The organism is Geobacillus sp. YHL, assembly GCF_022341265.1.
Lineage (GTDB): Bacteria > Bacillota > Bacilli > Bacillales > Anoxybacillaceae > Geobacillus > Geobacillus thermoleovorans.
In genome coordinates this window covers 55,990-171,332 of the sequence record NZ_JAEIGB010000003.1, presented here as the reverse complement: position 1 = coordinate 171,332, position 115,343 = coordinate 55,990, and the positions used below count along the sequence as shown (strand labels likewise).

At 51.9% G+C, this 115,343-nt stretch carries 113 protein-coding genes, 1 pseudogene and 1 riboswitch (2 of these 115 only partly in view); of the genes and pseudogenes, 36 read left to right on the top strand and 78 right to left on the bottom strand.

Going from position 1 to position 115,343, the window contains the following annotated elements:
- Nucleotides 1-123 carry the 3' portion of a DUF3941 domain-containing protein gene (locus JCR24_RS05245; protein ID WP_008879040.1) on the top strand. It extends 9 nt beyond the left edge of the window, so only the last 123 of its 132 coding nucleotides appear in the window; its start codon lies off the left edge, out of view; the stop codon is at nt 121-123.
- A gap of 52 nt (nt 124-175) precedes the next feature.
- Here JCR24_RS05245 and JCR24_RS05240 read toward each other — a convergent pair whose 3' ends face one another.
- From JCR24_RS05240 to JCR24_RS05215, 6 genes are read right to left on the bottom strand one after another with little or no spacing between them, the layout of a single operon-like run.
- Complete coding sequence (locus JCR24_RS05240; RefSeq protein WP_015374099.1) at nt 176-1,453, bottom strand: TRAP transporter large permease; 1,278 nt, start codon at nt 1,451-1,453, stop codon at nt 176-178.
- Complete coding sequence (locus JCR24_RS05235; protein ID WP_015374098.1) at nt 1,450-1,947, bottom strand: TRAP transporter small permease; 498 nt, start codon at nt 1,945-1,947, stop codon at nt 1,450-1,452. Before JCR24_RS05235 ends, JCR24_RS05240 begins: the two co-directional genes overlap by 4 nt.
- Nucleotides 1,948-2,001: 54 nt before the next feature.
- Entirely contained in the window at nt 2,002-3,042 is a 1,041-nt protein-coding gene (locus tag JCR24_RS05230) for a TRAP transporter substrate-binding protein (RefSeq protein ID WP_033005420.1), read from the bottom strand.
- Nucleotides 3,039-3,938 (bottom strand): hydroxymethylglutaryl-CoA lyase, encoded by a 900-nt coding sequence (locus JCR24_RS05225; RefSeq protein WP_015374095.1) that lies wholly within the window; start codon nt 3,936-3,938, stop codon nt 3,039-3,041. The genes JCR24_RS05230 and JCR24_RS05225 overlap by 4 nt, the downstream gene beginning before the upstream one ends.
- Nucleotides 3,939-3,940: 2 nt before the next feature.
- On the bottom strand, nt 3,941-5,143 hold the full coding sequence (locus JCR24_RS05220; protein ID WP_015374094.1) for a CaiB/BaiF CoA transferase family protein: 1,203 nt from the start codon (nt 5,141-5,143) through the stop codon (nt 3,941-3,943).
- A 7-nt stretch (nt 5,144-5,150) separates the two neighbouring features.
- Nucleotides 5,151-5,810, bottom strand: coding sequence for a GntR family transcriptional regulator (locus JCR24_RS05215; RefSeq protein WP_015374093.1), 660 nt, complete (start codon nt 5,808-5,810; stop codon nt 5,151-5,153).
- A gap of 288 nt (nt 5,811-6,098) precedes the next feature.
- On the opposite strand from JCR24_RS05215, the gene JCR24_RS05210 reads away from it, so the two are divergent.
- Nucleotides 6,099-6,590 carry a YajQ family cyclic di-GMP-binding protein gene (locus tag JCR24_RS05210; RefSeq protein WP_015374092.1) on the top strand — a complete coding sequence of 164 codons (492 nt, stop codon included), beginning with the start codon at nt 6,099-6,101 and terminating at the stop codon, nt 6,588-6,590.
- 67 nt (nt 6,591-6,657) lie between these two features.
- Nucleotides 6,658-7,311, top strand: coding sequence for a hypothetical protein (locus tag JCR24_RS05205; RefSeq protein ID WP_238980216.1), 654 nt, complete (start codon nt 6,658-6,660; stop codon nt 7,309-7,311).
- A 653-nt stretch (nt 7,312-7,964) separates the two neighbouring features.
- On the opposite strand, the gene JCR24_RS05200 is transcribed toward JCR24_RS05205, so the two are convergent.
- From JCR24_RS05200 to JCR24_RS05190, 3 genes and pseudogenes are all read right to left on the bottom strand, one after another.
- Nucleotides 7,965-8,675: a B3/B4 domain-containing protein gene (locus JCR24_RS05200; protein WP_060787862.1), complete on the bottom strand. Its 711-nt coding sequence runs from the start codon at nt 8,673-8,675 to the stop codon at nt 7,965-7,967.
- A gap of 19 nt (nt 8,676-8,694) precedes the next feature.
- Nucleotides 8,695-9,019 (bottom strand): annotated as a pseudogene (locus JCR24_RS05195) (hypothetical protein).
- A 26-nt stretch (nt 9,020-9,045) separates the two neighbouring features.
- On the bottom strand, nt 9,046-9,654 hold the full coding sequence (locus JCR24_RS05190) for an FMN-binding negative transcriptional regulator (RefSeq protein ID WP_238980215.1): 609 nt from the start codon (nt 9,652-9,654) through the stop codon (nt 9,046-9,048).
- 120 nt (nt 9,655-9,774) lie between these two features.
- Here JCR24_RS05190 and pdxR point away from each other — a divergent pair, with 120 nt between their 5' ends.
- The 4 genes from pdxR (at nt 9,775) to JCR24_RS05170 (ending at nt 13,688) form a co-directional block, all read left to right on the top strand.
- Nucleotides 9,775-11,154 carry a MocR-like pyridoxine biosynthesis transcription factor PdxR gene (pdxR, locus tag JCR24_RS05185; RefSeq protein ID WP_238980214.1) on the top strand — a complete coding sequence of 460 codons (1,380 nt, stop codon included), beginning with the start codon at nt 9,775-9,777 and terminating at the stop codon, nt 11,152-11,154.
- A gap of 165 nt (nt 11,155-11,319) precedes the next feature.
- A complete protein-coding gene (locus tag JCR24_RS05180; RefSeq protein ID WP_238980213.1) occupies nt 11,320-12,045 on the top strand; it encodes an ABC transporter ATP-binding protein in 726 nt (241 codons plus the stop codon).
- A 4-nt stretch (nt 12,046-12,049) separates the two neighbouring features.
- On the top strand, nt 12,050-12,829 hold the full coding sequence (locus tag JCR24_RS05175) for an ABC transporter permease (protein ID WP_238980212.1): 780 nt from the start codon (nt 12,050-12,052) through the stop codon (nt 12,827-12,829).
- Between the two features lie 355 nt (nt 12,830-13,184).
- Nucleotides 13,185-13,688 (top strand): DUF1572 domain-containing protein, encoded by a 504-nt coding sequence (locus JCR24_RS05170; protein ID WP_081132280.1) that lies wholly within the window; start codon nt 13,185-13,187, stop codon nt 13,686-13,688.
- A gap of 127 nt (nt 13,689-13,815) precedes the next feature.
- Here the strand turns inward: JCR24_RS05170 and JCR24_RS05165 are convergent, their stop codons facing one another.
- The 10 genes from JCR24_RS05165 to JCR24_RS05120 form a co-directional block, all read right to left on the bottom strand.
- Nucleotides 13,816-14,133, bottom strand: coding sequence for a hypothetical protein (locus JCR24_RS05165; protein WP_015374082.1), 318 nt, complete (start codon nt 14,131-14,133; stop codon nt 13,816-13,818).
- Between the two features lie 425 nt (nt 14,134-14,558).
- A complete protein-coding gene (locus JCR24_RS05160) occupies nt 14,559-15,632 on the bottom strand; it encodes an ABC transporter substrate-binding protein (RefSeq protein ID WP_238980211.1) in 1,074 nt (357 codons plus the stop codon).
- Nucleotides 15,633-16,436 carry an ABC transporter permease gene (locus JCR24_RS05155; protein ID WP_238980210.1) on the bottom strand — a complete coding sequence of 268 codons (804 nt, stop codon included), beginning with the start codon at nt 16,434-16,436 and terminating at the stop codon, nt 15,633-15,635.
- Nucleotides 16,433-17,242 (bottom strand): ABC transporter permease, encoded by an 810-nt coding sequence (locus JCR24_RS05150; protein WP_023633936.1) that lies wholly within the window; start codon nt 17,240-17,242, stop codon nt 16,433-16,435. The genes JCR24_RS05155 and JCR24_RS05150 overlap by 4 nt, the downstream gene beginning before the upstream one ends.
- On the bottom strand, nt 17,239-18,300 hold the full coding sequence (locus JCR24_RS05145) for an ABC transporter ATP-binding protein (protein WP_238980209.1): 1,062 nt from the start codon (nt 18,298-18,300) through the stop codon (nt 17,239-17,241). The genes JCR24_RS05150 and JCR24_RS05145 overlap by 4 nt, the downstream gene beginning before the upstream one ends.
- A 122-nt stretch (nt 18,301-18,422) precedes the next feature.
- On the bottom strand, nt 18,423-19,073 hold the full coding sequence (locus tag JCR24_RS05140) for an ABC transporter ATP-binding protein (protein ID WP_011230225.1): 651 nt from the start codon (nt 19,071-19,073) through the stop codon (nt 18,423-18,425).
- Between the two features lie 188 nt (nt 19,074-19,261).
- Complete coding sequence (locus JCR24_RS05135; protein ID WP_011230224.1) at nt 19,262-19,771, bottom strand: stage II sporulation protein M; 510 nt, start codon at nt 19,769-19,771, stop codon at nt 19,262-19,264.
- 13 nt (nt 19,772-19,784) lie between these two features.
- The gene (locus tag JCR24_RS05130) at nt 19,785-21,404 is read right to left on the bottom strand and encodes a hypothetical protein (RefSeq protein ID WP_238980208.1); all 1,620 of its coding nucleotides are present in this window, start codon (nt 21,402-21,404) and stop codon (nt 19,785-19,787) included.
- Between the two features lie 67 nt (nt 21,405-21,471).
- Nucleotides 21,472-21,702, bottom strand: a complete 231-nt coding sequence (locus JCR24_RS05125) for an uberolysin/carnocyclin family circular bacteriocin (protein WP_011230222.1) — start codon at nt 21,700-21,702, stop codon at nt 21,472-21,474.
- Between the two features lie 63 nt (nt 21,703-21,765).
- On the bottom strand, nt 21,766-21,936 hold the full coding sequence (locus tag JCR24_RS05120; protein ID WP_015374078.1) for a hypothetical protein: 171 nt from the start codon (nt 21,934-21,936) through the stop codon (nt 21,766-21,768).
- Nucleotides 21,937-22,238: 302 nt separating this feature from the next.
- Nucleotides 22,239-22,341: riboswitch (SAM riboswitch) on the top strand.
- Between the two features lie 71 nt (nt 22,342-22,412).
- Between JCR24_RS05120 and JCR24_RS05115 the strand changes: the two genes are divergently transcribed.
- Nucleotides 22,413-24,260, top strand: coding sequence for a bifunctional homocysteine S-methyltransferase/methylenetetrahydrofolate reductase (locus JCR24_RS05115; protein ID WP_238980207.1), 1,848 nt, complete (start codon nt 22,413-22,415; stop codon nt 24,258-24,260).
- A complete protein-coding gene (metH, locus tag JCR24_RS05110) occupies nt 24,253-27,663 on the top strand; it encodes a methionine synthase (RefSeq protein WP_238980206.1) in 3,411 nt (1,136 codons plus the stop codon). Before JCR24_RS05115 ends, metH begins: the two co-directional genes overlap by 8 nt.
- A gap of 162 nt (nt 27,664-27,825) precedes the next feature.
- Here metH and JCR24_RS05105 read toward each other — a convergent pair whose 3' ends face one another.
- Both JCR24_RS05105 and JCR24_RS05100 read right to left on the bottom strand, forming a co-directional pair.
- Nucleotides 27,826-28,245 (bottom strand): type II toxin-antitoxin system VapC family toxin, encoded by a 420-nt coding sequence (locus JCR24_RS05105; RefSeq protein WP_020754586.1) that lies wholly within the window; start codon nt 28,243-28,245, stop codon nt 27,826-27,828.
- A gap of 24 nt (nt 28,246-28,269) precedes the next feature.
- Nucleotides 28,270-28,563 (bottom strand): AbrB/MazE/SpoVT family DNA-binding domain-containing protein, encoded by a 294-nt coding sequence (locus JCR24_RS05100; RefSeq protein ID WP_013523104.1) that lies wholly within the window; start codon nt 28,561-28,563, stop codon nt 28,270-28,272.
- 230 nt (nt 28,564-28,793) lie between these two features.
- On the opposite strand from JCR24_RS05100, the gene JCR24_RS05095 reads away from it, so the two are divergent.
- Nucleotides 28,794-29,657: an SDR family oxidoreductase gene (locus tag JCR24_RS05095; protein WP_238980205.1), complete on the top strand. Its 864-nt coding sequence runs from the start codon at nt 28,794-28,796 to the stop codon at nt 29,655-29,657.
- Nucleotides 29,658-29,829: 172 nt separating this feature from the next.
- On the opposite strand, the gene JCR24_RS05090 is transcribed toward JCR24_RS05095, so the two are convergent.
- From JCR24_RS05090 to JCR24_RS05050, 9 genes are all read right to left on the bottom strand, one after another.
- Complete coding sequence (locus JCR24_RS05090) at nt 29,830-31,140, bottom strand: dihydrolipoamide acetyltransferase family protein (protein WP_013146165.1); 1,311 nt, start codon at nt 31,138-31,140, stop codon at nt 29,830-29,832.
- A 29-nt stretch (nt 31,141-31,169) separates the two neighbouring features.
- Nucleotides 31,170-32,189 (bottom strand): alpha-ketoacid dehydrogenase subunit beta, encoded by a 1,020-nt coding sequence (locus JCR24_RS05085; protein ID WP_011230214.1) that lies wholly within the window; start codon nt 32,187-32,189, stop codon nt 31,170-31,172.
- 27 nt (nt 32,190-32,216) lie between these two features.
- Nucleotides 32,217-33,203: a thiamine pyrophosphate-dependent dehydrogenase E1 component subunit alpha gene (locus JCR24_RS05080; RefSeq protein WP_013523101.1), complete on the bottom strand. Its 987-nt coding sequence runs from the start codon at nt 33,201-33,203 to the stop codon at nt 32,217-32,219.
- A gap of 200 nt (nt 33,204-33,403) precedes the next feature.
- Complete coding sequence (locus JCR24_RS05075) at nt 33,404-35,335, bottom strand: sigma-54-dependent Fis family transcriptional regulator (RefSeq protein ID WP_238980204.1); 1,932 nt, start codon at nt 35,333-35,335, stop codon at nt 33,404-33,406.
- Between the two features lie 123 nt (nt 35,336-35,458).
- On the bottom strand, nt 35,459-36,478 hold the full coding sequence (locus JCR24_RS05070; RefSeq protein ID WP_238980203.1) for a LacI family DNA-binding transcriptional regulator: 1,020 nt from the start codon (nt 36,476-36,478) through the stop codon (nt 35,459-35,461).
- Between the two features lie 18 nt (nt 36,479-36,496).
- Entirely contained in the window at nt 36,497-38,032 is a 1,536-nt protein-coding gene (locus tag JCR24_RS05065; protein WP_238980202.1) for an alpha-amylase family glycosyl hydrolase, read from the bottom strand.
- A gap of 72 nt (nt 38,033-38,104) precedes the next feature.
- Nucleotides 38,105-38,947, bottom strand: a complete 843-nt coding sequence (locus tag JCR24_RS05060) for a sugar ABC transporter permease (protein WP_238980201.1) — start codon at nt 38,945-38,947, stop codon at nt 38,105-38,107.
- Entirely contained in the window at nt 38,947-40,227 is a 1,281-nt protein-coding gene (locus JCR24_RS05055) for a carbohydrate ABC transporter permease (RefSeq protein ID WP_238980200.1), read from the bottom strand. The genes JCR24_RS05060 and JCR24_RS05055 overlap by 1 nt, the downstream gene beginning before the upstream one ends.
- 70 nt (nt 40,228-40,297) lie before the next feature.
- Nucleotides 40,298-41,572 (bottom strand): sugar ABC transporter substrate-binding protein, encoded by a 1,275-nt coding sequence (locus JCR24_RS05050; RefSeq protein WP_238980199.1) that lies wholly within the window; start codon nt 41,570-41,572, stop codon nt 40,298-40,300.
- A 244-nt stretch (nt 41,573-41,816) separates the two neighbouring features.
- Between JCR24_RS05050 and JCR24_RS05045 the strand changes: the two genes are divergently transcribed.
- Nucleotides 41,817-43,583 (top strand): alpha-glycosidase, encoded by a 1,767-nt coding sequence (locus JCR24_RS05045; RefSeq protein WP_015374067.1) that lies wholly within the window; start codon nt 41,817-41,819, stop codon nt 43,581-43,583.
- 115 nt (nt 43,584-43,698) lie between these two features.
- On the opposite strand, the gene JCR24_RS05040 is transcribed toward JCR24_RS05045, so the two are convergent.
- A complete protein-coding gene (locus JCR24_RS05040; protein WP_015374066.1) occupies nt 43,699-44,559 on the bottom strand; it encodes a helix-turn-helix transcriptional regulator in 861 nt (286 codons plus the stop codon).
- 126 nt (nt 44,560-44,685) lie between these two features.
- Here JCR24_RS05040 and JCR24_RS05035 point away from each other — a divergent pair, with 126 nt between their 5' ends.
- Nucleotides 44,686-46,038: an MATE family efflux transporter gene (locus JCR24_RS05035; protein ID WP_238980198.1), complete on the top strand. Its 1,353-nt coding sequence runs from the start codon at nt 44,686-44,688 to the stop codon at nt 46,036-46,038.
- Nucleotides 46,039-46,078: 40 nt separating this feature from the next.
- On the opposite strand, the gene asnB is transcribed toward JCR24_RS05035, so the two are convergent.
- A complete protein-coding gene (gene asnB / locus JCR24_RS05030) occupies nt 46,079-47,926 on the bottom strand; it encodes an asparagine synthase (glutamine-hydrolyzing) (RefSeq protein WP_238980197.1) in 1,848 nt (615 codons plus the stop codon).
- Between the two features lie 242 nt (nt 47,927-48,168).
- On the opposite strand from asnB, the gene JCR24_RS05025 reads away from it, so the two are divergent.
- Nucleotides 48,169-48,717 (top strand): DUF2777 domain-containing protein, encoded by a 549-nt coding sequence (locus JCR24_RS05025; protein ID WP_238980196.1) that lies wholly within the window; start codon nt 48,169-48,171, stop codon nt 48,715-48,717.
- Nucleotides 48,718-48,840: 123 nt separating this feature from the next.
- On the opposite strand, the gene JCR24_RS05020 is transcribed toward JCR24_RS05025, so the two are convergent.
- The 3 genes from JCR24_RS05020 to JCR24_RS05010 all read right to left on the bottom strand — a co-directional run bounded on the left by JCR24_RS05020 (nt 48,841) and on the right by JCR24_RS05010 (nt 53,209).
- Nucleotides 48,841-51,684, bottom strand: a complete 2,844-nt coding sequence (locus JCR24_RS05020) for an EAL domain-containing protein (protein WP_238980195.1) — start codon at nt 51,682-51,684, stop codon at nt 48,841-48,843.
- 124 nt (nt 51,685-51,808) lie between these two features.
- Nucleotides 51,809-52,162, bottom strand: a complete 354-nt coding sequence (locus tag JCR24_RS05015; RefSeq protein ID WP_041470644.1) for a YisL family protein — start codon at nt 52,160-52,162, stop codon at nt 51,809-51,811.
- Nucleotides 52,163-52,306: 144 nt separating this feature from the next.
- A complete protein-coding gene (locus JCR24_RS05010; protein WP_238980194.1) occupies nt 52,307-53,209 on the bottom strand; it encodes a fumarylacetoacetate hydrolase family protein in 903 nt (300 codons plus the stop codon).
- Nucleotides 53,210-53,524: 315 nt separating this feature from the next.
- Between JCR24_RS05010 and JCR24_RS05005 the strand changes: the two genes are divergently transcribed.
- Nucleotides 53,525-53,695, top strand: a complete 171-nt coding sequence (locus JCR24_RS05005; protein ID WP_025038859.1) for an aspartyl-phosphate phosphatase Spo0E family protein — start codon at nt 53,525-53,527, stop codon at nt 53,693-53,695.
- A 10-nt stretch (nt 53,696-53,705) separates the two neighbouring features.
- On the opposite strand, the gene JCR24_RS05000 is transcribed toward JCR24_RS05005, so the two are convergent.
- From JCR24_RS05000 to JCR24_RS04990, 3 genes are all read right to left on the bottom strand, one after another.
- Nucleotides 53,706-54,872 carry a DUF418 domain-containing protein gene (locus JCR24_RS05000; RefSeq protein WP_238980193.1) on the bottom strand — a complete coding sequence of 389 codons (1,167 nt, stop codon included), beginning with the start codon at nt 54,870-54,872 and terminating at the stop codon, nt 53,706-53,708.
- Nucleotides 54,873-55,009: 137 nt separating this feature from the next.
- Nucleotides 55,010-56,605, bottom strand: coding sequence for a fatty acid--CoA ligase (locus JCR24_RS04995; RefSeq protein WP_238980192.1), 1,596 nt, complete (start codon nt 56,603-56,605; stop codon nt 55,010-55,012).
- Between the two features lie 211 nt (nt 56,606-56,816).
- Nucleotides 56,817-57,041: a spore germination protein gene (locus JCR24_RS04990; protein ID WP_013523085.1), complete on the bottom strand. Its 225-nt coding sequence runs from the start codon at nt 57,039-57,041 to the stop codon at nt 56,817-56,819.
- Nucleotides 57,042-57,191: 150 nt separating this feature from the next.
- On the opposite strand from JCR24_RS04990, the gene JCR24_RS04985 reads away from it, so the two are divergent.
- From JCR24_RS04985 to JCR24_RS04955, 7 genes are all read left to right on the top strand, one after another.
- A complete protein-coding gene (locus JCR24_RS04985; RefSeq protein WP_011230194.1) occupies nt 57,192-57,416 on the top strand; it encodes a spore germination protein in 225 nt (74 codons plus the stop codon).
- Between the two features lie 70 nt (nt 57,417-57,486).
- Nucleotides 57,487-57,708 carry a spore germination protein gene (locus JCR24_RS04980; RefSeq protein WP_011230193.1) on the top strand — a complete coding sequence of 74 codons (222 nt, stop codon included), beginning with the start codon at nt 57,487-57,489 and terminating at the stop codon, nt 57,706-57,708.
- A gap of 15 nt (nt 57,709-57,723) precedes the next feature.
- A complete protein-coding gene (locus JCR24_RS04975) occupies nt 57,724-57,936 on the top strand; it encodes a spore germination protein GerPB (protein WP_013146201.1) in 213 nt (70 codons plus the stop codon).
- Nucleotides 57,937-58,018: 82 nt separating this feature from the next.
- Nucleotides 58,019-58,615, top strand: a complete 597-nt coding sequence (gene gerPC / locus JCR24_RS04970) for a spore germination protein GerPC (protein ID WP_015374057.1) — start codon at nt 58,019-58,021, stop codon at nt 58,613-58,615.
- Between the two features lie 2 nt (nt 58,616-58,617).
- Nucleotides 58,618-58,809 carry a hypothetical protein gene (locus JCR24_RS04965; RefSeq protein ID WP_020755034.1) on the top strand — a complete coding sequence of 64 codons (192 nt, stop codon included), beginning with the start codon at nt 58,618-58,620 and terminating at the stop codon, nt 58,807-58,809.
- Complete coding sequence (locus JCR24_RS04960) at nt 58,806-59,204, top strand: spore germination protein GerPE (protein ID WP_014195025.1); 399 nt, start codon at nt 58,806-58,808, stop codon at nt 59,202-59,204. The genes JCR24_RS04965 and JCR24_RS04960 overlap by 4 nt, the downstream gene beginning before the upstream one ends.
- Nucleotides 59,204-59,425, top strand: coding sequence for a spore germination protein (locus JCR24_RS04955; protein WP_011230188.1), 222 nt, complete (start codon nt 59,204-59,206; stop codon nt 59,423-59,425). The genes JCR24_RS04960 and JCR24_RS04955 overlap by 1 nt, the downstream gene beginning before the upstream one ends.
- A 232-nt stretch (nt 59,426-59,657) precedes the next feature.
- On the opposite strand, the gene JCR24_RS04950 is transcribed toward JCR24_RS04955, so the two are convergent.
- The 9 genes from JCR24_RS04950 to aceA form a co-directional block, all read right to left on the bottom strand.
- Nucleotides 59,658-63,002, bottom strand: a complete 3,345-nt coding sequence (locus JCR24_RS04950; protein ID WP_238980191.1) for an SbcC/MukB-like Walker B domain-containing protein — start codon at nt 63,000-63,002, stop codon at nt 59,658-59,660.
- A complete protein-coding gene (locus tag JCR24_RS04945) occupies nt 62,999-64,177 on the bottom strand; it encodes an exonuclease SbcCD subunit D (RefSeq protein WP_238980190.1) in 1,179 nt (392 codons plus the stop codon). The genes JCR24_RS04950 and JCR24_RS04945 overlap by 4 nt, the downstream gene beginning before the upstream one ends.
- Nucleotides 64,178-64,197: 20 nt before the next feature.
- A complete protein-coding gene (gene addA / locus JCR24_RS04940) occupies nt 64,198-67,926 on the bottom strand; it encodes a helicase-exonuclease AddAB subunit AddA (protein ID WP_238980189.1) in 3,729 nt (1,242 codons plus the stop codon).
- Nucleotides 67,927-71,430 (bottom strand): helicase-exonuclease AddAB subunit AddB, encoded by a 3,504-nt coding sequence (gene addB / locus JCR24_RS04935; RefSeq protein ID WP_286365221.1) that lies wholly within the window; start codon nt 71,428-71,430, stop codon nt 67,927-67,929.
- 258 nt (nt 71,431-71,688) lie between these two features.
- Nucleotides 71,689-72,237, bottom strand: coding sequence for a signal peptidase I (lepB, locus tag JCR24_RS04930; RefSeq protein WP_238980188.1), 549 nt, complete (start codon nt 72,235-72,237; stop codon nt 71,689-71,691).
- Nucleotides 72,234-72,857 (bottom strand): TVP38/TMEM64 family protein, encoded by a 624-nt coding sequence (locus JCR24_RS04925; protein WP_013146210.1) that lies wholly within the window; start codon nt 72,855-72,857, stop codon nt 72,234-72,236. Before JCR24_RS04925 ends, lepB begins: the two co-directional genes overlap by 4 nt.
- Nucleotides 72,858-72,959: 102 nt before the next feature.
- A complete protein-coding gene (locus JCR24_RS04920) occupies nt 72,960-73,493 on the bottom strand; it encodes a competence protein ComK (protein ID WP_238980187.1) in 534 nt (177 codons plus the stop codon).
- 120 nt (nt 73,494-73,613) lie between these two features.
- The gene (locus tag JCR24_RS04915) at nt 73,614-73,808 is read right to left on the bottom strand and encodes a hypothetical protein (RefSeq protein WP_011230180.1); all 195 of its coding nucleotides are present in this window, start codon (nt 73,806-73,808) and stop codon (nt 73,614-73,616) included.
- 160 nt (nt 73,809-73,968) lie between these two features.
- Nucleotides 73,969-75,255, bottom strand: a complete 1,287-nt coding sequence (aceA, locus tag JCR24_RS04910; RefSeq protein ID WP_011230179.1) for an isocitrate lyase — start codon at nt 75,253-75,255, stop codon at nt 73,969-73,971.
- Nucleotides 75,256-75,447: 192 nt separating this feature from the next.
- Here aceA and JCR24_RS04905 point away from each other — a divergent pair, with 192 nt between their 5' ends.
- A complete protein-coding gene (locus tag JCR24_RS04905; protein ID WP_011230178.1) occupies nt 75,448-76,038 on the top strand; it encodes an SCO family protein in 591 nt (196 codons plus the stop codon).
- 63 nt (nt 76,039-76,101) lie between these two features.
- Here the strand turns inward: JCR24_RS04905 and JCR24_RS04900 are convergent, their stop codons facing one another.
- Both JCR24_RS04900 and JCR24_RS04895 read right to left on the bottom strand, forming a co-directional pair.
- Nucleotides 76,102-76,407, bottom strand: coding sequence for an AzlD domain-containing protein (locus JCR24_RS04900; RefSeq protein ID WP_238980186.1), 306 nt, complete (start codon nt 76,405-76,407; stop codon nt 76,102-76,104).
- Entirely contained in the window at nt 76,400-77,116 is a 717-nt protein-coding gene (locus tag JCR24_RS04895) for an AzlC family ABC transporter permease (RefSeq protein ID WP_014195014.1), read from the bottom strand. Before JCR24_RS04895 ends, JCR24_RS04900 begins: the two co-directional genes overlap by 8 nt.
- 187 nt (nt 77,117-77,303) lie before the next feature.
- Between JCR24_RS04895 and dat the strand changes: the two genes are divergently transcribed.
- Nucleotides 77,304-78,167, top strand: a complete 864-nt coding sequence (gene dat / locus JCR24_RS04890) for a D-amino-acid transaminase (protein WP_011230175.1) — start codon at nt 77,304-77,306, stop codon at nt 78,165-78,167.
- A 56-nt stretch (nt 78,168-78,223) separates the two neighbouring features.
- On the opposite strand, the gene JCR24_RS04885 is transcribed toward dat, so the two are convergent.
- From JCR24_RS04885 to JCR24_RS04865, 5 genes are all read right to left on the bottom strand, one after another.
- Nucleotides 78,224-79,021, bottom strand: a complete 798-nt coding sequence (locus tag JCR24_RS04885; protein ID WP_013146218.1) for an ABC transporter ATP-binding protein — start codon at nt 79,019-79,021, stop codon at nt 78,224-78,226.
- Nucleotides 78,987-79,979, bottom strand: coding sequence for an ABC transporter permease (locus JCR24_RS04880; protein WP_238980270.1), 993 nt, complete (start codon nt 79,977-79,979; stop codon nt 78,987-78,989). The genes JCR24_RS04885 and JCR24_RS04880 overlap by 35 nt, the downstream gene beginning before the upstream one ends.
- A 129-nt stretch (nt 79,980-80,108) precedes the next feature.
- On the bottom strand, nt 80,109-81,116 hold the full coding sequence (locus tag JCR24_RS04875; RefSeq protein WP_060788461.1) for an ABC transporter substrate-binding protein: 1,008 nt from the start codon (nt 81,114-81,116) through the stop codon (nt 80,109-80,111).
- A 127-nt stretch (nt 81,117-81,243) separates the two neighbouring features.
- Nucleotides 81,244-82,788 carry a fatty acid--CoA ligase family protein gene (locus tag JCR24_RS04870; RefSeq protein ID WP_238980185.1) on the bottom strand — a complete coding sequence of 515 codons (1,545 nt, stop codon included), beginning with the start codon at nt 82,786-82,788 and terminating at the stop codon, nt 81,244-81,246.
- A gap of 138 nt (nt 82,789-82,926) precedes the next feature.
- Nucleotides 82,927-83,661, bottom strand: coding sequence for an MBL fold metallo-hydrolase (locus JCR24_RS04865; RefSeq protein ID WP_238980184.1), 735 nt, complete (start codon nt 83,659-83,661; stop codon nt 82,927-82,929).
- 151 nt (nt 83,662-83,812) lie between these two features.
- Here JCR24_RS04865 and yhfH point away from each other — a divergent pair, with 151 nt between their 5' ends.
- Nucleotides 83,813-83,950, top strand: coding sequence for a protein YhfH (gene yhfH / locus JCR24_RS04860; protein WP_011230169.1), 138 nt, complete (start codon nt 83,813-83,815; stop codon nt 83,948-83,950).
- A 293-nt stretch (nt 83,951-84,243) separates the two neighbouring features.
- Here yhfH and JCR24_RS04855 read toward each other — a convergent pair whose 3' ends face one another.
- From JCR24_RS04855 to JCR24_RS04820, 8 genes are all read right to left on the bottom strand, one after another.
- Nucleotides 84,244-84,579, bottom strand: a complete 336-nt coding sequence (locus JCR24_RS04855; RefSeq protein ID WP_238980183.1) for a YhgE/Pip family protein — start codon at nt 84,577-84,579, stop codon at nt 84,244-84,246.
- Nucleotides 84,580-84,734: 155 nt separating this feature from the next.
- Nucleotides 84,735-85,307, bottom strand: a complete 573-nt coding sequence (locus JCR24_RS04850) for a TetR/AcrR family transcriptional regulator (protein WP_011230167.1) — start codon at nt 85,305-85,307, stop codon at nt 84,735-84,737.
- A gap of 318 nt (nt 85,308-85,625) precedes the next feature.
- A complete protein-coding gene (gene hemY / locus JCR24_RS04845; protein ID WP_011230166.1) occupies nt 85,626-87,065 on the bottom strand; it encodes a protoporphyrinogen oxidase in 1,440 nt (479 codons plus the stop codon).
- The gene (hemH, locus tag JCR24_RS04840; protein WP_011230165.1) at nt 87,058-88,008 is read right to left on the bottom strand and encodes a ferrochelatase; all 951 of its coding nucleotides are present in this window, start codon (nt 88,006-88,008) and stop codon (nt 87,058-87,060) included. The genes hemY and hemH overlap by 8 nt, the downstream gene beginning before the upstream one ends.
- 16 nt (nt 88,009-88,024) lie before the next feature.
- Nucleotides 88,025-89,062, bottom strand: coding sequence for a uroporphyrinogen decarboxylase (gene hemE, locus JCR24_RS04835; protein ID WP_025038854.1), 1,038 nt, complete (start codon nt 89,060-89,062; stop codon nt 88,025-88,027).
- Between the two features lie 205 nt (nt 89,063-89,267).
- Complete coding sequence (locus JCR24_RS04830) at nt 89,268-90,668, bottom strand: hypothetical protein (RefSeq protein WP_020278960.1); 1,401 nt, start codon at nt 90,666-90,668, stop codon at nt 89,268-89,270.
- A 149-nt stretch (nt 90,669-90,817) separates the two neighbouring features.
- Nucleotides 90,818-92,032 carry an ABC transporter permease gene (locus JCR24_RS04825; protein WP_238980182.1) on the bottom strand — a complete coding sequence of 405 codons (1,215 nt, stop codon included), beginning with the start codon at nt 92,030-92,032 and terminating at the stop codon, nt 90,818-90,820.
- Nucleotides 92,029-92,766: an ABC transporter ATP-binding protein gene (locus JCR24_RS04820; RefSeq protein WP_011230161.1), complete on the bottom strand. Its 738-nt coding sequence runs from the start codon at nt 92,764-92,766 to the stop codon at nt 92,029-92,031. The genes JCR24_RS04825 and JCR24_RS04820 overlap by 4 nt, the downstream gene beginning before the upstream one ends.
- Nucleotides 92,767-93,231: 465 nt before the next feature.
- Between JCR24_RS04820 and JCR24_RS04815 the strand changes: the two genes are divergently transcribed.
- A complete protein-coding gene (locus tag JCR24_RS04815; protein WP_238980269.1) occupies nt 93,232-93,654 on the top strand; it encodes an HIT family protein in 423 nt (140 codons plus the stop codon).
- A 76-nt stretch (nt 93,655-93,730) separates the two neighbouring features.
- Here JCR24_RS04815 and JCR24_RS04810 read toward each other — a convergent pair whose 3' ends face one another.
- The gene (locus tag JCR24_RS04810; RefSeq protein ID WP_013146230.1) at nt 93,731-94,576 is read right to left on the bottom strand and encodes a peptidylprolyl isomerase; all 846 of its coding nucleotides are present in this window, start codon (nt 94,574-94,576) and stop codon (nt 93,731-93,733) included.
- Between the two features lie 255 nt (nt 94,577-94,831).
- Here JCR24_RS04810 and JCR24_RS04805 point away from each other — a divergent pair, with 255 nt between their 5' ends.
- The gene (locus tag JCR24_RS04805) at nt 94,832-94,921 is read left to right on the top strand and encodes a YjcZ family sporulation protein (RefSeq protein ID WP_021322511.1); all 90 of its coding nucleotides are present in this window, start codon (nt 94,832-94,834) and stop codon (nt 94,919-94,921) included.
- Nucleotides 94,922-95,062: 141 nt separating this feature from the next.
- Here JCR24_RS04805 and JCR24_RS04800 read toward each other — a convergent pair whose 3' ends face one another.
- Nucleotides 95,063-95,242, bottom strand: a complete 180-nt coding sequence (locus tag JCR24_RS04800) for a hypothetical protein (protein ID WP_238980181.1) — start codon at nt 95,240-95,242, stop codon at nt 95,063-95,065.
- Nucleotides 95,243-95,433: 191 nt separating this feature from the next.
- Here JCR24_RS04800 and JCR24_RS04795 point away from each other — a divergent pair, with 191 nt between their 5' ends.
- Nucleotides 95,434-95,775 (top strand): YhaI family protein, encoded by a 342-nt coding sequence (locus JCR24_RS04795; RefSeq protein ID WP_011230157.1) that lies wholly within the window; start codon nt 95,434-95,436, stop codon nt 95,773-95,775.
- Here the strand turns inward: JCR24_RS04795 and JCR24_RS04790 are convergent.
- On the bottom strand, nt 95,768-96,373 hold the full coding sequence (locus tag JCR24_RS04790; RefSeq protein WP_011230156.1) for an HTH-type transcriptional regulator Hpr: 606 nt from the start codon (nt 96,371-96,373) through the stop codon (nt 95,768-95,770). The genes JCR24_RS04795 and JCR24_RS04790 overlap by 8 nt on opposite strands.
- 154 nt (nt 96,374-96,527) lie before the next feature.
- Here JCR24_RS04790 and yhzF point away from each other — a divergent pair, with 154 nt between their 5' ends.
- Nucleotides 96,528-96,716: a membrane protein YhzF gene (gene yhzF, locus JCR24_RS04785; RefSeq protein ID WP_013146234.1), complete on the top strand. Its 189-nt coding sequence runs from the start codon at nt 96,528-96,530 to the stop codon at nt 96,714-96,716.
- 351 nt (nt 96,717-97,067) lie between these two features.
- Here yhzF and JCR24_RS04780 read toward each other — a convergent pair whose 3' ends face one another.
- From JCR24_RS04780 to JCR24_RS04750, 7 genes are all read right to left on the bottom strand, one after another.
- Complete coding sequence (locus JCR24_RS04780; RefSeq protein WP_011230154.1) at nt 97,068-97,592, bottom strand: tryptophan transporter; 525 nt, start codon at nt 97,590-97,592, stop codon at nt 97,068-97,070.
- Nucleotides 97,593-97,687: 95 nt separating this feature from the next.
- Complete coding sequence (serC, locus tag JCR24_RS04775) at nt 97,688-98,770, bottom strand: 3-phosphoserine/phosphohydroxythreonine transaminase (protein ID WP_238980268.1); 1,083 nt, start codon at nt 98,768-98,770, stop codon at nt 97,688-97,690.
- Between the two features lie 129 nt (nt 98,771-98,899).
- A complete protein-coding gene (locus JCR24_RS04770; protein WP_015374033.1) occupies nt 98,900-99,088 on the bottom strand; it encodes a sporulation YhaL family protein in 189 nt (62 codons plus the stop codon).
- Between the two features lie 106 nt (nt 99,089-99,194).
- The gene (locus JCR24_RS04765; protein ID WP_015374032.1) at nt 99,195-99,323 is read right to left on the bottom strand and encodes a hypothetical protein; all 129 of its coding nucleotides are present in this window, start codon (nt 99,321-99,323) and stop codon (nt 99,195-99,197) included.
- Nucleotides 99,324-99,349: 26 nt separating this feature from the next.
- Nucleotides 99,350-100,327, bottom strand: coding sequence for a 3'-5' exoribonuclease YhaM (gene yhaM / locus JCR24_RS04760; RefSeq protein WP_013146238.1), 978 nt, complete (start codon nt 100,325-100,327; stop codon nt 99,350-99,352).
- 118 nt (nt 100,328-100,445) lie between these two features.
- Nucleotides 100,446-101,675 (bottom strand): ABC transporter permease, encoded by a 1,230-nt coding sequence (locus tag JCR24_RS04755; protein ID WP_238980180.1) that lies wholly within the window; start codon nt 101,673-101,675, stop codon nt 100,446-100,448.
- Nucleotides 101,668-102,567 (bottom strand): ABC transporter ATP-binding protein, encoded by a 900-nt coding sequence (locus tag JCR24_RS04750; protein WP_238980179.1) that lies wholly within the window; start codon nt 102,565-102,567, stop codon nt 101,668-101,670. Before JCR24_RS04750 ends, JCR24_RS04755 begins: the two co-directional genes overlap by 8 nt.
- Before the next feature lie 149 nt (nt 102,568-102,716).
- Here JCR24_RS04750 and JCR24_RS04745 point away from each other — a divergent pair, with 149 nt between their 5' ends.
- Entirely contained in the window at nt 102,717-102,902 is a 186-nt protein-coding gene (locus tag JCR24_RS04745; RefSeq protein ID WP_011230147.1) for a YhzD family protein, read from the top strand.
- Nucleotides 102,903-102,939: 37 nt separating this feature from the next.
- On the opposite strand, the gene JCR24_RS04740 is transcribed toward JCR24_RS04745, so the two are convergent.
- The 4 genes from JCR24_RS04740 to JCR24_RS04725 all read right to left on the bottom strand — a co-directional run bounded on the left by JCR24_RS04740 (nt 102,940) and on the right by JCR24_RS04725 (nt 107,221).
- Nucleotides 102,940-104,445 (bottom strand): coproporphyrinogen III oxidase, encoded by a 1,506-nt coding sequence (locus tag JCR24_RS04740; protein ID WP_238980267.1) that lies wholly within the window; start codon nt 104,443-104,445, stop codon nt 102,940-102,942.
- Between the two features lie 214 nt (nt 104,446-104,659).
- The gene (locus JCR24_RS04735; protein ID WP_011230145.1) at nt 104,660-105,523 is read right to left on the bottom strand and encodes a Cof-type HAD-IIB family hydrolase; all 864 of its coding nucleotides are present in this window, start codon (nt 105,521-105,523) and stop codon (nt 104,660-104,662) included.
- Nucleotides 105,524-105,656: 133 nt separating this feature from the next.
- Entirely contained in the window at nt 105,657-106,016 is a 360-nt protein-coding gene (locus JCR24_RS04730; RefSeq protein WP_033024793.1) for a YlbF/YmcA family competence regulator, read from the bottom strand.
- A 71-nt stretch (nt 106,017-106,087) separates the two neighbouring features.
- A complete protein-coding gene (locus tag JCR24_RS04725) occupies nt 106,088-107,221 on the bottom strand; it encodes a DUF445 domain-containing protein (RefSeq protein WP_042381801.1) in 1,134 nt (377 codons plus the stop codon).
- Nucleotides 107,222-107,347: 126 nt separating this feature from the next.
- Here JCR24_RS04725 and JCR24_RS04720 point away from each other — a divergent pair, with 126 nt between their 5' ends.
- Genes JCR24_RS04720 through JCR24_RS04705 form a run of 4 tightly spaced genes read left to right on the top strand, consistent with a single transcriptional unit; the run spans nt 107,348 to nt 112,004 of the window.
- A complete protein-coding gene (locus JCR24_RS04720) occupies nt 107,348-108,424 on the top strand; it encodes a YheC/YheD family endospore coat-associated protein (protein WP_011230142.1) in 1,077 nt (358 codons plus the stop codon).
- Between the two features lie 6 nt (nt 108,425-108,430).
- Entirely contained in the window at nt 108,431-109,498 is a 1,068-nt protein-coding gene (locus JCR24_RS04715) for a YheC/YheD family endospore coat-associated protein (RefSeq protein WP_033024791.1), read from the top strand.
- The gene (locus tag JCR24_RS04710) at nt 109,495-110,844 is read left to right on the top strand and encodes a YheC/YheD family endospore coat-associated protein (RefSeq protein ID WP_238980178.1); all 1,350 of its coding nucleotides are present in this window, start codon (nt 109,495-109,497) and stop codon (nt 110,842-110,844) included. Before JCR24_RS04715 ends, JCR24_RS04710 begins: the two co-directional genes overlap by 4 nt.
- Nucleotides 110,838-112,004, top strand: coding sequence for a YheC/YheD family endospore coat-associated protein (locus tag JCR24_RS04705; protein WP_033024789.1), 1,167 nt, complete (start codon nt 110,838-110,840; stop codon nt 112,002-112,004). Before JCR24_RS04710 ends, JCR24_RS04705 begins: the two co-directional genes overlap by 7 nt.
- On the opposite strand, the gene JCR24_RS04700 is transcribed toward JCR24_RS04705, so the two are convergent.
- A complete protein-coding gene (locus tag JCR24_RS04700) occupies nt 111,964-112,365 on the bottom strand; it encodes a hypothetical protein (RefSeq protein WP_238980177.1) in 402 nt (133 codons plus the stop codon). The genes JCR24_RS04705 and JCR24_RS04700 overlap by 41 nt on opposite strands.
- Nucleotides 112,366-112,480: 115 nt before the next feature.
- Here JCR24_RS04700 and JCR24_RS04695 point away from each other — a divergent pair, with 115 nt between their 5' ends.
- The 3 genes from JCR24_RS04695 (at nt 112,481) to JCR24_RS04685 (ending at nt 115,040) form a co-directional block, all read left to right on the top strand.
- Nucleotides 112,481-112,669 carry a hypothetical protein gene (locus tag JCR24_RS04695; RefSeq protein ID WP_238980266.1) on the top strand — a complete coding sequence of 63 codons (189 nt, stop codon included), beginning with the start codon at nt 112,481-112,483 and terminating at the stop codon, nt 112,667-112,669.
- Nucleotides 112,670-112,908: 239 nt separating this feature from the next.
- Nucleotides 112,909-113,799 carry a PucR family transcriptional regulator gene (locus tag JCR24_RS04690; RefSeq protein WP_011230136.1) on the top strand — a complete coding sequence of 297 codons (891 nt, stop codon included), beginning with the start codon at nt 112,909-112,911 and terminating at the stop codon, nt 113,797-113,799.
- A gap of 128 nt (nt 113,800-113,927) precedes the next feature.
- Nucleotides 113,928-115,040 (top strand): ABC transporter ATP-binding protein, encoded by a 1,113-nt coding sequence (locus JCR24_RS04685; protein WP_011230135.1) that lies wholly within the window; start codon nt 113,928-113,930, stop codon nt 115,038-115,040.
- 82 nt (nt 115,041-115,122) lie between these two features.
- Here the strand turns inward: JCR24_RS04685 and JCR24_RS04680 are convergent, their stop codons facing one another.
- Nucleotides 115,123-115,343, bottom strand: partial view of a hypothetical protein gene (locus JCR24_RS04680; RefSeq protein ID WP_011230134.1) — the 3' portion only. It continues 22 nt past the right edge of the window; 221 of the gene's 243 nt are visible here — the last part of the coding sequence; the start codon falls outside the window, past its right edge; the stop codon is at nt 115,123-115,125.

The window sequence follows — 115,343 nt, the reverse complement described above, 5'->3', positions numbered from 1 at the left end:
ACGAGCGACAATGACAAAAAAGCGCGCGACAACCAAGCGAAGCGCCATGAGAAAAACATGATGCGCGAAAAAAACCGCGAAGCCGGGAAGTTCGCGTATTCGAAGAAGACGGATCATTTATAAATCACAACAAAAGCTGCCTATCTTTAAATGTAGGCAGCTTCAGCTATTTTGCCTATTTCACACGGTCTATCAGGATCGTTGTCAATTCCGGAAAAATGGCCAGCACAACGATAAACAGCATCATAATGAGAGCGTAAGGCACTACGCCTTTTACGATCTCGGCAATCGTATTCGTTTTGTCCAGTCCTTTCAAAACAAACAAGTTCAGCCCTACCGGCGGTGTAATAAGGGCTAATTCCATATTGACGACCATAACGACCGCAAACCAAATGGGGTCAAACCCTAAAGCTGTGATGATAGGATACAAAATAGGCAGTGTAATCACAAGGATTGATATAGTTTCAAGAAAACAGCCTAAAATAAGCAGCACAATATTCACTAAAACGAAAATGGCCCAAGGAGATACTTGTTGTGAAGTGGCAAATTGCGTAATGGTCTGCGGAATTTGCAATATAGTCATGATGTACCCAAGAAGCATAGCTCCGACAATAATCATTAAAATCATTGCATTCGTTTTGACAGTTGATAAGACAATTGTTTTAATATTAGAAGTCGTGAAGTTTTTATATACGAAAATGGAAATCAAAATACTGGCCATAGCCCCAATGGCAGCAGCTTCCGTAGGGGTAAAGATTCCTGTATAGATTCCTCCTATGACAATGATGGGCAGTATAAGTCCCCATATGGCCTTTTTCGACGCTTCGAATCTCTCTACCCATGTCGCTGGCTTTTCCTTTATGTGGCACGTCTTCCATGAAGCATAGATCATGAATATTATCGTTAATAATATTCCTGGGATAATTCCGGCAACAAACAGTTTCCCAATCGATTCTCCTGTCACGGAACCGTATATAATCATCGGCACGCTTGGAGGAATGAGAATGCCTAATGTTCCCCCGGCAGCCAACAGGCCAAGAACTGTTCTTTTATCATATCCCCGCTTCGTCATTTCCGGAAGCGCGACCGCCCCAACAGTCACAGCAGTGGCAACACTCGAACCGGAAATCGCCGCAAAAATAGCACAGCAGAACAATGTGGCAATTGCTAGTCCTCCAGGAAGATGCCGAAACCATTTACTTGCCATTTCATATAAATCGCGCCCAACGCCGCTCACTACTAAAACTTGGCTCATCAAAACGTACATCGGCAAGGCGGTCAATGTAAAATCATCCAATGATTTGTAAGAAATGATCGGAATTTGTGAAAAAGAAAACGTCCCGCCATTGAACAGATACATGCCGCCAACTGCCAATAAGCCGAGCGCAAACGCGACAGGCAGTCCGATCAATAGCAGTACAGCCATTCCACCAAGGAAAAACGCCGCATTCATAAATGCCCATCCCCCTTTTGCGCTTCTCCGTCTACGATTTGCAATATAAAAGCAATACAAAGAAGTAAACCGCCAATCGGGAGAAACATTTCTGGAAGATACATAGGAATCCTCAATAATGATGATGAAGTTGTCCCTAGTTGATATGTGTTGACAACATGTTCGACACTGTAAATCGTAAAAATAAGACTGAAAATGAATCCACATACATTCGAGGCATACGCCAATATTTTTTGCACCTTGCTCGGCACAAGATTGATTAGTAAATCAACTGTAATATGGGAATATGTTCTCAACGTATAGGCAGAACCGAGAAAACAGCTCCCAATAATGGCGTATATGCATAATTCCGTAGCCCAAGTAGTCGGACGGTTAAACACCGACCTAGCGATAACGTCAAACGTTGTCATGCCTGTGGTTAATATGATCAATATTCCCGCTATCGCCCCGCCTGCTTGGATCAAACGATCTAAGAAATGATATAACCTCCTCATCCTTGACCTCCTTAACCAATAAGGGAGGGAGCCTTCCCTCCCCGTCTTCCCTACTCACTGGATGTTTTCCACTATATCGAGCAACTCTTTGCCTAAATCCCCAGCTCGCTCGATATACACTTCCCTTGCTGGTTGGGCGGCCTTTTTCCATTTTGGAAGATCCGATTCGGGAACAACGTACACTTCCATCCCTTTTTCTGCTAATTCTTTGGCCGTTCGTTCATCTTCCTCTTTCGCTTTCGCCCTAATCCATTGCTCCGTTTGCTGTGCAGTCTCCGTTAAGAGATGTTTCGTTTTTTCAGGAAGCCGATCCCAAAAGTTTTTATTGACCGCAAGGATGAACTCCAAGTAGGAATAATTGTTTATCGTTAAATACTTAGCGACCTCATCGTAATGCCGTTGAAGCATCGCTGTCGTCCCTGATGTCGCTCCATCAATTGTTTTTCTTTGCAGCGCTGTATAGACTTCCCCTGCTCCCAAAAATACCGGCGATGCCCCATAAGCTTTGATCATTTCCGATGGAATGTCGCCAATGCTGCGTATTTTCAATCCTTTAAAGTCTTCAGGTGACTTAAGCGGTCTGACGTTGTTGGCAAATTGTGCATAGCCATAATCGGCATACATGAGAACTTTTACCCCTTTTTCCTCCATCGCCTTGTTCAACTTTTCTCTCAACTCTCCAGACAGCGCTTTGCCAGCTGTTTCATGGTTAGGAAAAGCGTACGGGACATCAAAAATCCCCATTGCTGGAACTGTAGAAGCCCACAGTGTTGAGGAGTTGACCCCCATCTCCACCCCGCCGGTTAGTATGGCTTGGTTCATCTCTTTATCACTCAACAATTGCCCAGCAGGATATACTTGAATCTTCACCTTGCCTCCTGATTTTTCTGTCACCGTTTTGGCGAAATTTTCGACGCCAATGGAAATATGATGATCTTGCGGAAGATTGTAAGCCAGCCTGATGGTGACAGGTTCATATCCATTTTCCTCACCTTTATTCGGTTGTGGTTCCGCTGTGGAAGAACTTTTGCCGCATGCGCTTAACAGAATGGAAGCAGTCAATAAAGCTCCCACAAACAACGCTCGTTTTCTCACTTGCACTTCCCCCTTTTTTCTACTTGTCTTATTCTCCCTAATGGTTGATTGGATGTAAGACTAGCAGCGAAGTCAGCCGCCGCCAGCAATTTTTCAAAATCAATGTCTGTTCTAACCCCCATTCGTTCAAGCATATAAACCAAATCTTCGGTTGCTAAATTGCCCGCCGCTCCTGGGGCGAAAGGACATCCCCCTATGCCGCTGACAGACGTTTCAAATATGTTCACACCCGCTTCCAATGCCGCATAAGCATTGGCCAATCCCAGCCCCCTTGTATCATGGAGATGAATCGCAATAGGAATGGATGGCACCACCTGCATCACTTCAGCGAGCAGTTGTTTAACTTGTTTAGGAGTTGCGATTCCAATCGTATCGGCGATCCCAATCCGATCAACCCCGACTTCCGCCGCGCGTTCCACCAAGGATATAACTTTTGCTGGAGCTACTTCTCCCTCATAAGGACAACCAAAACTTACCGCTATGGAAAAACAGATTTTTATATTCAATGCCTTGCTTTCTTGAACAATCGTTTTGAACTGCCCGAAATTTTCGTCGATGCTCATCCCAATGTTTTTGCAATTGAATGTTTCGGTGGCGGCTGTTACCCAGTTCACCTCAGACACGTTTGTTTGTTTCGCCCGCTCGAATCCTTTTTGATTTGGAATCAATGCCACAAACTCAATTTCACCAAACGTTTCACATTGCTTTATGACTTGCTCAGCATCGGCCATTTGCGGAACTTTTCGGGGATGAACAAAAGAGGTGGCTTCAATTTTCTTCACATTGGAGTCAACAAGCATTTCAATCAGCCTTTTCTTTTTCTCAGTGGGAACGATAGCCGGTTCGTTTTGCAATCCGTCCCTAGGACTTACATCAATAATCTGGACGTCCGCCAAATTTAAATCACCCCTTCCTTTTTCAATTGTGTGAGTTGGTCATGAGAATAACCGAGCATCCTTACATACACTTCTTCATTGTGCTCTCCCAGCTTCGGTCCGACCCACTTCATTTGCCCTGGAGTGTCAGACAATTTTGGAACAATGCCGGGGAACAGGCACTCCGTCCCGTCCTCTAGTTTTACCGGCAATAACATGCCTCTCTCTTTATACTGAATATCATTCACAATATCTCGAATACTATAAATAGGTCCTGCCGGAACGGATGCTTCATCGAGGGCGTTTAGCACTTCTTCCAACGTGTGCTGTTTCGTCCATGCTTCTATTGCTTGATCAATCAACTCAGCATGTTCTGCTCTTCCTTGGTTGTTAGCGTATTGAGGATGATCAGCAAGGTCACGACGCCCAATTGTTTTCATGAGACGCTGGAATATATTATCGCTGTTTCCCCCGATAACAACATGCTTTCCGTCTTTGCATTCATACGTATTCGATGGCGCCACACCCGGGAGAGTGCTGCCCGTCCTCTCCCTTACAACACCGCTTAACACATACTCTGGCAATGCGCCTTCCAATAGACTGAACACTGATTCGTAAAGGGCGACATCAATCAGCTGACCTTTTCTTTCTTTATCTTCTTGTCTGACACGCAACGCCATTAACGTTCCGATCACGGCATACAACCCTGCAACGAGGTCTCCAATCGCGATTCCCACCCTTACCGGGGGACGGTCTGGATAACCCGTCAAATATCGCAATCCTCCTATCGCCTCAGCCACACTTCCAAATCCGGCCTTATCCCGGTAAGGTCCAGTTTGGCCATACCCGGATATCCTTGTCATAATGATAGACGGGTTTATTTTCTTTAACTCTTCATAACCCAACCCCCATTTTTCGAGCGTTCCCGGTTTAAAGTTTTCCAGCACGACATCAACTTTCGGGATGAGCTCTCTAATGATCTGTTGGCCTTCCGTTTTCCTTAAATTCACTGTAATCGATTTTTTATTTCTGGCTTGTACATACCACCAAATCGAAGAGTGGCCGTACATAATCCGCCAGCTTCTCAGCGGATCTCCCGATACCGGTTCTTCAACTTTAATCACTTCTGCGCCAAATTCAGCCATGATTTTCCCCGCAAACGGCGCCGCTACAAAATTCCCCATTTCCAATACTGTTATGCCTTCTAGAGGCAATGTCTTGGACACCCTTTTTTCACTTCCTCCCTTGGTAAATGCTTATATAATACTTGTAATCGCTTTCAATATGTTTTTCCATGCATTCCCTTGCTTTGTCTGCATCTCCTCTTTCAATGGCTTCGAATATTTGAATATGTTCTTGAATAGCTGATTTCATCCGCAACATATTTTGTTTTAAGATAGCAACTCTGTACAAACTGTTTATGCCGCGGATTTGTTCGATCATCCTAATTAAAAACGGATTTCGACTAGCTTCTACGATCCCCTCATGGAATTTTGTATTCATCTCGAGAATTTCTTTTAGCCCCAACGGTTGTGCATCTATGCCAATGAGCTGTCTCCTAAGATCTTCAATTTGGTTTTTCGTTATTCTCTGTGCAGCATAGTAGGCGGCAAGTGGTTCAAGCACCACCCTGCATTCATAAAGATACTGGAAGTTTTCAATATCAGGGCTGAATACCGCCACCCCTCCCCCCTTATTCACGGTGACAAGCCCCTCTTTTTCGAGCATGCGGATCGCTTCGCGAATAGGACTTCGGCTTACTTGAATTTGTTTCGCTATTTTTTCCTCTACGAGTCTTTCCCCTGGGGCAAATCCTCCTGTAATAATTTCCTCACGTAAATATTCATACACTTGCTTTTTCAACGTTTCTTTTTTCACTATTTGCTGTTTCAACGTTAACCACCTTCATTTTCGTCGACTGTATACAGGACATGCTCAATGTTGAGCCGATTGGCTCTGTTGTCATCATATTTATGAAACAAGGGAAAAAATTATGACATTGATTTTTATAACGAAAAAGACCATAACTCAGATATACTGCTTCATCCGACACATAAGTAAAACCGCCCATTGCTTCGAACTTCTGCTTAAAGGGGAGTCTGCCTTCTCCCTTGCTTATAGTTGCCTTCCCACCCATCATTTTCTATAATGAAAGTACATCACACGCCCGGGAGGTCGCCTATGTCGAAAGAAAGTTCGTTCGATATCGTATCGAAAGTCGATTTGGCGGAAGTGGCCAACGCCATCAACATCGCCATGAAAGAAATCAAGACGCGCTATGACTTCAAAGGAAGCAAAAGCGACATTTCGCTCGAGAAAGACGAGCTCGTTCTCATCTCTGACGACGAGTTTAAGCTTGAGCAGCTAAAAGACGTGCTCATCGGCAAGCTGATTAAGCGCGGGGTGGCGACGAAAAACATCCAATACGGCAAAATCGAACCGGCCGCAGGCGGCACGGTGCGCCAGCGCGCCAAGCTCGTCCAAGGGATCGACAAAGAAAATGCGAAAAAAATCAACACGATCATCAAAAACACCGGCTTGAAAGTGAAAAGCCAAGTGCAGGACGACCAAATCCGCGTCAGCGGCAAAAGCAAAGACGACTTGCAAAAAGTGATCGCCGCCATTCGCGAAGCCGATTTGCCGATTGACGTGCAGTTTGTGAACTACCGCTGAAACAGGCAGAAGCGCGCTGCCTGTTTTTTTCATCAATAGAAGGGTCATGTATAGGGAGGAAGCAAGTGTGTCTGATTGGGGGATGGTTGTTTCGTTTCTTCTCGGCTTTTCCCTTCAATGGGCGTCCAAAAAATTAGAAAGATGGAACGCAGCCTTATACGCCCGCCTATTCGCTGCATTGATTGGAGCGATTTGGGCATGGTATGGTTTTGTTCAAGGCGGATTGCTGCAGTCTGTTGCGATGTTCGGCGCGTTTTGGCTCAGTTACGGAGTCATCCCGCTGCCAAAACGAAACCGCATGCCAACATATGACATCATGGCCGAACTGCAATCGAAAAGGGCAAAAGAAATTCTTGTTCCGCGCGAAAAAAAGCGAGCGTTGCTTGACATCGGCTTCTCCGCCTTATTCATCGGCATCGCCATTCCTTATTTTTGGATTGGCTCTCCATCTCCCGTTGTGGAGCTGTTTCTCTTATACGGCTTTTTATCGATGGCGGCGGGACTTTTCAAACGGATGGCGCTTTTTCGTTCGCTCCGCCTGTTTTATGACCAACACGACCATGCGCTCTATCTCATCTCTTCCGTTGAGGTGAAGCGATATCCATTGGATCAGTGCGTTGACATCCAAATGCATACAGCCCCGGATATTTTGCAGCTATTCCATCTGTTTCACTTGTTCTCCCCTCATGCCGACTATACCGTCAACATAGGAAAAACGTAGAAACTGTCGTTTCCAGGGGAGCGAGTGTATCTCAATCCTGGATCGCTGGCATCAATGAACATTCTTCCAAAACCGTTGTCTTCACAGAAAGTGATTCGCATCCAGCCGTTTTATCATCCAAGCAATTGGAAGCGGCTGCTTGGAAAAGTGTATTTCTCCGCGGGCCGATGTATTGGCGCATTCATTCGCTCCGCACAACCGAAATCGGATGGAGCACTAAAAAACTTCGATTATGGTGGCGCGACTGTTGGCGCGAATCACTTCCTGATTTTGTGAAAGAGTGGCTGCATATATATATAGATGCAACAAAGAAGTTTAACATATCCTTGACAGAAAAGTGGTTTGCCCATTTTCGACTGTCGAAGGCAAGCGTGTGGCTTGCCTCCGTCACGCCTTAGCGTGACGGAAGACCGAACAACAACCTGGAAACAGCGTTGTTCGGTCACCCGACAGCCGGGTGCAATGACCGGCAAAAGCGATAAATGTTAAACAGACAACCATCATCAGACGCCAACCATTCTTCCGACCAGAACATCGGCAACAGTGATCACCAGCGCCGCTCCGACAATCGGCCTCACAAGGCGCATCGCCTCCCCTTCCCCGCCGGGGCGGCCGATGCAGAAGCAACCAGAGCAAAGCGGCTGAAGCGATCCTTAATCTATTATCGGTATTTCCGAATGACGGGCATCCAATAGGTGCTTCTTCACTGTACCGCCAAGATGGCGTTGTATTAAACAGGCCAGTTCCTCTAACGCTTGATGAAGCGCTTCATGCCTTGTGTCATCTATTGATTCCATGCAAAGAAAGGCGCGCTTCGTCTGTTCGGTGAGCATCGTCCGTTGGGCTTCCCGCCAATTCCAGCAGCGGCATATGACTCCCATGTCATCTTTATACACGATTTCCCCTTCATACGGTGGGTCGTTTTCCTCTCCTCCCAACGGGATGAATGGTTCATTGCCATCCGCCAGCGCCAGCCGGATGTCGCCGACAAATGTGTCGATATCCTCTCCACCACATGGAAGCCCGTAGCGCAATGAAATACAGTTATAGATATCCACAAGCGGGTTGATCGTTGGAATGTGATGGCCGTTTTTCACTCTTTTCAACAGCGCTTCAACCGAACAACGCGCCCCTTTTTTTGTTCTGAATCGTCGAAATGCCTCTCGCCAAACACTGATGACGGGGTTGCGGCTCAACTCTTCAAACTCTAGGAATTTCCGTGCCTCTTTCTCCGCCTCCCGCAGCATTTGTTCGTAAACACTGGCATTCTTGATGCTGTTGTCAATCCCTTGGGCAACGACCACACCGATTTTGGCATGGGGAAATATGGCCCAAACATCGTCTTCAACAACAAAACGTGTCATCATTCACTCCTCCATTTCCTTACGGTTTCGAAGGGTTCGCCAATGCGGAGAATAGTCCTAACAAGATATAACAACAGCCCGCCACCCGGTTCATCACCTTCACACTTCCTTTCTTGGCAGCCAGCCGTTTGCGGATGCCCGCGGCCAACATGGCATACAAGCTGTCATTCAGCAAGGCGAGAACAACAAATATCGCCCCCAAAAGCTACGCCGAGCACCGATACAACCCCTGCTTTCGTTCCTTGGCTCATGCTCCTAGCCATGATGTACAATACTGCCGGTCCGGGGACGATGAGCAGCGCCGTGGCTGCCACTATAAACACACCGATCGCCGCAAGATCCATCACATCTCACTCCTTCATTTTCTATTTCACTGCTGTTGCTTTTTCATCAGGAAAGCGATTTGCTTTTCGTTTTCAAATGGCATTTGCTCGAGCTGCTTGATGATCCGTTCTTGTCGGTGTGCAGGATGGTTTTGGCTCAACTTGGCTTTTCCTTCGATTCGTTTGATGATGATTTTGAAAGCTTGAATTCCTTTGTTCATGCCGGACAGCATCCTAGAATCGACCTCTGACAGCTGGTAACGGCTGCCCGGTGCTTCGTATTTTTCTACCATATCGTGCAGCGACTGCATGATTTCTTCTTCATCGTCGATCAACTCCACGTTCCCATACACATGGACGGCCACATAATTCCATGTTGGCACCGCCTGGTTCGTTTCATACCAAGAAGGAGAAATATAACAATGCGGACCGTGGAAAATCGCCAAGACCGTCTGATGTTGAATGTCGTTCCATTGCGGATTCGAACGGGCAAAATGGCCGTACAAACACGTTTTCTCCCGATTGAGCAACAGCGGCAAATGGGTGGCAAACAGCTCCCCTTGATGCATCGACACCAAGGTGGCAAAACTGTTCTCCTCGATCACCTCATAGACGACAGACATATCGTTGATGACAAAATGCTTCGGAATATACATCAGTCCTCTCCCCCCATCTTTTCAATTACAGCATTCCATTGTTCACAATGTATAATATAATCAAAACTGACATAAAAAAAGTGACAATAACAAAAAAATAAACATGTCAGGAGGATGAACATGAAGACGATCATTTTTGACTTGAAGGACGGCTCGCCTAAATACAAACAAATCTACGAAAAGTTAAAATCGATGATTGAACAAGGCGACATTCGAGCTAATGAGCCGCTTCCTTCCATTCGCCAACTCGCCGAATCATTAAATGTCAGCCGGAACACAACTTTAATGGCTTACGAACAGCTAGTAGCGGAAGGATATATTCGCGCGGAAAAACGAAAAGGGGATTTTGCCAATGAAGTGGAACCTCTTTTCATTCCAAAAGCCCGCATTTCTGCACGCCAATCGGCAAGGGAAGCAGCAACGTCCGTTGTTGTCGATTTTCGCGCCGATACCGTCGATGCCGATCATTTCCCCGTTAAAGCATGGAGAAGAATTTCCAATCAAGTATTGGCGGCCAAAGGATGTTTTCGCTATGGGGATCCGTTTGGGGAATTATGCTTGCGCAAACAAATCTCCATCTATCTTCTCGAATCCCGCGGGGTGATCACAGAGCCAAACGCCATCATCATTGGAAGCAGCACACAGCAAATGCTTCTCTCCCTTGGCCATATTCTAAAAGATGAGTTCAACAGCGTGATCGTCGAAGACCCTGGCTATGACGGCGCCAGAGAAGCGTTTTTGTTTCACCGCTTTCAGCTGGAAACGGTGCCTGTTTCCGAAACCGGCATCGATCTTTCGCCGCTCGAGAACAGGCGATCGCGGCTCATCTATGTCACCCCTTCGCATCAAAGCCCCATGGGAGTCAGCATGCCGATCCAGCAGCGGCACAGGCTCATTCAATGGGTGAACAACGTCGATGGCTATATTATCGAGGACGATTACGACAGCGAATTCCGTTACACGCAAAAGCCGTTTCCTGCTCTTTCCTCCATTGATTCGTCAAGAGTCATTTATCTGGGCAATTTCTCAAAATCGTTTCTGCCTGGGATTCGCTTAAGTTACATGGTGTTGCCGCCGTCGCTTTTGGACCGTTATCAGCAGCGGTTTCGCCTTTTCGAAAGCACTGCGTCCATCCTCAGCCAATTGGCGATGGCCAAATTTATGGAGGAGGGGGAATGGGGCCGCCATATTAAACGCATGCGCCTCGTGTATAGACGAAAAATGGAGCACTTAACATCACTGCTGCGAAAAGCATTTGGAGATATGATCTCCATTATTGGCGAACAGTCCGGTTTATACGTGTTAATCAAAGTTCAGTCGGATTGTACAGAAGAACAGTTGCTTCAGCGCGCCCTATCGTGTGGGGTAAAAGTGTATCCCACTTCGCGCTATTTTGTGAACCAACAGCCGGACCAACCCATGATCAAGATCGGTTTTAGCGGCTTGTCGCTCGAGGATATTGAGCTTGGAGTCCAACTGCTCAAAAAAGCGTGGTGTTGACGACGACTTCAAGGAAAACGACCCTCTTTTTACACAAGCTCCCGGAGTCCCTGTCTTGGCGTGTATTTTTGATCGGTTTCTAATGTCACGTTAATTTTAAATATTTACTTTTTTTCTTTTTTTGTATAATGCAATTAAATACAGGAAAAGAAAGGGTAGAAAAAAATGATCACCGTGCAAGACGTAAACAAAATCTATCCGCCAAACCGCCAAGTATTACATGATGTCTCTCTCGAACTGGTTGAAGGGGATCGGCTTATTCTGTTAGGGCCGAATGGAGCCGGAAAAACTACTTTAATAAGGTGCATCATCGGGCTTACCGCACCAGACAGCGGCAGCATCTATGTCAATGGAGTGGATGTTGTCCGCCATCCAGATGAAGCACGCGAGTCGATTGCGGTCGTATTTGAAGAAGCTGACAACTCCTATTCCTATTTAACTGTTTTGGAAAATCTCTTATACTTCGGCTTGCTGAACAAATGGAGTCGTGCTGAAGCAAAACGAAGAGCCGAACGAATGATGGCCGTGTTGAATCTAACCCCATACGCTGAGCGTCTTACCCAAACCCTTTCACGTGGGATGAAACAAAAACTGGCATTTGCGATCGCCTTAATGAAAGGAGCGCCGTTTTTGTTCCTTGATGAGCCGACTCTTGGCCTTGATGTGGAGTCGCAGCATCATATCCGCACCATGTTAACGGAAGAAAAACAATGGTGGAAAGCCGTTCTCATCACCACCCATGACATTCCTTTTGCCCACGCCGTTGGAAATAAGTTTGTCTTTATCCAAGACGGAAAAATCGTTTGGAGTGGCACAAAAGAACATTTTTCAACTCCAGCCGACCTTGAAACTCATTTTTTGGCCGCTGTTCGTTCCAACCTATCCGCCTAAGGAGGTGAGTCGGTTGTCCCCGCAAATTTTGAATGTCGTATGGGCTTCCTTTTTGAAAAAAAGGGCAGAGTATCGTCGGTATTGGTTCGATTTTACCGTTGGACTTATCATTAAATTTGTCTTTTTTCTCGGTACGCTGTACGCAAGCCCGATACAGACCGGAAAAGAAGCGACGGTCAAACTGTTCGGTTTCAGCCTTTGGTACTTAAGTGCTCATTTGATCTCGAAGCTCGGCAACACGGTGATCGAAGAAACGTATCTCGGCACCGCCGAGCAAGTGCTTTCCACCAAGACTGCTCCATGGAAAATTTTGATCGGCGTAGTGATCGCTGAAATCGCGTTATCGTCCATGTGGGTGACGCTCTTTTTCATTTGTGCGGCTTTGATGATCGGATTTTCCGAAATTCTCTCGGGAATCGCATCCATGATAACGGAGATCGTCATCTTTGGCGGCGTCAGCCTCATCGGGATGACGGGAATCGGCGTGTTCATTTTAGGGCTGTCCCTTCGCTTAAAGCAAGTGGGAGCCGTTACCGAGGTGCTGCTTTATTATTTATTGATCTTCTCAGGATTTTTTCTATCTTCGAATGTATTGCCGACAGCGTTTCATATTCTCAACTGCTTTTCTCCTCTTTCTTGGGCCGTGCAAGGAGTGAATGAAGGATGGCCCGTATTCTTTCCTGCTCTCGGTATCTCGCTATTATGGCTGGCCATGGGCTCATTGGTCTTGAAGCAACAATGGCATTGGGCGAGAAAAAATGGAAAAATCGGAAGCTACGTCTAAAAGAGTGGACGTTATCCCTCACCTTTTGCACCCTTTCGGCGAAAATCGAGAGGATGTTTTCGCGACCATGCCGAATGAATCCTCGGCACTCAGGGAAAGCAAAGGAGTTTTCATAACACGGACATCTTGCGCGAAGAGAGCTCTCTTTATTCCGACGCCGGCTGCGAACATCAGTTGATCAACACGGGCAAAGAAGCGTGCCGCTATGATCAGATTATTCACTCGCCTGCTTCGAAAACATGACCCATAGTCATGTCCGCCCAAGGCGTTGCTTTTTTTTTGCCGTCACATAGAAAGAAATCACCGCATCGACGGCGAATAAAAGAGATGGCATTTCTTTGACGGAGGTGTGTGAATGAACATCGGCCAAGAATATTTGCGAGTGGTGCGCGCGCGCTTTCTCGACATGAAAAAGACCGCCGAACGGGCTATGGACCAATGTTCGGAGGAACAGCTGTTCCATTGCTTTCATGAGGAGACAAACAGCATCGCCATCATTGTCAAACATATGAGCGGAAATATGGTGTCGCGCTGGACAGACTTTTTGTCATCGGATGGGGAAAAACCGGACCGAAACCGCGATGATGAGTTTATTAACGACTTCCATACGCGCAAAGAAGTCATGGATTGCTGGGAAAAGGGGTGGTCTGCTTTCTTTCAGACGCTGAACGAACTGCAAGAAACGGATTTGTTGCGGACGGTCACGATCCGCGGCGAACCCCATTCCGTCATCGAAGCCATTGAGCGGCAAATGTACCATTATTCGTATCATATCGGGCAAATCGTCTATATCGCGAAACAGCTGAACGCAAACAACTGGAAAACACTGACCATACCAAGAAATCGAAAAACAACATAGGCAACTCCTTACTCGAATCATCTTGCAAACGCCATCCACCCCTCGGAACCGTCAGCCGATAAAGGTGGATGGCTTCTTTTTGTTGCTTGTTGTTCCTTCCCAATCCTATCGCTTATCGGGATCACGGTCAGCGCCTTGAAAGTTTCACAATACCGACCAACAAACAAACCATCCCCGCTCCCCACGCCATCCCCGCCTTGCCAAGAAGGAGGGAGATTTCTTCGGATGCCTGCGCATGGGTAAGATCAAAGGAAATCGCCTTCAGCGCAAATGAAACAGCCAGAGACAGCAACAAGAAATGGGCCAATATCCACAGAAACACTCGCCCTTCTCGATTCCTTCGCCAAAGAAAAACGATTGTCACAACCGCGATCAACATCACAACCGAAAAGCCGCCGATGAGCATATCCATCACATTTTCTTCCATAGGCAAATGATTGGGCAACGTTCCCACCTCCTCTTTTTCATCATATCATGTCTTTCTATTCTTCTTCCCTGCGTCCGATCCCTTCTTGTATGTGAAGCCGCCCATGGGCTTCTTCGTTCCCGCGTGCTAGGGAAGCGGCGCAACCCTTTACGCAAACGACAAGCAGGCGCCCATCTCCCTATTACAGAGGGCGGCGCCTGCTCTGATTGTATAGATGCAATGTAAAGCTTTAACTTTACCGGTCATTGCATCCGATTGTCGAGTGACCGAACAACGCCGCTTAAAGACCCAGGAATGGGTCTGTGAAGCGAGTCGTTGTTCGGTCTTCCGTCACGCTAAAGCGTGACGGAGGCAAGCCTGTGGCTTGTGCCTTCGACAGTCAAAAATGCATAAGCCACTTTTTCGTCAAGGATATGTGAAACGATTTCGTTGCATCTATATGGTTACTTTTGCTGCATCTTAAACTCCAAAAACAGCTCGTTGTAGTAGGCGAGCATGTGTTTTCCTAAGTTTTCGTACACTTCGAGATGCCCTGCTGAATCCAAATCGGGGTAAAAGCGCCGATCGCCCGCGATGTCTTTTGGCAAATAGCGAAGCGCCTTTTTATTCGGCGTCGAATAGCCGACATACTCGGCGTTTTGCGCCGCGTGTTTCGGGTCGAGCATAAAGTTGATGAACGCGTGCGCTCCTTCGATGTTTTTCGCTGTTTTCGGAATGACCATGTTGTCAAACCATAAGTTGGAGCCTTCTTTCGGCACGACATAGTCGAGCTTGTCGTTTTCGGCAATGATTTCGGCCGCGTCGCCTGACCAGACGACGCCGATGGCCGCTTCCTCGTCGGCGAGAAGCAGCTTGATTTCATCGCCGACAATCGCCTTCACGTTCGGCATAAGCCGGTCGAGCTTCCGCTTCGCTTCTTGCAAATGGGCTTTGTTCGTGTCATTCAGCGAATAGCCGAGGCTGTTCAACGCCATCCCCATCACTTCCCGCGCCCCGTCGACAAGCAAAATTTGATTGCGCAAGCTTGGATCCCATAAGTCGTTCCAGCTCGTCATTCTTTTGCCGCCAAGCATCTCGCGGTTGTAGACGATGCCGACCGTTCCCCAAAAATACGGCACGGAATACCGGTTGTGCGGGTCAAACGGCAAGTTGAGAAACCGCGGTTCGATATATTGCAAATTGGGAAGCTTTCGGTGATCAAGCGGCAGAAGCAGCTTTTCCTCGATCATTTTGCTGATGGCGTAATCGGACGGAACGGCGACGTCAAACGTCGCCCCGCCTTGGGCGATTTTCGCCATCATCGCCTCGTTGGAATCGAACGTTTGGTAAATCACTTTCCACCCTGTCTCTTTTTCAAATTCGCGAATGAGCGCCGGGTCAATGTAATCGCCCCAGTTGTAGACCGTCACCGTTTTGCCTCCGCCGTACCCTTCCGCTTCGTTCAGCCGATGAGTGACAAACATCAGGACGAACGCGGCGATGAACACGGCCGCAAATCCTTGGACAAGCCGTCTCACCTACTTTCGCCCCCCTATCCCGTACATTCGGCCGCCTTTTTGGCTGAGCACGTAATAACCGATGACGAGCAGCATCGTAAACAAAAACAGAAGCGTCGACAGCGCATTGATCGATAAGGAAATGCCCTGGCGCGCCCGCGAATAAATTTCCACGGACAACGTCGAAAACCCATTTCCCGTGACAAAAAACGTCACGGCAAAGTCATCAAGCGAATACGTGAGCGCCATGAAAAAGCCCGCCCATATGCTCGGGGCCAAAAACGGCAGCACCACACCGGACAGCACTTGCCAATGACTGGCTCCTAAATCTCTAGCCGCATCAATCAGCGTCGGGCTCATTTCCTCGAGTTTCGGCAGCACCATCAACACGACAATCGGCACGCTAAAAGCGATATGGGACAACAGCACAGATGTAAACCCTAGTTGAATGCCAGCGATCGTAAACAACAGCAAAAACGAAGCGCCGATGATGACGTCTGGGCTGACGATCAGCACGTTGTTGAGAGCGAGAAGAGCGTTTTTCGTTCGCTGCCGCTTGACATAGTAAATGGCGAGCGCCCCGATGACCCCAAGTATCGTCGCAACCGCCGCCGACAGCAGCGCGACGACGATTGTATTCAAAACGATGATGAGCAAGCGGTCGTCGGACAGCACGTCGCGGTACCACTTGAGCGTGAACGATTGAAAATCGTGCATCGTCCCGCCGCTGTTGAACGAATAATACATCAAATACACAATCGGCGTATACATCACGGCAAACACGGCTAACAGGTACACACGTCCCCACCAATGCGTCCGTTTCATCGGCTTCCCTCTTTTCTTCCGCTTCCTGTCAGGATGACGATGACCGCCATCGCGATCATTAACACAACGGCGATCGTCGCCCCCATCCCCCAGTTTTGGGTGACAAGAAAATGCTGCTCAATGGCGGTGCCGAGCGTAATGACGCGGTTGCCAGCGACAAGGCGTGTAATCATAAACAGCGACAGCGCCGGGATGAATACCGCTTGGCAGCCGGCCTTCACTCCGCCAAGCGTGAGCGGAAAGACGACGCGGCGGAACGTCGTCCAAGCCGAAGCGCCCAAATCGCGGGCGGCATCGACAAGCGATGGCGGCAGCTCCTCCAGCGCGTTGAAAATCGGCAGCACCATAAACGGAATAAAAATGTACACCGACACAAAGACAAAACTGAAATCGGTGAACAACAGCTGCCGCGGCCCGACGCCCAGCGCTTTCAACAAAGCGTTGGCCAGCCCGTACGTGCCGAACAGCCCTAAAAACGCATACACCTTCAGCAGCAAATTCACCCACATCGGCAAAATAAGCAACAACAGCCATAGCTGCTTGTGCCGCGTCTTCGTCAGCCAATAGGCGGTCGGATAGCCGATGAGCAGCGACACAAGCGTGATTAAAAACGCATACCAAAACGAATACGCCATCATTTTCAAATAAATGGGCGTCCACACGGATTTGTAGTTGGACAACGTCCAATGGCCGTCAAGATCCAAAAACGATTCATACACCAAAAAGACAATCGGGGCCACGACAAACAGCACAAGCCAAATGCCATAAGGGATTAAATACCAGTTCCGCCACGCCCGTTCCGTCATGCGTCCTCATCCTCCTTTTCGAGTCGCATGACGTGAATCGCTTCCGGTTCAAAACGAAGGCCGACCGTTTCCCCGACTTCGGCCTTTTTCGTCGAATGGACAAGCCATTCGTTGCCGTTTTCGTCATAGCCGCAAATTTCATAATGGACACCGCGGAATAAGAGCGAATCGACGCGGATGACGATCTGCCCGTCTTCCGGCGCCGCGAGCTCCAAATCTTCCGGGCGGATGACGACATCGACCGGTTCGTTTGGCGCGAAGCCGCGGTCAACACACGCAAACTGTTTGCCGGCAAATTCGACGAGGAAATCGTCGATCATGCGCCCTGACAAAATGTTCGATTCGCCAATGAAATCGGCGACGAATCGATTGACAGGCTCGTCGTAAATGTCTTTCGGCGTCCCAAACTGCTGAATTTTTCCTTTATTCAGAACAAAAATGTAATCGGACATCGCCAATGCTTCTTCTTGATCATGCGTGACAAAAATAAACGTAATGCCCAATCGACGTTGGAGCTCACGCAATTCATACTGCATTTCCGTGCGCAGTTTCAAATCCAAGGCTGACAGCGGTTCATCCAAGAGCAGCACCTCAGGTTCATTGACAATCGCCCGGGCAATGGCGACGCGCTGACGCTGGCCGCCGGACATTTCTTGAATGCGGCGGCGCTCATAGCCGTCTAAGTTGACAAACCGAAGCGCTTCCCTCACTTTCTCGCGAATGTCGGTTTCTTTCATTTTTTTCACGCGCAAGCCAAATGCCACGTTTTCAAACACATCGAGGTGAGGGAACAACGCATAGTCTTGAAAAACAGTGTTGACTTGCCGTTTGTTCGGCGGGACGTTTTGAATCGGCTTTCCGTGGAAATAAATCGTTCCTTCCGTCGGCTCGATAAACCCGGCAATCAGCCGCAAAATCGTTGTCTTCCCACAACCTGACGGTCCAAGCAGCGTATAAAACTTCCCGCGCTCCATCGCAAAACTGACATCATCCAGTACGGCTGCGCCGTCGTATTCCTTCGTCACTCGCTCGAAGCGGATGATCTCTTCCCCGTTCACTTCCAGCCCCCCGTCTTCTTGATGTTCACTATTCCTAATTAGAACATAGGAGAGTGGAAAGTGCAACGGAAAAATCCTTGATCACACGTATGAAAACTGAATTTTTCCTGAAGATCCCGCCGTCATTTTTCTATTTTATCTTCATTGTTTGGACGTGTAAGCGAGATTATGCGGGAGCCAGGGAAGCGCTCTTGATGAACGTGAGAAGCAATGAGATAAGCATGTTGACGGTCGCCTTGAATCCACTCCGCCAACCGATCGCGACTTAGCCTATCAAGGGAATTGAACGGTTCATCCATCAAATACAATTCGACCGGGCGGGCTAAAGCAATCGCAATATGCAGTTTTTGTTTTGTTCCTAATGAATACTGATCCACCGGGAGCGGGAGCATCTCCTCCATTCCAAGCAGACTGCATAATTCGTTCGCTTTGCGGACGTACTGTTGATCCAGCTTCCATAAAAGCCGGAAACATTCGATATTTTCATAACCCGTCAATTTTGAAAACATGACAGTCTCGGATGTCACATAAGACAAATGAGCGCGCATGTCGGGAAGCTGAATCGGATTGCCTTTATAAAAGGCTTGATAATGCAGCTCTCCTTTATCGAGCAATCCCGAAATAATATGCAAAAGAGTCGTTTTCCCCACTCCATTGGGGCCGGTGAGAAGCACGGTCTCCCCTGAAAAAATGGAAAATGAGAATTGCTGAAAAATCGTGGCTCCCCCATCATAGCGATACGTCAAGTTTTGCAATGAAAATAACGGTTCCATCTATTTCTTCCCCTTTTCCTGCTTGGCTCTTCACCAAAAGTTGTACTTGATTTTTTCTGAACTCTATTTACGCTTGTAAGGGAAAATCAACAAATCAGTGATTTTTTCAAATCTTTGTGCAGGAAGCTGTATTGCTTGTCAAGTACATGTTGTGGTGAAGAGCCTCCTGCTTTTTAGACCGTCTATTTTTATACATGAGACACCGTTGATTCCAACCATGCTGAGATGATGAGCAGCGCGACCGCCAGCACTAGTAAAAAGAGGATATCCCGTATATAGAGCGTTTCTTCTTCTCCTCTTGCTCTTTTTTTGACGATTTGAAGAAACCGCCATGTCTCGTACCCTAATGTACAAAACAAGATATGGCCGATGATTTCAGGAATCGCGTGAGGAAAGACACCGGTCATCAACGGCTGCATGCCATATCCTGTGGCGACTCCTCTCACGATCACGCCTAGCATTGCTGCGTTGTAACCGAGATAAAGGGTATTGGCCATTCCTAGCGTCAGCCATCCGCCAACCATCAAAATGGCTCCAACCATCAAGTTGTGGCCTAAAGTGGTCCAAAACGCCATGGAAGTCGGATGAATCGTAAGCTTTTGTGAAAAAATCACTGCTCCAAAAGCAAAACATACAATGTACACACCTAACGACAATAACATATACGGCAAATGAGTGTGAATCGCTCGTCTGATCACCGCAAATGCCTCCTCACGTGCGCCGAGCATATTGAGAACTATTCCATAATACAAGGTACAGCATCAAGACAAACAAAACGCTGTAACATGCCCAACTCCAACCTTTCAAGAGCATAAAAAAGGCAGAAAGAAGCGATGAAAAAACGGTTATGTAAATCAATAAGCGATGAAACGAATGATTTCCAGCCGCAATCACCATATACCCCGCATAATCACGTGGAGATGTCAATGCCGCCTGCTCGCCGCTAGCTAAAACGAGACAGAACACTTCATAATCGGTGCGCAAAATCCGTTTGACAACAAGCGAATAGGCGGGCATCATCACCACAGCTCCCATTGCTGCCCAAAGCCCTCCACTCATCCCCAATAATCCTATGTATTCGAGAAGCAGCAATCCTACTGCCGTCATGCATGGGTAGACGCCTAATCGCTCAAGCAGCGTCCATTTCGCTTCGATTAACGGTACAAGAGGAGGTGGAGAAAGAAGACGAAACACAGTGAGACGCTCCATCTCGCTTTCAAACTGAAAAATGTCGCGAAAGACGTCGGTAATGGCTCGCAACGTGCCTGTCATGACCATATACATTTCAAACATAAACAAAAACAAAATGATCGACCCGTTATGAACAATCGGCAACAGCGCCAAATTCGCTCCTGCAACTAAAAACCATTCCCCTGGCAAAAATAGCGACCAAGGCGGTTTCGTCAACTCACGGGCTTGGCGTGTTAACAGACAAAGATCTTTATATAAAATTGCATTATTCGTGCTGCGAATTTTTAACGACTCTATGACACGTTGATGCCATGAATATAGCATGTACGCTGTCTTGTCAGAATGAGACGCACGAGTGAAAGAAAAGCAAATCAAAGCCAACAGAGCGAATCCAGCACCGATGAATGATAAAGTTGTACTTGAAAATAACCACCCTTCCCTCCAACTTGTCATGCGTTCATAAAACAGCTGTTGCCAATGAGCAACATAACCATCCATATACACAAGGTAAGAGAGCGACAACCCATACATTCGAACCGCTTGGCGGGACAATTGCAGCAACGGCACAATCGCCGCAAGCACGACATAACCAATCGCGAATGATGCCATTCGAAAGAAAAAGGCAGAAAATGCGCCCATCGCTCTAAAAGTTGAGCCACGCACTATATGCGATGTCACATAAAGAAGCAACAACATCGTATGTCCAAACCATACGAATGATGCGCCTGTGATCCCGAACATCACCATCAACCCAATTGAAGGAGGCAACCAAATCGGCAATAGCCGCAAAAGCGACACAGCATAGTGGATTTTGAGCAATCGCCGCCACACCTCGTCATCCCGCACTCCAGACAGACGCACATAATGATAATGGTATTGACGTTGCAATGCCTCTTTGGACTCAAGCAAAACTCCTATGAAAGGACTGACAGACATGAAAAAAAGAGCTCCCATAACCATAGAAGGGCGAAACAGCGTCGAGGATCGAGCGCAAAAGGCTACAACCACAGCCGATGAAACAAGCCATTTCGCCGCTTCCACCAAGAACATGGTCATCTTCGGAGAAAAAGGCGATTTTTTCTGCAATGGGGCCAAACTACTTCGTTGTCGTTGTTGATATAACAGCCATACGAGTTTCACTTCTCTTCCCCCACATTGATTTACTCATTAGGAACGGCAGGGAGTTTTTCCCCTGCCGTTTTGCCTTTTACCATGCAATCGCTGCCGCTTTTCCTCGTTCCGCCACTATTTTTTTCACCGTCGCGACAAAAGCTGACCACCCAATTTCCAAAATGGCGTCGACTCCACCTGACAAAATAGCGGTGATCCCAAGAATAATAGAAATGAGAGTGGAGCCGGTCAACACAATCGAAACAACCGTCGTCGCGATTGACTGTGACACGCCGAGCGTCCCGGCAACAAGCGCCAGCAAACTCATAACCTATCACCTCCTTCCAGTAAATGATAATCGATCAAAACTTTTTTCAAAAACATTCTGTGTCTATCTCATCCTTCGCACTAAACGAGAATAAACCCCGCCGTAAAGCAGCACCAATACAATAAATCCTATTTTGATGGGCATGCTGGCCGCTTTTAGGCGAAAAGCAACTCCAATCAACACAACAAGCGGCAGGCTAATCAGAATAAAATACGGCCACGACCATTGTTTCACCCACTTCACTCCTGTCTGCGATGCGGTTTCTAGTAAATTCCTTGTTAATATCATCCATTTTAATCATACACCTTGACTCTAAAAAAAAAAGAGAAATCGTTCGACAATTTTTTTACATATTTCGACATATTTCATGCTATTGAAATGAAACAGAGATGCTTTTAAGAGCTTGGTACAAGGTAAGCGTTGATCCAAGAAATTCTTTTTGAAATTTCCTTGCTTCACCGTATTGAATAATTTCGAAAAATACATTAAATTATATAGTAATCATCAAAACGTCACCGCACAATTGCATACCGGCATTCTTATCAAGAGAGGGGGAGGGACTGGCCCGGTGAACCCTCAGCAACCTGGCCCGCGGCCAAGGTGCTAAATCCAGACAGGCGGAAGCCTGGAAGATAAGAAGAAGCGAATGAAAAGTCTTCTTCTTATAGAAGGCTTTTTTCTTTTACTACGGAGAAACGGGGGAATCGAACGTGGGATTGCTGGATGAGTTGAAAGAGCGCATTCTCATCGCCGACGGGGCGATGGGAACGCTTTTATATTCGCACGGCATTGACCGTTGTTTTGAAGAATTGAATCTATCCAATCCAGATGAAATCGTCCATATTCATGAAGCGTATATCGCGGCGGGCGCCGATGTCATTCAGACGAATACATACGGCGCCAACTATGTGAAACTCGCGCGCTACGGCTTGCAAGACGAGGTGCCGGCGATCAATCGCGCCGCTGTAAGACTGGCGAAGCAAGCAGCCAATGGGGGGGCGTACGTGCTCGGAACGATCGGAGGGCTGCGCACGTTAAACAAAAGCGTCGTCACGCTCGAAGAAGTGAAACGGACGTTTCGCGAGCAGCTGTTTGTGCTGCTTGCCGAAGGGGTTGATGGTGTGCTGCTCGAGACGTATTACGATTTGGAAGAGTTGGAGACGGTGCTTGCCATCGCCCGCAAAGAGACGGACTTGCCGATTATCGCCCATGTGTCGCTCCATGAAGTCGGCGTTTTGCAAGACGGCACGCCGCTCGCGGACGCCCTTAGCCGCCTGGAGGCGCTCGGGGCCGATGTTGTCGGGCTCAACTGCCGGCTTGGTCCGCACTATATGATTCAGTCGCTTGAGGAAGTGCCCCTGCCCAATTGCGCATTTTTGTCGGCGTATCCGAACGCGAGCCTCCCGGATTACCGCGACGGCCGGCTTGTCTATGAAACGAACGCGGAATATTTTGAAGAGGCGGCCAAAGCGTTCCGCGATCAAGGGGTGCGCTTGATCGGCGGGTGCTGCGGCACGACGCCGAAACATATTGAGGCAATGGCAAAGGCGCTCGCCGACCGGACGCCGGTGACGGAAAAAACGGTGAAGCGGCGCACGGCATCTGTATCGGTGCAAGCCGATCGGCCCGCGCCGACTCCGCTTCCCGAGCTCGCCCGCACGCGCCGCTCGGTCATTGTGGAGCTGGATCCGCCGAAAAAATTGGGGATTGACAAGTTTCTTGCTGGGGCGAAAGCGCTCCATGACGCCGGCATCGATGCGCTGACGTTGGCCGACAACTCGCTCGCCACGCCGCGCATCAGCAACGCCGCTGTCGCCACGATCATCAAGGAGCAGCTCGGCATCCGCCCGCTTGTGCATATTACATGCCGCGATCGCAATTTGATCGGCTTGCAGTCGCATTTGATGGGCTTGCATACGCTCGGCATCACCGACGTGCTCGCCATTACCGGCGACCCGTCGAAAATCGGCGACTTCCCAGGAGCAACGTCGGTGTATGATTTATCATCGTTCGATTTGATCCGCTTGATCCGCCAGTTTAACGAAGGGCTGTCGTACTCGGGCAAACCGCTTGGGCAAAAAACGAACTTCTCGATCGGCGCTGCGTTCAACCCGAACGTCCGCCATTTGGATAAAGCAGTTGAGCGAATGGAGAAAAAAATTCAATGCGGCGCCCACTATTTCTTGACCCAGCCGATTTACTCGGAAGAGAAAATCGTTGAAGTGCACGAAGCGACCAAGCATCTTGACACGCCGATTTACATCGGCATTATGCCGCTTGTGAGCGCGCGCAACGCCGACTTTTTGCATCATGAAGTGCCGGGCATTACGCTCTCTGACGAGATTCGCGCCCGCATGGCGGCGTGCGGCGGCGACCCGGTGCAAGCAGCCAAGGAAGGCATCGCTATCGCCAAATCGCTCATTGACGCTGCGTTTGATTTGTTTAACGGCATTTATTTGATCACGCCGTTCTTGCGCTACGACATGACGGTCGAGCTTGTCCGCTACATTCACGAAAAAGAAGCGGCCGCCAAAGAAAGGAAGGTTGTTCATGGCTAACGTCACCTTAGAACAGCAACTGCAAAGAAAAATTCTTGTCATCGATGGCGCCATGGGCACGATGATCCAAAGCGCCAACCTATCGGCCGCCGACTTTGGCGGCGAGGCGTATGAAGGGTGCAACGAATATTTGACCCTCACCGCCCCGCATGTTATCCGCCGCATTCACGAAGCGTACCTAGAAGCCGGTGCTGATATCATTGAAACGAACACGTTCGGGGCGACGCGCATTGTGCTTGACGAATATGGCCTCGGTCATTTGGCGCTTGAGCTGAACATCGAAGCGGCCAAACTCGCCAAACAAACGGCTGAGTCGTTCTCCACCACGGACTGGCCGCGCTTTGTCGCCGGTTCGATGGGGCCGACGACGAAAACGTTGTCGGTGACCGGCGGCGCAACGTTTGAAGAACTCGTCGCCGCCTACGAAGAACAAGCGCGCGGACTGCTCTTAGGAGGCGTCGACCTTCTCCTACTCGAGACGTGCCAAGATACGCTGAATGTCAAAGCCGGTTTTCTCGGCATTTCGAAGGCGTTTGAAGCGGTCGGTCGCCGCGTGCCGCTCATGATTTCTGGCACGATCGAACCGATGGGCACGACACTCGCCGGGCAGGCGATCGATGCGTTTTTCATCTCGGTGCGCCATATGAAGCCGATCGCCGTCGGCTTAAACTGCGCGACAGGCCCCGAGTTTATGACCGACCATTTGCGCACGCTCGCCTCGCTCGCTGACACGGCGGTCAGCTGCTACCCGAACGCCGGTCTGCCGGATGAGGAAGGCCGCTACCATGAAACGCCGGAGATGTTGGCAGAGAAAATCCGCCGCTTTGCCGAAAAGGGATGGATCAACATCGTCGGCGGGTGTTGCGGCACGACGCCGGATCATATCCGCGCCATTGCCGAAGCGGTGCGTGATCTCCCGCCGCGGGCGATCCCGTCTTCGTTTGATGTCCACGCCGTTTCCGGCATCGAGGCGCTCATTTATGAGGAAACGATGCGCCCGCTCTTTGTCGGCGAGCGGACAAACGTGATCGGCTCGCGCAAATTCAAACGCCTCATCGCCGAAGGGAAATACGAAGAAGCGGCGGAAATCGCCCGCGCCCAAGTGAAAAACGGCGCCCATGTCATCGACATCTGCCTCGCCGACCCAGACCGCGACGAACTCCATGACATGGAACAGTTCGTCCGCGAAGTCGTGAAAAAAGTGAAAGTGCCGCTTGTCATCGATTCGACCGACGAGCGCGTCATTGAACGCGCCCTCACCTATTCGCAAGGAAAAGCGATCATTAACTCGATCAACTTGGAAGACGGCGAGGAGCGGTTTGCCAATGTCGTGCCGCTGCTACACCGCTACGGCGCCGCCGTTGTGGTCGGGACGATCGATGAACAAGGGATGGCGGTCACCGCCGAACGGAAGCTCGAAATCGCCTTGCGTTCGTATGACTTGCTGGTGAACCGCTACGGCGTCCCCGAGCGCGACATCATTTTCGACCCGCTCGTCTTCCCGGTCGGCACCGGCGATGAGCAATACATCGACGCGGCGAAAGAAACCATTGAGGGCATCCGCCTCATTAAAGAGCGGCTGCCTCATTGCTTAACGATGCTTGGCATCAGCAACGTCTCGTTCGGCTTGCCGCCGGCCGGGCGCGAGGTGCTCAACTCCGTCTTTTTGTACCATTGCACGCAAGCTGGGCTCGATTATGCGATCGTCAACACTGAGAAGCTTGAGCGGTTCGCCTCGATTCCGGAAGAGGAAGTGCGGATGGCCGAAGCGCTTTTGTTTGACACGAGCGATGAAACATTAAACACCTTTATCGAATTTTACCGAAGCAAAATCACCGCCGCCAAGCCGGCTGAGGAGAACTTGAGCCTTGAAGAGCGGCTCGCCCGCTACGTCATTGAAGGGTCGAAAGACGGGCTCATTCCCGATTTGGAAAAGGCGCTTGAGACCTACTCCGATCCGCTGTCCATCATCAACGGTCCGCTTATGGCCGGCATGGATGAAGTCGGGCGGCTGTTCAACAACAACCAGCTCATCGTCGCCGAAGTATTGCAAAGCGCGGAAGTGATGAAAGCGGCCGTCGCCTTTTTAGAGCCGTATATGGAAAAGAAAGAAGGAAGCACAAAAGGAAAAGTCATTCTCGCCACCGTCAAAGGCGATGTCCATGACATCGGCAAAAACTTGGTCGACATCATTTTAAGCAACAACGGCTACGAGGTGATCGACCTCGGCATTAAAGTCGCTCCGCAGCAACTCATTGAAGCGGTGCGCGAACATCAGCCCGACATCATCGGGTTGTCGGGCTTGCTTGTCAAATCGGCCCAACAGATGGTCGTCACCGCCCAAGATTTGCGGCAAGCCGGCATCTCAACGCCCATTTTAGTCGGCGGCGCCGCCTTGACGCGCAAATTTACCGAAAACAAAATCGCACCCGAATACGACGGCGTCGTCCTGTACGCAAAAGACGCCATGGACGGGCTCGCGCTCGCCAACCAAATCCAGCAAGGAGAAATCGAATACACGAAAAAAGAAGCAGCCGAAAGCGAGCCGACGCGGCCAACAGCCGTTGCCGCAACGGTCAAATCGAACGTCTCGACCGACGTTCCCGTCTACATCCCGGCCGACCTCGAGCGCCACGTGCTGCGAAACGTGCCGCTTGACCATGTGTTGCCGTACGTCAACTGGCAAATGGTGCTCGGCCACCACCTCGGCTTGAAAGGAAAAGTGAAGCGGCTGCTTGAAGAACGGGACGAAAAAGCGTTGGCGTTAAAAGCGGTCGTCGACGAACTCGTTGCCGAAGCGAAAGAACGCGGCTGGATTCAACCCGCCGGCGTCTACCGCTTCTTCCCGGCGCAAAGCGACGGCAACCGCGTCTACGTTTACGATCCGGTTGATCGCAAAACCGTGCTCGAGACGTTCGACTTCCCGCGCCAACCGCGGGCGCCGCATCTTTGCCTCGCCGATTATTTGAAATCGAAAGAAAGCGGCGAAATGGATTACGTTGGTTTGTTCGCCGTCACCGCCGGGCATGGTGTCCGCGAACTCGCCCAGCACTGGAAGGAAGAAGGCGAATTTTTGAAAAGCCATGCCATCCAAGCGTTGGCGCTCGAGATTGCCGAAGGATTCGCCGAACGAATCCATCAAATTATGCGCGACCGCTGGGGCTTCCCGGACGACCCCGATTTCACGATGGAAGAGCGCTTCGCCGCCAAATACCAGGGCCAGCGCTACTCGTTCGGCTACCCGGCCTGTCCGAACTTGGAAGACCAGGAGAAACTGTTCCGTCTGCTTCATCCAGAAGACATCGGCATCCGTCTCACCGACGGCTATATGATGGAACCCGAAGCATCGGTTTCGGCGATCGTCTTCGCCCATCCGGAAGCGCGGTATTTCAATGTGTTATAAGCGGGGAACGAGAAACGAGCTGGACTATGTGAGCCAGCTCGTTTGCTTTTTACGCACCAACCCTTGGCCGCGGAGATGTTTCCCGTTTTTTAGCAAAAAAAGACGAGGAATTGGCGATCTAGGAAAATCGCGATGTTTGTTCAAGTGTCAACCATCATTGATTCAAATGATGGATTCAGGCATATAGCATTCCACGCCAAGCCGACGAAAATCTTTTTCGTTCCAGGTGATGATCCCTTGGATGGATGCAGTGTGCTGCGCCAGCGCCGAAAGATACGCGTCAGCAAAATCGACACTGCAACGGGCGTAATCGTCCAATGCCTTTCCAACAACTTCTTTGTCTATCGTCTTAATACAAGAAGCCTCCATGATTTGCTTCAGCTTACTTGCGATTTCTCCTTTCGTATACCCGTACCGTTTCGACTCGAGCACCCAGCAGCATTCCGCCACGACAAGAGGATGCAATAGAAACGCAAATTCACCGTTGACCGCCTTTTCAAATACCCGATAGGCAACCAAAGATTGTTCTTCATCGTCATTGGTTAAAAAACGAATGATGATGTTCGTATCTAAAATATACACCTTTCATCCTCTTCTCCCTATCATCTACTCCTCGTTCTTTTCCCTCTTGGACATCCGTTCCTCTTTCGCCTGTTTGCGAATATCCTCCCATGTCATCGGACGACTGTCCCCCCTAGGCGGCATGGTGCCGAACAAAGATAGCAACGCATCTTTCTTTTTCACCTTTAACGTCACCTCTTGATTTTCCCCATAAACAAACGCGACTTGGTCTCCCGGTTCTGCCCCAAGCACTTCTCTGATCTTCATTGGAATCGTCACTTGATGTTTCGAAGAAAGTGTGGAGTAATACGTGTACGTTTCATGTGAGGATGGCTTCATCACGAATCCTCCTTCCCTCTTTGCTAATCATTTTATCTTTGCTTAATCAAAAAGTAAAGATTGTCTAATCCCCCAAGACTTCTATGGCAAGAAACGAAAGAACAGAAGAGAAAAACATGTTCCCCAAATTTCCAGATCTATTGAACAGCACGGTCCATCCCCTCTTCACACATAATTCCCCTCCTCCGTCCCATACTAACGATGACAATACATGCTAAGGAGGAACAAACATGGTCACAAAGCAACAAACGACGCTGCCCCCGCAGCACCAGACGCGCCAGCCCGGCCTGCAAACGGAGATGAACCCGCAGCCGGTCACCATCAAAGACACCTATAAAGGAAGCGGCAAGCTCGAAAACAGAGTCGCCATCATCAGCGGCGGCGACAGCGGCATCGGCCGGGCGGTCGCGGTCCATTTTGCCAAGGAAGGAGCCGATGTGGCGATCATCTATCTCAACGAACATGAAGACGCCAAAGAAACGAAACGGCTTGTCGAACAGGAAGGAAGACGGTGCCTGGCGATGGCGGGAGACATCGGGGATGAAGCGTTTTGCAAAGAAGCGGTGAAACAGACGATCGAAGCGTTCGGCAAGCTCGATATCGTCGTCAATAACGCCGCTGAACAGCACCCGCAGCCGAACTTTCTCAACATCACCGCCGCGCAGCTGGAAAAAACGTTTCGCACGAACGTATTCGGCTGCTTTTTCCTAACGAAAGCGGCGCTCCCGCACTTAAAAAGCGGAAGCGCGATTATTAACACCGCTTCGGTCACCGCCTACGAAGGAAACGAACAGCTCATCGACTACTCGGCGACAAAAGGGGCGATCGTCGCCTTCACCCGCTCGCTCGCCAAAGCGCTCGTCGGCCAAGGCATTCGCGTCAATGGCGTCGCCCCAGGCCCGATTTGGACGCCGCTCATCCCGTCGACGTTCAAAAGCGAGCAAGTCGCCACATTCGGCGCCAACACCCCGATGAAACGGCCCGGCCAACCGTGCGAAGTCGCCCCGTGCTACGTCTTTTTGGCGAGCGACGAATCGTCGTACATGACCGGGCAAATGCTTCATGTAAATGGCGGCAAGTTCATCAGCGATTGACCGCAGCCACCGCTGTTGCCAATCATTTTTAACAAAATCGCGTTACCTTTTCTCACAAAAATATGGCGTGATTGTAAAAAAACGAGTACGATAAAGCTACGATGTTCCTCTACTTCTTTACAAGGTGCCCCTCTTCTCTCACCCCACCCCGGAATGGGGGCGGGGTTTTTTGTCACATAACAAGCAGCCAATCCGGTTCAGACAAGTACGTTTGACATTCATTTAAGGCGTGTTGAGCCATCATCCCATCAATAAGACGGTGATCGTAAGTAAGGGACAGCGGCATCACAGAAGCAATCTCAATCGAATCATCGACGACCACCGGTTTTTTCTCAACTTTCCCGATTCCTAAAAGACAAGACTGTGGATAATGAATAATCGGCGTGAACCACGAACCATTGGCCGAGCCGATGTTCGAAACCGTGCATGTCCCTCCGCTCATCTCCACCGCTTGAATCGTTCCCGCTCTCGCCTTCGCCGTCAATTCTTCAATTTCTTTCGCAATTTGGAACAACGATTTTTGATCCGCATCACGAATCACCGGGACGAGCAATCCACGGTCAGTGTCAACCGCAAACCCAATGTGAATGAATTCGTGAATAACGATTTCTTCTCGTTCCTCATCAAGCGAAGCGTTGAGCATTGGATACTTTTTCAACACCGCTGCCAGCGCTTTTACCACATAGGCTAAATAGGTCAGTTTTACCCCTTGTTGCTCGGCTAGCGGTTGGATCCGTCGGCGATGTTGAACAAGACGGGTCGCATCGGCCTCGCCAAAATGGGTGACTTGCGGAATGGTCCGCGTTGACCGCACCATCGCTTTGGCGATAGCCTTGCGGATGCCTGTCAGCGGCACTCGGCGCACTTTTTCCCGGCTTTCCTGCTTCTCTAAAATCTCAACACTGGCAGCAGCCTCATCTGTTGCTTTTTGCTGCCGAACCGACAATGCTGCTTCAATATCGCTTTTCAATATTCTTCCGTTCTTTCCGCTTGGAGTGATTTCCTCTAAAGACACGTTCTGCTCGCGGGCAAACTTTCGCACTGACGGGGCAGCCACGAATGTTTTTTGAGGAGTCCTTTGTTTTCCCGCGCTCGCCGCACGACGAATATCGTCTTCCGTGATTTTGCCATTCGCCCCCGTCGGTGTGACCGTACTCCAATCGACGCCAAGCTCCTTGGCCAGTTTTTTTACGCGTGGGGTGATCTTGATCTCTGTCTGCGGATCTCCGCCGTCCGGAGCAAACGTTTCGACGGCAATGACGGCCAGTACTTCGCCGACCTTGGCCGTATCCCCTCGTTTCTTTTTGATCTCTTTTACTGTTCCTGACTCGGGAGCGTGAATTTCTGAAACGGCCTTTTCTGTTTGCACTTCCACTAGCGTGGCTCCTTTTTCCACCGCATCTCCTTCGGAAACGTGCCAAAACGTAATGAAACTTTCATCATGGGAATCGGATAATTTGGGCAATGTCACTTCGACAACCATAAGCTGCCTCCCTTGGAACGAACTTTTCCTTATTCATTGACGAGTTGGATCGCCTCACGGAAAATTTTATCGGCATTTGGCAATACAAATTGTTCAAGCGGACGGCTATAAGGAATTGGCACATCCGGAACAGCAATCCGCTTCACCGGCGCCTCCAAATCATACAAACAATGTTCAGCGGCAATCGCGGCAATTTCCGCCGTCATCCCGTACGACAGATAGTCTTCATCAACAACAAGCAAGCGGTGTGTCTTTTTAACCGATTGAATGATCGTCTCTTTGTCCAATGGGACAAGAGAACGCAAATCGATCACTTCCGCTTGAATGCCTTGTTGTTCAAGTCTTTTGGCCGCTTCGAGCGCCTGATGCACTGTCATTTGAATACCGACAATGGTGATATCCGTTCCCTCGCGCACAATATTTGCTTTCCCAAGCGGCACAGTATACGCCTCTTCCGGTACATGCCCGATCGAAGCATCAAGCTGATCCATCCAGCCGAGCCCTTGCAAGGTTTTATGGAACATAAAGACAACAGGGTTATCATCGCGAATAGCGGAAATCATCATCCCTTTTAAATCATATGGCGTCGACGGAGCGACGACTTTCATCCCAGGAAGATGGGCAAAGGTGGCGTACAACGTTTGCGAGTGCTGGGCGGCATCGCTGTAACCGCCTCCCACCGCCGTCATCAATACCATTGGCAGTTTCACCCTGCCGCCGGACATGTACGGAATTTTCGCCATATGGTTGTAAATTTGGTCCATACAAACCCCAAAAAAGTCGACAAACATCAGCTCCACGATCGGCCGCATTCCTTCCGCAGCGGCGCCGATGGCAGCACCGATGAACGCGGTCTCAGAAATCGGCGTATCGATGACCCGTTCCGGTCCAAACTTTTGGAACAATCCCTCTGTCGCTCCAAAAATCCCACCGTATACTCCGACATCTTCTCCCATCACAAAGACGTTCGGATCTCTCTCCATCTCAAGGCGAATCGCTTCAGCCAGCGCCTTATTTCCCGTTAACAGCCGCTGTTTTGTTTGTTGCATATGGCAAAACTCCTTTCTCCTATGAAATTAGACAAACACATCTTCCAATGCCTCTTCCGGCTTGGGATAATCGCTTTCTCTCGCAAACGCGTACGCCTGATCGACCTCAGATGTCGCTTTGTTTTCCAGCTGTGCAATCGTCTCCTCTGTTACCCCACATTCATTCAATAAATAGTTGCGAAGGCGAATAATGGGGTCTTTTTGGCGAAGCAACGTCACTTCATTTTTATCCCGGTATACTTCCGGATCGCCTTGGAAATGTCCTAAATAACGGTATGTTTCAATCTCAATAATCGACGGCCCTTGTCCAGTTCGTGCACGTTCAACCGCTTCTTTCGATACGTTGTACATATCAATCGGGTCGTTGTCTTTGACATAGTATCCTTTAATGCCATAGGCGGCTGCCCGTACATCATTCGAGGGAACCGCTGTAGACGCCGTTTTCGGCACAGAAATTCCATATTGATTGTTTTCAATGACAACAATGAATGGCAGTTTCCATAATGCCGCCATATTTAACGATTCATGAAATGCCCCTTGATTGGCGGCTCCTTCGCCGATAAACGCAACCGCCACCCAATCCGTCCCCCTTTTCTTGGCCGCCAGCGCCGCGCCAAGGGCATGAGGAATCCCAGCCCCAACGATCCCTCCGCAGGAAAATTTGACGTCAGGATCAAACAAATGCATATGGCCGCCCTTTCCTTTTCCTAGTCCAGTGGCTTTTCCGAAAATCTCTGCTGTCATCCGGTTCAAATCCACCCCTTTGGCAATCGCATGGTGATGCGGACGGTGAGGGGCAGTCACCGTATCTTCCTTTTTCAAGTGAACACACATCCCAGCTGCAGCCGGTTCTTGTCCAGTGGCCAAATGCATTTCCCCTGGCACCGGCCCCGCGCCGATATTAAACACAGGAGATTTCCCTTCGGCATACGCCTCCGCCATTTTGTCTTCATAGCAGCGAATTTTGTACATCGTTTCGTACATCCAAAGAAGATGATCCTTGGAAATGGCCAACTTCCTCTCCTCCTTCACTTGATTGGTACCGCTTTCATCATTTCTATAAAGCAAAAATCGTTCCAACGCTTGTTTCCTTTTCTTCGTCCGCCAAATTGTTTATCCAAAGCCGCCTTTTTGATCCAACCTAAACAAAAACAGCGACAAAGTGTTTCATTTTGTTTCACTTTGTCGCTACACTTTGATACAAAATGGGACAGTCAATACCGAATATTCCATTTATCCATTTGCCGGTAAAATGTGCTTCTCGATATGCCTAAATAACGGGCAGCTTTGGAAATGTTGCCGTTGCACTGCTTTAACGCCTCGATGATGGATTGCTTTTTTATCTCATTTCGGGAGATGTCTACGTTCTCCCTAACTTGAGGCAAGCGAAGAGGCCGAAAGATTTCTTCCGGCAAATCAGCCGCTGTCAATACCGGTTTTGTGCACTGATTTAGCACCCGCTCGATCATATTTTGCAACTCGCGAATATTTCCTGGCCAATCGTATTGCATAAGCGCCTCTAAGAAATCGGACCGTATCTCAGGAAACGGTTTATTTCGTTTGTGAGCCAGTCTTTCAATAAAATGACGGACGAGAAGCGGAATATCTTCTTTTCTTTCTCGAAGCGGCGGAAGAACAATCGGCATGACGTTCAACCGGAAAAACAAGTCTTCACGAAAACTGCCTTTTTGCACTTCCCGGCGAAGGTCTTTGTTGGTCGCCGCGATGATTCTGACATCAACAGGGATCACTTTATGCCCGCCAATTCTCATCACTTCCTTTTCTTGAATAACGCGCAAAAGCAACACTTGCATTTCCAAGGACATTTCGCCAATCTCATCCAAAAAAAGCGTTCCCCCATTGGCAAGCTCAAACTTTCCGGCGCTTCCCCCTTTTTTCGCTCCTGTGAATGCCCCGTCCACATATCCGAACAACTCACTGCCAAGGAGATCACGCGGTATGCCTCCACAGTTAATGGCAATAAACGGTTTGTTTCTCCGCTTGCTCTCATTATGAATCGCCTGAGCCACCATCTCTTTTCCTGTTCCGCTTTCCCCTAATATTAACACGTTGGAATCTGTCGCTGCGGCGAGCCTCGCTTCGTTCATTTTCTCAATGAAACACGGGTGTTGCCCGATCATATCCGCAAACGTGATTTTCGCTTGGTTTCCCGATAGGTGGTTGACAAACTGGCGTACCTTTTCAATTTCTTTTACAATGATCATCGATCCGATTCGTTCTTTTTTCTCGTAAATTGGAATCTTGTCAACTAACACATGGTGCACCGCGTTTGAAGGCTTGACGCTTAGATGCAGCTCTTGATTTTGCAAATGAAGCGGGTGGTTCGAACAGATAGAGGGATCATTGAAAAGATCGTCGAGCTTTTTCTCTTCCAGTTGCAGTTGTGGTATATGGAACAGCTTTTTTAACTGGTTGTTCGCCTTTACGATCTTCCCATCGCGATCGATGATTAAAATGCCTTCTTTCATATTGTTCGTTGTCGCTTCCAAAAACCGTTGCATCATCACGTTTTTTTCAGCATTCTCATGTAATTTTAGTTGGTACTCAATCGCCTTTACGGCTGATACAACCATTCCTAGCGTATGAGAGTGCACTTTTTCATAGGGTCCTGACATATTCAATACACCAATGATTCGGCCGTCGGGATCATGGATGGGGGCAGCGGAACACGTCCATGACTGGCATATTTTCGTGTAATGTTCCTCAGCAAACACTTGAATCGGACGATCAATGGCGATCGATGTGCCAATGGCGTTGGTCCCCATCACTTGCTCGCTCCAGTCCGCCCCCGCGATAAATCCGATTTCTTCCGCCCTCGCTAAAGGCTCGCGATCGCCAATCGACAAAAGCAACTGTCCGTTTTCATTGCACAGGATCACCAAAAATCCAGATCCTTTGACAATCGAATACAACCCTTCCATTAACGGCAATGACCAATCGATCAAGGAGCGGTACTTTTCATTGTCGATTTCTTTAATCCACCCGTACGGCCGAAACGGATCAACCATCGCTTTTTTCGACCGAAGCCAAGAGTCTCGAATCATGGGCGGCAAATCGGGATCGAGCTCGTTATGAAATACGAACTTTTCCCACATGGATTTCACCTGTTCGCGGGTCACGATCATCTTGTGTTCACCTCCGTGTTTGCCATTGTTTTTCTTTTTCTCTTCAATTTATTGATTTCCTTTTTCAACTTTATAAAAAATAACAACCGAAAAAAGCAGCCATGATGGCTGCCTTGGAAACATCTACCGCCTAGCACACGACCCCCGCTCCACGAGCCGGTGCGGGATGATGATGCGTTTGATCGGTTCATTTGGGTTGGTGATTTTCTCAATTAAACTTTTCGCCGCTTCGTAGCCGAGCTGAAAAATGCCGATGTCAACCGACGTGAGCGGCGGACGCGACATTTCGGCGAGCAACGTGTTGTTGAAGCTGACGATCGATACATCTTCCGGGACGCCGAGGCCCATTTCATCGAGCGTTTTGAGCATTCCGAGCGCCATGAGATCATCGGCGACAACGAGCCCAGTCGGCGGCTCAGGCAAAGAAAGAAGCTCCTTCATCGCCTCTTGGCCGCCTTCCTGCAAAAATTCTTCATGGACGACATATTCCGGGCGGTACGGCAGCCCGGCTTCACTCAAGGCGGCGGCGTAGCCATTTTGGCGGTCGACGGTCACCAAATATTGCGGATTGCCGCCGACAAACGCGATGCGCTCATGGCCGTAGGCAATCAAGTAGTTCGTCGCATCTTTGCCCGCCTGGACGTTGTCGTTGTCGACATGGGTCACTTGTTCCGCTTTTTGGTGCGGCTTGCCGATGACGACGAATGGGAAGTCGTGCTTTTGCAAGTATTTCATCAGTTTATCGTTTTGACGAGAATAAAGCAAAATGACGCCGTCCACGCGCCGCCCTTGCAGCATCTCCACCACCCGTTCGTAAATATCGCTTTCTTTTTCCCCTGTCGACATTTGCAAGGCGTACCGTTTTTCATGGGCGGCTTTGCTGATGCCGCGGATGACTTCCGGGAAAAACGGGTTTTGCAACGCCTGGTCGGCGGAGCTCGGCATGACGATGCCGATCACTTGCGTCATTTGGCTCGCGAGGCTGCGGGCGATAAAGTTCGGATGATAGCCGAGCTCTTTCATCGCCTCGCGCACCCGCTGCTTCGTCTTCTCGCTGATGCGCGGGCTGTCGGCGATCACCCGCGAGACGGTCGACGGCGCGACATTGGCCCTTTTCGCCACATCTTTAATCGTAACGGTCATAAGCCCCCTCCTTTCCATTTATTCATTGATCCGTTTTGCCCGTTTTTTCACCAAATATAAAAACAAAAGAAACAGCACGTAAACCGATACGATGGCGGCGATAAACGGGATGTTGATCCCTGTTTTCTCCCGCAGCTTGTATACTTCCGCCGTTTCGCGGTCGAGCACAAGGTCGTAGCCGTCCTCATCGCCGCGGACGAGATCGTCCAATAAAAAGCCGCGCAGTTCTTTGTTTTTTGGCAACTGGTCATTGGTGAGATGGACATGCTGCGTTTCGCTCGTATTGTTGATGGCGATGACCGTCGTTTCATCTTGATATTGCCGTTTCAACACCGCCATGCCGTCTTTTTCATAGAACAGCGTAAAATCGCCGCGCCGCAATGATGGCAGCTCTTGGCGAAGCGGGCCGATTTTTTTCAAGTAATCGATGATTTCTGGATCGGCGCGGAAATCCATCAGACGGCGGTTGTCCGGATCTTGGCCGCCGTTCATGGCGATTTCGGTCCCGTAATACATGATCGGAATGCCAGGGGCGGTGAACAAATACGTCATGGCCAGTTTAATGCGTGAAATCGGGTTGTTGCGGTTGTCAATCGCGAGCTTCGTAAACCGCACGGTATCATGGTTGTCCAAAAACGACCCGAGCAAATACGGTCGGTCGTAAAACGTTTTGTTGTATTCCCAGACATCATACAGCGGGCGCAGTGACGCATCGCGCCTAGCAAGCGACTGCTTCACCGCGCCATACAGCGGGTAATCGACAAATCCGTCGATGCCGTATTTGCCGTATTCCGCAATATAGCGCGGATCGTCGCTCCACACTTCGCCAAGAAGGAAAAAGTCTTTTTTCACCGATTTGACTTCTTTCGCAAACTCCTGCCAAAACGATTTCGGCACGTGGCGCACTGTATCGAGCCGGTAGCCGTCAATGTCGGTCTCTTTAATCCACCATTTGGCAGCGTCAATTAAATACGTTTTGACCTCTGGATTTTCCTGCGCCAAATCAGGCAACCCATACACCCAGCCGTTTTCAAGCTGTGTTTGGTCGTTCCAGTCGAAAATCTCTTTTTTCGGGTGAAACCAATCTTTTTTCGTTGGGTCATGTAACCATGGGTGATTGTAACCGACATGGTTGGCGACAAAATCCAAAATGACTTTCATGTCGCGCTTATGCGCTTCTTTGACGAGTGTTTTCAAATCGCCCAGCGTGCCAAAGTGCGGATCGACTTGATAAAAATCTTCAATCCAATAGCCATGATAACCGCCCGGCATGTTTTTAAAAATCGGCGTCAGCCAAATGGCGGTAAATCCCATCTCCTTGATGTAATCGAGTTTCGCCGTCACCCCTTTCAAGTCGCCGCCGAAATACCCTTTCGGATCGTTCACATTCACGTTCTGGTCGTTTGTCGGATCCATATTGTTAAACCGGTCGACCATAATGAAATAAATGGCTTCATCTTGCCACGTCCGTTCTTCTTTCTCCGCCGCCGCAGCCGGCATGGCATAAAAAAGAAGGAACGGAAGGACGAGCAGCATAAAGAGCCGGTTCCCCATTTCCATTCCTCCCTTCCCGATTCATTTGCTCGTTCGGAAACGGGTAAGCCCCCTATTCTATGATAGCGGTTCTTACCCTTTTGTGCCACCAGCCGTTAAGCCAGAAATCAAATACCGCTGCAGGAACAAAAAGACGATGGCAATCGGGGCGGCGATCAAAATCGAGCCGGCGGCAAAGCGGGTGAAGTTGTTCGCGAACCGGTCGCTGATAAAGTTGAACAGCCCGACCGCCAGCGTAAATTTGTCCGGATCGCGCAAGACGATCGACGGCAGCAAAAAGTCGGTGAACGGCGCCATGAAGTTAAACAAGGCGACAACGGCTAAAATTGGCTTGGCTAAGGGCAGCATAATGCGGAAAAAGACGCCGAAGTGGCCGGCACCGTCGATGCGCGCCGCCTCATCCAGCTCGCGCGGAATCGTATCAAAGTAGCCTTTGACCAGCCACGCGTTAAACGGGATTTGCCCCCCGACGTAAATAAGAATGAGCCCCCAAAGCGAATCGAGCAAATGGAGCATATTGAGCAAAATATAGATCGCGACCATCGCCATGAGCGACGGAAACATTTGCAACACTAAAAACAAATACAGCCCCGTTTTCCGCCCGACGAATTTGTAGCGCGAAAACGCATAGGCGATGAGCGCCGTGAAAAAGACGGATAACACCGCATTGGCCGCAGCGACAAACAAGCTGTTTTTATACCAAAGCAAATAATCGCTCTGCGGGCTGGTAAATAACCATTTATAATGCTCGAACGTCCACTTCTCTGGGATGAGAGATGCCGAATACAGGCTTGTTCCTGGATTGAGCGACATGCTGATTGTCCAAAGGAGCGGATAGGCGATGACGACAAACATGAAGGCGATAAACAAATAAATAAGCGCTACTTCCACGTGCGATTTCCATTTGCGATTCATCAAATGTTTCCCTCCTCTTTAAAGGAACGGGTGCGCCGGAACTGGTAAATGGCAAACCCGCTGACGATCAAGCCGATGATGAGCGAGATCGCCGCCGCCATATTGTAGTTGTTTGTCGTAAACGTCAAATCGTACACCCATGAAATGAGAATGTCCGTCCCCCCGGCGTTTTGTCCGCGCACGGCCGGGCCGCCGTCGTTGAACAAATAGATGATGTTAAAGTTGTTGAAATTGCCGGCATATTGCATAATCAACAGCGGCGCCGTCGCATACAAGACGTGCGGCAACGTGATCGAACGAAACTTTTGCCAGCGCGTCGCTCCGTCGATGTCGGCCGCTTCGTACCAGTCGCGGGAAATGCTTTGCAAAACGCCGGTAAACAACGCAAATACGAACGGGAAGCCAAGCCACGTTTGAATCAAAATAAGCGCCACTTTTGTCCAAAACGGATCGGTCATCCACGGGACCGACAACCCAAACAAACTCAACACTTCGCGGTTGATGGCTCCGAATTTGTCGTTGAACATCGCCGCAAACACCAAAATCGTGACAAACGCTGGAACGGCCCACGGCAAAATCAACACCGTGCGGATGAACCGCTTGAACTTGATGCGCGGGTCGTTGACAAGCAACGCCAAAAACAGTCCAAGGGCGATTTGCGCCGTTGTCGCCACCACGGTCCAAACGATCGTCCAGGCGAGAACGCTAAAAAACGTGCTTTTCCAAATTGGAATCGACACTAAGTTTTTGAAGTTTTCCAACCCAACCCAATTCAACAAATGGCGCGGCGGCGAGTGGTACAAGTTGTAGTCGGTAAATGCGAGCGACACCATAAACAACAGCGGCAGCACAACGATAAACAACAGCATCACAAGCCCGGGCGTCACAAAGATGTACGGAAACCCCCGATCCCACGCATGACGGCACGATTCGATCAGCGATGGGAACGGCTCGCCGCGCTGCCGACGGCGGGCGTCGTTGCGCGCATCAATGATGTTCGCAATGTGCAACGCGACCGCAAAAGCGATGATGATGACCGAAACCAATCCTTGAATCAAGAGAAAAATCGAATGATCAAGCATCGGGATTTCGCCAAGCGTGACGAGTCCCCACAGCCCGATGTTCAAAAAGTTATAAAACGTCATCAAAAAGGCCGCTTCAATGATGACAAACAAAATTCCTTTGACATACCGGCGGTTGTACAATTGCCCAAGGCCGGCAAACAACAGCGACAGCGCCATCGCCACCGCCGGCCGATGGCGGACGTTTGCTTCCGGCATCCGAACTCCCCCCTATTGTATGGATAAGAATGGTGGATAGGGCTGATCCTATCCACCACGATATCACGCGTTATTTTCCAGCGCCGCTGGCGGCGATTTTATCTTGAATCGTTTTGACCGCCTCACTCAGCACCGCTTTCGGGTTGTCGCCTTTCGCGATAAATTGCAAGGCATTGCCCATCGGCTCCCACACTTGCGACATTTCCGGCACGTTCGGCATCGGCTCGCCGTATTGGATTTGCTCCGCAAAGCCGGCGATCAACGGATCATTCGTAATTTTCTCATTTGTCAACGCTTTTTCATTCGCCGGCATTTCACCTGCCACTTCATAGTAATGGAGCGAATTTTCTTCGTTCGTCACAAATTTCATGAAATCGACCGCCCATTCTTTGTTTTGTGAATAGGCTGATAACATCCATGTTTTCACGCCGACGAACGATTTCGGATGCTCGCCGTTGTCTAAGACCGGCAGCGGCGCGGTCGCTAATTTGTCGCCCAACGCTTCTTTATACGACGCGATGTTCCATGGTCCGGTGATGGCAACCGCCACATTCCCTTTCGTAAACAGCCCGTTCATAATATCGCCGGTGATTTCTTTCGGAATGTAGCCGTTTTTAAACCACGATTGGACGAGCTCGGCTCCTTTGACGGCTCCATCATTAGCCAGCCCGATGTCGCTTGTGTCGTATTTGCCGTTTTCATTTTTAAACACATAGCCGCCGTAGCCAGCAAAGAACGGATAAACGAAATAGAAGTTCGTCGCTTCCATTAAAAAGCCGTATTGATCTTTCGCCGCATTCGTTTTTTCCTTGGCGATCTTCATCAAGTCATCCATCGTTTTCGGCGCTTCCGGCACTAAATTTTTATTGTAGAACACGCCGTACGTTTCGACGACCATCGGCACGCCATACGTTTTCCCATCATATGTTACCGCGTTGATGGCTGTCGGGCTGTACTCGCCTTTTGCATCGCCAAGGTCGACCGGATCGGCCAGCCCCTGCAACACAATGTCGCCGATGCGGTCATGCGGCTGATAGAACACGTCCGGCCCTTTGCCAGCCGGTCCGTCGAGCGCTAGTTTTTTCGTTTGATCGAGCATGTTGACCCCAACCATCTCGATTTTGATTCCGGTTTTTTCTGTGTACTTTTGAAAAATATCCTTTAACGCTTGTTTTTGTTTTTCATCATCGTTCACCCACACGACGAGTTTCTGTGGCTTTTTGTCCTGTTCTGCCGTCTTTTGGTCGTTTCCTTTCGGCTGCTGGACATCGCGCTTGGGACCGCAGGCACCCAGCACGCCAATCAACAACACGGCCATGAGAAAGAAAGATAACGCTTTTCTCATAATCCCCCTCCTGTCATCATGACGGAATCTTAGCGGTACAATCATAAGGAAAACGTTTGCGCAAATAAGTTTTAATCCTTTCTATGAAAACGATTGCACCACTCATCTCCATTATAACGCTTATTTTTCATTTTACAAGCCTTTTTCTATAAAATTTGACTTTTCTTTTCTCTTAACGTACTTTTTATTATAGCTGAGCATTAATGCAAACGGTTGCTTCAGATAACAAAGGAGGAAAAAGAAAATGAGGAAAGAAGCCATCCACCACCGCTCAACCGACCATTTCGCTTATGCTTATGACAGCGAGACGCTCCATCTCCGGCTTCAAACAAAGAAACATGATGTCGACCACGTCGAGCTGCTTTTTGGCGACCCGTACGAATGGCACGATGGCGCCTGGCAGTTTCAAACGATGCCGATGCGGAAAACGGGAAGCGACGGGTTGTTTGACTATTGGCTCGCCGAAGTCAAACCGCCATATCGACGGCTGCGCTATGGGTTTGTGCTTCGAGCTGGGGGCGAACAACTGGTCTATACGGAAAAAGGATTTTACCATGAAGCTCCGAGCGACGACACCGCTTACTACTTTTGCTTCCCCTTTCTTCATCGGGTCGACCTATTCCAAGCGCCGGACTGGGTAAAAGACACCGTATGGTATCAAATTTTCCCCGAGCGGTTCGCCAACGGCAACCCGGCCATCAGTCCGAAAGGGGCGCGGCCGTGGGGAAGCGAGGACCCGACGCCGACGAGCTTTTTCGGCGGCGACTTGCAAGGAATCATCGATCACCTTGACTATTTGGCTGATCTCGGCATCACCGGCATTTACTTGACGCCGATTTTCCGCGCGCCGTCGAATCATAAATACGACACCGCTGATTATTTTGAAATCGACCCGCACTTTGGGGACAAAGAGACGTTGAAAACACTTGTCAAGCGCTGCCATGAAAAAGGGATCCGCGTCATGCTCGATGCAGTCTTCAATCATTGCGGCTATGAGTTTGCCCCGTTTCAAGATGTGTTAAAAAACGGTGCAGCGTCTAGGTATAAAGATTGGTTCCATATTCGCGAGTTTCCGCTCCAAACGGAGCCGCGCCCGAATTACGACACATTTGCGTTCGTGCCGCAAATGCCCAAACTCAATACCGCCCATCCGGAAGTGAAGCGCTACTTGCTTGATGTCGCGACGTACTGGATTCGCGAGTTTGATATTGACGGCTGGCGGCTCGATGTGGCAAACGAAATCGATCACCAATTTTGGCGCGAATTCCGTCAGGCGGTGAAGGCGCTAAAGCCCGATGTGTACATTCTCGGCGAGATTTGGCATGACGCCATGCCGTGGCTGCGCGGCGACCAATTTGACGCCGTCATGAACTACCCGTTCACGGACGGAGCGCTTCGCTTTTTCGCGAAAGAGGAAATCAGCGCCCGCCAGTTTGCCGATATCATGGTCCGGTTGCTTCATTCGTATCCGAAACATGTGAACGAAGCGGCGTTTAACTTGCTTGGCAGCCATGATACACCAAGGCTGCTTACGGTTTGCGGCGGCGACGTCCGCAAAGCGAAGTTGTTGTTTTTGTTCCAGCTCACGTTCACTGGTTCGCCGTGTATTTACTATGGCGATGAGATCGGCATGACGGGGGGAAACGATCCGGAATGCCGGAAATGTATGGTGTGGGATCCAGAGAAGCAAAACAAAGAACTGTATGAACATGTCAAGCAACTGATCGCTCTTCGCAAGCAATATCGGGCGCTTCGACGCGGCGATGTCGCTTTTCTCGCCGCCGATGATGAAGCGAACCATCTTGTTTATGAAAAAACGGATGGCAATGAAACGGTCATGATCATCATCAACCGGAGCAACGAAGCAGCAGAAATTCCCATGCCGATCGATGCGCGTGGAAAATGGCTGGTCAACCTTCTGACAGGGGAGCGGTTCGCTGCAGAGGCGGAAACACTTTGCGTCTCCTTGCCGCCGTACGGGTTTGTGCTTTACGCGGTCGAAAGCTGGTAAGGCGACTGAGCGGGCGGTTACGGACAAACATATCGGTTGCCGGTGCAGAGGACAAGCTGCACCGGTTTGATCTTTTGCTGACCGTCCCCATCTATACCACCGGCATAGAAGAAGGTCAATTACGCCGCGCCATGCGCCGATATTCGGTCGGCGTGATTCCTTCCACCTTTTTAAACAGGCGCGAAAAGTAGGCGCCATCGTCAATGCCAACCCGCTTGGCGATCGCCTCAATCGTCTCGTTCGTCTCCGCCAACCATTGCTTTGCCTTTGACAACCGATAATGCGCCAAGTAGCGGCTAAATCCCATGCCCATCGTTTTTTGCATGCAGCGGGTGATGTAGTCCGGGTGGAATCGGAGCTCCTGCGCGAGCATGTCCAGTGTAATCGGCTCGCTGAAATGTTTCTCGATATACGCAACCACCGCGGCGCTGATCTGTTCAGACGCACTTGGGACGGAAAGCTCTTGTTTTTGCAAGTGCCAAAGGAATTCGATGAACAACAGCAGCTGCCGGAGTGGCTGATCGATATCCCGCCGAATGTTTTGTTCCACGATTTGACTTAGCAGCTGTTCCACCCGCTCGCGCTGCTTGACTTCGCCATATTGACGGATGGAGAGCCGGTATTGGATCGGCTCGGTGTATGTCGCCTCCTTTTCGATCACGATCTGCCGGCTGACACCGCAATCGGAAACGACCGCAAAGTCTGGCAGCAAAAAATGAAGCCAAACCAGCTCCGTCCGTTCTTCGCATGGGCGGTGTCCGTAATGTTCCCTTCCCGGAATCAACAACAAATAGTGTCCACTGCCAACCGCAAACTCGCGCCCGTTTTCTGTCATATACAAACAGCCTCGTTTCACGTAAAGCAAATCAAAGACGGAAAATGTGCGGCGGAAATGCTTCTTTCCTTCCAGAAATACACTTTCCGCCCCTTTGATGAACACCGGCAGCGGCGGCATGGAAAATGTGACCGTATCCATCGGCCTCTCCCCTCTTTTGTCGGAAATGTGCAAGCAAAATCGCTTCTTTCTCTTTCCATTATGCAACAAACTAGCTAAACTGAATATATCGTTCAAGTCGGAATAAGAAAAAGGAGTTGTCTCAACATGCGCCGTGAGGCCAAAACGCGATCACTGTTTTCCTTGACGTGGCCAATTTTTATTGAAACGTTGCTCTATATGGTGATGGGCAACGCCGATACACTGATGCTCAGCCAGTATTCAGATCACGCGGTTGCTGCCGTCGGTGTGGCGAACCAAATCATCGCTTTAACGATCGTGCTGTTCAACTTCGTCGCTTTAGCGACAGCAGTGCTTGTTGCTCAATATTTAGGCGCCCGCCGAGAGCAAGAAGCCGTTGACGTATCGCTTGTATCCCTCGTGGCCAATTTATTGTTCGGATTGTTGTTAAGCGCCATTCTCGCCGCATTCAGCGAGCCGATTTTGCGAATGATGGATTTGCCCGCCGAGCTGCTCGATGAAGGAACCCATTATTTGGCGATTGTCGGTGGATTTTTGTTCATCCAAGCGCTGATGATGACGGTCGGCGCCATTTTGAAAAGCTATGGCTTCACCCGTGACACGATGTATGTGGCGGTTGGCATGAACGTTTTGCACGTCATCAGCAACGCGGCCCTCATTTTTGGCTTGTTTGGCCTGCCCGCCCTCGGCATCCAAGGAGCTGCTATATCGACCGCCGCCAGCCGCGGCATGGCCTTTCTCGCACTTCTTGCTTTGTTGCGCAAACGAACAAACATTCCGCTCGCACCAAGGGCGTTTCGCCGCCTTCCGTTTCACTATTTGCGCTCACTGCTGAAAATCGGTGTTCCGGCAGCCGGGGAACATCTTTCGTACAATACGGCGCAAATGGTCATTACGTATTTCATTACATGGCTTGGCGCTGAGGCATTGACCGTCCGTGTATACACGCAAAACATTATGATGTTTGTGTTTTTATTCGGCATCGCCGTCAGCCAAGGAACGCAAATTCTCGTCGGCCACTTCGTCGGGGCCGGGCGATACGAGGAAGCCTACGCCCGCTGCTTGAAAAGTTTGTACAGCGCCATCGCCATCTCAGTGTTGCTGGCCGCAGCCGCCTATTGGTTTGCCGAGCCGTTGCTGTCGCTCTTTACCGATGACCGCTCAATGATTGTTCTTGGCCGCAAACTGTTGCTGTTAACGATTATCCTTGAACCGGGGCGCTCATTTAATTTAGTGATTATCAGCTCGCTTCGTGCCGCTGGCGATGTGCAATTCCCTGTCTATATGGGCATTTTGTCGATGTGGGGCGTCGGCGTGACCATTGCTTACGTATTTGGCATCGCCCTCGGATTTGGCCTCGTCGGCATTTGGCTGTCGTTCATCGCCGACGAATGGCTGCGCGGACTGTTGATGCTTTGGCGCTGGCGGTCGCGCGTCTGGATGAAAAAAACGATGGTGCCACAAGCAAAAATGGCGTAGCGCCGCCAAATCGAATAAGAGCTGCGCGTAGGCGCAGCTCTTATTCTTTAATGCGAATGCCGTAATGATCAAACCAAACGTGCACTTGGCCAAGGTAAGCGAGCAGCTGCGGACCGGTCATGAGCTGCCCAAACCACGGCACTTGGAACGACTTCCCTTCTGTTTCAATGAGCGCCAACAATTTTTCCCGGTCGAAAAACTCGTGCAAAACCGAAGAGCGGTCATGGAGCAACTGCTCAAGCCATTGCTTGACAAGTTTCGTATATAGAGGATGGTGCGTTTTCGGATAGGGGCTTTTTTTCCGGTAGAGCACCTCTTCGGGAAGCAATCCCTCGAGCGCTTTTCGCAAAAGGCCTTTTTCTCGTCCTCCATACATTTTCATATCCCACGGAATGTTCCAAACGTATTCGACAATGCGATGGTCAGCGAACGGCACACGCACTTCCAAGCTTGCTCCCATGCTCATCCGGTCTTTTCGGTCAAGCAGTGTCGTCATAAACCAAATCATATTTAAGTAAAACAGCTCACGCCGCTTCGCCTCCTCGGCGCTTTCCCCCTCGAGACGCGGCACTTCAGCAAGCGTTTGTTCATAACGCATTTGCACATAGTCGTCAAGGCGAAGCTTTTGCCGCCATTCTTCCTTTAACAACCCGATGCGCGCCTCAATCGAGCGCATCCATGGGAATCCTTTCCGCGCCAAATCGTCCGGCCGATGAAACCATGGATAGCCGCCGAAAATTTCATCGGCGCACTCCCCTGATAAGCTGACGACAAACCGTTCGCGAATTTGTTTGCAAAACCAAAGAAGCGAAGAATCGACATCGGCCATGCCCGGAACGTCGCGGACGATGACGGCTTCATGCAAATGGCGGAACAGTTCCTCTTGCGTGATCACACAGCGATGATGAACCGTTTGAAATTGGTTTGACACCTGTTCGATAAAGGGCGCATCCGTGTTTGGTTGAAAATCGTTGGCTTTGAAATACTGGTCGTTCCCTTCATAATCGATCGAGTAGGTGTGCAGCGGCCCTTTTCCAGCTGCCGCGAAGGCATTGGCAGCAATCGCCGTAATGGCGCTCGAGTCGACCCCACCAGAAAGGAAGGTGCAAACCGGTACATCGGAAACGAGTTGGCGCGTGACCGCATCCGTCAATAGAAAGCGCAGCTTTTCGACCGTTTCCTCGAATGAATCGCGATGGACGTCGCTTTCGACATTCCAATACCGCCAAATGCGAAGCCCGCTGCGAGAGAAAGTCAACGCGTGCGCTGGACGCAGCTCCTGAACACCACAAAACACGCCGTGCCCCGGTGTGCGCGACGGTCCGAGGCCGAACACTTCGGCGAGTCCTTCATAATTGACTTCTGCCTTTACATCGGGATGGGCCAAAATGGCTTTCACTTCCGAGCCGAACAGCAGCCCCTCGCCATCTTCTCGATAAAACAAAGGTTTTACTCCGAGCCGGTCGCGCGCCATAAATAACAGCTCGCGCTCCTCGTCCCAAACGGCGAAGGCAAAAATGCCGTTGAGCCAATCGACGCATTTCTCCTTCCATTCCATATATGCGGCAAGCAACACTTCTGTATCGGAATGACCATCAAATCGATAGCCTTGGCGCAACAGTTCCTTGCGAATGTCTTCCGTATTATACAGCTCGCCGTTATAGACGATCGTATAACGATGTCCGTTTTTTTGCCGGACCATCGGTTGTTTGCCGCCAGCCGGATCCACGACGACAAGCCGTTTATGGCCGAAGGCGACATGAGTGTCCAGCCACGTATTTGTATCATCCGGTCCACGTTTGGCGAGCGTCTCTGTCATGCTGTCAATGACCGTCCGCTCGCGGCGCAAATTGCGCCCGAAATGGACCCAGCCAGTAATGCCACACATACAAACCAATCCTTTCTTTTTATCAAAGATGGCAAGTTCTCACCCGTTTCCATCATTTCGTCCGTTCTTTTTCACGATCGTTTCCAGCGATCGCTCCTTTGATTCACGATGGTTCTCCACGTCGGCATGATTCCATTTTATGCACCCCCCGTCATTTCGATGAATTGTCCGACGTCGGTCGCCGCATGAATAAATCAGCAAAAAAATGGAAAAACAGAGGAGTACAAGGAGGATGAGAGACATTGAACATCGAGGAACGACTGCAATGCATTGTGGAACAGCCGCGGGCTTATGTGTATGGAACAGTGGAGTTCGTCAACGATGAATGGATCTTCTTCGACGAAGAAGAAGAGGAAGCCTCTTTAGTAGAAGAAATTGCCGAGCAAGGCATCGAATGGTTTCACTGCGGGCATTGGCTGTCCGGGCAATGGCAGGATCAGGGCGCGGTCGCCACGGATCTTGGCGTCTTTCCCCTCGAAAACGGCGATCGCATCCGTTTCCGCAAACGGCTGACTTATGCCTATCAACAATGGCTCGCCGCGCTTCCTGATTCAACCTTTTTCCAGTTTGTTCAATGGCTGAACAGCCTCGGATTTTCGCTGTATGACTGCTTATATTGCTACAACGGCCTATTGTTTGCCAAATCGTCTGGCGTGAATTTCATCATTTATGACAACACGAAACAAATCGCCAGCGTCCATCACTATTACGAACGCGGACAGACACCGAGCGATCGTTTTGAAATTACGCTAAACAGCGGGGAGCGGACGATTTGCGCCCAAATTGGCTGAGCGGAACCACTGGTGAAATCAACGGCGTGACGCCAACATTTTCTCTTTCTCGATATTGCACTGAAATACATTTTATGAAAAAAACATCGACTCCCCCGCCGCCAATCGACGCCGGGCGGGGGATCATGGTTGCTTCTCGGTCACATACAGCGTTACTTCTTCAGCCAAAAGCGGAGGACAAATCCCATACCCTTGGGCATACGTGCATTGCAAATCGCGAAGCCGGTTGAGCTGTTCCGGCGTTTCCACCCCTTCGGCGATCGTCTCAAGCCCCAACCCGTGTGCCATCGTAATCATCGCCTTGACAATGGCCTCATCGGAAGCGTTGGCATGCAATTGTTCAATAAAGGCACGGTCAATTTTCAATATTGTCGCTGGCAACCGCTTTAAATAATGGAACGAGGAATATCCGCTGCCGAAATCGTCGACGGCGATGCCGACGCCAAGCTTCCTCAACTCGTCCATTGTCCGCATCGTACTGGACAGATAACGGAGCATCGAATGTTCGGTCAATTCGAGATGCAAACAGGACGGAGACAAGCGTGACTGCTTAAGCGCTTGTTTTACATTGTCTACAAACCGCTCGTGTTGAAACTGGACAGGGGAGACGTTGACAAAAATGGAAAGACGATTATTTCCTGTCATTTCCTGCCATTGTTTCGTCTGTCTGCAGGCGGTTTTCAGCACCCAGCGCCCAATCTCATGAATCAACCCGGTCTCTTCCGCCAAAGGGATGAATTCATCCGGCCGCACAAGCCCAAGCTTCGGGTGGCGCCAGCGAATCAGCGCCTCCGTCGCCTTCACCGCACCCGTATGTACGTCGACAATTGGTTGGTAGCAAAGAAATAATTCATTCTCTTCGATCGCCCTGCGCAAATGTCCGCCCATTTCCAATCGGTGCATTGCTTCTTCGTTCATTTGCGCGCAGTAGCGCTCCACCCGGTTGCCGCCGCCTTTTTTAGCCATGTTGACCGCCATATCGGCGTGCCTAAGGAGCGCATGTTCGTCCTCTCCGTCATCTGGAAACATCGCTAGACCAACGCTTGCTGTAACGAAAAATTCCTTTCCATCGTACACAATCGGCCGCGCCACTTCGCGCACGATGCGGAGCGCCGCTTCCGTCGCCGCCTGGACCTCTGTTTTGAGCGGAAAAAGCAAACAAAACTTGTCGCCATGAAATCGGCCAAGCTCCGCACTAGGCGGCAAGACGCGGCGAATGCGCTCGACAAGCTGGCGCAAAATGTCATCTCCGGCGTAATGGCCGACGCTGTCGTTAATCCATTTAAACCGGTCCAAATCGATCAAAGCAACTGCCATCTTTCGTCGCTTCTGCTTGGCTTTGTCCAGCTGTTCGGAAAACAATTCCATCCACTTTGTCCGGTTGGGCAAGTTCGTATCGATGTCGTAATATGCTAAATAAGAGATTTTCTCTTCCGCCTTTTTTTGCTCGGTAATGTTGCGTCCGATTCCGTAAATGCCGACCTTTTTGCCATCCACAATGATGGGAATGTTTTTCATTTGAAACAAAAGCCGTTCTCCCGACTTCGTCGGAATTTCCAAGTTATACGTTTGGATATTCCCCCGCAGCGCTCGGTAAAAATAGCGGGTGACGCGGGGAATATCATTCGGATGAATATACTTGAGCGAATTCGTATACAAAATCTCTTCTTTCTTGTAACCGAGCACTTGCTCAAAAGCGGGGTTGACGCTTGTCAAACGGCCGTGCAAATCTGTGGAATAGACAATGTCCGTGTTATGCTCAAACAACGATTTGTAGCGTTGCTCCGACATTTGCAGGCGGACGTGCAGCCGCTCCATGTCGCGGGACGATGTTGACATGAGCTTCGCCAATGTCATCATCCCTTCTGGCGGCGATGACCACGGTGACAGTAGGCCGCTCTCCGCCGAGGCCGCTGTTTCCGCCAGCGAAATGGCCGCAAATGCGGCCGGCCGCACCGCCGTATACGCATCTTTCACCAACACCTCGACGGCCGGAAACAGCGCTGCCTGTCCAAACACCGCAGCCACACCGTCAAACAGCGGGCGCGTATACCCACTCAGCGCCGCACTGTAGTAAAGCAGCATTCCTTCTGCTGGTTGCTTGGCTGTTTGCATCGCCACATCACGCGCGCTCCAGTAAAGGGACGCGGCATGAATATAAGCAAATCGCACCTTTTCTCCGTTATGGACATGGCCCCTTACGGCAACCGAGCCATCCTGGTTGACAGCGACAATCGGCAGGCAGACATCGCGTCCGTTCCGTTCGATAAGAAACGGAAATTCCATCCCAGAAAATGGAAGGTGTTCGATAAACTCTTTTCCTAAATACCGTTCCAAATAGCTCGACGCTTTTTGCCCGTTTAGCTCGTCAATCTGCTGATCGCGGCTTTTCGTGATGGAAAACGCCAAGCCAATCGGCTCCCATAAAAACGGTGCGGCACAGTGGCCGCGAAGCGCTGTTCCACTGAAAGAGACGGCGATTCCTCCGCGCTCAAGCCGACCGTCGGGCGAAAATAACACGCTGCCCTCGGGAAGCGCGCAGCCGATGATAACCATTCGTTCGTTTGCAAGCGGCAAATGGCGAAGCAAGGGCGGCAAAGCCGAGCGGTGATTCGTAAACAACAAAAGCAACGTCGTATCGTGACGAACGACCGCCTCCGCGATCAACGCCGCCAATCCATCCGGGCGGTCAAACTCATCAGCTGGCAGCGCCAACGACGAAACGGTTGAAGACGTCATCGACGCGACGCCAACAGCGAGATTCGCCTCCCCGGCCATTGGCAGCGGTCCTGCCATCCCAACCATATGGGCGTGCGGCCAACGACGGGCTAACGCGGCGGCCGCATGGCGCACTGCTGCCTCATCATTGCCCGCGATTTGGACAAACAACGGCTCATCCAAGGAAGAACTATGCTCCCTGAGCAAATGATCCAGCTCCTCGGCGCGGCGGCAGCAGAACCAACGCATAAACGATCATGCCCCCCTCCGCTGACCAATCGGGTCAGAAAATTCAAAAAATGACATTTCTTTTACCATACCATATTTTCATCTTCAACAAAAGCGGCAACCAATAGAAGGCTGCCGCTTCGCTTTAGAATAAGTCAAAACCAAGCGGCAGCAGCAAACCAAGAAACAGCGTCACCGCAAGGGCAATGACCCATTGCGTCCATCTTGCCGCCGCGCTTTTCCCTTTTTTTTCAGCTGCTAAAACCATTTCCATCGCTCCGATCACCCACAGCCCGGCAAGCGCCTTTAGCCAATAAAGCGCGGATATCGAAGCAATGCTATGCAGCAAAAGCCCCCCCGTCGCGATCGTGAGAATGTAAAACAGCCGCAACACCATTTGCACGATCTTGGCTTTGCCCGCCCCTTGCCGCTCCATCGACACCGCAAGGAAAAACAAAACAATCGTGATGAGCCAGCTCGTAATATGGGCATGCGTCAACATCCATCCCTCCAACCATTCCTTGTTCCTTCCCATCATAGCACGGCGGGCGGACGGTTGACAAACTTCATGAAAACGAAAGACGCCCTTTCTTTCAAGAGGACGCCTTTCGAACATCAATGGGAACTTCCTCACTTTCGCCGTTTACTCTCCCACTTTGTTGCGCAACGTGCCGATGCCTTCCACCGTCACCTCAATGACATCACCCGTCTGCAAAAAGCGCGGCGGGTTCATCCCTTTGCCGACTCCAGCCGGCGTTCCTGTAGCGATGATGTCGCCCGGCTCAAGCGTAATGCCTTTTGAGATCGTCTCGATGATCGATTCAATGGAAAAAATCAATTGTTTCGTGTTCGCTTGCTGGCGCACTTCGCCGTTGACCCGTGTCTCGATGCGCAAATCGTTTGGATTTGGCACAAATTTGCTTGGCACGATCCATGGCCCCATCGGGCAAAATGTATCCAGGCTTTTGCCGAGAAAATATTGTTGGTGCCGCTCCTGCAAATCTCTCGCTGTCACATCGTTGATGATCGTGTATCCAAATACGTAATGAAGCGCGTCTTCGCGGCGGATCGCCCGCCCTTGTTTGCCGATAATCACCGCCAGCTCCCCTTCATAGTCCATTTCATCCGTGACATCGGCATGGCGCAAAATCGTTTCCTCATGGCCGATGACCGTTGTCGGCGCTTTCGTGAAGACGATCAAATGCTCCGGCACATCGGCGCCGCCGAGCTCCAGCGCGTGATCAACATAGTTTTTGCCGATGCAAAAAATGTTTTTCGCCGGCCGTGGGATCGGGGCCAAAAGACGGACATCGTTGAGGCGATAAACGTACTCCCGCGTCGGATGGCCTAGCGCCCAGTCAACCACTTTTTGCGCCCGTACGAGAAACTCCTCCCCTTGGGCAATCGCTTCAACCATCGTCGTCGGCATCGTCTCCGTTCCATCCATCGCCCGTTCGGCGCGGCGCAAATGAACCGCCCGGTCGTCCCCTTGCGGCACGGCTCCGACAAACGTTTCGCCATCGCAAAGTGCGGTGATCAGTTTCATCGTGTCTCTCTCCCTTTCTTTGTTATGCAGCGGATGCTTCGTGAACTCTTCTCTTCCACCCGCCTTCGCCATTTTGGCGCGTTGAGGATGATATTCGCCATCGAGGCGAAAAAGTCCTGTTTTTGTAGAATTTTGTCTAAATTAGGAAATTTATCACTTATTTTCCCGAATCACTTTCTTTTTTCGTCGTGATATGTATAATAATGTTTAGTTTCCACTAGGGCGTCGATTGCGACTTTCGTCATGCAACAAACGTCTCTTGCATCGACGCGGCATGCCTCAACCAACATTTCAAACGAATTGATGGTGAAGGAAATGGTTCTGTTGCAAATTGAAGAAAAACGACAACAAATGATCGAATTGGCGCTCACTTATGGGTTTACGGCCAAAGAGACGATCGAATGCAGCCAAGAGCTTGACCAATTGATCAATCAATATTTGCAGCAAACAAGGATGTTGGAATCGCCTTCCCCGTCCGTTCAGTAAGCGGGGGTTTTTATTGCCCCGGCCGGCGGCGAAACGGCGGCCGCGTTCCGTATGTTCCCCACCTCCACATCCACTCAATCGGGCCATAATGAAAACGCGCAAACCAAAAGCGGCTTATCCACACTTGAGTTGCATACAAGGCAAACGCAATCAACATCTCCTGCCATGCGCTTGTGCGTCCATACCACCCAAGCCCATAACCATAAAACAGCGACGTGCAAACGAGCGATTGCGCGAGGTAATGGGTGAGCGACATTTTCCCGACGTCTTGCCACCACCGCCAAGCGCGCTGCCAACTTGATTTCCCGCAGACGAACACGGCAGCCGACGCGTAAAACACCGCCAATGCGGCGCCGCCGAAGCTGTCTTGGATGTACATGGTCAAGTCGTTGGCCGCAACCCAATACGGAATGGTTTTCAGTGCTAAACCAAAACATAGCGCCCACCTCATCAGGCGGCGCAGCTTCGCAGGCGAGTGACGGTCGGCTTCAAGCCAACGTTGGTCGGCGGCATAGCCGCCAAGCAAACAAAACGGCAGCACGGTCAACACCGTAAGCAAAAGCCCTCCATCGCCGTTGATATACATCCAGTCGTTCCATCGTTGCCAAAACACGTCACGAAACGTTCCGTTTCGATAATGGCGAACCGCCGCGGCCGCCGCGGTCTCGTGGCCGCCGGCTGTCTCCATTTCTCCGGTCAACACATTGAGAGTTAACAACAGCGCCATGAGGCCGTGAAAAAGAAAAAAGACGGCAACAGCCGCCGTCCGCCACCAACGAGGCGGGGCGGCGAAAAAGAAAAGCATGATGAACCCGGCGAGGGCGTAGGGGATTAAAATATCGCCAAACCAAAGGCCAAACGCATGAGCAATGCCGATCCCAAGCAAAAGAAAGAAGCGGCGCAACAGAATCGGAATCGGCCGCTCCCCGCGGCTTTGGAGCCGGCGGAACATCATCACGGCGCCAAAGCCGAATAAAAAGGCAAACAGCGGATACGCGCTCGCTTCAAACAACACATCCACGACGGCAACGAAAACTCGGTCAAAATCACTGCCCTTGACGCCGTCGTCGTATAACGCCGGCGAGGAAACATAACGCATGTTGACAAGCAAAATGCCGAGCAAGGCGAATCCACGCAACACATCGGCCGCGGCGATTCGCTCGGTCGATCTGATCATCGCTTTCTCCCTTCTTTCTACCGCCTAGCCGTCTGCGCAATCGGCGACGCCTTACCGCCTTGCCGGCACGCCCGCCGCCTTATCCATTTCATTCGATGCGCTCTCCTCTGCCCGTCTGAAGGCGCATGCCTGTATCATCAGTTGACATAGCGGCCCGATTTTCCAATTGCATCCCAATATTGGCGGCGCAAGTGTACTTTCTGAATTTTTCCGGAGGCTGTTTTCGGCAGCTCATCCACAAACGTTACACCCGTGATCGCTTTGAAGTGGGCCAACTTTTCCCGCGAAAAGGCGATCAGCTCCTCTTCGCTCACCGTATGCCCCGGTCGAACGACGACGAACGCATGCGGCGTTTCCCCCCATTTTTCATGCGGCACGGCGATGACGGCCGCTTCAAGCACAGCCGGATGCTCATAAAGCGCTCCTTCGACTTCAATCGACGAAATATTTTCCCCTCCGCTAATAATAATATCCTTTTTCCGGTCAACGATATCAATATGCCCGTATTCATCGACGGTCGCCATATCGCCGGTATACAGCCAGCCGTCGCGGATCGTTGCGGCGGTCGCTTCTTCGTTTTTCCAATATCCTTTCATGACGCCATGGCTGCGGACAATCACCTCACCGATCGCCCGTCCATTCTTCGGCACTTCCTCTCCATTCTCGTCGACGACTTTCACCTCGCAGCCGATCATCGGATAGCCGGCTTTCGCTTTCAGCCGCTGCTTTTGTTCGGCAGGCAGCCCGTCAAGCTGCGGGCGGATAAGCGAAATGGTGGTGAGCGGAGACGATTCGGTCATGCCGTACACCTGGATAAACTCCCAGCCGAGCTTTTCCTCAACGCGTGCGACAAACGCCGGCGGCGGCGCAGAACCGGCGATGACGACCCGCACGCCTTCCGGGACATCTGGTTGATATTGCTCATAATATTGCAGCAACATATTGAGCACAGTCGGAGCCATATGCATAACCGTCACCTGATGTTCCTTGACAAGATCAAAAATGACTTTCGGATCGACTTTACGCAAACCGATTTGCGTTGCCCCGTTGGCGGTGTAATAAAACGGAGCCCCCCAGCCGTTGACGTGGAACATCGGCAACACATGCAAATACGTATCGCGGTCGGACACACGCAAATGGTGCATCGTCACAAGCGCATGCAAATAGTTGTTCCGATGCGTCAGCATGACTCCTTTTGGGTTGCCTGTCGTCCCGCTTGTATATAGCAAGCTGCATATATCGTTCTCATTGATCATCGGGCGCGGAACCGGCGCTGACGACTGGGCGGCGAGCCATTCGTCGTAAGCGGTTTCATCAATCGCCGCCTCTGTTTTATGGTGGACAATGATCTCCTCGACCGTTTCAAGCTTGTTTTTGACCGGTGCAATCAGCCCGTACAGCTCCTGATCCACAAACAACACTTTCGTTTCGCTGTGATTCAAAATAAAAACGTAATCATCCGGTTTCAGCCGCGTATTCAGCGGCACCATCACCCCTCCCACTTCAAACACACCGTAAAACCCTTCGAGCATCTCGAGCGTGTTGGGCGCCAAGTACGCCACGCGGTCGCCTTTGCGAACGCCAAGCCCCCGCAGCCCGTTGGCAAGCCTCGACACTCGTTCGCCAAGCTCACGATACGTCACCGTCCGCCCCGAACAAATCATGGCTGTCTTGTCCCCATAGAGAGCCACGGCGCGATCGAAAAAGTGATGGAGCACGAGCGGCGCATTCATTCTCCCATCCCCCTGTTTTATGTTTTAGAAAATTCACAATTGTATTATATAACAAAGATGGCATAAAGAAAAAGAGGGCCGTCCCAAAAGTCGTAAAATGACTTTTGAAGCCAGCCCTCTTTCTTGGATAGTCCACTCCATTGCGCCAAAAAAGAACCTGGTTTCTTCTTTTTTCCAAAAACGAACGCTAGGGGAGTCGTCTCGACAATAGCTAGTTATTTCCTTTCACCCCGGCGTCGGAGACATCCGGATCGACCGTATTCGTGACGCTGCAAAACGTATTCGTTTGCAAGAAATCGCCAGTATTGCCGCCGCCGGCACCTGAGTTTGACTTCGTGGTGCTTTTCGGAGCGATTTGCAGCACATCGCCCATGTTGACAGTGCCATTGCCGCTTACGTTCGTCACTTTGATCCCACCAATGACGATTGCTGGCATCCCCTTTCCCCTTCCTTTCTGCCCGTTCCCTTTCTTTATCATACGCGGGAGTTGCTTTCCTCAATTGGACTCTCACCCCGCATTGAACCGTTTTTTCTCCGTTTTCATACAATAACGATAGCGACACGACGAAAAAGGAGGGGGCTCTTCATGCCTTCATTTATCAGCGGTCCAATTAAAATCACCCATGTCAGCGGCGACGGCACGGTGAATTTCGGCGACGTCTTGCAAATCACACCAAAGAGCACGTTGAAATCCAATACCGGCTCAGGCGGCGGCAACAACGGGGACTTCCTGCAGACGAATACGTTCGTCAGCTTTACAAACACCGGCGATCCGGATGTGTTCGACTCAAATAATGCCGCCAACAATTAAAGCGAACGTTTCGCAGCTTGCGCCCATACACTAGTATCAACGAAGAAAACAAGGAAGGGAGCATGCCCACATGCCGGCTTTTGTCGGAGTCGTCAAACTGAACAGCATCGGAAGCAGCGGCGTGTTCCATATTGGCGATGTGTTTGCGATTTCCCCGCAAAGCGTGACGAAAACGTTCGCTGGCGCCGGTTCGTTTAACACCGGCGACGGGCTTCATATCTATAACTATTACAGCAATACCAATACGAATGACGCCGATGTCGCCGATGAAAATGTCGTCGGAAACGTTTGAAGGAGGAGAAGGAGGGTGCACGTTTACATCAGCCAAAGCATCTGCATCCACCAGTTGCGGATCGGCTCGGTCACCAATTCATCTGTTTTGCAAATCGGCAGCGCCGGAAGCATTCAAGCGCTCTCAACGCTTGCCAACACCGGCGGATTCACCGGTCCGGCCCCACAGGCGACCGTGCCGCCCGGTGCATCCGCTCCTCTCGTTCCTCTCCATTCAGCCACCCGCTAAATTCAGCGAAAAAAGTGATGAGAGCGAAAGGCCGTCCATATATTGAAGTAAGAGGGCTCTTTGGAGAGGATGATGGTGCACAATGAGCATTTACGAGTATTTCGTCAAGCTGCACCGCTATTTATTATGGCAAACAAAAAAAATACGGGATCTGGAACGCCGTCTCCACGCACTCGAAGCCCGGCTTCGGGAAATGGAGGCTCAGCCGCGCACATCGATCGAACGAATTGAATATAAATTTGACCAGCTCAAAGTGGAAACGCTCGAAGGAACGCTAAACATCGGGATCGCTCCGCCCGGAGCCGGCGGTACAATTGAAGACTTTGCCGTCGAACCGGTCAAAACCGTAATTCCAAAGCCGGAACCGGTGCTGTTGCGCCCGATTCAAGAAAAAGTGGCCGCCTATCTCAACGGGGAAGCGTCGGAAACGTTAAAACGCCTTGAGCAGCAATACGGCCGCCGCCTCGACGATACGTACCGCCAGTTCATTTTGCAAGACATCGCCCGGCAAACAGACGAACGCATCCGCTTCTATTTGCAAGAGAAAGCCAACCATGGCTACGTTCCGTCCGGCGACCGCGATGAAGCAGTCGAAAATGAAATTTTTCAAAAAGTGAAAGCCGATATCGAACAATCGCTCGATGCGTTTTTGAAACATTTGCCTTCAAAGGAGGGATAGACGTGAATTATACAGTGATCAATCGTCATCTGCATGTTGGCGACATCCGCCTCGTGGCCGTCGCCAGTGCCTCGCTGTTTTTAATCGGCGACGCCGATGCGATTCACTTGTCATCAGCGTTTGACACACCGCCTGAATCGCTCATCATCGGTCCGTTTGTCCCACTTGTACCGACGCGAGGGGAAGCACCGTGAAACGAACGTCAGTAGTGCAGGCATTTCATGCGGAAACGCTGATCATTGGCTCCGTACTGCAAATCGGCGACTCAGAGCGAATTTCCGCCCGCACGCGCTCCTTTGCCGTTCAGCGGCAATATGAACTGTTTTTTGGCCCAGAAGGAGAACAAATATTCCCTGTTTTTGCGAAGCCGATCCCGCGCTGGATTTCTCCACCGCCGGCAGCCGCACGCCAAACGCTCCATGAGTCCCCGGTCATTTCCGTTCAGTCTGTGCGCGTGCTCGCCATTTCTTCGTCCGCCATCGTCCATATCGGCTCGACCTCGACAGCGGAGGCAGAGGCAAGAATTAAACATATCCGCCAGCTGGCCGGCTCTGAGTCGAGCGCGCCAACAAGAGGGAGGGATTTATAATGCCTTCGTTTGTCGGCCCGATTAAAATCAACAACGTCAGCAGCGGAGCTGTCGTCCAAATGGGCGACTGTCTGTACATCGCGCCGAAAGTCGCCACGAAAACGCAAGCCGGATCCGGCGGGTTCAACACCGGCGATTTTGTGATGACGAACAACGCGATCAGCTTTACAAACGCGTTTGATCCAGATGTATCCGACCAAAACGTGGCCGCCAACAACTGAACGTTGCAGAAAACGAATCCCCTCACCTTTCACTTGCCAACATCAACCTTATCAGCCGAACGCTGCCGAAACCAAAAAGAGAAGGTGTCCCAAAAGGATCCGGACACCTTTGCTTATTTACCTCTATATCTAAAAAACCATACATTGTGCTTGATCGAAAGGAAACCAACCTTTTGCGACCGCATCTCTCCATTATTCCCCTAAAGCCCGTTCAGCTCAACGGGCGAGCCATTCACATCATTTCCAGCCAGACGTGCGTGCCGCGTCCGGACGGTTCAGCCGGTTCGACGATGAGCCGTCGCGGCAGACGGTGGCGAATTTCTTGTACATGACTGATGACGCCGACCGCCAGCCGCTCGGTATGCAGCTTTTCCAAGGCGGAAATGACCGTCTCAAGCAGCTCAGCATCGAGGGTGCCAAACCCTTCGTCCAAGAAGAAAAAGCGGAGCGGATACTCGCCGCGCAGCTGAATTTGCGCCGATAACGCCAACGCCAACGACAGTGACGTCAAAAATGTCTCCCCACCCGAGAGCGTCGATACCGGCCGTCTGACGCCGCCATTGGCATCATCACGGATCAGAAACCCGCCTTGCGAATCCAATTCGAGCGAATACCGGTGCCGTGTCAGCCGCTGCAGCCGTTCCGAAGCCATGGCGGTGACTTGCTCGAGCTGCTCTTCAGCCATAAATTCGACAAAGCTGTTGCCGCGAAGCAGCGCCTGCAGCTGTTTATACCGCTCGATGCGCCGGCTGAGCTCCGTCTGCTTCTCCTCCAGTTCAACAAAGCGGCTATGTTTTTTTCTCAACTCTTCCACCTTCGCTTGAGCCGCCCCAAGCTGCTGCGTCATCGCCTCCACTTGCCCCTTCAACTCGGCGTATACACGCTGCATCGTCTCCCATTGTTCAGCGCTCACTGCCGCCCCCCCGATGGCGGCGGCCAGCTGGGCGAGGCGATGTTCGGCTTGCCCGATTTGGCGCCAATAGCGGCGGATTGCCTCATCCCATTCATCTCGCTGCGCTTTTTCCGCCTTTGCTTGCTTGACTTGTTCGGCATCGGCAAACATGGTGTCCAAAAGCGCGCCGCGCCAGCGAGCGAGCGCCTCTTCTTCGCGGCGGACGCCTTCTTCCCACGCCTGCTTGGCTGCTTTTGTTTCGCTTTCAAGCATTTGATATTCCCGCTGGGCTCGCTGCCAAGCCTCATACGCCTGTTGCTCGCCGTTTTGCAGCTGGCGCCATTCGTCCTCCGCCTTCTGAAGCTGCACGGCCGCAGGACCTTCCCCCGCCTTCTCGCCCCGTTGCCGCTCATATTCGTTCCATTGCTGCTGTTTGGCACTAATCAGCGAGTCAAGACGCACCCGCTCCGTCTCAAGCCGGCTCCGCTCTTTGGCCGCTTCCTCTTTCGCCCGCTGTTTTTCCTCTAAAAACAGCACGCTGTCCTCCAGCCGTTTTTGCACGTCGCGCCGCACGTTTTCCAGTTCACACAGCTGTTCATACACCGCATCGATCGTCTCAAGCGAATGGAAAGGATACATCTGCCGCCATTGCTGTTCAAGTTGCCGCCGCTCTTCCTCCAGCCGCTGCTTTTCAACTTGCAGCGCTTCGATGTCCGCCGCTATCCATTGGCACGCTTTCTCCGCTTCGCGCCGCGCTGACTCGGCTTCATTCCATTGGGCAAGCACCCGGTAGGCCGCTTCTTTCAATTCAATGACATCTTGCGCAAGCGCCCGCACTTCCACAGTGAGGTCGACGACCTCCTCCACCGAGCGGCTTTCGGCAAACACAGGCGGCGCTTCATGGCCTGCCGCCAGCTCGGCAAGCTGCTCGAGCTGCGCCTTGAACGAAATGATCATTTGCCAATCTTGTTCATACCGCTGCCGCTCTGCCTCAAGCTCGGACAGACGCTCAAGTTGGACATCGTGCGGTGCGGCGGCCGGATGCGGATGCTCGCGCGATCCGCACACTGGACACGGCTCGCCGGGACGGAGCCGCTCAGCCAAGGCGGAGGCGATTTGCGCCGTCCGCGCTTCTTCGGCTCGCTGTCGCTCCGCCTCCATGGTTTTCTGCAACGTATACAATTGTTTTTCAGCATCCTGCTGCCGCCAGCAGACGAAACGATACGTCCGCTCCACACGCCGGAACAGCTCTTGAAGCCGGGAGCCGACAGCGGCTGATCGGCGTTCCCGCTCCAACTTTTCCTCTTTCGCCCGACGCCAAACGGCCTCCTTTTGCTGAAGTTGGGCATCGACGCGAGCGATGGCTGACGCCGCTTGCTCAATATGCTGCTTCTGCCTGTACGCCCGCTCTGCCTCATCTTTTCCATCCAGCGCCTCTTCATGCTGTTTCAGTTCTTCTTTCAACTCCCGCTGCCGCTTCGCGCCGCGCTCATACCAGACCGACGCCTCTTCAAACCGGCGTGCAGCTGCCTTCTCCTGGGCAATGAGTCGCTTCCTCTCTTCACGAAGAGCTGCGAGCTCCTGTCCAAGCACTTCCATTTGCTGCTCAAGCTGCGCCGCCTGCCGCAGCCGTTCCATCTGGACGAGCAATTCCGGTTCGCGCTGCGCCTTTTCTTGGCGCGCCCGTTCATAACGCCGCGCCGCTTCTTCATAGCTCAATTGGGCTTCTTCTAACCGACGCGCCAGTCCTTCATACCGACGAAACGCCTCTGCCCGCAAGCGACATGCCTGCTCGCACTGCTCCCAATACGGCCAGATGCGCTCTGCTTGCTCGGCGCGCTCCTTTTTCGCCTCAAGCTCGCGGATGGCGGATTCATGTTGGCGCAGCGCGGCGAGCTCTTGTTCGACCGCTTCTTTTTCTTGCTGCCACGCCCATCGTTGTTTTGTTCGTTCCACATCTGCTTCGACTTCCTCAAGCTCTTTTTTTCGCTTGGCAAACAGCCCCGCGAGCTCCCGCACATCCGCCTCTGCCTGCTCGAGCGCTGCTTTTGAAGCATCGCCAAGCCCCGCTTTTTCCGCTTCGATTTTTTCCCATTCTTGCCGAGCGGCGGCAAGCCGGTCTTTCAACTTTTTATTCAACTGATCGCCATACCGCTCAAGATGGAAGAGGCGCTGCAGCATTTGCCGCCGCTCCGACCCTTTGAGCGATAAAAATTCGGCAAATTTTCCTTGCGGCAAGACGACCGCCCGGGTGAAATCCTCCATCGTCAAGCCGAGCAATTGCTCGATCGCCTTGTCCACCTCCGACAGTTTATCGGCGAGCACGACCGGCTCGGACCGATGCTCGATCAGGCGGCAAACGGCGCTGCGCGTCCGCCATTCGTCCACTTTTTTTAAGCTTCGTTCGACTGTATACCGTTTCGCTCCTGCCGCATTTTCCAGCTCAAACGTAAACGAGACAAACAACTCTTGCTCCGCGTGGTTGATGATCGCCTGCGTGCGGTTGGCCGCCCGCTCGACGCTGCCGAACAAGGCGAGCGTCATGGCGTCTAAAATCGTTGATTTGCCGCTTCCAGTCGGCCCGAAAATGCCGAACACACCGCCCTCACACAGTGCGGTGAAATCGATCGTCTGCTTTTCACGAAAGCTATGAAGCCCGGCGATCGTCAGCGAGATCGGCTTCATTCTCCCTCCCCTTCCTTCTCTTCTTCCGCCGCCAGCTCCAAAAAGAGGCGGACGAGCTCTTCATCCGGCGTTTGTCCCCCAGTCTGCCGTTCGTAAAAGCGGTGAAACATTTCTTCAAGTGAAAGCGGCTCGCGGCTCATTTCCATCATCTCTTCCGCCCGATTGGGAAGCACCGGGCGAATGTGGACAAATCCGGGATGAAGCTTACGCAGCCGATCAATTTCTTCCATTGTCAACGACTCGGTCACATGGATCTCCAAATCGATCCAGCTTGATCGGTCTCTTCCTTCCTCACACCAGCGGTATACTTGAGCGAGCCCCTCTGTCGCCTTCCAACGGATGAGCGGTTTGCCGGCAGCGAGCGGTATCTCCGCCACCTTGGCCTTCCTGCCTGGATGCACGTCAACGACCGTGACCGATTTGGCTTGACCGGCTTCGGAAAAGCTGTACGCCAACGGCGAGCCGGAATAGCGCGCCGCCGTCTTTGCCTGCTTGACATCCTGCGGCCGGTGCAGATGGCCAAGCGCCACATATTGCGCGGCTTTCGGCAAGCTCTCAGCCGCCACCGTATAAGCGCCGCCGACTTCAATCGGCCGCTCGGAATCGGACGTACGTCCGCCGGCAACGTAAAGATGGCTCATCGCGATATTGACGGTCTCCGCCGTGAACGAGGCGGCCATCGCCGCTAATAGGGCGCGGATGCGGTCATCGTACCGATCGCGCATCGTCGTCTCCTTACAGTCGGATGACAACAGCTCGGCGAGGCGCGATTCGGACGGATAGGCCAACGGAGCAAGCATCATCGTTTCGCCGCACGATGGAACGTCAATCCGGCAAACAGCCGCTTGCGGGCGGCCGAAAAGAAAAATGTTGTGCGCACACATCAACGTCCGGGCAGCGCTGATCCGGTCGGGGTGGTCGTGGTTGCCGCTGATGACTGCCACCGGGCGGCGTCCTTTGTCGGACAGGCGGGCGAGGCTTTCATAAAACAGTTGTTCCGCAGCCGCCGGCGGATTGACGGAGTCGAATACATCGCCGGCCACAAGGATGATGTCGATTTGTTCTTTCTTGACAATCTCCACAAGCTCATCAACAAATGCCTCTTGCTCGGCCATCCGACTCCGCCCCTCGAGCGTTCTCCCAAAATGCCAGTCCGCGGTATGCAAAATCCGCATTCTCTCTTTCCCCCCTTGCATCACTCAACAGCCACAACAAACCCGCCGTCAAACGAATACAAATAGCATTCCGCCACCGGCGCACGCCAAATTTGCTCGATGGCCCGCCGGTACAAGCGCATTTGCGTCCCGTAGCGGCCGAGCAGAAAACGAGCCGCTTCTTCCTTTTGCCCAGCAAAACGGTGGACGACTTCATCCGTTTTATAGTCAATCATCACATAGCCGCATTCGTCGGCAAACACGCAGTCGATCACCCCTTGCACGAGGACGCGCCGGCCGCTTTCCGTCCCTTCGCCGCCGTACAGTTCAGCCGCTTTAAGTCCCAAGCTGAACGGCACTTCACGGTGCACTTCGCGGGCGGCGCAAAGGCGGCGGCCAAGATCTGCAGTGAAAAAGGCAGCGATGGCCGCTGGATCGACCGCCTCGGCTTGTTCTGCCGACAGCAGCTCTTTTTCGACAAGGCGGACGATCTGACTGCGGATCGACGATTCATCAAGCGGCGCCTGCAAATCAAGATGGCGCATGACGATATGGAGCGCCGTCCCTTTTTCGGCCGGCGTCAATGTTTTCTCCTGCATGAAACGCGGCCGAGAAAACACCGGAGCCGTCCCTTGTCGCGGCCGCCATTCGTCCGCTTGCTCGCCAAAGAGCGCGCGCTGTTCTTTAAGTTCTGACACCGATTGCTTGGCGCGCACGGCCGTTTCTTTCTCATACGAATACCGCCACAACAAGCGGCGTTTGACCTCCTTCTGCCACCCTCCTTCTACGGGAACGGGTCGTCCTTGTTCGAGGGCAAGAAGCACGCCGCCATCCATCTCCTCCCTCACAGCCTCTGCGCCGCGCAAATCGGCGGCCGGCACGATGGCGACACGCCATACAGACGGGTGAGAGGCGACCTCTTCAGGCGCCTTCGTTCCCGCAAGCGCCCCCCCATCCCGATGACGGATGAGCGCCCGGCCGATCCAATCCAAGTAGGAGCGGGCCGAAGCCCGCACATCGTCGGGGAGAAGCCAGCCGCGTTCCAAAGCAGCGCTTTTCCATTTTTCAATCTCCTTGGCCGCATCGTTGACCGACGCCAACAAATACAGCTTCTCTTTTGCCCTTGTGAGCGCGACATACAAAATGCGCATCTCCTCCGCGAGCAGTTCAAGCCGCTTTTTCGTTTGGATGGCCAACAGCGGCAGCGTCGGATAACTGATGCGCAGCCGCGGGTGGACAAAGCGGGCGGCAAAGCCCAGCTCTTTATCGAGCAAATATGGGTGGTGCAAATCACGTGTATGAAACGGACGAGCCAGCCCAGCGAGAAACACGATCGGAAATTCCAATCCTTTGCTGCTGTGAATCGTCATGATGCGCACAACGTCTTCCTGCTCGCCGAGCGGCCGGGCCGCCCCTAAATCGTCGCCGCGCTCTTGCAGCCGCTCGATGAAGCGAAGAAAGCGAAACAAGCCGCGAAACGACGTCGACTCGTACTGCCGCGCGCGGTCGTACAAAGCGCGCAAGTTCGCCTGCCGTTGCCTGCCGCCCGGCAGTGCGCCGACAAAATCGTAAAATTGCGTATCGCGGTACAGCTGCCAAATGAGATCAGCTAATGAGCGGCGGCGCGCCATCGTACGCCAGCCCTCGAGCCGCTCTAAGAAAGCCGCCGCTTTCCTTTGGGCGTTGGCCTCCTCTTTTGTTTCCGCCGGCTTTTGCCGAAACGAACAGAGCGCTTCATAAAACGTGCCTTTTGGATCGGCGAGGCGAATCATGGCGAGCTCATTCTCGTCAAAACGAAAGAGCGGCGACCGGAGCACCGCGGCGAGCGGAATGTCTTGGTGCGGGTTGTCGATCACTTTTAACAGTGAGAGCATGATCGAAATTTCCGTCGCCTGAAAATAGCCGGATGACAAATCCGCGGCCGCCGGGATGCCTTGCGCCTGCAGCTGCTCGATCATCTGCGGCGCATTCGTCATCGAGCGGACAAGGATGACGATGTCACGGTACATGGCGCGCCGCGGCTGCCCGCTCGAACGATCGTATACATAAAACGGAGCGGAAACGATCTCTTTGATTTTTTTCGCCATCAGCCGCGCCTCGAGCTCCGCCGCTTCCCATTCAGCCGCTTCCTCTTCGTCCTCTTCCGCCGCACGCTGCCGGTTGATGATCATGACTTCCGGCGCCGCATCCTCCCCTTCCGGGTAATCGGCGCCGTATTTCAACTGCGCCGCTTCGTCGTAAACCATTTCGCCGACGGTTTCCCCCATGAGTTGCGCAAACAGAAAATTCGTCCCGTCAAGCACTTCGCGGCGGCTGCGGAAGTTGCTCGCGAGGTCGATTTTCATCCCCCCTTCTTCCCCGTCGGCGGTGAATCGTTTGTATTTGTCCAAAAACAGCATCGGCTCGGCAAGGCGGAATCGGTAAATCGACTGTTTCACGTCGCCGACCATAAACAAATTGCCTGTTCGTTCGCTCCCTTTTTTCACCAGCTGCAAAATCGCTTCTTGAACGAGGTTCGTATCTTGATACTCGTCAACAAGCACTTCATCAAACTGCGCCTGGTATTCCAAGGCGGCGGAGGAAGGCTGCCATTCGCCCGTTTCCGGATCACGCCGCCGCAAAATATGCAAACAATAATGTTCCAAATCAGAAAAATCAACGATTCCTTTTTCCCGTTTCGCCGCTTGGAACATGACGGCAAAACGGCGGACAAGGTTAGCGATCGTTTCAACGATCGGCTTCATTTCCCGCATATGGCGGAGCCAAACGGATGGATCGAGCGAAAACACATTGTCGCGCAGCGCCTCCACTTTCTTTTTCGCCTGATCACGCAGCGATTTGGCTTCGTCGATCAGCCGCTCGTCATAGTCCTTGCCGCGGCAGGCCGGCAGCCGCCCAAACGACAGCGCCTTTAGCGCGCGATGCAGCTCGGCCCACGGTCCAGAAAGACGCGTTTCCAAATCAGCGATCATATCTCGATCTTCGCGCAGCCGCTCCGCGTACGGACGCGGTCCGCCCGGCTCTTCAGCAAGCTCAAGCGCCCTTCGGATCAGCCGTCTGGCCGCCGCCAGCTCCATCGCAGCATGTTGCGCGATATAGCGGGCTGCTGGCAGCGTCTTTATATCTGTTCGTTCATCGACATCATACATCGAGGTCAAACCGGCCAACCATTCATCTGGTTCCGGATGGGAGCGGGAAAATTCATAAAGGGCGACAATCATCTCCTGCAGCTCCGCATCGCTCCGGTCGCCCGTATAGGCATCCACGACAGCGAAAAACCGCTCGTTGTCCGGCTTTCCATATTCCTCCTCAAGCAGCTCTTCAAGGACATCCTCTTTCAACAGCTCGATTTCCGTTTCATCCGCGATGCGAAACGACGGATCCAAATCAAGCAAATAGTAATATTTGCGAATGACATCCAAGCAAAAGGAATGGAGCGTCGAGATCGCGGCGCGGGGAAGCAGGCTGAGTTGACGTCGCAAATGGAGCGAATGCGGACGCTTGGCCAATTCCCGCTCGAGCGCCTCGCCGATTCTTGCTTTCATCTCCGCGGCTGCCGCATTGGTAAAGGTAACGACAAGCAGCCGATCGATATCGACCGCTCCTTCTTCCGCCGTCACTTTTTGAATGATCCGCTCGACAAGAACGGCCGTTTTCCCGGATCCGGCCGCCGCGGCGACAAGAATGTCTCGGCCGCCCGCGGCGATCGCCTTCCATTGTTCATCCGTCCATCGGCTCCCAGCCGGCTTCGGGCGAATCGTGGCGTTCATTTATCCTTCCTTCCCTTCCGCTAGTTTTTCGATGACCGCTTCCTTCGTTTGCGGGGCAAGCTTCCGGTATTCGTTGCCGGAGAGTGCCTCATCAAATTGGCAGACCGGTTTGAAAACGCAAAACTCGCACGCTGTTTTATCTTTCAACTTGTACGGGGCGATCGACACGACGCCGTCGGCGATTTGCCCGCCGATGTCGATGAACAAACGGCGGACATGCTGGCGGAGCGCGGCAAAGTCGGATGGACTCGCCACCGACGAACGCGAATGGATCGACCCGCTTTTCGTAAGCTGAGCGGGCACAATCAGCGACCATTGTCCGTCTTCCGTTCGGCCGTCCATCAACCGGATCGCCTCGACGTCAGCGAGCAACAGCCCGCGCATCCGAAACGGTTCAAGCAACTTTTTCGCCATTTCCACCTCATCATCCACCCATTGCTTCGCTTGAACGATCGGATTGTGGATGTGAAAATAAAGCACCCCGGCTGGCAAGGCCGGCTGTCCGACGAGCTGTTCGGCATACGTCAGCACGATGTCCAGGTAGGTGAGCATTTGCAGCGCCAAGCCGTAATATACTTCCGTCAAATCGAGCGTTTTCGCGCTCGATTTGTAATCGATAATGCGAAGAAGCACTCCTTGGCTGCTTTCCGCCTTATCGACGCGGTCGATCCGCCCAACAAGCTCCATCACTGTTCCGTCGGGCAGTCGAAACCGAAGCGGCGGCAGGTCGCCATTGGGGCCGAATGACAGCTCAAGTCCGATCGGAACGAAACCGCTCGCCCGCGCATGCTCACTTAACACATGGGTTGTACGGGCAACGACGTGTTTCAATTTTCGTTTCATATATTCATAGCGATGAGAGCTTGAGAGCACTTGCTGCTGGATGAGCGGGGCGATTCGCTCGACCGCCTCGGCCGACAGCCGTTCACAGTCTGGTCTTGACAGTTCGCGCCAATCAAGATGCTGTTCGCGCAGCCGGTCGGCGATTTGCTTGATGGCGGCATGGAACAATTGCCCAACATCCGGCGCCTCAAGTCGGAAAACGTTGCGCTCTTTCAACCGCAGCCCGTGCGATGCGAAATGGGCGTACGGGCATTTTTGAAACTGCTCCATGCGCGAGACGCTCGCCTGAATTTTTTTGCCGTACAGCCGCTGGCTCCACTGTTTTTTGAGCGGCGTCGCTCCGTTTGTATAAAAGAGCGCGGAGACGGCATGCCGCACCTGCTCCTTCCAGTCCCGATGGCCGATGAACGTGTTATACACATCCCACCAAAGCGGATCGATGCCGTAGTTGCGCTTCCACGCTCGGAGCTGGCTGATCAAATACGTTTGCGTCGCCCGCGGCGCGGTCACGAACGCCTCTGCTTTTTCTGCCGGGGCGTCGAACGGGTCGTTGCCGCACAGATGCACCGGCGCATGCGGAAACAGTTCCGTAAGCTGCTTGATGAGCGGCGACGGCATCAACGCTTTCCCTTCCCCATCAGCAAGCGGATATGTAACATACAGCCGCCGGCTCGGACAAACAAGTGCCAAGTAGACAAAAAACGGGTCATAAAACAGCTGCTCCCGCCCCCCTGGGGCGAGCGCCACTCCCAACTCACGCAGCTGCTCGCGCTCCACTTCCGCCATCAGCCCGTCTTCCTTCACTTTTGCTGGAATAACGCCATCGTTGGCGCCGATGACGAACGCATACTTGATGTCAATTAAACGAGAGCGATCAAGCTGAGCGACGATCACCTGGTCCATCGCCGGCGGCACAAGGGAGAACTCCAACCGATCGAGCCCAGCCTCGATAATCTTGACAAACTCAGCGAGCGGCAGTGATTCTGTCCCGAGCATTTCTACATATTGGTCAAGCAAATCGACGACGGCGTTCCACGCCTGTTCATGCTGGCGCGCTTCAACGAGGCGGCCGTCCGCTTCCGCTTGTGCGCTCATTTTCTCTAGTTTTTTTGGAATCTGCAATTCTTCCAAAAACAGATATAATGCCATACAAAACCCGCGTCCGTCCTCCGCCCGACGCAGACGGCGCTCCAACCGGCGAAGCGGAGCGGCCAACGCCTCGCGCCATTCATTGAGCATGTCCTCAAACTGCCGCTCTTCGTCCGTTTGTGGTACGTTCAAACCGTCAAGCGCCTGATAGCGCCGATACGCCCAGCGCTCATTGTTTGTCCACTTATCCCCTTTGATTCCGTAAGCAAGCACATAGTTTTCGAGCTTGTCGGCCGCCTCGCGCCACATGTGCAGATCGCCGTCCGTTGGAAAAAGCAAATCCGTTTTCACCGCCCGAAACACCGCTTCATATCGCCAACGCGTCACGACCGTCTCTAAGGCAGCGCGCACGAGTTCAATGAGCGGGTGGTGGTGCATCGGTTCTTTTTCATCCATAAAATACGGGATCCCAAAATCAAAAAACACCGTTTTCACCAGATCGCGGTACGCCTCCGTCTGGCGGATGATCAGCGCAATGTCGCGATAGCGCGCCCCTTCATCGCGGACAAGGCGGATGATTTCGCGTGCGACCGCTTCGATTTCCGCTCGGCGATTGGACGCCTCATAAAGATGGACGGCATCGGTCTTTGCACCATATGGAAGCAACGGGCGTCGGTGAAATTGCGCCTCAAGATGAACGAGCGCCCTGTCTTCATGGCGTCGGTTGGCCGAAAGCACGATCGGCTCTTCGATCGCAATGTCATTGCTTAGCGCCAACTCCCTCAGCTGGCGGTACGTTTGCGCCGGCAAATAAAAGAGATGAAGTTCGTCCGGCATTCCGTCGTCATACGGGCGGTCGATCGTCAAACAAACGGTGACGCGCCGGCAATGGCGAAGAAGCTGTTCGATGATCATATATTCTTGCGGCGCAAAATGATGAAAGCCGTCGATGTAAATATCGGCATCCCGCAAATAACTTGAGCGCGGAATATGCTCAGCGAGCAAGCGCAAATAATCTTCCGAATCAAGATAGTGGCCGATAAGACTCCGCTCAAGTTCCTCATACACAAGCGCGACATCGCTCAACTTGTCAGCGAGCAAGCGGCGGCCCGGCTGGCTTGGCCCATCCTCGAACGCCTTGGCATGTCGGCGGAGTTCGCCCGGCGTCAGGCAATACCGTTTGCATTCGGTGATCATTTCGTTCAGCTGCTCGATAAACCCATGTTTGTCCGCCGCGCGGCCAAACAGTTTCAGCTCTTGTTTGCGTTGCTCAATAATTTTGCGGATCATCATCTGCACACCAACATCATGAATATGGTACCGGGTCATGCCGCCTGTTTCCTGCAGCACGCGCCAAGCGAGACGGGTGAAGCTGAACACTTGGGCGCGAATCATCCCGCCCACTCCCTCGGTATGTATCAACGCGTATTCGCATTGAAATGTCATTTGCTCCGGAACGAGATAGACGATCGCCCTTCCTTTTGGATCCTCTTGCAACTGGCGGCGAATTTCTTCGAGGCAGACAGCCGTTTTCCCACTTCCTGACCGTCCGAGCAAAAACCGCAGCGACATTGTATCCACCACCATTCGTTTCCTTTATTTGTTTTATTTTAGCACGTATGTTCGCTTTTAGGAAGAAAAAAACGCCCTTCCGGCCGCGGGTTATATAGAGGCAATCTGAAACGTTAACGTTTGTTTCTTTTTGTGGAGCCAGCCGACATGTCAGCGACTTGTTGGACGGCTGAACAACCCCGATTCGAAGGATCTCATTTATTGGTCTAAGAAGCTTCAATTCGTTATAGAAGCGGAAGGCTTCTTGCGAGATGAAGGTTAAAAATGAAAGGTGAACTGTTTAAACGGCCAGTAGCGAACATCCACCTTGCCGACAATTTGGTTGATTTTGACAAACCCAAAATGGCGGCTGTCCCAGCTGCTAAGCCGGTTGTCGCCAAGAACGAAAATGCAGCCGGGAGGCACCCGTGTTTTCCCGGTCACCTCCTCAAGCGTAAAATCCCCGGTCAGCCTGCCGTCAAGCAGCTTTTGCTTATACGGGCGCAAATACGGTTCGTCAACTTTTTTTCCGTTGACATACAAGATGTCATTTTTGTACGCGATCCGATCGCCAGGCAGGCCGATAACCCGCTTGACGTAATCTTCCTTTTTGTTGGCGTGAAAAACGATAATGTCAAACCGGCGAATAGGCCCGATGTCGTAGGAAAGCTTATTGACGATCAGCAAATTGCCGCTCTCCAGCGTCGGCATCATCGATTTTCCTTCCACCACGTAATTGCTGAACACGAACAACCGAAGCGTGGCGACAACACAAACGGCAACAAACCATGGCCATCGGCGGCCTCGTTTTTCTTTTTGCTTGGTCACTCCCCGCCCTCCTCGCCGCCTTGTTCTTCCGTCAACGAAAATCGCGCTTCCACCCGTTTTCCGGCGTACCAAAGCAACAGAACGACTGCGGCGATCATCGCCGTGCGCAGCGGCTGACGGATGAGCGCCTTCAAGTCATAGCCGATAAAACTGATGGTAAACACCATGATCATCTTTCCTAGCAGCACCGCCAATACAAACTGCTGGCGGCTGATGCGCGACAGTCCGGCAACAATATTGACAAGCGCCGATGGGGTGAACGGAAAGCAATACAACAAAAACAGCGGACCAAATCCGTGTCGCTCAATCCAATGCATAAACTGCCGCACTTTCGGGTGGCGGCGGACAAAGTGAAAAAAACGCTTCTGCCCCACTTTCCGCGTCAGCCAAAACACGATGAGCGAGCCAAGTGAAGCGCCTAGCCAAGAGATCAGAAACCCTTTCCATAGTCCAAACGCCGCTGCGTTCGCCATCACGAAGACGAACATGGGCAAAATGGGAAAAAACGACTCAAGCAACGTCGCTGCGATGCCGGGAAGCACGCCGAAAGAGCGGTATTGTTCGAGCAGGGAAAGGATGCTGTCGAGCGTGAACCATTGTTTGATTGTTTCCATATCCATGTCTATTCCCCATTCAAATGCCGTTTATATCTTTATTTTACACGTCCAGGCGCCTAATTTGAACTCATCTTTAGGAAAAACCATTTTTATCAATTTGTTCAGCTAACTCTGTTTTTCTTGCTGCATGCGAAATATGTATTGGAGTTTGCGCTCCCTCGCTTCCATCCGCTCGGATAATTTTGTCCGCAGTTGAGCCGTTCGGTATAACTGGTTGATGAACGATTTGCAGGAAACATCGAGGGATATGCTTTTTCCGTTGCGGAAATAAACGATGGTCCGCTCATATTTGGCAGGCTCATACCGATAAACGTGCATGTGCGAGAGCCAAACGCAGCGGGAGTCACGCGGAGAGGCGGTTGGAAATACGTAAATTTCATTGGCTGGTTCAATGGCGATCGGCGCTTTATGAGTGATGCCAATGACGGCTTTCGTTCCTTCTTTCCTTCCTTGAAAGCTGCTTCCGTAGTAATCGCAACTATGTTTAATAATGTCAATCGGCGTTTGTTTGATGATATATTCGCCGTCCTCTTCAATGACTTTCGCATACACATCGCTGTTTAAAAAGTATGGGAGAACCGCCATCGTATAACGGCTTACGATGAATTGTTCCAATACAATGAATTCATTGACTTTCATCCGTTCGTCTCCTCCCTTAATCAACTCGCTCACTACTCCTATCATACCATCAGTAGTTATTTTTTTCTATATTTTGCAAAAAATCTAATAAAAAAACCCATGACAATCGTCATGGGTGTTCTAGGAGTTTTCGAACGTTTGGCCGATTTCTTTGGACGCTAAATATTCATTCGCCTGTTCCAACGCGGTATGCTCGCCGACCGAGTCGCCAGCATACGTCTCTTCATTCATCGACCATTGCTCAACATGAAGATCCGTACTGACTCGAAACTCGGCAGGCATCAGCTCCGGCAGATCGCCTTGATTCTTTTCCATTACATCGCCTCCTTGTACTCCATAGGATGCGTCATTTTTTTCCTTATTATGCGATGGAAGCAAGGAGGCTCTTCGTCTCAAACAAAAAACGCCCGGCCAAGCCGGGCGTCTCTTTGCTGGTGATCGGCATTAGATGGCTGTAAACTGTTGGTGATCGGCATTAGATGGCTGTAAACTGTTCTTCTTCGGTCGATCCTTTCAAAGCGACTGTTGACGATTGGCCGCCAGAGATCACTTGGGCGACTTCGTCGAAATAGCCCGTGCCGACTTCGCGCTGATGGCGCGTCGCCGTGTAGCCGTACTTCTCGGCGGCAAATTCCGCTTGCTGCAGCTCGGCATACGCCGCCATGCCTCGCTCTTTGTAGCCGCGCGCCAGTTCGAACATGCTGTAATTGAGCGCATGGAAGCCAGCCAAAGTGACAAATTGGAACTTGTATCCCATTTTGCCGAGCTCTTGCTGGAATTTGGCGATCGTTTCGTCGTCCAATTTTTTCTTCCAGTTGAACGACGGCGAGCAGTTGTACGCCAGCAGCTTGCCTGGGAATTTTTCATGAATCGCTTCGGCAAACCGGCGCGCCTCATCCAAATTCGGCTCGCTCGTCTCACACCAAATGAGGTCGGCATACGGCGCATAGGCAAGCCCGCGGGCGATCGCTTGATCCAAACCGGCTCTTGTGCGATAGAAGCCTTCCGGTGTCCGTTCTCCAGTGATAAACGCTTGATCGCGCGGGTCGATGTCGCTTGTGATCAAGTCAGCAGCGTTCGCGTCGGTGCGTGCGATGAGCACCGTCGGAACCCCCATGACATCGGCGGCCAACCGCGCCGCAATCAAGTTGCGAATCGCCGTTTGCGTCGGCAAAAGCACTTTGCCGCCTAAATGGCCGCATTTTTTCTCCGATGACAGCTGGTCTTCAAAATGGACGCCAGCCGCTCCGGCTTCAATCATTGCCTTCATGAGCTCAAAGACGTTCAGTTGGCCGCCGAACCCCGCCTCAGCGTCAGCGACGATCGGCACAAAGTAGTCCACGTCCCCGCTGCCTTCTAAGTATTGAATTTGATCCGCGCGCTGCAACGCTTGATTGATTCGCTTGACGACATGCGGAACGCTGTTGGACGGATACAGGCTTTGGTCCGGATACATCTGTCCGGCGAGGTTGGCGTCGGCCGCCACTTGCCAGCCGCTTAAATAAATCGCCTTCAAGCCTGCTTTCACTTGCTGCACCGCCTGATTTCCGGTCAGCGCGCCAAGGGCCGCGACGTAATCCTCTGTATGAAGCAGCTTCCATAATTTTTCCGCCCCGCGTCGAGCGAGCGTATACTCGATGTCAAGCGAGCCGCGCAGTTTAATGACATCCTCAGCGCTGTACGGACGAACGATCCCTTTCCAGCGCTCCTCATTTTTCCAACTTTCTTCTAATTGCCGGACACGTTCAGCAAATGACGCCATTTTTCCTTCCCCCATCTCTCTTTGTTATATTACATTGTTTTTATTTACGTTTTTATTATATAACAGAAAAACGAAAGTGCAAGCCTTTTTTTGAAACTTTTTTTAATTAGGAAAATAGTCGCATATTGTTCATAAACATCGCGATTTTTTCGCTAATTTTTTTGATATGATCATATTGAGGAGTGATGAATAGTGAAAAAATGGTATACGTTAGCTGCCTCTCTTGTCATCATCGGCATCAGCGTCGGCATCCTGTACTTTGCTGTCTACCAGCCATCAACGATGCGGCTTCCAAATGACGTGACGATGGAAACAGCATGGGGAAAATCATACGAGTTTGGCGACCTTCCGCCGAAAGTGAGGCTTGTCGAGTTTATTTATACAAACTGTCCGGATGTTTGTCCGAATACGACAGCGCAAATGGCAAAACTGCGCGATCGCCTAAAACAAGCCGGGGTATTTGGAAGCAAGGTGGAATTCATCACGATCACGATCGACCCGGCGCGCGATACGAATGAAAAGCTGCAGACATATGCCAATGCATTTGGAGTCATGAGCGACGGACAAGGTTGGGTGTTTTTGCGCGGCAGTGAAGCGGACACGAAAAAAGTAGCGGACGCCTTCCACTTTCAATACCGCGACCCGGGCAACGGCATGATCGTACACACAACGCTCGCCTACTTGCTTGGCCGCAACGGTCGTGTCGTCAAACAAATCGGCATGGGGACATCTCGATTTCATGTCGATGAGGTATACGAGGCGATTATGGAGGAATTGTCATAACCATGCAGCAAGTTTGCATACCTGTCGCAAAAGGAAAAGAGGAAGCGATGTCCGCTTCCCTTTTTAAACAAATAACGAATACAGGCTGAGCGCTGCAACCGCCGCAAACACGACGATCATGACGTTGGCCCCAAGCCAAGCTGTGATGACGGCCGCCGCAAAACCGATGACACCGAACCAAAAATCATCTTGGATGAAAAAAACGTCAGGAATAATGAGCGCCCCGAGCACCGCATACGGCACATTTTTCAGCACTCCTTGCCAAAACGACGGCAGCTCGACGCCACCGAGCAACACAAACGGCAACAGGCGCGGCAAATACGTCACGATCCCCATGCCGATGATCATCCATACGATTGTGCTATTCACCGCCGTTTCCCCCTTCCTTCGTCAGCCATTGAACGATGATGGCCGACAACAATGTAGCCAAAACGATCGACCAGCCTTTCGACAAGTGAAGAGCAAACGTGCCGATCGAGTTGAATAAAGCCGACAGCCCCGCCAGCCAGACGATTTTCCGCTGCTTTTTCAACGCTGGAACGAGCAGGCCGATAAACATGGCATACAAGGCAATGGACATACTTTCTTGCAAACTTTCCGGCAAACCGGCCCCAGCGGCATAACCAATGCCCGAGTTGACGACCCAACTGCCATACGCCATGGCAATGAGCCCAAACATATACGAGGCGTTGATCGTTCCTTCTTTCATCGCCGCCACCGAAAACGTTTCATCTGTAATGCCAAAGGCGTACAACGCTTTTTTCCAAAGCGCGTCCGGCTCAGCCTTTTCATTAAGGGACGCCGACATTAAAAAATGGCGAATGTTTAATATGAATGTCGTCAACACGATTTCAAACACCCCAGTGCCAGCGGTAAGCAGACTTAACGCGATATATTGCGAGGCGCCGGCGAAGACGACGATGCTCATGAGCACAGTCTCAGCGAACGTCAGTCCGGTTGTTTTGGCGAGCAGCCCAAACGCCAGCGCGATCGGCATATAGCCGATGGCGATCGCTACTCCTGCTTGCACCCCTTGGCGAAACGGCGCCATCTTGCCGGCTGCCCATGTCGTTTCCATCCATTCATCCCCTCCATTTGACTAGATTGATAACTTTATTGTCTAAAAATTCCTTTCGTTTCGCAACCCGAACGTCCATTCATTGTTTCCGCTCACGCCAAACACGAGACAAACGCAGAAAGAGGCCAATCTATGATATAATCAAACTGATTCATGATTGATGGCAACAGAAAAGGAGTGCACGTCCATGTCAGTGAAACCGTATGTATTAACCGACCGCGGCATTTTCCGTTATGAACAAGTCACGTACCCGATGGAAGAGCGCGGCTTGCAATTCGGTGATGGCGTCTACGAAGTCGTCCGCTTATATAACGGGATATACGTTTGGCTTCGCGAGCATCTTGACCGGCTGTACCGTTCAGCGGCCGCCATTCGCCTATCCGTTCCGTTTGGCTGCGAAGAGCTCATCGAACAGCTTGAGGAGCTTCGCCGCCTCAACGATGTGCAGGAAGATGCGATTTTGTATTTGCAAATGACGCGCGGCAGCTTCCCGCGCAACCATGCGTTTCCGGCGGAAAACCGGCCGAACTTGTACGCCTACATCCAGCCGATGGCGCGGAAAACCGAGGAAATGACACATGGGGTGCGCACGATTTTGACGAAAGATGTCCGCTGGGAATACTGTTACATTAAAAGCTTGAACTTATTGCCCAACGTATTGGCTAAACAAGAAGCGGTTGAGCGCGGAGCGTTTGAAGCGATTTTGCATCGCGACGGCGTCGTAACCGAAGGCAGCTCGTCAAACATTTTCCTTGTCAAAAATGAAACGGTGTACACCCATCCGGCCACCGCACGGATTTTAAACGGCATCGTCCGCACGAAAGTGAAGCAGTTTTGCGCTGAGCTTGGCATTCCATTTGTCGAAGAAGCGTTTTCCACCAACGACCTTGCGGAGGCGGACGAACTGTTTTTAACGAGCACGACGTCAGCGATTATCCCGATTATTCAAGTCGACGAAACGGTGATCCGAAGCGGCGCGCCAGGGGCGGTGACGAAGGCGCTGCAAGCCGCCTACCGACAAGCGACGCAGCGAGAAACCCAAAATATCTGACCGGCCGGCCGAACAGAAGAGGTGTCCCCTAGCCAAAGAAGGACACCTCATTTCGTTTATGAGCTGAGCACGGCGCGGTCGCTCGCAAACTGGCTGCCGCGGATGCGTTGGAATGCCTCAAGCAGCCGCTCGACCGTCAGCTCCTCTTTCTCCTTTCCTTCTGCGGCAAAAATGATTTGCCCGCCATCCATCATGATCAACCGGTTGCCAAGGCGAATCGCCTGCTCCATGTTGTGCGTCACCATGAGCGTCGTCAGGCGGTGCTGCTCAACAATTTGCTTCGTCAACTCCGTGACCAACTCCGCCCGCGCCGGATCAAGGGCGGCGGTATGTTCATCGAGCAACAGCACATCCGGTTTTGTAAACGTCGCCATCAACAAGGAAAGCGCCTGCCGCTCCCCGCCGGAAAGAAGTCCGACTTTGGCGGCGAGCCGGTCTTCAAGCCCTAAATGAAGCGTTCGCAGCGTTTCCCGAAACCACTCGCGCTTTTGCTTCGTGACGCCAAGACTTAACGTGCGCCGCTTCGTCCGGTTGTAGGCGAGCGCCAAATTTTCCTCAATCGTCATATGCGGGGCGGTGCCGGCCATCGGGTCTTGAAAGACGCGGCCGATGTAGCGGGCGCGCGCATGCTCCTTGAGCGCGGTTACATCGCGGCCGTTGATCCACACTTCGCCGGTATCAGGAGACAGCCGTCCGGAAATGATGTTCATGAGCGTAGACTTGCCGGCGCCGTTGCTGCCGATGACGGTGACGAAATCGCCGGGGGCAAGCGTCAGATCAATGCCGCGCAAAGCGATTTTCTCGTCAGCCGTTCCTTCGTTAAACACTTTTGTAATTCGTTTCAGCTCCAGCAACGGTTTCCCCCCTCTCAAGCTCCTTGGTCCTCCGCTTTCTCCGCTGCCGTTCTTTTTGCGCCGCCAACGTGTTGGGCACGATGAGCGCCATCATCACAATGAGCGCGGTAATCAATTTCACATCGCCCGTCTCCAAAAACTCGACGCGCAACGCAAGCGCCAAAATGAGGCGATAGACGATGGCGCCGCCGATGACCGCCCATGTTGCGCGTGTGACCGAACGGGCCCCAAACAGCGCCTCGCCGATGATGACGGAAGCGAGCCCAATGACGATCATCCCGATTCCCATCCCGACGTCGCTGAATCCGCCATACTGGGCGACGAGCGCTCCGGAAAGCGCCACGAGCGCGTTCGACAGCCCAAGGCCAAACACGATCAACCAATCGGTGTTGGCGGAAAAGCTCGCCACCATCGGCTTGTTGTCTCCAGTTGCCCGCAAAGCGATCCCCATCTCCGTTTTCAACAGCCAATCCAACAGCCCTTTGACCATTAGCGCGACAATCGCCATTGACACAAGCACCGCCCATGTCCGCGGCGCAAAGCCAGTGAAGGAAATGAGCTGATTGAGCGCCGCATCCAACCCAGCTTGCTTCCAGATGGCAGTGATTTTGGTGATGACTGTTTCCTGCTGCAAGAGCGGCACGTTTGATTTGCCCATAATGCGCAAATTGATCGAATACAAAGCGATCATCATTAAAATGCCGGATAACAGTGGATTGATTTTCCCTTTCGTATGCAAAAGCCCAGTCAACACCCCAGCGGCAAAGCCGGCCAAAAGCGCCGCGGCTGAGGCGGCAAACGGATTGGCTCCATTGACAATCAGCACGGCGGCGACGGACGCGCCGGTGACGAAGCTGCCGTCAACCGTCAGATCGGGAAAATCCAAAATACGAAACGATAAATAGACGCCGAGCGCCATCACGGCGTAAATCAAGCCGGCTTCGACGGAACTGAACATCGCTGTCCACACAACTTTTCACCTACCTTTTCGGAAACACACCAAAGGCGCATGTGACACGTTGAGTGCCAAAACGCACTTTTCCCTACTTTTTTGGCCCCCCTCCTTCATCGAAGGAGGGACGGCCGCTTATTCAATATATTCCGCAATGGAATCCCATTCCGGATTGAGCTTGATGCCCATTTCTTGCGCTGCTTTTTTGTTGATGACAAGCTTCAATTTTTGTGGATATTGCACCGGCAAATCGGCTGGCTTTTTGCCGTCTTGCAAAATTTGCGCCGCCATTTCCCCAGCTTCGTAGCCGATGTCATAGTAGTCAAACCCGTACGCCGCAAAACCGCCGCGCTTGACGGAATCCAGTTCACCAACAAACAGCGGAATGTCGTGCTCATTCGCCACTTGAATGACGGACTCAAGCGCCGAGACGACGGTGTTGTCGGTGATGATGTACAGGCAATCGACTTTGCCGACGAGCGATTCGGTCGCCTGTTTCACTTCTGCCGACGTCGATACGGACACCGGGACCATTTGCAAATCGGTTCCTTGCATCGCCTTTTTCACCTGCTCGATTTGAGCGACGGAGTTTTGTTCGCCGGCGTTGTAGACCATGCCGACGCGGTTGCCTTTGATATATTTGTCAATAAATTGCACCGTTTTTGGAATGGCCTCCGGGTGGGTATCGGTCGTTCCCGTCACATTGCCGCCCGGCTTTTCCATCGATTGGACAAGCTGCGCGCCGACTGGGTCGGTCACCGACGTGAACACGATCGGAATGTCTTTTGTCGCATTGAGCGCCGCCTGCGCGCTTGGCGTTGAGTTGGCAAAAATCAAGTCGACGCCGTCCGAAACAAAATTATTGGCGATCGTTTGGTTGTTGCTTTGGTCGCCTTGGGCGATTTGCACGTCATACTCAACGGACAGCCCTTTGTCTTTTAACGCCTGCTGGAATCCTTTGCGCGCCGCATCGAGCGATGGATGCTCGACAATTTGCGTCACGCCGATTTTGTACGTCTTTTCTTTCCCGCTCTTCCCGCCGCTTCCCTGGCTGCTTCCCGTCTCTTTCGCGCCGCCGCAGCCGCCAAGCAACAAAAAGCCGGCTGCACACACCGCGGCGAACCGCCGAATCGATTGGCCCATGATCCCATCCCCCTATGTAGAGAAGTTTAGTCCTTTTAAACTTTTATGTGTTAAATTATATAAATTTATCTACTTGTTTTCAATATACTATTCAAAAAAAAGAAAAGGTGCTGAAAATTCAGCACCATCAAGCATGGGAAGACGCGAGCCGCTCTTTTAACGCTCTTCGCAAAATTTTTCCTGTCGCATTTTTCGGCAGCTCGTCCAAAAAGTCAATCGCGCTCGGCACTTTATATTTTGCCAACCGCTCACGGCAGTAAGCAATGAGCTCTGCTTCCGTCAACTCCGGATTTTTCGAGACGACATACGCCCGCACCGCTTCGCCGTAGTCCGGGTCCGGCACGCCGATCACGGCGGCTTCCACGACATCTGGATGGCTGTACAGCACTTCTTCGACTTCGCGCGGATACACGTTGTAGCCGCCGACGATAATCATCTCTTTCTTTCGGTCGACGATATAGAAATAGCCCTCCTCGTCCATGCGCGCCAAATCACCGGTGTGCAGCCAACCGTCGCGCAAGGCAGCCGCTGTTTCTTCCGGCATTTTGTAATACCCTTTCATAACGTTTGGCCCGCGAACGACAAGCTCTCCGACTTCGCCGACGGGCACTTCCTCGCCGTACTCGTTGACGACCTTATTTTCAACATTTTTAATGTTCGTTCCGATCGAACCAGGCTTGCGCGGCCGATCAAGAGGATTGAAACAGGTGACAGGGGACGCCTCCGAAAGCCCATATCCTTCTGAAATGATGACGTTGAACTTTTTCTCAAAGTTTTCAAGCAAAGCGACCGGCATTGAAGCGCCTCCTGAGATGCAAAGGCGGAGCGTCCGCAAATCGTCCGCGCTTCCACCTTCGTACTGATAAAGGAAATTGTACATCGTCGGCACGCCGGCAAAAATCGTCGCTTTTTCCTCTCGGGCCAGCTGAAACAACTTTGCTGGACTGAACTTTGGCATAATGAGCACCGTCCCGCCGTTCATTAGCGGGGCGTTGAGCGCCACGGTCAGGCAAAACACATGAAACATCGGCAGCGCAGCGATGATGCGGTCATTTTCATTGATGCCTAAATAATCGGCCGTATCTTGGGCATTGCTGTATATGTTTTTATGAGTGAGCATCGCCCCTTTTGGCTTGCCAGTCGTCCCCGATGTGTACAAAATGACGGCAACATCATCATCATCCAGTTCAGGGCCGGTAAAATCCGGGCTGCCGTCCGCTAACACTTCTGCAAACGATTTCATTCCTTCCGACAGGGAAATGGCTTTTTCCTTCCCTTCCGGTGTTTCACAAACGATCACGTGCTCAAGCAGCGGAAGCCGCTTCTTCGCCTCCGCAAACAACGGGGCGAGCAAGTCGAGGCCGATCACCCCTTTGACATCGCCGTTATGCAAAATATAAAAAATTTCTTCAGGTGTGTAAATGGGATTGATTGGAATGACGGTCGCCCCAAGCCGCAGCGCCCCGTACAAACTGATGACGAACTGCGGCGAGTTGCCAAGCAACAAGGCGACATGGTCGCCCCGGCGAATGCCAAGCTGCGCCAGCCCATCGGCAAAACGGGAAGCCGCTTCGTTCAATTGCTCGTACGTGCACCGCTCTTTCATGAAGACATACGCTTCCTTCTTCGGCAACTGTTTGGCGATTTGCGCCAATCGCGTCGTGACGTTCATATGAGCTCCTCCCCCAAAATGAATGAATGACCATTCATTTTATAAGTAAAAAAATTCGAACTATATCCATTATAAAAAAAAGAACAGCAAAGGACAAGAGAAAGCGTTTCCTCTGCTGTTTCTTTCCTGAATGCTGCCTTATTGCACCCATGTCAAGCCGGTGCGGGCGAGGCGGATGACGCCGCGGAACGTCCGGCCAGCCTCCTCAACCAGCTGCTCGTGCCGGCCAACGTGTGGCAAATGCGTCAACCATAATTCTCCGACACGTGCTCCCTCCGCGATGGCCGCCGCCTCCTCGCTCGTCATATGCCCAGCCGGCGCCGCGTTTTGCCCAGCGTAAAAGTTGCACTCGCAAATGAGCAAGTCGGCTCCTTTGGCAAACGGAAGAAACTCCGGTATATAGCTTGAATCGGCCGTATAAACAACCGTCTTGCCGCCGGCAGTAATGCGCATCGCGTAGCATGGCACCGGATGGACTGTTTTCATAAATGTGATCGAAAACGGCCCGACAGCCAGCGTCCCATTCGGGTCATAGGCAATTCCTTCCGTAATGCCGCTGTGCGTCAAGCGTGAAAACGCCGCCTCGTCTTCCACATGGCCGTAAATCGGCAAGACGGGAAGGTCAGCTCCCAAATTTTTATGAATGAGACGCGCGTATTGGAGCGGGCCGATGTCGGCGATATGGTCGTAATGATAATGGGAGATGATGACCGCATCTAAGTTTTCCACAGCCGTATAGTTTTGCAGCTTGGCAAGCGCCCCGCTGCCGCAATCAACGAGCAGGCAAAATCCATCATGTTCGAACAAATACGCCGATGTCGCTTCATTGGCGGCAGGGAATCCTCCCCAATAGCCGATGACCGTCACTTTCATTTTCGGTTCTCTCCTTCCATTCGTTTTGTCTTCATCATACACAACCGCGCCTATTTTTTCATCTTTGTTGATTTTTGTTTTAAAACACCTATTGACATTTTGTTGTGTGTTATAATACAATAAAATTACCAAGACAACGGAGGGGATCGGAATGTTGATGAAAGTGTTGGAATTTTTCAGAAACTTACCGCCAAAAAAATGTCTGCACTGCGGCAAAGAGATTGACGAGCAGCATGAATGCTACGGCAACACGTGCTCTGATTGCCTTGGCGCCGCTTACCGCCAATAGGTGAGCGGACGCTGCCCTTGCGTCACGTTCGCCGGCTGCCCCGCCGGCGTTTGGCTGTTCCCCAATGCAGCCTGCCTTTTCTCTTGACTGCCTCCAGCTAAGAGGCATTTTTTTTTTGCCAATCTCAGGGGCGCCATCACACACAACGTTCTAATGGCGGCCCATCCGCAAAAAGCAATCCCTCGTCCTAGAAAATGGTTTTAATTCCATCTGTTGTTTGATTCCGATATTGGCCAATGCAAAAAGGCGTCCCAATCTTTTTAGGACGCCTTCGAGACGGCATGGTTCAATCATCACGTTTGAGCCGCTGTTTCCGTCCATACCGCATAACGGCGGCGATACCGAAGGAGAAAATACACGAGCGTCGCCAAGGCAAAGACCGCGGCTGTCGCAAGCAATATCGCAGCTTCCTTCCACATGACCAAGAAATCGCCGCTTGAAATGACTGCTCGCAACCCACGGATCGCATGGGTCATCGGCAGCCACGGATGAAGCGACTGCAACGCACCCGGAACGAGCTCAATCGGATACGTGCCGGCGCTTCCAACTAGCTGGGCAATCAATAGCAAAATGGCAAGAAACCGGCCTGAGTTGTCAAACACGGTGACAAGGAATTGAACAATCATCATAAATGTTATGCTGATGATCCAAGTGAACAAATGCCAAGCAAATTCGGGCGGAGCACGATGGCCCGCATCTCTTTTCGCAGCATATGGCGCTCCCTCCTTTGTACAGATGACCAAATTGTCCGTATGGTCAATTTCCAACAAAAAAAGAGGATCATCTATCTCGACAATCCTTGCAAAAAATAGAGCGTAAACAATTCAGCAATTTGTTCTTTTGTCAACGGTTCATGATCTTTTTCCCAATCGACGATCAAGGCGATGTACGTCTTGAGCATCAAAAATGCCGTAATTTCCGAATTGCACGGACGAATCTCCCCTTTTTCCACCGCCGCATCAATTTTTTGCCGAATGAACTCGACCATTGCCCGGTCCAGTTTGGCAAGCACTTCTTGCACCGCCGCCGTACCGATATTGCGCACTTCTTGAAGCAGCTTCGCCGTCAGCTGATGGCGCTGGCGAAATTCCAAAATGCGGTACAAGGCGCGGTGGACGTTTTCGGAAAACGGCAGTGACGAGTCCATCGCCAGCTCCGCTTCCGCCTTGATTTCCATAATCAATCCGGAGACGATTTCATCAAGCAGTTCCTCTTTGCTTTTAAAAAACGTATAGATCGTCCCCTTGCCGACGTTGGCGAGCTTGGCGATCTGCTCCATCGTCGTCGCCTTGTAGCCAAAGGCAGCAAACGATTGGGCCGCCGCTTCGATGATTTGCCGTTTGCGGTCGCTTGCCATACTCCTCATCCTTCAAATTGACTAAATGAACAATTTGGTCAACCCGTATCCATTATACTATCAAACAACATGGATGTAAAGGGCCGTCGCATTGGGGACGGAATTTCTTCCTGCTCCCTCATCCTTTCCAAGCAAATGGGTAGAAGCGCCGTTGAAGCTTCTCCCACGTTCTTTTCACATCCCTTTTGCAGCGGAAACCACTTCCACGAGCCAAAAGAGACAAACAGCCATCCGCTTCTTTTCGCTTCAACCGGCTGGCGGCCGCACCGACGTCCAAATGTGAGCGGCGAACGGACCAGGGCGTTGGAAAACCGTCGATTAACGGACGCTGCTGTACAGATCGGACGTCTGTTGAACTGGCGCTTGCTGCAAATACAGAAGCACGTCACGCACCGCTTTTTCGCCTTGGTCAATGCAATCCGGCAATCCGAGCCCTTCGTATGAGCTGCCGGCCAAAAACACCCCCGGCAGCGCATCGCCCATCTGCCGTTTAATGTGCGCCAGCCGCTCGCGGTGCCCGACCGTGTATTGCGGCATGGCCCGCTTCCAGCGCGAGATGACGGCGAACTCCGGTTGGCCGGCAATATTCATCACTTTATTTAAATCATCCAATACAACGCGGACGATCTCATCATCAGGTTGGTCGACGATCTCCTCATCGCCCGGGCGCCCGACGTAGCAGCGCAAGAGCGCCTTGCCAGGCGGCGCGGTGTGCGGCCATTTTTTATGCGTCCATGTGCACGCTGTCATCGTGTAATCGCTGCGGCGCGAAACGACAAACCCGGTGCCGTCAATGTCTTGGCGGATCGCCTCCTCCGGAAATGCGAGCGCCACCGTCGCCACCGACGTCAGCGGCACTGAACGGAACGGGGCGAAAAACGGATAGTCAGCGAACATGTCGGGCACAACATGATGCGGCGTTGTCACGATGATGCCGTCTGCCCCCCACACCTCTCCTGTGCTCAGTTGCAGCCGATACGCCGAATCGGTGCGAACGATCCGCTCGACACGCACCCCTTTGATGACGCTGCCCGGCTCAAGCCGTTTTTCCACTTCATCAACGAGCGACTGCAAGCCCGTTTTTAACGTCTGGAACGCCCCTTTCCGCTCTTTTTGCTCTTTCGGCGTCGTTCGTCTCGCTCCACGGACAAGGCTTCCGTATTTTTGCTCAAGCTGAAAAAACTGTGGAAACGTCGCCATTAGGCTCATCTCATCAATGTCGCCGGCGTAAATGCCGGAAAGCAGCGGTTCAATGAGATTGTCCACCACCTCATCGCCGAGGCGGCGGCGGAAGAAGCGGCCAAGCGGCATATCACCATCGACTTTCACCGGCGGCAGCACAAAGTCAAGCGCCGCCCGCAGCTTGCCGGCCGGGGAAAACAGTCCGGTCGTTAAAAACGGGGCGATGCGCGTCGGAATGCCCATCACCGCTCCGCCCGGAATTGGATAGAGTTTGCCGTTGACCAAAATGTACGATGTTCCGGTCGCGTTATGAACGATCTCATGTTCAAGGCCGACTTCCTTCACAAGGCGAAACGCGCTCGTTTTCCGCGCCAAAAACGAGTCTGGACCGCGTTCAATGACAAAACCGTCGCGGACGACCGTCTGCACTTTTCCGCCGAGCCGGTGCGTCGCCTCGACAAGTTTGCATGCAAGTGGGAGGCGTTGCTCTCGAATCGCTTTTTGCAAGTAGTAAGCAGCCGTCAAGCCGGTAATGCCGCCGCCAATGATGACGACCGTCCGTTGCCCTTCATTCATGTCGATCGCCTTCTTCCGCCCACCGCTTTAACACAACCGACGCCAATGCATCAATAAACAATGGATTCGTGTTGGGCATCTCCGGTCGGTAATAGCGGGCGCCGATCTCTTCCGTCACCTGTTTGCACTCAATGTCGTTGTCATACAACACTTCCAAATGGTCGGCGACAAAACCGACCGGCGCGTAAACGAACGACGTATAGCCGCGCTCTTCGTAAAGCTGGCGCGTCAAGTCTTGCACGTCCGGCCCAAGCCATGGTTCCGGCGTCTGACCGGCGCTTTGCCAGCCGACGGCATAGTGGGCGACGCCGGCTTGATCAGCAATTCGTTTCGCTGTATCTTCGAGCTGCGTTGGATACGGGTCACCGGCTTGAATAATTTTTTCCGGCAAACTATGTGCGGATACGATCAGCACAGCTCGCTCCCGCTCACGTTCCGGCATGGCGGCAAAAATCGCCCGCACTTGTTCTGCCCAATATTGCAAAAACTTCGGCTCGTCATACCATTGATCAATCGTGTAAATGGTCGGTCCGCCGAGCTTTTTTGCTGCCGCTTTCGCCCGCTCATTGTACGAGCGAATGCTGAATGTGGAATAATGAGGGGCTAGGACGATCCCAACCGCTTCTTTGATGCCGTCATCATGCATGCGCTCGACGGCATCCTCAATGAACGGCTCAATATGTTTGAGCCCTAAATACATGCGAAACTCGACTTCATCTTGCACTTCGTTCAGCCGCTCCTCGAGCCGTTTCGCCTGCTCTTCCGTAATTTTCGCAAGCGGCGACAACCCGCCGATCGCCCGGTAGCGCGCTTTTAAATCCTCGATTTGTTCTTGCGGCGGCTTGCGCCCATGGCGAATGTGCGTATAATACCGTTCAATATCATCTTCCCGGTACGGCGTTCCGTACGCCATCACGAGCAGCCCCGCTGTTTTTTTCACCATTGTGCCACCCCCTCGTTTAGTTCGTTGACGTATATTCGTGGATAAAAGCGGTCAGACGCTTCAGTGTCGCCGGCTGAACATCCGGAAAAATGCCGTGGCCTAAGTTGAAGATGTAGCCCGGCCGTTCCATCCCTTCGTCCAAAATGCGCTTCACCCGTTCTTCGATCACGTCCCACGGCGCAAGAAGCACCGCCGGATCCAAGTTGCCTTGAATCGCTTTCGCAATGCCTTGGCGGCGCGCTTCGCGAATCGACAGCCGCCAGTCAAGGCCGATGACATCAAGCGGCAAATCGTTCCACTCATGCACTAAGTGGCTGGCGCCGACGCCAAACATAATGAGCGGAGCCCCTTCTTCCCGCAAAGCGGCAAAAATGCGCGCCATCGCCGGCTTGATAAACGTCCGGTAATCGTCAGCACTAACGGCGCCAACCCAAGAATCAAAAATTTGCACAGCGCTTGCCCCTGCCCGAATTTGCGCCCGCACATAACGGATCGTCATCTCAGCGAGCTTGTCCATTAAGGCGAACCACGCTTTCGGTTCAGCATACATGAACGCTTTCGTCTTATGATAATTTTTTGACGGACCGCCTTCAATCATGTAGCTCGCCAACGTAAACGGCGCCCCGGCAAACCCGATGAGCGGCACATCCAACTGTTCGTTGACAAGGAGCCGAATCGTTTCAAACACATACGGCACATCATGTTCTGGATCAATCTCCCCAAGCCGCTCGACGTCTTGAAGCGAGCGAATCGGATTTGCGATCACCGGCCCGATGCCGCCCTGAATCTCGACGTTCACGCCAATGGCCGGCAGCGGTGTCATAATGTCTTTATATAAAATGGCGGCATCGACGCCATATTGCTCAACGGGAAGTCTGGTGACGTACGCGCAAAGCTCCGGTTGATGCGTAATTTCAAACAGCGAATATTTTTCTTTCAGCGCCCGATACTCCGGCTGCGACCGTCCGGCTTGCCGCATATACCAAACCGGCACGTACGATGTTTGTTCGCCGCGGCAGGCGCGCAAAAATGTATCATTGATCTGTCTAGCCATCTCCATCCGCCTTTCTTTCCTCACAATCCCGTCAATGGTTTCGCCTTTTTTTTGCCTTCAAACATTGCCTATCTCCTTTTCACTATACAGCTTTCCGTACCCAATGTATAGAGAAGAAGGCGAACTGTCAAAAAATCGACCGATTTTTAAGTCCATGCCCATTATAGCAAAAAAGCTGCCCCGGCCGCACGGGACAGCTTTCTGTTCAGATGAGAAACATGGCGACAACGGTCGTAACCACCAAGCCGACAGCAACAGGAATGAGGTTGCGGCGCGCCAGCTCAAACGGGTCAACCCCGCAGATCGCTGCGGCTGGAATGAGCGCCCACGGAACGAGCGTGCCGCCGCCGACCCAAATGGCGGCGATTTGGCCGAGCGCCGTCAACGTTGCCGTTCCGCCGCCGATCGCTACAGAAAACAAATGAGCGATCGAACCGGCGAGCGAGATGCCGGAAAACCCGGAGCCGTCAAGACCAGTAATCGCCCCGACGATCGTGAGCGTAACCGCCCCCACCTCATTGTTCAGCGGCACCGCATGAGCCAAGGCAACCCCTAAATCGTTGACGATGCCTTGCGATGCCTGTGGCAAATAGTCGCCGATGATTTTCACAAACCCCGCATCGCCAAGATAGAAAAACGCGGCGATCGGAATAACAGGGCCGAACACTTTAAACCCGAACTGAAACCCTTCAATAAAGTAATTTGTCACTTCCGCAAAACTTTCTTGCCGATGGGCGAGAACGGAGATGAGAATCAAAATGAAAATCGCTGTCCCACCAACCAAGGCGGTCGCTTCCCCGCCTTGCAACCGCAAATAAAACATCGCGATGACATCAAGGGCGAACAAAATCGGAATCAACAGCGCAAGCCATTTTTTCGTTTGTCCCGTCAGTAAATGACTTGTTTTTTCCAGCGTCGAATCGACCGTTGCAGCCATTTCCGCCTCCCCGCTTGCCAGTCGCCCTCGCTTCATGTCACGGCGCAGCAAGTAAAACGCCGTGACCGTTGTGACGGCCCCCATTACAAAAACAAGCGGCACACTGGCAGCGATGACATCGCCGACCGGCAGCCCGGCGGCATCGGCCGTTAATTTCGGCGCCCCTTGGATGATAAAATCGCCGGAAAGCGCGATGCCATGCCCGAACAAGTTCATCGCCATCGCCACTCCCAACGCCGGCAAGCCCACTCGGACCGCTGCCGGCAACAGAACTGCCCCCATGAGAGCAACAGCCGGAGACGGCCAGAAAAACCAAGAAATGATCATCATCAAAATTCCGATCGTCCAATACGCCCAAGCCGGCGTACGGATGAAACGGACAAACGGCGAAACCATGACATCATTGATGCCGGTGGCCGACAACACTTTGCTCATCGCCACAATAATAGAGATGACTAAAATCGTCGGCAATAGCTCCGTAATCGCGTAAATAAAGCTGTTAAACACTCCGCTGACCGCCGCGCTCAACGAATGGGTAGCGACCGCCGCCAATAAAAAGATGCCGGCAATGCAAATGAGCGATGTATCTTTGCGGGCGACCATAAACCCAATAATGAGCACGATGAACAGCAAGTAAATCCAGTGCAGCGCTACAAGCTCTACACCCATGAATCATTCCCCTTTCTTCCCAACTTCCAGCCCGACCCGCTGGACATGCGCCCAGGCCGGTGTACTACAGCATATGAAGCGGGAAAAAAGGTGTGAAAGCTTCGGCCATCCATTGAAAATGAAAAACGCCGGCGCCAGCACAAACAGCACTAGCATCCTGCTTTCTGCCCACGTTGCAGGCGCACGTACCGCCCTGCCATCCAAAGCCCCCATATGTTTCCGCCAAGCCAAGTGGCGAGCCAAAGAAGGCGCGGGGAAACAGCCAACAGTACGAGATGGAATACCGTATTTTGCCCAATCAGCAGAATGGAAAGCAACCGAACCGCCGCAGCATCCGGTTGCGCCTGCGGCAACGGGTACAGCCGCGGCCATAGCGAATAGCGATGATGGGAAGGCAGCGCGGCCAATTGAACAGCGGTCGCGTAAAGAAACAAAAATGCGATGGCCGCCCGCCCGTATTGGTGATCGATCACAGCCAACATGAAGCCTCCAATCGCAGTGAGACGGACATACAGACCAGCATACCCGCCGGCGCGCAAAAACGTGCGGGCATACAAATGAAAAAACACATGCCGCTTGTCGTACGGAATCAAAGCGAGCAGCGAATCAAGCCAGCGCCGCCGCTTTGCCGCCTCCCGCCATTCCGGAACGTCGGTAAACAAGTTGGCCAGCCGGTAAAACGCCGTGGCCGCTCGCTGTTCTTCCGCGATGATCTGTTCCCATTTCCATGTTTTTCCTCTCGTCAACCGTGACAAACAGATGGACAGAACGGCCATCAAACCGACCAAAACGACAAAAAATGGCCATGGGGCCGCAACCAGCACCAAATAAACGAACACCGCCGCTAGGATGAAACGCGTAAATGCGCCAAAGCGATGAAAAGACGGATCGGCGATGTAGCTTCCTTGCCAACTGGCCCATAAGCTCCATCCTTTGAAGCAGAAAAGACCGAACAAAAAAAGCGGCCATGACACCGGGGAAAAGCGAGCATGCAGTGGACCCGCCAACAGCAAAAGCAAAGAAAGGCCGTACGCCTGCCATAACCATGAGACGAAAAACGCCCGCTGAATATACGGACCGAGCCGTTCTTCCGCCGGCAATAAAAACACCGTATCCGCCTCGCGGAACAAGGTGCGCACCGATCCAGCGGCCGCCGCCCAGCCGAACACGACCGCCGCAATAGCCGGATACGGAAACGAGTCAGGAAGCGCCGCCGCCCAGCGCTCGTACATCACCGCTATGCCGCCAAGCACAATGATCAAACCGACGAGCAAATGGTCGTTGAACATATAGCGCAAGTAGCGGATCCGTTTTCGCCATTCCAATTGGAAACGCTGCTTCCAAAGACGGCGGGCGTCAATCATGGCGCATCGTCCTTTGTCAATTCGACGTACAGTTCATCAAGCGACGCCCCCCGCAGCCCGAACTGGCGGCGAATGTCATCGAGCGTCCCTTTGGCCTTGACGCGGCCGTTGTGCAAAATAACGAATGAGTCGCAATACCGCTCTGCCGTCGCTAAAATGTGCGTCGACAGCAAAATGCCCGCCCCCTTCGCTTTCTGTTCATTCATTCGCTCAAGCAGGGCGTGAATGGCAAGCGGATCGAGGCCGAGAAACGGCTCATCGATGATATAAAGCGGCGGTTCAAGCAAAAAGGCGCATACAATCATGACTTTTTGCTTCATTCCTTTCGAAAAATGAGCCGGAAACGAGGAAAGCCGCCGCTCCAATCGAAACTCGCGAAGCAGCGGCGGAAGGCGGCGTTCATACTCTGCTTCGCTCAACCCGTACGCCATCGCTGCTAGACGCAAATGTTCCTCAAGCGTCAATTCTTCATACAACACCGGCGTTTCCGGGATATAAGCAAACTGCCTTCGATACGTTTCCGGCCCGTCCGCAAGCCGATAGCCGTTAATGGAAATCGCGCCGCGGCGCGGTTCCATCAAGCCGATAATATGTTTGATCGTCGTGCTTTTGCCGGCTCCATTTAGGCCGATCAAGGCGACCATTTCGCCGCGGTCGACCACAAACGTCACGTCTTCAAGCACGTTTTGCGCCGTGTAGCCTCCGGATAGATCCTTCACTTCTAAAAGCGTCATCGTCCGCTCCCTTTCCGTTCTGGCCTTTGTCCCCATTGTACCAAACTATAGCCTCGCTTACCAAAAAAGATCACACCGTTCTTTTGCATAAACTCACTCAAGCCGGGCATGATAAATAGCGAAGAGGGGATGAGGAATCAAAAAGTTGATGAACGATCCATCCGAAATGGGGTGTTCGTCAAAGACACCGTTGTGAGCCGCAAAACGTTGTAAACGTTCCTAGGAAGCGACCATCGCATTCGTTGCTGGGAAGCAACGAGCCTGTCCAAAGGGGATGGTCACGTTGAACAAAGGAAGCGCTCACGCCGAACCAATTTTTGCTGCAAATGGGGTGTTCATCAAACGCACATTTGCTTGAATCATCCTCTCCCCTTTTCACCAACCGGGATGTAACCTGCGTTGCGGGATTACATCCCGGTTTTTTTATGGTAAAATGAAGAAAATAGGAAGGAAAGGGTGACCACAGTGAGCGATTGCATTTTTTGCAAAATCATGAACGGCGAATTGCCCGCGGCGAAAGTGTACGAAGACGACCATGTGCTCGCGTTTTTGGACATCAGCCAAGTGACAAAAGGGCATACGCTTGTCATCCCGAAAGTACATACGGAAAACATTTTCACCCTCACGTCGGAGGCGGCCGGCCAACTGTTTCGGGCAGTGCCGACGATTGCCAATGCACTCAGGCGAGCATTTTCCCCGGTCGGGCTCAACTTATTGAACAACAATGGCGAGCAAGCGGGGCAGACAGTGTTCCATTACCATCTTCACCTCATTCCACGCTACGGCAAAGGGGATGGGTTTGGCGCGGTCTGGAAGTCGCATGCAAGCGACTATACGCCCGCTGACCTGCAGGCGATCGCGGCCGCCATTCGCGAGCAGCTCGGCTGATCTCCCGTTGTTGAACAGCAGAAAGGTCAAGCCCACAAATAAAAAAACGGAAGCAGGGATGTTCCGCTTCCGTTTTTTACTGTTTTCCTTGCTGCCCGATCACATCTTGCAAATCTTTGTCTTTGATCTCAACACCGGCATCTTTCACCAGTTTGTCCACTTTTGACTGCATCGTCGCAGGATCAAGCTTGTTCCGTTTGACTTCAAACGCAATTTCGTCTTTCATTTCGTTGAACGACTTTTTCTTTTCTTTGTCCGTCACTTTAATGATATGGTAGCCGTAATCCGTTTTCACCGGATCGCTCACTTCGCCGACTTTCAGCTTATAGGCGGCTTCTTCAAACTCCTTGACCATTTTCCCTGGGCCAAACCAGCCTAAATCGCCGCCGTTGGATGCCGAGCCTGGATCTTGGGAGTATTCTTTGGCCAACTTGGCGAAATCCTCGCCTTTATCAAGCTTCGCCTTTACTTCTTTTGCTGTTTTTTCATCTTTGACCAAAATATGGCTGGCGCGAATTTTCGGCTTGTAGTTGTCATAATACTCCTTCAGCTCTTTCTCCGTCACTTTTATGTCTTCAACGGCCGCTTTCGTCCGCAGCAAATCGAGCTTGACCATTTCGCGGATCACTTTTTCTCCGTTCTGCTGCACGGCCAAATCATATTGCGTTCCATACGCTTCCTTGATTCGTTCGATTTCGCGGTCGATCTCTTCATCGGTTACCTTGTATTTTTTGCTCAACACTTTTTCGTCAATCAAATCACGAAGGACGGATTTGCCGACGCGCTCTTTCATCTCATTATAAAATTCGTCTTTCGTAATATTGCCGTTTTTCGTTTCCACAATCGCTTCCGAACCGTCGTTGCTGCAGGCCGACAAAGCCATGAGCGAAACGACGGCAGCGGCCATCATCCATTTTTTCATTCGCTTCACAACTCCTACATCTTTTTTCGATTGAATGTTCCCACGCTTTCAAGCGGCGCAGATCGAATGGCGCCCAAGCGCGCCCAAGAAACAACATGCTCGCCTCTTCAGCCACGACAATAACTATACCATATTTCCAACGAAAAAAAAACCTCTTTCCGCTTTAGTCATCCGCCCATAACATGCACGCTTGCCATACATATGATGAGGATGAAGCGCTCGACAGGCTTCTTCTTGCCGAAAGGGGGTGTTACGATGAGCGCACCTTATTCCGGAGGCTTTGCGTTGATTGTTGTGCTGTTTATTTTGCTAATCATTGTCGGCTGCGCCTGCGTCATCTACTAAACGAAAGAGGGTGCTCCCGCAAAAGGAGCACCCTTTTTTGCCGCCTTCCTTGAAACGAAGGGAGAGGCAACGACAATGGAACTCGCTCCATCAAAAGAAAAACATAACAATCCCCGCATCAACCGTTAGAAGAGAGAAAAGTTATGTAAACAACACTTCAAAGTAAGAAGAGATTAATAAAATCGTAATAAGGACATTAATCGTGCGAAAAACCGCCGGCTGCTGCTCCTCCGGGATGTCACGCTGCGCGCAAAGCGAGTGTGTGAGCTGGTTGATCCAAAATAAGACCGTAACCGCCAGGAGGATGAAAGAAAGCGCCAAAACTGTTCCCCTCCTCTTTGATTCTTCGCCAAACGCCGCCCATGGCTTTAACTTTACATCGTTCATGGCGGGAAATCAATCATTTTTCTTTTTCCGGACACAAACCGATTTTTCTATTGGTGAATGCGCACAAATTCGGTAAAATATACGTAAAAACGGTCACATTTTCGTCACCAAAAGGAGCACGATATATGGAATCGTTGGAAAAGCGAGTGGCCAAGCTGGAATTTCACCAGTCTCTGCTGATGGAAATGATCGACGAAACGAAAAAACCATTTTATTCCCTCATCATCCGCGCGGATTTGACCAAAGAAGAAGTCGACGCCTTCTTGGCGTTTTGCCAAGAGCTTGCCGACCAATACGAACAGCAAAAAGCGGAAGGGTTGACGATTTTCACTCCCCTGCTCGTGCAGTTTGCTGGGATGCTTCATCCGAACCTTCCGCTGGAACAGACAGTTGACGCTCTTTTGGCCCAACAAATGTTTGTCCCGCTGATGACCGAGCTGAAAACGCTCATTCGCACCATCAGTTAGCCTGGCTGGCCAATTCTTTCTCGTGCTCTTCCGTTTTCGGCTTTCGCTTGACAAGTTTGCCGTCCTGCTCGATAAAATCTTCTTTAATGTTTTCAAACGCCCGCTCAAAAATTTCCATGAAATCATCGCCATAAATGTTGCGGACGATGCACATCATTTCTAAAATTTCTGGAAACTTTCCGTACAACTCGCGCAACGGCAACGCCCCATTGAAAACGGCATTTTTCGTCGGGTCATACGTCTCCATCAGCTTCATCAACACTTCTTCTCCTTTTTCCGTCAACTCAATGTACGTATTGCGCTTGTCATCCTGTTTTTTGGAAAACGAAAGCAATCCTTTTTCTTCTAATTTCTTTGAGAAGTTGAACGCCGTCGATACGTGCATCACACCAAACTTGGCGATTTCCGAAATCGAGGCTCCCTTGAAGTGATAGGCGATCCACAAAATGTGATGTTCGTTAATGTTCAAGTCAAACGGCTTGATCCAACGTTGCCAATCTTTTTCAATCGATTTCCATAACGCTTTGCTCAGCTGGGCAATTCGTTGGCTGAATAACATCGCCTCTTTGATGGAATAATGCTGTTCTGTCGCTTTCATCGTTCCACCCACTCTTCCCTCACCGTATTTTTTACTCTCCATTATATCAATAAAACAAAAAGGAATAAAGACAAAAGTATTTATTTTTATGATTTTTTTTGCATATTCATAGTAGTAAGCATAAGGCGCTTGGCGCATACAGGAGGAGAATGCCATGGTGTATATACAATGGCTGCTTATCGCTGTCGGATTCTTATTTTTCTGTCTTTTTATAAACGCATTTTTCGCCTTATGGAAAGCGCGGGCGTACCCGCCGAAAGCATTGCTGAAAGAACGGACTTTGCGCTATATTGGAATAGCGTTCATTTGCTTGCTCACCGCTTGGCTTCTCAGCTATGTCTAATACGCGTTAAAAACAAATGGAGCATAACACGAGTGTTGATTATCCATTATTTTACTAAAAGCACAGAATCATTTGACTGAACACAAGCTTTTCTGCCTCTTCCCTCGAACAAGAACGCCGGCGGGCAAATGTCATTTGCCCGCAAAGCGTTCATTGTTCGAGGAAGGCATGCGTACAGCATGCCCAGTCGGCAAGCGAATCGCTTGCCGACTACGGCAGAAAAGCTGATAATAGAGCGATTTCAACTGGTTTTTAATGGTTAATCAACACGCCTGAGAGCATAAGTATTTTTTTCCTACTCTCTCTTTGATAGCAAAAAACCCGACCAGCCATGATCGGGTTTTTCGCCGTCTACACGTGCGCTGTAACGTTCATCCGTCGGAAAATCGACGATGCGATCGGATAGATGATGGCCATCGCCACGGCGTTCAACGCCGCTGTCGGCAGCACGATGGTGACAAACAGCGCCGAAAACGTCGCTCCGCCCGGCAACCCGACAAGCAAGAGCGCCGCAGCCAAAAACACCCCGCCGGAAATGACCGTGCCGACTGCCGCCAGCACTGAAGCCCCAATGACCGTTTGGCTGTATGCTTTCATCAAAGTCGCTAGGGCAAACACGACAAAGGCGGTGATGATCTTATCGATCATATTCGGCAGCTGTCCGCCCGGGAACGTCGTCGTCATGGCTGAGATCAAGCCAGTGACGACGCCGACAAGGCCGACCGCTTTGACGTTTGGAAAAAGCAAAATCGCCAAAAACATCATCGCCAGCATCATATCCGGCTTCATTCCGAAAAACAACCCCGGAATGACCGCGTGCAACACGGCTCCGATTCCGACTAACAGCGCCATCGATACTAATGCTCTCACATTCATGCTCATCTCTCCTCATCTCTCCTCGTCTATATCTTTTGCTCGAGAATTTTTCTATCATTATATCACTTTGCAGTGTAAAAGTGAAGAAGAAATTTTCAGGCAAAACGGCGGCGGAACTCGTTCATAAACGACGCGAGCGCTTCGCACGCCTCAAGCGGCACCGCGTTGTAAATCGACGCCCGGCAGCCGCCAACCGATCGGTGCCCGCCGAGCCCGACAAACCCGCGTTCTTTCGCCTCGGCGAGGAACGTTTTCGTCAGCTCCTCATTTGGAAGCGTAAAGGTGACGTTCATGAGCGAACGGCTCCCCTTTTCGGCGTGCGGTTTGTAAAAGCCGCCGCTTTCATCAATCGCCTCATACAGCACGGCCGCCTTTTGCTGGTTGCGCTCTTCCATCGCCGCCACACCGCCTTGCTCTTCGACCCATTCGAGCACGAGCGACAGCATGTAAATCGCAAACGTCGGCGGCGTGTTGTACAGCGAATTGCTCTTCTGGTGCGTCCGGTAATCAAGCATCGTCGGCAGCCCGTCCGGAATGCGCTCAAGCAAATCGTTGCGGAGAATGACAACCGTGACTCCTGACGGGCCGAGATTTTTCTGCGCCCCGGCGTAAATGAGGGCAAATTGACTGACATCGAACGGACGGCTTAAAATATCGCTCGACATATCCGCGACCAAGTCAACCGGCGTGTTCGGAAATTCCTTCCATTGAGTGCCGAAGATCGTGTTGTTTGACGTAATATGGACATAGGCGGCGTTTTTCGGCCATTGGACGTCATCAAGCGGCGGAATGTATGTGTAGTTCGCTTCTTTGCTCGAAGCGACGACCGTTGTCAAACCGATTTTTTGCGCTTCTTTCAGCGCTTTCTCCGACCATGCCCCGGTCAGCACATAACAGCCGATTTTCCCTTCCGTGAGGAGGTTCATCGGCACCATTGAAAACTGCAGGCTCGCCCCGCCTTGCAAAAATAAAACGTCATATCCGTCCGGCACATTTAGAAGCCGCTTGAGCCGCTCTTTCGCCGCATGATGGACAGCCTCGTATTCCTTGCTTCGGTGGCTTAATTCCATCACCGACATGCCGGTGTTTTGAAAATTAAGGAGCTCTTTTTGCGCCCGCTCAAGCACCGGAAGCGGCAGCGCTGACGGGCCGGCGTTGAAGTTGTATGCTCGTTTCATCGTCATCCCTCACTTTGCCTCCTGGTAGTCCATTGATATTATTATCCTAGCACGATTCGCAAAAAAAGAAAGAGAATTTTTCGAAAAAAACGCTTTCAAATGAAATCTTCCAAAAAAAGAAAGCCCCTGCTATTGCAAGGACTTCGCTTGTTTCCGCCGCTCCCGTTCTTGACGGATGCGCTCCATATAAATTTCGCCTTCTTTTTCAATAAACGCCTCGTCGATTTCCCGCTCGCGCGCCGCTGTTTTGACGGTCATGTAGCCGCTGAAAATAATGCCGGCAACAACCAAATACACCCACCAAGGCAAACTGAGCATCGCCATTCCCCCTTGTATGCTTGTCTTACTACACTATACGCGCGAGCGGGCAGCCGTATGCATGGAGAAAGAGGCGGGAATGCCGCCTCTTTCATGGGGACAACGCTTATGTTTCGCTTCGTTTTGGCTTCTTCTTCGCTTCTACCTTTTTCCATTGACGTCGCAATTCCTTCAATTCTTCTTTCGCCTGTTCATACTGGGTCTTTGGGACGATTTCAATGATCGGTTCGATCATAATCCATCCCTCCCCTTGATCCGTCCCTACTCTTTACTACCCGCGTTTTTTGGCTTTGAAACAGACAAAAACGCCGGTTTGTAAAACGAGCGGTTGTCAAGGGCAAAGACGCGTTCAGTGAATTCACCTGGTTTTACTTTCTCAAGCGCACGGTCGATCATCGTAATTTTCGCATCCAAATTGTCAATGTAATGAAGTACCTCGGCTTCTTTGACAAGCGGCGGCTTCGGGCTGCCCCATTCCGCCTTGCCATGATGCGCGAGCACAAGATGCTGCAAAATGACGACTTCTTCACCTTGAATGCCGAGCTGTTCCGCCGCCTTGCTGATCTCGCTCACCATGATCGAAATGTGTCCGAGCAAATTTCCTTCAAGCGTATACGCCGCCGATACCGGACCGGATAGTTCAATCACTTTGCCAAGGTCATGCAAAATGACGCCGGCATAAAGCAAATCTTTATTGAGCGACGGATAGAGATGGATGAGCGCCTTGGCGAGCTCGAGCATCGACACGACGTGGTACGCCAGTCCGGAGATAAATTCATGATGGTTTTTCGTCGCCGCTGGATACTCAAAAAACGCCTTTTCGTATTTTTTCAACAAATAGCGGGTAATGCGCTGGATGTTTGGATTTTCCATCGCAAATATGTATTCCATGACTTTCGCCTTCATTTCCTCGCGGCCGAGCGGAGCCTTCTCCAAAAAGTCATCGATGCGCACGGCATCGCCCGGATGAGCAGGACGGATCGAACGGATGCGCAGCTGCAATTTGCCGCGGTAGTTATGGATGTCTCCCGCCACTTTGACGATGCACTCCGGCACATACCGCTCTTCATCATCTGGCGAGACATCCCACAGTTTCGCTTCAATGTCGCCGCTTTTATCTTGCAAAATCAACGTTAAGAACGGCTTGCCGTTGCTGGCGATGCCTTTCGTTGCGGATTTGATGAGCAAAAAGAGATCAACTTGTTCCCCAACCTCATAATGGATGATGCCTTTCGCCACTTCGTTCTCCTCCGTTTCTCTGTACGTACTTTCTAGTATATCATAACGGTTAGAGGGCAAAAAGAAAGCCTTGCCGAAACGGCAAGGAAACATTGGCCCAAACGTCCCGTCACGCTGTTTATTTTTTTGTTAGCTGAATGGCCCGTTTTATATCCTTGAAAATGTTCATTCGCCCATACATCAGCACACCGCCTCGATACACTTTGGCGCCAAAATAGATCAGCAAGGCAGTCGTCGCCGCTAAAAGCACAAGGCAAAGCGCCACTTCCCACCCCGGCACGGAAACGAGGCCGATGCGCAAAAACATGAGCATCGGCGCGAAAAAGGGAACGAACGAAGCGCCGGTCACGAACGCCGACTCAGGGGCATTCGAGCCAAACATGGCGATCATAAAGGCAGCGACAACCAGCATCATGACCGGCGTAATCGCCGGCTGTACATCTTCGACCCGGCTGACGAGCGAACCGAGCACGGCAAACAGCACCGCATACAAGAGGTAACCGAGCAAGAAAAAAACGAGTGCATACACAAATATCGATGCCGGCAGGTGGTCAAATCCGAGGAAACGCCACACTTCCTGCCCGCTCGTTTTTAACGCGGCGAAAGCGACGGCGAAAAAAACGAAAAATTGCGTCAAGCTGACAAGAGCAACGCCGATGATTTTGCCAAACAGCTGTTGGACCGGCGGGACGCTTGACACTAAAATTTCCATCACGCGCGACGATTTTTCCGTCGCCACCTCCGTCGCGATCATTCCTCCATACATCAAAACAAACATATACATCGCGAAAAGAAGGACATAAACAAGAGCGCGCGCTTGGTTCAACTCCTCTTCCGTCTTCGCGTTTTTTTCCAATGCCACCTTTTGGAACGGAACAGGTTTGTAAAGCTCAGCCATTTGTTCATCCGTCAGGCCGAGCTTAGCGGCTGAAAGCGCTGTTTTCAGCTGGCTTAGCGCTCGTTTGAGTTCCTCAGGCGTCTGATTGTCCACAATCGTATTGGCATAATACACCGCTTCCGGCAATCCTTCCGCATCCCTGGACAATACGAGCAATCCGTCCCATTTGCCTTCTTTGACTGCTTCTTTCGCTTCGTTTTCCATATCCGTAATTTTTGTCAACGCGATTTGGTCATGGCTTACCTGCTTCTCAAGCGGACCGTACAAAGATCCCGTGCGGTCAATGACCGCGACATGAGTCTTTTCATCACCGGTGAAAAACTCGATGATCGGCTGAATGTTGGCCACCCCGATGATCAACAGGCAAGTGATGGCGGTTGTCACAAGAAATGCTTTCGCCCTCAGCTTCGTTCCATACGTATGCCCCGCCACAAGGAAAAACTTATTCATACGCCGCACCTACTTTTTCAATAAAGATATCATTCAGAGACGGTTCTTCCAAGGCAAACAGACGAACCGCGACTTTTCCTGCTATATGGCCGAGTATCGCTTGTGCCGTCTCCTCATTGGCGATTTGCAGCCGCACCCCTTCCGCCGTCCTCTTCCACTGCAAAACGCCAGGAAACCGCGCCAATTCTTCAAACGGCCCGTCCCCTTGAATAACAAGTATTTGTTTGCCAAACGAACGTTTCAGTTCACGCAGCGCTCCAGCCACCACCGCGCGGCCGCGGCGCAAAATGCAGACATGTTCGCACAGCTCTTCCACATGTTCCATCCGATGACTCGAGAAGACAATGGTCGTGCCGTTCCGTTTTAAATCAAGCACCGCTTCTTTCAACAGTTCAACGTTCACCGGATCAAGACCGCTGAATGGCTCATCCAAGATTAATAGCTTCGGTCGATGAAGCACAGCAGCGATAAACTGGATTTTTTGCTGGTTGCCTTTCGACAGCTCCTCCACCCGCTTGTTGGCGTAATCGCGGATATGGAAGCGCTCGAGCCAGCGGTCGATTTCCGGAAGAATATCCGTCTTTTTCATTCCGCGCAACCGCCCTAAATACAGAAGCTGCTCTTGCACGTTCAGCTTCGGGTACAACCCGCGCTCTTCCGGCAAATAGCCGATCAGATGGCTTTTCGAGTAATCAATCGGTTCGCCTTGCCAACGGATCACCCCTTCCGTCGGGAGCAGAAGGCCTAAAATCATGCGAAAGGTCGTCGTTTTTCCCGCTCCGTTCGCCCCAAGCAATCCGAACATCTCCCCTTCTGGAACCGTCAACGTCAAATGGTCGACGGCCGTCGCCTGACCAAACCGTTTCGTCACCTCAATGATCTCTAAACTCATCCATATTCCCCTAACGTAAAACAAATTTTCCACTCACATTATTAAAACGTGCAGTCTCAAAAAAAGTTTCAGACAGAAGCAGGAATTTGCCTATCAAACCTCTAAATGAAAGAGAAATGAATGATGATTCAGAGAAAGGAGATGGTGACATGCCGATGTATACGTTGACCGCTTTTGAACGCAACGGGGAAAAATTGCTCGATGAAACGTTTGAAGCAGCCAATGATGAAGAAGCGAAAAAAATCGGTGAACAAAAGCTGCGCGAGCGCGGCTGTTGGGACAAAACACACCGTTGCGTCAATGCCAGCGGCAAGCTCATTTTATTTCACCGTTAATCAAAACACCCCGGGGTTGTTCCCGGGGTGTTGTTATTTATCCAAATATTTCCTTTAATATATTGATTTTCTCTTCCGTATATTCGGCGAAATGCTCGTTGTACACTTTCGGCTCTTTGGGGTTCGCCTGGCGGGTGATTTTCCGCGTTTTCGGATCGACGAATTTGCTTGATGCCCCGCAGCCAAGGCCGATGATCGACTGCTGCTCTTCCATGATCATAATGTTGTATATGCTCTCTTGACCTGGCAGCGCGTAGCCGACGTTTTCAAGGTTGCCGAGAATGTTTTTTTGTCGATACAAATAGTAAGGGACATAACCGTGTTCCTTTGTCCATTCTTGGGCAGCCTTCATCATCGCCTGCACTTCCTCGCGGCTGGCGACTTTGTACTTTTGTTTGTTCTTTGTCATTTCCGACGCCCGCTTAAATGACAGCGTGTGGATGGTGAGCGATTCCGGCATGAGCCGCTCCGTCTCGGCGAGCGTATGCGTAAATTCCGCCAGACCCTCGCCGGGCAGTCCGATGATTAAATCCATATTAATGTTGTTCATACCCATTTGCCTTGCTAAATGAAACTTGTTGATCGTCTCTTCGACCGTATGATGGCGCCCGATCGCTTTTAACGTCTCCTGAATGTAGGATTGCGGGTTAATGCTGATGCGGTCGATCCGCCACTTTTTCAACACTTCGAGCTTCTCCGGCGTAATCGTATCCGGACGCCCGGCTTCGACCGTGATTTCGCGGACGCGGTCGACGTCTGGAAATACGTCATACATATGAGCGTACAGCCGGTCCATCTCGTCGGCCGTAATGCTCGTCGGCGTCCCGCCGCCGTAGTAAATCGTTGTGATGCGGATGCCGCGCTCGCGCAAAAAGCGGCCGACCGCCTCCATTTCGTAATGAAGGCCGGCCAAAAAGGCGTCGACCGACCCTTGGCGGCCGTTGATGGCGTACGCTGGAAATGTGCAATAGGCGCATTTCGTTGGGCAAAATGGAATGCCGATATAGATGCTCACTTCGTGGGCCAAATCGTATAAATCCGGAACGACCGTGAGCTGACGATCCACGATCGCTTGCATTAATTCGATTTTTTCGTTTGTCACTAAATACTCTTCAGCCAGCTTCCGGTGCGCCTCTTCTTTCGAAAGGCCTGAGCGCAAAAGCTGATGAAGCAGCTTGACCGGACGCACGCCGGTCAGCACGCCCCACGGCTGAATGAGGCCGGTAGAACGCTCAAGCAACGTCAAATAGACATGCAAAACGGCGTTTTTCAGCTGTTTTTCGTACGTTTTCCCGTCAGCATCCGCCGGCGTGCTGCATTCATGACTCGCTTCCTCAACGCGCCCGGACGTCTTGTCGAGAAGCGTCCCAGAAACAGCGATGCACCCGTCTTCCTTGACGGAAAACATAGCGGCCATATCGGCCTCGGGAAGCGGCGCGAACGACAGCTCCGGCGCTTCGAAGAACAGCTCGGTCATCACTTCGAGCGGGCGCTGAAACCGTTCCGGATGCGGCAGTCCTTGAATTTCGATCCGCACGTTCATCACCTTTTCTTTCAAACTTCTTTCAGTGTACTGAACGGCTGTTTCCTTCGTCAAGCGGAAGAATGCACCTTTGCCGCCGACTTTATGGAAATGACTCCCGCCCGGCCAACTAGATTAAAAAAGCCGGACATTCGCTCCGGCCTCATTTTTATGATTTTCGTGAAAACGGCAAGCGCCAGTTGTCCGCTCACGGTTCGCTCCCCGCTCAAGCTGCTTACTGTTTCGTTTTGAGTTTTTGCAAAAACTCGATCCGTTGCTGTTTGCGGAAATGTTCTTTCACCATGTAGGCGACGCCGAGCTGTTCGTTCGAACGCGTCACCCAGTCGGCCGCCCGCTTCACCTCAAGCGGTGCGTTCCCCATGGCGACGCCGAGCCCAGCCGCTTCAATCGCCGGCAAATCGTCAAGGCCGTCACCGATCATCACCGTTTCTTTCAACGATACGCCGATATGTTGAGCCAGCCGGCGCAACCCCGCGAGTTTAGACACTCCTTGCGGGACAATTTCCATTTTTCCGTTTGGCTGCATAATCATATCAATGGACGGAATCGATTTCGTCAATAAAGCGGCCGCTGCATCCCTCTCTTCGTCTGTAGCAAAATATACATCAATTTTCGGCACAGCGATCGGTTCGTCGATCAGCACATCGCCAAGCGAGTCGACAAATTGAGTCGGATAGAAAAACGGGTCGCTTGAGGAGAGAACCGTTTGCACGACAAGGTTTTTCTTCACTTTCTTCCGATTGCCGAGCGAATACCGCTCATGCATGAGGCGGATGTTGCAGTTGAAATTTTCCAAAATTTGCACGATATTAAACGTCCGCTCCTCAGGGATCACGGCGTCAAACAGCCTATCATCAAGCGTTCTGGCAATCATCGCTCCTTGGAATGCAATGAGCATCCCATCAAGCCGCAGCGCTTTCGCCACTTTGCGGGCGGAAAGCAAATTGCGGCTCGTGATTAACGTAACATAAACTCCTTTTTTCTTCACATAGTCGACCGCCTCTTTTGTTTCGCGCGGCAGGCGGCCGTTGTTTTTTAAAATCGTTCCGTCAATGTTGAGCGCCAACAGCTTATACACGGCTGTCTCCCCCTTTTGTCCGTCTCAACCTCTCTTGCCGCCGCCAGCAAGCTGGCGGCGGCTTTGCATTCCTTATCATTTTCATGACTATGACGAAACGGACAAAAAAAGAACACCCGACCGGGTGTTTTTCCTATCTTCCTTCCATGAATGAACGGTGCAACTCCTCAAGCGGCTTCATGGCGATTTGCTGAACCTCGGCAATGGTCATGCTCATTTGCTGCTCGAGCGCCATCAGGCGGGCGAGTTTCTCGTTTTGCTGGGCGAGCGCCATCGCCTTTTGCGCCTGTTCGATTTCATCAGGCAAAATGGCCGCCCCGCGCATCTGTTTTTCATGGAGCCGAAGCTGGATGTCGCGGACATTCGCGAACATTCGATAGGCGATTTCATCTCGGCGGACATCTTCGTATGCCCGTTTCAGCTGCTGAAACGGCTCGCTCGCCCGAATCGCCTGCTCAAGCTGTCTAGCGAGCGCATGAAGGGGTTCAGACATAAAAAGAGCCTCCTATACGAATATCGTTCACGTTCTAACGTATGCGCCATCTGACGGCGATATGCCACAGCCTACAGCCATAAGCCAATGACGCCTTGAACGGCGCCGATCAGCCCGCCAAGCAAGGCGCCCAAATACGTAATCATCTTTAGTTCACGGCGGGCGATCGATAAAATGATCGCTTCCAATCGTCGTAATGAAAACGACTCCACTTGGTCGCGGACAATATCCGCCAACCCAAGCTGTGCAACAATCGCCTCGATTTTGTCGCTTAACAGGCAGCTGACCGTTGCCGCCGCCTGCGGGATGAGGCGGTCAAACAATGGTTGCTCGTACGGAGCGATCAGCTCATCAAGCGGGCGATGCAGCCAGCCGCCGCTTTGCACCAAGCGGCGGGCAGCCGACCGCACCGCTTCATCGATGCGCCGGCGGCCGATCATCTCTTCCACGGTTGCGAGCGGATAGTCCAACCATTTGTTCCACTCCGTCCAAAGAAGGCGGGAGAGCACCTCTCTTGTGCCAGCATGGCGCAAAAATTTACCGAGCTCCGCCTGCACCTTATCGACGAAATTGACATTGCCAAGCAGCATCTGCAGCATATTTCCAACCATCCCGCGCTCTTGGAAAAAACGCTCGATCATGCTGGAAATCTGCTGCTTTCCCTCCTCGCTGCGAAAGTAGTCAAGCGTCCTGTCGGCCAAATAACCCGCTAGACTTTCGACGCGCGCTTCCATCGTCTGCTTCAACTCCGCTGGCAATACATCGCGTATCGGCCGCAGACGCCACGTTTCGCTCCACCGTTCGTACGCTCGCTCAGCTTGCTCGGCCGCCATCGCTTCGAGCCGCTCGGCGGGAGAGCGAATACCGAGGCGTTCAAGCAACTCAGCCGGCGTTTCTTTGCGCGCAAGCCACTTTCGAAGCCATTCCCGCCCCCACTCGGCCATCTCGGCCGTAAAGGACGGATCCATGAGTTTGCGCCGCAATCCTTCCGGCGTCACCAAATGTTCCACGACCGTTTTCCCGAGCTGTTCGGCCAGCTCCCGCCGCCGCTTTGGAATCAATCCCGGCGTAAACGGCAGCCGTTTTCCAAACACGTACATCGGCTCATATGGGCGAAACAGCATCACGATGGCGATAAAATTCGTCACCCCGCCAATGAGCGCCCCGACCGCCACCATAAACAGCAAATAAACGAACGTTTCCATCCTCTTCTCCTTCCGTCCCCGCCGCTGTCACCAAACGGCGTCCGTCATCATACGATGGCGATATAAACGTTTGCCTAATTGTTCATTATAGAGCTTGCCTGACGAATGCGCAAATGAGGGACTGCGATGAGCAAACAACGAACGATGGCTGTGCTGACGGAAATCAATGAAACAAGTGAACGGGCTGCCTTTGGATCCATCCATCATTTTTGCGAGGAATTGGCGGCATATGCTAGAAAGCGTGGTCTCTTTTTTTACGTGTCCTCGCCGGCGCTTTACTTAGAGGGAGTCGGCTATCAGTGGACCGAAAGCGGATGGGGCAAGCGGGACGTGCCTCCAGCCGATGTCGTTTACAATCGCCTTCACTCTCGCAAGCTCGAACGCTCCCCTTTGTTTGCCGAGCTGCTCGCTCGGCTTGCCGAAGAAAACGGGATGATGTTCAACCATCGCTTTTTGCATAAATGGGAAGTGCACTGCCATTTTGAGCGGCACGAGTACTTGCACCCGCACTTGCCGAAAACGGCGCTCTGGAGCGGTCAACATACGCTTGAGGCGTTCCTTGACGCTTTCCCATCCGTCTTTCTCAAGCCGATCTATGGCAGCCAAGGGCGAGGGATTTTCTGCCTCCAACATTCGGACGACGGAATTTGTCTTCGCCATTCCACTTCCGCTTCAACGGCCGTATATCGTTCGATGGACGCTTTAGCTTCCGCTTTGCGGCAACAAATCCGAACGCCGATGATCATCCAACAAGGGCTTGAGCTTCGCACCCTCGACGGCCGCCCGGTCGATTTTCGCCTGCTTTGTCATCGCGCCCGCCACAATGATTGGCGCGTCACTTCCGCCGTCGCCCGCGTAGCGCCGCCCGATCAGTTTGTCGCTAACCTTGCCCGCGGCGGAGAACTGATGGCGGTCAATGATGTCTTGCGGAAGTGGTATACGAGAGCTGACGCGTTCCAGCAAAAACAGCTTCTGAAAGAAATCGCACTGGAATCCGCCGCCGTTCTCGCCTCGGAAGCGGAGGGACTGTATGGAGAGTTTGGCGTTGATCTTGCCATTGACATCCATGGCCAGCCGTGGATCATCGAGGTGAATACGAAGCCGTCGAAACAGACGGATATGGCCGCTTCCTACCAATCGGTCCGCCCGTCGGCGAAGGCGATCATCGACTATAGTTTGACATTGATGGAGGAAAAGGAGTGAACCGTTTTGCTTTCACTCGGTTTTGTCACCCTTGACGAACAGCAAGACCACACGTATTGCACTGAGGTGGCGAAATGCGCCAGACGCTACGGCATTTCCGTCTGCCGCTTTTCGCCGCTTGGCATCGATCCGCAGACGGAAAACGTCCGCGGCTTTCTCTTTCAAGAGGAAACGAACGAATGGACAAACGCCGTCTTTGCCATTCCGCCATTTTTATATGACCGCTGCTTTTACGGCAATGATGAGCGGTCCAAAAAAGCAAAACCGATTATGAACTGGTTGAAGCAGCGGCCTGACCTCACGTTTTTAGGCTATGGCCTGCCGGGCAAATGGGACGTATATGAAGCGCTCTCCTCTCACCCGCTCTTGTCCGCATACGTGCCTCCGACTGTCCGGCTTGAGCGCGCCGATGATGTGCTTGCGCTTCTCCGCCGCGAACAAGCCGCCATCGCCAAGCCGGTGCACGGCTCCGGAGGACGCGGTATTTGCATCTTTCAAAAGAAAGGGAAGGCGCTGTCCGTCCAAGACAGTCACGGTCAAGAACAGGCCGTCATTGCCCGCCGAAGCGAGCTGGAACAGCTCCTCGCCTCTTGGAGCCGCCGCGGCGAGTATGTCCTGCAGCCATTGCTTCAGCTATCGACCCCGGAGGGTGAACCGTTTGACCTCCGCATTCTTTTGCAAAAGGATGAAAACGGACGCTGGGTGGAGCGGGTGCGGGCCGTGCGAGTCGGCCGACCGGGGGCATGGGTGGCCAACGTCCGCGCCGGCGCGGACATTCGTCCGTTTTCCGAGTGGCTCGACCACCTTTCCTCTTCAAAACGTCTCTTCGTGCTCGATGGCGTTGAGACGATCATCCGCACGCTGCCAGTTTATATGGATCACACGTTCGGTCCTTTGTTTGAAATCGGCTTGGATCTTGGTGCAACCGACAACGGGGCGGTGTGGATTTTGGATGTCAATTCCAAGCCGGGGAGAAAAGTGGCGCATCTTCTGCCCCCGGAGCAACAAAACGAACTGTACGAAGCGCCGCTTCGGTATTGCTTGTTTTTGGCCAGAGGGGGGAAAAGCCAATGACCTACACGTTGATCATTGACGAACAACAAACAAATACGGTGATTCTTCCCGCCACGCTCCAAACATCTAGGCAAACATCAGCCGCGTTCGGCAGCCTTGTCACCCCATGCCGGGTCATTTCTTCCCCCCGTCTTGTCGACCGTGTGATTGTGGCGCATGACGTTGCCCGATGCTTGTCGATCCCATTTGCCGCTGACGTTCATGTCTTTTTGACCGATGAAGCTGTTCACTTCGGGCCGCTTGTCGGCATTTTGACCGCCGGATTCACAAAGTCGCTCCACCGCCCGGTCGGCAGCCGGAGCTTCTTTTTTGCCAAGTTGCTGGCGCAAGAAAAGCAAGTCGGCGGATTTGCCTTTTTGTTTGGCGCGCCCCATATTGACTGGGAAAACGGCATGACGAACGGCTATTTTTACACAGAGCGCGGCTGGGAACGCCATACGGTGCCGTTGCCGAATGTCGTTTACAACCGGCTGCCAAACCGGCGCGTCGAAAAGGAGGAAACGTTTCAAACGATGACGAAGACGCTGCAAACCACCTACGGCATCCCGATCTTTAACGGGTGTTTTTTCAACAAATGGGACATTTACCGCCGGCTCGCTGCCCATCCGAAGGCGCAGCCGTATTTGCCGGCGACGTCCGCCCACGTGACGCAGCACACCATTGAGCAGTTTCTTGCCCGCTACCGTGAAGCGTACATCAAGCCGGCCGACGGCAGCCTCGGCCGCGGCATTTATCATGTAGCGAAAAAAAACGCCTATGAATGCCGGTTCCGCGATGAAAGCGGAGAAATACAAACAGTGCTGTTTCCCACCGCCATGGCGGTGTGGCATCATTTGCTCGCCCATGCGCCGCTTCACCGCTATGTCATCCAACAAGCGGTTCCGCTTCTTGCCGTCAACGGCCGACCGGCTGATTTCCGCGTTCACGTTAACAAAAACGAACACGGCATATGGCAAGTGAGCGCCATCGCCGCCAAAATCGCTGGAAAACAAAGCATCACGACCCATATGAACAGCGGAGGCATCGTCAAAACGCTGGAAGAAATTTTCCCGGATGCCGCCGAGCGCGAAATCATGCTCGCCCGTCTTTCTGACGCCGCCCTTACGCTCAGCCGTTGCCTTGATGAAGCATCAGAAACGTTGATCGGCGAAATCGGTTTTGACCTTGGTGTTGACCAACAAGGAAGGATTTGGATGTTTGAAGCCAATTCCAAACCCGGACGGTCGATTTTTAAGCATCCAAAATTAAAGGACGCAGACGAACGAACAGCGCGGTTGCCGCTCGCTTACGCCGTCCACCTCAGCAAAACAGCCATCACCGAACCCGAGGCGCTTTGGCCATGCTGACGATCGGCTACCGTCCTGACACCGGCGAGTGGGTGTGCAACAGTCCGGGCGGCCCTTATCGATTCGGCAGCGGCTGGGTTGCTCCCGCCGCTGTCCTTCCCGATCTCGTCTTTCCCGTCCGCGAGCAAGATGGACGGGTGGGACCGCTCGTCGGCGTGCTGGTCAGCGCCTCGTCCCTTTCCGCTTTGCTGGCTGGGAAAAAGCCGTGGCTTGAAACCGTTATCCGCTCCATCCACAAAGCCGGCGGCATCTCCGTCGTCAGTGCGGCCGCCGGCATCGGAGAGAAAACGGTCTCCGGATATCTATTCGTTCCGACGCTTCATCGTTTCATCGAAGCGGCCGCTCCACTGCCCGATGTCGTCTACAATCGAGTAAAAAGCCGCGAAGAAGAAGAAAGCGAGCCGTTTCAAACGGCGGCTGCCCAGTTGAGCGCCCATGGCGTTCCACTTGTCAACCGCTCTTTTTTCCGCAAATCGGACGTTTATGACGCGCTGCGGTCCGACCGCCGGCTCTGGCCGCATCTATTGCCGACGGCGCCTGTCCAAACAGCGGCCGATCTTCGCGCTTGGCTCCGCCAATACAGCTGCATTTACTTGAAGCGGGATGACGGCGCCAGAGGAATGGGGCTGTTTCGTCTCACCGCCTTGTCAGAGACGGAAGCCATTTGCGAATATCCGGGCGGCCAAAAACGGTTCTGCTCGCTCGATGCGCTCGCATCACTCATTCAGTCCGGCCGCTACATCGCCCAAGCATTGGCTGAAACGGACGAGTGGAATGGACGCCGCTACGATTTGCGCGTGCTCGCCCATTGGCACAACGGCCGCCATACGATCACCGGCATCGGTGTTCGTTCGGCCGACGTCGAGTCAGTGACGACCCATGTGTTTCATGGCGGAACCATCCTCCCGTACAAAGAAGTCAAGGAACGCATCGATGAAGCGGCGCTCGAGCGGCTTATTGCCTTGAGCGGCGCACGCCTTGGCGAACGGTTTGGCTTTGTCGGCGAGTTTTCCGCCGACATCGGCGTCGGAAGCGAACAGCAGCTTTACATTTATGAAATCAACGCCAAGCCGATGGTGTTTGATGAGCCGGAGATTGAGGCACGGCGGCTCGAGAGGCTCAATCAGCTGTTTGCCGAGCTCGCTCATCGTACGCCATAGCTAGAAACTGGCCGCTGTAGCGAAGCGCCTGGCGGAACACAGCATCAACCGCTTGTTTGGCGGCTCCATTTAAGCTTTGACAGACGTTCTGGCATAACATCGCTTTTTCCCACTCAGCCGCCGCCATGGCTTGCAAGAGATCACAACGAGGTGCGCCTGCTTTGCTTTGCTCTCTTTCCGCTCGACCGTCGGCGTTAGCCCCAGCAACGAAATAATGCACGTATTGCCAAAGTTTACGCTGCCGCTCGGCTTCAGCCAAATAGACCGCCCATGCCTCATCCGTTTCCATCTCAGCGAGCTGCCGGGCTTTTTCTTCCGCCGCGGCGGTTGTTTCGAGCAATTTTTTGATCAGCATGATCATCGCGTGCCGCCCCTTTCTTCCCTATTGTCCTCTTTCATCCATATGAATGGCATGGATAGCGTATGCCTATTTTGGACAAACTTTAGGAAAAACGATGAAAGGAAGGGGCGAGATGATGGAACGAAAGGAAGCCGAGCGCCGTGATTCATTGTACGAAGGGCGCGATGAATACTATATGGACATCGACCGCATGATCAACGAAGGGATGGCCGGAGGTGCTGTGTACGGCCACGGCGATGACGTCAACATTGAGGAAGCGCGCGATCTTGTCAAAGAAGAGCCGCCGTACGAAGCCGGCCAGTAAACGGAGCCGATTTTCCCGCCTCGGGAAAGTCGGCCTTTTGTTTTATGAAGCCTCTCCGCTAATGCGTTAGGCAGGGATCGTTCGAAACGACCGCTGTTGGCCAAGCCGCCCGTTCATCCTGCGGCTTTCCCGCTTTCATCCATTGTCTTTCTTTCCATTCGCGGAGATTTGGTATAATGAAAACAACGCCGATTCCTCTTCGGCGTGACATCATCCTTGACGGAAAGTGGTGCGCCGCGATGCTAAAAGAGCTCGAATCGCTTTATGAAGGGGACATCGTCATCAACGGTCAGCCGGAACACCCCGAAGATTACGAATGGTTTTATACCGCCGATGGCGATGAGATCGGCATCGCCAAGCATCGATTGACAGAGCAGGAGCGGCGATTGCTGGCGCTTTTTTTCACCCCCGCCGAGCGCCGACGCGAACCGGAAAGCGAAGAGGAGCGGGCATGGAAACGATGGATGGCAACCGGCGACCCAGCCGCGCTCGCTCGGCTCGCTGCTCCGTATTGCCGGTTCATTCATTTTACAGCCAGCCGGCCGATCGCCAACAAAGAGGAGTTTGCTGACGCTGTTCGCGGCTTATTTTCCTCCCCGGTTGCCATCGTCTGGGAACAAGATCGGCGCGGGCTGATCGTCGAAGCGAAACAAAAGCGGACGACGGAGCCGCCTTCGTTAGCGGACATGGCTGAGGCGCTCGCCGCTGATTTTTATACTGCCATTCATTTATTGATCGGCCCAATCCGCTCCGTCGATGAACGGCTATATGAATCGTTTCTCCTTGAAAAAGAGTGTTTTTCCGCCGCTCGGCGCTTTTGGCCGAAACGAACGGTGTACGAATGGGAAGACGTCATTCCGCTTCCGCTCTTTGAAGAAGGAGCAGTCAGTGAGAAAGCCCGCCGGACCCTCTCGTTTCTTGACGGATTCGACGAGGAGGAAGTGCGGGCGATGGAGACGTTTTTGCAATGCAACTTAAACGTCTCGATGGCAGCGAAAAAGCTGTATATGCACCGCAATAGTTTGCAATATCGAATCGATAAATGGACGGAGCAAACTGGTGTTGACATCAAACGGTTCAAAGGGGCGGCAGCCGTCTATTTGGCTATCTTGCACCGGCGCCGTTCGTAATCCCCCGCTTTTTTGTCATGTCGCCGAAAATCGGCGGCATTTTTTGTGCACCTCGTCCATTTACGAATGTTCCTATTTTTCTATACACTAATGGCAAGAAAACGATTTCGGCGATGAGGAGGATGGTTATGGCAGAACTCATTCTTGATCATATTTACAAAATTTACGACAACAATGTGGTCGCCGTCAAAGACTTCAATTTACATATTCAAGACAAAGAGTTTATCGTATTTGTCGGCCCGTCCGGCTGCGGCAAATCCACCACGTTGCGGATGATCGCCGGCCTTGAGGAAATTTCCAAAGGCGATCTTTACATCGACGGCAAACGAATGAACGATGTGCCGCCGAAAGACCGCGACATCGCCATGGTGTTCCAAAACTACGCTCTGTATCCACATATGAGCGTCTATGACAACATGGCGTTCGGTTTAAAACTGCGCAAATTCCCGAAAGCGGAAATTGACAAACGCGTCCGCGAGGCGGCGCGCATTCTTGGGCTCGAGCAATATTTGGACCGCAAACCGAAAGCGCTCTCCGGCGGGCAGCGGCAGCGCGTGGCATTGGGACGGGCCATCGTCCGCGATGCAAAAGTGTTTTTAATGGACGAGCCGCTCTCGAACTTGGATGCGAAACTGCGGGTGCAAATGCGCTCAGAGATCGCGAAGCTCCATCAGCGCTTGGAAACGACGACCATTTACGTCACCCACGACCAAACGGAAGCCATGACAATGGCCACCCGTCTTGTCGTCATGAAAGACGGCGTCATCCAGCAAGTCGGGACGCCGCGCGAGGTATACGAAAAACCGGAAAACATTTTTGTCGGCGGCTTTATCGGTTCACCGGCCATGAACTTCCTTCGTGGAACGCTGCAAGACGGCAAGTTTGTCGTCGGCCAAACATCATTTGGCATTCCGGAAGGAAAAATGAAAGTGTTGCGTGAGCAAGGGTATGTCGGCAAGGAAGTGATTTTAGGCATTCGTCCGGAAGACATTCACGACGAACCGCTCTTCCTTGAAGCATCTCCGGCGACGAAAGTTACCGCTCTCGTCGAAGTCGCCGAGCTGCTTGGCGCTGAATCGATGATCTATTTTAGCATCGACAACCAAGAATTGGTCGCTCGCATCGACGCCCGCACGGAAATCAAGCCGGGCCACCGGATTGACCTGGCGCTTGATATGAACAAAGCGCATTTCTTTGACGTTGAAACGGAACGGCGCATCCGGGCGGCGGATGAAAAGTAACCCCCCATTGTTGTTCATATAGATTCATTCGAAGGCGTTCTGAAAAAACGGAACGCCTTTCCTTTCCACTCCATCAACAGCCTTATTCCTTGATAAAACGCACTTCCTCCTCATGGCAAGTCGGACAGTAAAACAAATGAACACATTCATGATTCGTATACGTGCGCAAATAGCCGTCGACAAGCTTCATGACGTCCGCATCCATGTACGGGCTGTAGTCATCGAAATAATCTGTAACTTTCCCATGATCTTCCATTGGTTGCCGGCAGTAGCTGCAATACACCGTCACCCGGCGCAACCCGT

What these genes read in the sequence shown, in the direction of transcription:
- yhzF (WP_013146234.1), top strand. Translation starts at nt 96,528, where the DNA reads ATGGTGTATATACAATGGCTGCTTATCGCTGTCGGATTCTTATTTTTC.
- JCR24_RS04755 (WP_238980180.1), bottom strand. Translation starts at nt 101,675, where the DNA reads ATGAATAAGTTTTTCCTTGTGGCGGGGCATACGTATGGAACGAAGCTG.
- JCR24_RS04705 (WP_033024789.1), top strand. Translation starts at nt 110,838, where the DNA reads ATGCTGACGATCGGCTACCGTCCTGACACCGGCGAGTGGGTGTGCAAC.
- JCR24_RS04805 (WP_021322511.1), top strand. Translation starts at nt 94,832, where the DNA reads ATGAGCGCACCTTATTCCGGAGGCTTTGCGTTGATTGTTGTGCTGTTT.
- JCR24_RS04765 (WP_015374032.1), bottom strand. Translation starts at nt 99,323, where the DNA reads ATGATCGAACCGATCATTGAAATCGTCCCAAAGACCCAGTATGAACAG.
- JCR24_RS04690 (WP_011230136.1), top strand. Translation starts at nt 112,909, where the DNA reads ATGCTAAAAGAGCTCGAATCGCTTTATGAAGGGGACATCGTCATCAAC.
- hemH (WP_011230165.1), bottom strand. Translation starts at nt 88,008, where the DNA reads ATGGTGAAAAAAACAGCGGGGCTGCTCGTGATGGCGTACGGAACGCCG.
- JCR24_RS05210 (WP_015374092.1), top strand. Translation starts at nt 6,099, where the DNA reads ATGTCGAAAGAAAGTTCGTTCGATATCGTATCGAAAGTCGATTTGGCG.
- JCR24_RS05000 (WP_238980193.1), bottom strand. Translation starts at nt 54,872, where the DNA reads ATGATCAGATCGACCGAGCGAATCGCCGCGGCCGATGTGTTGCGTGGA.
- JCR24_RS05155 (WP_238980210.1), bottom strand. Translation starts at nt 16,436, where the DNA reads ATGAAACGGACGCATTGGTGGGGACGTGTGTACCTGTTAGCCGTGTTT.
- JCR24_RS05095 (WP_238980205.1), top strand. Translation starts at nt 28,794, where the DNA reads ATGGTCACAAAGCAACAAACGACGCTGCCCCCGCAGCACCAGACGCGC.
- JCR24_RS04870 (WP_238980185.1), bottom strand. Translation starts at nt 82,788, where the DNA reads ATGAACGTCACGACGCGATTGGCGCAAATCGCCAAACAGTTGCCGAAG.
- JCR24_RS04790 (WP_011230156.1), bottom strand. Translation starts at nt 96,373, where the DNA reads ATGAAAGCGACAGAACAGCATTATTCCATCAAAGAGGCGATGTTATTC.
- JCR24_RS05065 (WP_238980202.1), bottom strand. Translation starts at nt 38,032, where the DNA reads ATGGGGAACCGGCTCTTTATGCTGCTCGTCCTTCCGTTCCTTCTTTTT.
- JCR24_RS04745 (WP_011230147.1), top strand. Translation starts at nt 102,717, where the DNA reads ATGCCGATGTATACGTTGACCGCTTTTGAACGCAACGGGGAAAAATTG.
- JCR24_RS04850 (WP_011230167.1), bottom strand. Translation starts at nt 85,307, where the DNA reads ATGGCAAGCGACCGCAAACGGCAAATCATCGAAGCGGCGGCCCAATCG.
- JCR24_RS04700 (WP_238980177.1), bottom strand. Translation starts at nt 112,365, where the DNA reads ATGATCATGCTGATCAAAAAATTGCTCGAAACAACCGCCGCGGCGGAA.
- JCR24_RS05090 (WP_013146165.1), bottom strand. Translation starts at nt 31,140, where the DNA reads ATGGTTGTCGAAGTGACATTGCCCAAATTATCCGATTCCCATGATGAA.
- JCR24_RS04980 (WP_011230193.1), top strand. Translation starts at nt 57,487, where the DNA reads ATGCCGGCTTTTGTCGGAGTCGTCAAACTGAACAGCATCGGAAGCAGC.
- JCR24_RS05040 (WP_015374066.1), bottom strand. Translation starts at nt 44,559, where the DNA reads ATGGATACGGTCACATTTTCCATGCCGCCGCTGCCGGTGTTCATCAAA.
- aceA (WP_011230179.1), bottom strand. Translation starts at nt 75,255, where the DNA reads ATGGCGTCATTTGCTGAACGTGTCCGGCAATTAGAAGAAAGTTGGAAA.
- JCR24_RS05125 (WP_011230222.1), bottom strand. Translation starts at nt 21,702, where the DNA reads ATGAGTTTGCTGGCGCTTGTTGCCGGGACGCTCGGCGTGTCACAGTCA.
- JCR24_RS05235 (WP_015374098.1), bottom strand. Translation starts at nt 1,947, where the DNA reads ATGAGGAGGTTATATCATTTCTTAGATCGTTTGATCCAAGCAGGCGGG.
- dat (WP_011230175.1), top strand. Translation starts at nt 77,304, where the DNA reads ATGTCAGTGAAACCGTATGTATTAACCGACCGCGGCATTTTCCGTTAT.
- JCR24_RS04695 (WP_238980266.1), top strand. Translation starts at nt 112,481, where the DNA reads ATGGAACGAAAGGAAGCCGAGCGCCGTGATTCATTGTACGAAGGGCGC.
- JCR24_RS05085 (WP_011230214.1), bottom strand. Translation starts at nt 32,189, where the DNA reads ATGCAACAAACAAAACAGCGGCTGTTAACGGGAAATAAGGCGCTGGCT.
- JCR24_RS04725 (WP_042381801.1), bottom strand. Translation starts at nt 107,221, where the DNA reads ATGGAAACGTTCGTTTATTTGCTGTTTATGGTGGCGGTCGGGGCGCTC.
- JCR24_RS04780 (WP_011230154.1), bottom strand. Translation starts at nt 97,592, where the DNA reads ATGAATGTGAGAGCATTAGTATCGATGGCGCTGTTAGTCGGAATCGGA.
- JCR24_RS04865 (WP_238980184.1), bottom strand. Translation starts at nt 83,661, where the DNA reads ATGAAAGTGACGGTCATCGGCTATTGGGGAGGATTCCCTGCCGCCAAT.
- JCR24_RS04990 (WP_013523085.1), bottom strand. Translation starts at nt 57,041, where the DNA reads ATGCCAGCAATCGTCATTGGTGGGATCAAAGTGACGAACGTAAGCGGC.
- yhfH (WP_011230169.1), top strand. Translation starts at nt 83,813, where the DNA reads ATGTTGATGAAAGTGTTGGAATTTTTCAGAAACTTACCGCCAAAAAAA.
- addA (WP_238980189.1), bottom strand. Translation starts at nt 67,926, where the DNA reads ATGAACGCCACGATTCGCCCGAAGCCGGCTGGGAGCCGATGGACGGAT.
- JCR24_RS04730 (WP_033024793.1), bottom strand. Translation starts at nt 106,016, where the DNA reads ATGTCTGAACCCCTTCATGCGCTCGCTAGACAGCTTGAGCAGGCGATT.
- JCR24_RS04995 (WP_238980192.1), bottom strand. Translation starts at nt 56,605, where the DNA reads ATGAATGCGCCGCTCGTGCTCCATCACTTTTTCGATCGCGCCGTGGCT.
- JCR24_RS04685 (WP_011230135.1), top strand. Translation starts at nt 113,928, where the DNA reads ATGGCAGAACTCATTCTTGATCATATTTACAAAATTTACGACAACAAT.
- JCR24_RS05020 (WP_238980195.1), bottom strand. Translation starts at nt 51,684, where the DNA reads ATGCGTTGGTTCTGCTGCCGCCGCGCCGAGGAGCTGGATCATTTGCTC.
- JCR24_RS04955 (WP_011230188.1), top strand. Translation starts at nt 59,204, where the DNA reads ATGCCTTCGTTTGTCGGCCCGATTAAAATCAACAACGTCAGCAGCGGA.
- JCR24_RS04710 (WP_238980178.1), top strand. Translation starts at nt 109,495, where the DNA reads ATGACCTACACGTTGATCATTGACGAACAACAAACAAATACGGTGATT.
- JCR24_RS05035 (WP_238980198.1), top strand. Translation starts at nt 44,686, where the DNA reads ATGCGCCGTGAGGCCAAAACGCGATCACTGTTTTCCTTGACGTGGCCA.
- JCR24_RS05010 (WP_238980194.1), bottom strand. Translation starts at nt 53,209, where the DNA reads ATGAAACTGATCACCGCACTTTGCGATGGCGAAACGTTTGTCGGAGCC.
- JCR24_RS04825 (WP_238980182.1), bottom strand. Translation starts at nt 92,032, where the DNA reads ATGATTGACGCCCGCCGTCTTTGGAAGCAGCGTTTCCAATTGGAATGG.
- JCR24_RS04720 (WP_011230142.1), top strand. Translation starts at nt 107,348, where the DNA reads ATGAGCAAACAACGAACGATGGCTGTGCTGACGGAAATCAATGAAACA.
- JCR24_RS05055 (WP_238980200.1), bottom strand. Translation starts at nt 40,227, where the DNA reads ATGCCGGAAGCAAACGTCCGCCATCGGCCGGCGGTGGCGATGGCGCTG.
- JCR24_RS05170 (WP_081132280.1), top strand. Translation starts at nt 13,185, where the DNA reads ATGAACATCGGCCAAGAATATTTGCGAGTGGTGCGCGCGCGCTTTCTC.
- JCR24_RS04830 (WP_020278960.1), bottom strand. Translation starts at nt 90,668, where the DNA reads ATGGGTGTAGAGCTTGTAGCGCTGCACTGGATTTACTTGCTGTTCATC.
- JCR24_RS04750 (WP_238980179.1), bottom strand. Translation starts at nt 102,567, where the DNA reads ATGAGTTTAGAGATCATTGAGGTGACGAAACGGTTTGGTCAGGCGACG.
- JCR24_RS04855 (WP_238980183.1), bottom strand. Translation starts at nt 84,579, where the DNA reads ATGATGATTGTTCAATTCCTTGTCACCGTGTTTGACAACTCAGGCCGG.
- JCR24_RS04915 (WP_011230180.1), bottom strand. Translation starts at nt 73,808, where the DNA reads ATGGAAAAGAATCAAGGCGATCTGCCGGAGCTGATGCCTGCCGAGTTT.
- JCR24_RS05190 (WP_238980215.1), bottom strand. Translation starts at nt 9,654, where the DNA reads ATGTATATTCCGAAGCATTTTGTCATCAACGATATGTCTGTCGTCTAT.
- JCR24_RS05005 (WP_025038859.1), top strand. Translation starts at nt 53,525, where the DNA reads ATGGTTCTGTTGCAAATTGAAGAAAAACGACAACAAATGATCGAATTG.
- asnB (WP_238980197.1), bottom strand. Translation starts at nt 47,926, where the DNA reads ATGTGTGGCATTACTGGCTGGGTCCATTTCGGGCGCAATTTGCGCCGC.
- JCR24_RS04950 (WP_238980191.1), bottom strand. Translation starts at nt 63,002, where the DNA reads ATGAAGCCGATCTCGCTGACGATCGCCGGGCTTCATAGCTTTCGTGAA.
- JCR24_RS04985 (WP_011230194.1), top strand. Translation starts at nt 57,192, where the DNA reads ATGCCTTCATTTATCAGCGGTCCAATTAAAATCACCCATGTCAGCGGC.
- JCR24_RS05200 (WP_060787862.1), bottom strand. Translation starts at nt 8,675, where the DNA reads ATGACACGTTTTGTTGTTGAAGACGATGTTTGGGCCATATTTCCCCAT.
- JCR24_RS05075 (WP_238980204.1), bottom strand. Translation starts at nt 35,335, where the DNA reads ATGATCGTGACCCGCGAACAGGTGAAATCCATGTGGGAAAAGTTCGTA.
- JCR24_RS05060 (WP_238980201.1), bottom strand. Translation starts at nt 38,947, where the DNA reads ATGAATCGCAAATGGAAATCGCACGTGGAAGTAGCGCTTATTTATTTG.
- metH (WP_238980206.1), top strand. Translation starts at nt 24,253, where the DNA reads ATGGCTAACGTCACCTTAGAACAGCAACTGCAAAGAAAAATTCTTGTC.
- JCR24_RS05045 (WP_015374067.1), top strand. Translation starts at nt 41,817, where the DNA reads ATGAGGAAAGAAGCCATCCACCACCGCTCAACCGACCATTTCGCTTAT.
- pdxR (WP_238980214.1), top strand. Translation starts at nt 9,775, where the DNA reads ATGAAGACGATCATTTTTGACTTGAAGGACGGCTCGCCTAAATACAAA.
- gerPC (WP_015374057.1), top strand. Translation starts at nt 58,019, where the DNA reads ATGAGCATTTACGAGTATTTCGTCAAGCTGCACCGCTATTTATTATGG.
- JCR24_RS04875 (WP_060788461.1), bottom strand. Translation starts at nt 81,116, where the DNA reads ATGGGCCAATCGATTCGGCGGTTCGCCGCGGTGTGTGCAGCCGGCTTT.
- hemE (WP_025038854.1), bottom strand. Translation starts at nt 89,062, where the DNA reads ATGGCTAGACAGATCAATGATACATTTTTGCGCGCCTGCCGCGGCGAA.
- JCR24_RS05050 (WP_238980199.1), bottom strand. Translation starts at nt 41,572, where the DNA reads ATGAGAAAAGCGTTATCTTTCTTTCTCATGGCCGTGTTGTTGATTGGC.
- JCR24_RS04795 (WP_011230157.1), top strand. Translation starts at nt 95,434, where the DNA reads ATGGAATCGTTGGAAAAGCGAGTGGCCAAGCTGGAATTTCACCAGTCT.
- JCR24_RS05100 (WP_013523104.1), bottom strand. Translation starts at nt 28,563, where the DNA reads ATGAAGCCATCCTCACATGAAACGTACACGTATTACTCCACACTTTCT.
- JCR24_RS04895 (WP_014195014.1), bottom strand. Translation starts at nt 77,116, where the DNA reads ATGGAAACGACATGGGCAGCCGGCAAGATGGCGCCGTTTCGCCAAGGG.
- JCR24_RS05180 (WP_238980213.1), top strand. Translation starts at nt 11,320, where the DNA reads ATGATCACCGTGCAAGACGTAAACAAAATCTATCCGCCAAACCGCCAA.
- JCR24_RS04740 (WP_238980267.1), bottom strand. Translation starts at nt 104,445, where the DNA reads ATGAACGTGCGGATCGAAATTCAAGGACTGCCGCATCCGGAACGGTTT.
- addB (WP_286365221.1), bottom strand. Translation starts at nt 71,430, where the DNA reads ATGTCGCTGCGGTTTTTGCTCGGACGGTCAGGAAGTGGGAAAACGGCT.
- serC (WP_238980268.1), bottom strand. Translation starts at nt 98,770, where the DNA reads ATGAAACGAGCATACAACTTCAACGCCGGCCCGTCAGCGCTGCCGCTT.
- JCR24_RS04945 (WP_238980190.1), bottom strand. Translation starts at nt 64,177, where the DNA reads ATGCGGATTTTGCATACCGCGGACTGGCATTTTGGGAGAACGCTCGAG.
- JCR24_RS04810 (WP_013146230.1), bottom strand. Translation starts at nt 94,576, where the DNA reads ATGAAAAAATGGATGATGGCCGCTGCCGTCGTTTCGCTCATGGCTTTG.
- JCR24_RS04770 (WP_015374033.1), bottom strand. Translation starts at nt 99,088, where the DNA reads ATGCTCAGTTTGCCTTGGTGGGTGTATTTGGTTGTTGCCGGCATTATT.
- JCR24_RS05140 (WP_011230225.1), bottom strand. Translation starts at nt 19,073, where the DNA reads ATGGAACCGTTATTTTCATTGCAAAACTTGACGTATCGCTATGATGGG.
- JCR24_RS05150 (WP_023633936.1), bottom strand. Translation starts at nt 17,242, where the DNA reads ATGACGGAACGGGCGTGGCGGAACTGGTATTTAATCCCTTATGGCATT.
- JCR24_RS05240 (WP_015374099.1), bottom strand. Translation starts at nt 1,453, where the DNA reads ATGAATGCGGCGTTTTTCCTTGGTGGAATGGCTGTACTGCTATTGATC.
- JCR24_RS04820 (WP_011230161.1), bottom strand. Translation starts at nt 92,766, where the DNA reads ATGACGCTTTTAGAAGTGAAGGATCTATCCGGAGGCTACACGGCGCAA.
- JCR24_RS04925 (WP_013146210.1), bottom strand. Translation starts at nt 72,857, where the DNA reads ATGGATATGGAAACAATCAAACAATGGTTCACGCTCGACAGCATCCTT.
- JCR24_RS05070 (WP_238980203.1), bottom strand. Translation starts at nt 36,478, where the DNA reads ATGACCGTTACGATTAAAGATGTGGCGAAAAGGGCCAATGTCGCGCCG.
- JCR24_RS04920 (WP_238980187.1), bottom strand. Translation starts at nt 73,493, where the DNA reads ATGAAAGTCAATGAATTCATTGTATTGGAACAATTCATCGTAAGCCGT.
- JCR24_RS04880 (WP_238980270.1), bottom strand. Translation starts at nt 79,979, where the DNA reads ATGTTCAGTTCCGTCGAAGCCGGCTTGATTTACGCCGTGATGGCGCTC.
- hemY (WP_011230166.1), bottom strand. Translation starts at nt 87,065, where the DNA reads ATGAATGAAGGGCAACGGACGGTCGTCATCATTGGCGGCGGCATTACC.